Here is a 114,477-nt window from a genome sequence, read left to right as displayed (position 1 = left end):
TGAATTCACAGGCGTGTCGCTACGTCGCCCCAGGTCAGAAGCACGACTGGGGATGGTGGGGATGAATGTCCACAGCGGGTCCCCAGGGTTGTGCACAGGACACGCCGCACACTTCACACGTTCTCCACAAGCTTGCCCCGGCGACCTGTTGCCAGTCTCACGGACGCGCCATATGGTGTCTGACATCCCCCACTCGCAGGGCGGGTATTGGCTGACTTCTTCGGCGTGCATCCGCCCACCTGCCGACCGGCTGCACTGACCGGCTCGGTCTCGGGAGTGCGGCGGTCGCCCGACCGGTGACCGTCGGTCCTCCGAGCCCGGTCGCAGGCCAGCCCTACCGGCCGGCAGTCGACGGCGGCAGTCACGCCGTCGTGCGAGTGACGGCGGCGAGGCCGACGAGGCCTCGCGCACGCCGCGGGCCGCAGCATGACGATCCGCCGGACCGGCTCGATGCCGGCCGGATGGTCAGCGCGGCGCGCGAGGATCGGGCGGAACACAGCATCGGATCGCCGAGCGTCCGGCGATGGGAAGGGAATCACGGCGCCGTCCGCCCGCGGACGGCCGCGCGGCCCCGGCCGACCGGCGCCGGCTCGGCGGGCGACGTCGTGATTCTGCCGGACGCCCGGCGATCCGATCCCGCACGTCATGCCGCCCGGGCGCACCCCGTCCGGACACACCTCGGGCCCCGAAAGGACGGATCCTTCCGGGGCCCGAGGCGTATGGGCGGGCCGGGCCCTCACCGCAGTCGCCGGCGGGCCCGTCGCATCACTTCTCCGCGACGACCTGCAGGTCGAGCGAGGCGGTGACGTCCGCGTGCAGCTTGACCGTGGCGGTGTACTCGCCGAGGGCCTTGATCCGCTGCGGGATCTCGACTGTGCGCTTGTCGATCGAGCCGAGGCCGGCGGACTCGACGGCCTGGGCCACGTGGGCCGGGCCGACGGTGCCGAACAGGCGGCCGTTCTCGCCGACCTTCACCGGGATGGTGACCTGAGCCGACTGCAGCTTCTCAGCCGCGGCGCGGGCCTCCTCCACGGTCTCGATCTCCCGGGCGCGACGAGCCGCACGGAGCCGCTCGACGTCCTTCTCGCCGCCCTTGGTCCACGCCATCGCGTAGCCCTGCGGCAGCAGGTAGTTGCGCGCGTAGCCGTCCTTGACGTCGACGACGTCGCCCGCGGCACCCAGACCGGTGACTTCCTGAGTCAGGATGAGCTTTGCCATATCTGTGTTCCTTTCCTTCCCAGACAGTCTGAGGATCAGCCGCGGCCTGCGCCGGAGTACGGCAGCAGGGCCATCTCACGAGCGTTCTTGATCGCCTGGGCGATCTTGCGCTGCTCCTGGACGGTCACGCCGGTGACGCGGCGCGCACGGATCTTGCCTCGGTCGGAAATGAACTTCCGCAGCAGGGCGGTGTCCTTGTAGTCGATGACCGTGATGTCTGCAGCCTTCAGCGGGTTCGCCTTGGGCTTCGGCTTCTTGACGTCAGCCTTTGCCATCGTGGTGCTCCTTCACTGGATCGGAGCCCGCAGGTGATCCTGCGGGATGGTGGATGTGGTGTGGATGAGCCGTGGGCCCTCCGCTCCGGTCAGCGCCGGATCAGAAGGGGGGCTCGTTGCTGTCAGGCGTGTCCCAGCCTCCGCCGCCGGAGGGCTGGCCGCCCCACGGGTCGGAGGCGCCGCCGCCGAAGCCGCCGCCGGCCGGTGCGCCGCCGCCGAAGCCTCCGCCGGACTGTCCTCCGCCGTTGAAGCCTCCGCCGCCGCCGCGGCCCTGACGCGTGACGCTCGCCGTGGCGAAGCGCAGCGAGGGGCCGATCTCGTCGACGTCGAGCTCCCAGGCAGTGCGACGCTCGCCCTCCTTGGTGTCGAACGACCGGGCCTTGAGGCGACCCTGGGCGACCACGCGGGTGCCCTTGGTGAGCGACTCGGCGGCGTTCTCCGCCGCCTCCCGCCACAGGGAGCAGCGCATGAACAGCGTCTCGCCGTCCTTCCACTCGTTGGCCTGGCGGTCGAAGAACCGCGGCGTGGAAGCGATGGTGAAGTTCGAGACGGCCGCACCCGAGGGGGTGAAGCGCAGCTCCGGGTCCGCCGTCAGGTTACCGACAACGGTGATGATGGTCTCGCCGGCCATGTTCAGCTCCTAAGAAGGGGGTGCCTGACAGGTGGATCGGCTCGCGGAGGAGCCGGTCCGTGCAGAGGATCAGGCGACGCGCTGATCCTCGGGACGGATGATCTTGGTGCGCATGATCGTCTCGTTCAGGCGCAGCAGACGGTCGAGCTCGGCAGCCGAGTCCGGGGTCGCGTGGAAGTCGACGACGGCGTAGACGGCCTCGTTGTTCTTCTTGATCTCGTAGGCCAGGCGACGACGTCCCCAGACGTCGATCTCCTCCACGGAGCCGCCGTCGCGCTTGACGATCTCCATGTACTTGGCCAGGGTCGGCTCCACGGTGCGCTCATCCACCTCGGGGTCGACGAGCACCATCAGTTCATAGTGACGCATTGTGTGAACCCACCTCCTTCGGTCTTGCGGTCACGGGCCTTCCGTAACAGGAGGTTCTCTCTGCGTGTGCTGTCGCCACCGCGGCGCGGAGGTTCCGCGCCGTCGCCGATCCTGCCGGAGGGCAGGCGGCATTGGCCGGCAGACAACCTGCACCATGCTACCGGGTCTGCGCCTTCGACACTAGCCGGGCGCCGTCGGCGGCGGAACCCCTGTGCAGGAGCGAGGCGGGGCGGGCGGATTCCGGGGCGTCCGCCCTGTCCGGCGCACGCCTCGGGACGCGGAGCCAGGCCCGCCGTCGCGCCGGCGATCCCCGTGTTCCCGCAGGATCACCGTGCTCCATCACGGTGCTCCTGCGAAGACTCGGGGATCCCGGGAGCAGGGAATCCAGGGAGCAGGGGATCCAGGGAGCAGGGGATCCCGGGAGCAGGGAATCCAGGGAGCAGGGAATCCAGGGAGCACGGGATCCCGGGAGCACGGGATCCAGGGAGCAGGGGATCCAGAGAGCAGGGACTCCCGAGCCGGCCCGGACCGCGCCTCAGACGCTCAGCTCGGCGGTGAAGAACGCCGCGACCGCATCCCGCAGGTGGGCGACGTCGTCGACGCCGCACATCTCGCGGGCCGAGTGCATGCTCAGCAGCGGCATCCCGACGTCGACGGTGCGGATGCCCAGCCGCGTGGCGGTGATCGGCCCGATCGTCGAGCCGCAGGGGATCGCGTTGTGCGAGACGAACTCCTGACTCGGCACGCCGGCGGCGCGGCAGACCTGCGCCCACATCGCCGCACCCGGGGCGTCGGTGGTGTAGCGCTGATTGGCGTTGATCTTCAGCAGCGGCCCGCCGTTGGGCAGCGGTCGGTTGGCCGGGTCGTGGTGGCCCGGGTAGTTCGGGTGCACCGCGTGGCCGGCGTCGGAGGAGAGGTGCCAGGAGGCCGCGAGCGCCTGCGCCCGCTGGCCGGCGGTCGCCCCGAGGCCCTCCTGGATGCGGGCGAGGACCTCCTCCAGGAACGGCCCCGCCGCGCCCGAGCGCGAGGCCGAGCCCAGTTCCTCGTGGTCGAAGGCCGCCAGCATCGGGATCGCCGCACCCTGCTCGCCGCGCTCGAGCCGCGCCGCGGCCTGCTCGAGGGAGACGACGCCGGCGTGCACGGAGGAGAGGTTGTCCAGCCGGCCCGAGGCGAGGAACTCCCCGCGGCCCGCGCGGCCGGCGCCGAAGCGGGCCGGGGCCTGGGCGTCGGCGACGACGACGTCATAGCCGTCCACCTGGGCCGGGTCGACGCCGGCGGACTCCGCCACCACGCCCAGCACGTCGGCGGAGGCGGCGGCCTCGGCGTCGGCGGCCACGGAGAGCACCGGACCGGTGTGGGCCTGCTTGTCCAGGGTCAGCCCGTCGTTGACCTGCCGATCCAGGTGGATGGCCAGCTGCGGGATGCGCGCGACCGGGCCGGTGGCGGCCAGTCGGGTCGCGCCGTCGCGGGTGACCAGCCGCCCGGCCAGCACCAGCTCGCGGTCCAGCCAGGAGTTCAGCAGCGGCCCGCCGTAGACCTCGGTGCCGGCCTGCACCCAGCCGTGCGAGACCACTGTGGACTTGGGCTTGAGCTTGAAGCCGGGCGAATCGGTGTGCGCGCCGAGGATGCGCAGCGGAGTGGTCGGTGTCGCCGCCTCCGGCACGATCCAGGCGAGGACCGCGCCGTCGCGGACCACCAGGTAGTGCCCCGGCGCCGTCGGCCAGTCCTGCTGCTCGTCGAGCCGGGTGAAGCCGGCGGCGGTCAGTCGACGCGCGGCCTCGGCGGCGGCGTGGTACGACGACGGCGCCGCGGTCACGAAGGCGCCGAGGTCCTCCACCAGGGCGTCGACGTCGCGCGGACCGGCGCCGGGCACGGACGGAGTCGCGGAGCTGTTCTCAGACATGGGCTCATCCTATGCCGGGGCCGGCGGAGCGATCAGCGGGCCCCGGCATCGAGTGGCCGCCGATGACGAGAGTTCCGGCCCTCGCGGCCCCGGAGACGGGTCATTCCTCGTCACGAATGGCCGCTCGATGCTCCGCCCCGCCCCGGGCGGCCTCCGCGCTCACCGCACCAGCCCCGTCTGGTACGCGTAGACCACCGCCTGCACGCGGTCGCGCAGCTGCAGCTTGGTGAGGATGCGTCGCACATGGGTCTTCACCGTCGCCTCGGAGAGGAAGAGCCGGGCGGCGATCTCCGCATTGGACAGCCCTTCGGCGACGGCGAAGAGCACTTCGGCCTCGCGCTGGGTCAGCGGCTCGCGCACCACGCCGTCGTCCAGGGCCGCGGCGATCCGCGCGCCGTCGGGCCGGCTCCGCTCGGCGTCGCCCGCCGCGTCCGCGGGCTCCGCGACGGGGGCCGACGACGGCGCCGCCGGCCGGAGCGCCGCCGGCGCCTCGCCGCGCTCCTCCGGCGAGCGCACATAGGTCTCCAGCAGCCGCTGGGTGATCCGCGGGGCGACGACGGCGTCGCCCTCCGAGACCACGCGCACTGCACTGACCAGGTCCTCCGGGGCGACGTCCTTGAGCAGGAAGGCACTGGCCCCGGCCTGCAGCCCGGAGAAGGCGTACTCGTCAACGTCGAAGGTGGTCAGGATGATCACCCGCACCTCGGGCATCTCCTCGACGATCCGCCGGGTCGCCTCGATGCCGTCCATGCGCGGCATCCGCACGTCCATCAGCACCACATGCGGCCGGGTCTCCGGCCCCTGGGCGCGCAGCGTCTCCAGCGCCTCGACGCCGTCGGCGGACTCGCCGACCACGTCGACGTCGTCCTCGCCCTCGAGGATCAGCCGGAACCCCATGCGCAGCAGGTGCTGGTCGTCGACCAGCATCACGCGCACCGGTCCCTCGAGCCGCTCCGCGGTACCCGGGCTGCCGGCGCCCGGGCTCTCGGCGCCGCGCGCCTCGCCCTGCGTCTCATCGTCCATCGTGGTCCCCCTCGTCGCTCCCCGCATCAGTCCCCTGATCATTCCCCTCGTTCGTGGGCGCGGCCCCGCCCCGGGCGCCGCTCTCCGGCTGTCGGGGCGGCTCGAGCACCGCCCGGACCACCCAGCCGCGACCGGCCCGCGGCCCGGCATAGACCGATCCCCGGTAGAAGCCGGCCCGCTCCCCCATGCCGCGGATGCCCTGCCCCGAGCCGACCGACTCGCGCGGGGTCCCCTGGTCGGGCGGCAGGCCGTCGTCGGCGACGGTGAGCACCACCTGCCCGTCGGGGCAGAGTCCCAGAGCCCGCTGGTCCTCGACGGAGAGCCCCTGCTCCTCGTGCCGGGCGCGCTCGTCGGCGTCGTGGCCGGGATCGTGCTCGATGCTGACCTGCACGTCGGTGACGCGTCGACCGTAGCGCAGCACGTTGGTCAGCGCCTCCTGCATGATCCGGTGGACGGTCAGCTCGAAGGCCGCGTCCTCGGGCAGCGGCGGGCCGGAGATGGTCACCGTCAGCGGCAGGCCCACGCGACGGAAGCCCTCGAAGAGCTCGTCCAGCGACTCCTGCGCCGGCCGGCGGGCGCTCTCCACATCCTCGCCCTGCCGGAGCACGCCGATGACCCGGCGCATGTCGGCCAGCGCCGTCCGCCCGGTCGAGGAGAGCTCGCCGAGCACCTCCTCGGCCCGGTCGGGGTCACGGCGGGAGACCACCCGGGCGCCGTCGGCCAGCGAGATCATCACCGACAGCGAATGGGCGACGACGTCGTGCATCTCCCGGGCGATCCGATTGCGCTCGCCCAGCTGGGCCAGGTCGCCGGCGCGGCGGGCCCATTCCAGGATCTCCCGCTGATGCTCGCGGCCGCGGCGCACCGAGGCGCCGATGCCGCCGGAGAGGATGCCCGCCAGCAGCATCATCGCCACCGACGGCAGCACCGCCTCCTGCGGACTCGAGTAGACCTGGAAGAACTCGTGCCAGAAGTCGGCGTCGGGATGCGCCTGCTGCCAGGCGTCGAAGCGCAGCATCGGCGTGTACCCCAGGCCGATCGCCAGCACCGCAGTGATCATCGCGGTGCGCAGCCCGCGATGCAGGCCGACGCAGTAGAGCGCGAAGCAGGTGCCCAGCATCTGGGCGCCCTGCCAGGGGTAGAGCCAGAGACTCCACGCCTCGGCGGCGGTGACCAGCACGGTGATGACCAGCGGCCACCGGTGCCGGGCGAGCAGCAGCAGCGTGATCGCGCCGCAGGCGGCGGCCACGCCCCAGGCCTCGGCGCCGATGTCGAGGAAGGCCACCGGCAGCGTCCAGGCGGCGACCAGCAGATAGATCCCGCTGACGGTCAGGTTCATCACCCGCGGGTGGCGGCGGAACCAGCCGCGCACCCCGCGCTGGCGCACCATGGCCAGCTGGTCCCAGCCCGGCGGCTGCCTCGTCTCGGCCGGGCCGACGGCCGGATCGGCGGCAGCACCATCCTGCGCTGCGCCGTCGCGGGCTGTGGACACGGACTCCATGGTCATGAGCCTACTGGGCGTCGGCGGCGGGGATCAGCCGGCGGCCGCCCTCCGCCGCCGACGACGAGCAGGGCCGGCTCACACGTCCCTCTTCTGGAACAGCATCGCCGCCGGGACGATCACCGCGGCCAGCCAGGCCAGCAGCCCCAGGATCGCAGTGCCGGTGGTCACCGAGAGGTCGTAGTCCTCACCGGTGGGCTCGCTCAGCTGGGTGAGGCTGGTGAGCAGGTTGCCGAACTCCCAGGTGCTCAGGAACTGGACGAACTCGGCGTTCTGCGTCATGCCGGAGAGGATGCCCAGCGCGATCTGCACCACGAACAGGAACATCGTCAGCGTGACGATCGCCCCGGCCGTGCTGCGCAGCAGCAGCCCCAGCCCGCAGGCCAGCAGCGTCACGACGATCATCGACAGCCAGTTCGTCAGCACCGACTGCATGATCTCGCCGGTGTCGGCGGCGCCGAGCAGCCCTTCGCCGGCGGCGAAGGCCAGGATGATCGCCGTGGAGGCGACGACCAGCACCGCGCCGACGACGGCGGCGGTGATCGCCACGGCGGTCAGCTTCGCGGCCGCGAACAGCCCGCGACCGGGGACCGCGCTCATCGAGGAGCGGATCGATCCGGTGCCGAACTCCGAGGAGATCGCGATGATGCCCACGCAGCCCAGCAGGATCCCGGCGAAAGTCAGCCCGCCGGTGCCGGAGGTCAGCAGCTGGCGCATCAGCTCGGCGTCGCTCTGCTCGGGCATCTGGGCGCCCGACGGGCCCTGCTGCACGGAGCGCATGGCGTTGTAGGACAGCAGGGCCAGTCCGGTGAAGCCGACGACGAGCACCAGCGCGATGCCGGAGAGCCACCAGCTGGAGCGCAGCACGCGGATCTTCATCAGCTCGGCGCGCAGCGCGCGGGGGAAGCTCAGCCGGCCCTCGACGGACGACGTCGCCGAGGCCGCCGGCGAGCCGGTCGCCGCGACCGCTCCGGGTCCGGTGCCGGGGGAGTCCATGGAACTGGTGTTCAGTCGATCGGCGGTAGTCTGCGGGGTCATCAGCGCACTCCTTCCGGGGCGGCGGCAGCGGCGTCGGCCGGGGCGACGTCGGCGACGGCCGCCCCGCTGCGGTACTGGACCGCGTGGTCGGTGAGCTTCATGTAGGAGTCCTCCAGCGAGGACTGCAGCGGGGTGAGCTCGTGCAGCACTGCGCCGACCTCCTGGGCCCGACGGCCGACGGTGCGGGCGTCGAGGCCGGTGACCTCGAAGGTCTCGGCGTCGCGGGCGACGAGGGTGACGTCCTGGGCCGACAGCGCGTTCATCAGCGTCGAGGCGTCCTGCGAGCGCACCAGCACCCGCGCCTCGCCCGAGGCGTCGATGAGGTCCTGGATGGGCATGTCGGCGAGCACCCGGCCGCGGCCGAGCACCACCAGGTGGTCGGCGGTCTGGGCCATCTCGGCCATCAGATGCGAGGAGATGAAGACCGTCCGTCCCTCGGCGGCGAGCTGACGGACCATCTGCCGGACCCAGCGCACGCCCTCCGGGTCGAGGCCGTTGACCGGCTCGTCGAAGATCAGCGTGGCCGGGTCCCCCAGCAGCGCGGCGGCGATGCCCAGCCGCTGGTTCATGCCCAGCGAGTAGCCGGCGATCCGCTTGGTCGCCGCCGACTCCATGCCGGTCAGCTCGATGACGTCGTCGACGCGCCGCCGGCCGATCCCGTGGGTGGCGGCCAGCACCTGCAGATGCTGCCGGCCGGTGCGGCCCGGGTGGGTCGCGCCGGCGTCGAGGACTGCGCCGACTTCGCGCAGCGGGGCGCGGTGCTCGACCAGTCGACGGCCGTTGACGGTGATCGACCCGCGGGTGGGGCGGTCCAGTCCCATGGCCATGCGCATCGTGGTGGACTTCCCGGCCCCGTTGGGCCCCAGGAATCCGGTGACGCGCCCCGGCTCGGCGGTGAAGCTGACGTCGTCGACCGCGGTCGTGCTCCCGTAGGTCTTCGTCAGGGATTCTGCGGTGATCATGGATCTCCCTTCCCGTGTGATCTCCAGATCCACGCTATGCCGCGCGGCCCCGCCGGTCCTCACCCTGCGGGGGGATCTTGTCCGGGACGAGCGACGCCGGCGGGAGCCCGCCGTCATCCTTCCGGCGGAGGGGCGGTCCGGCGCCGGTCGGCGTAGGTGATCGCGCGCAGCGGGGTCTCCAGCGGACCGGTGCGGAACCGACGCATCCACAGCGCCGAGACCAGCAGCTGCCCGCCCCAGAGCCCCAGGACCAGCAGACCGACGACGACGCCGGAGACCTCGCCGGCCAGCCCGAGGCCGAGTCCGGAGAAGAGCAGCGCGAGCACCAGCGACTGGCCCAGGTAGTTGGTCAGCGTCATCCGTCCCGCCGGGGCCAGCGCGGCGATGAGCCGGTCGCCGGGTCGGCTGCGCAGCCCCAGCAGGACCAGGAGCGTCGCGCCGGTCGCCTGGATCGGCCCGGCGACCAGGCTCAGCCCGGAGGCCAGCAGGCTCTCGGCCGGATCCGGCGTCGTCGGCGCCCCGGGGAGGCCGTGGCGCAGCACCGCCGCCGTCGTCGACAGCGCGACCCCGACCAGCAGGCTCGGCAGCAGGATCGCGACCAGCCGCCCGGTCGCCGCCGGGCGTGCGGCCGACCGGTCGAGGATGCGCTCGAGCACCTGGGCGCGGGCCGCGGCGAGGCCGGCGAGGAAGGCGGCGAAGGCCATGATCCCCTGGCCGAGGAGGATCGACGGCGCCAGCGCGGTCCACCGCGCCAGCTGGAAGGCCAGGTACTCGGGCACCGGTCCGGTGTAGGAGGCGACGGCGGCCGCGGCGCCGGGGGACTCCGGCATCGCCGCGGCGAACCCCGGCGTGCCGGCGAGCAGCGTCGCGAGCACCCCGAAGCCGAGGATCACCAGGGAGAAGCCGGCGGCGACGACGACGGCGAGCGCCAGCGCCGTGCGGGCGCGCATCCCGCGCAGCGCCAGCAGCAGCACCCCGAGGATCGCGTAGGTCAGCAGGATGTCGCCGGCGAAGAGCAGGATCCCGTGCAGCACGCCGAGCACCGCGAGCACCAGCATCCGGCGCAGCGTCCGTCCGGTCTCCGAGGCGCCGGCGCGCCGGGCGGCGGCCTGCTGGTGGACGAAGGAGAGTCCGAAGAGGAAGGAGAAGAGCACATAGGACTTCGCCTCGAAGACCACGGTGACGACCAGCTCGACCAGCTGGTCGGCGGTGCTCGCCGCCGGCGTCGTCGGCTCGCCGCCGACCAGCCGGACCGGGTCGGCGAAGAACCAGATGTTCACCGCCAGGATCCCGAGCAGGGCCAGCGCCCGCAGCGCGTCCACGGCGGGCAGGCGGTGCGGCCGGGTCTCGGCCGAGGGGCGAGGCTGCGGGGCCGGACTCATGGCCCCAGCCTAGAGGTGACGCGGGCCCCACCGCCCCCGTTCATCGAGTGGCGGCTCCCCGCGCGATCTGCCCCCGCGACACGGCGTGTCGACGGGGAGATGCCGCGGGGAGCCGCCGCTCGATGCAGGGGGAGCCGCTCAGCGCTCGCGCTCGCCGCGGATGAAGGCCTCCACATGCTCCCGGGCGACGGTGTCGTGCAGCTGCTCCGGCGGAGACTTCATGAAGTAGCTCGACGCCGAGGTCAGCGGCCCGGCGAGGCCGCGGTCCAGACCGATCTTCGCCGCACGGACCGCGTCGATGATCACTCCGGCGGAGTTCGGCGAGTCCCAGACCTCGAGCTTGTACTCCAGCGCCACCGGGGCGTCGCCGAAGGTGCGCCCCTCCAGGCGGACATAGGCCCATTTGCGGTCGTCGAGCCACTGCACGTGGTCCGAGGGCCCGATGTGCACATCCCCGGCGCCGAGCTCGGCGGAGGTGTTGGAGGTGACCGCCTGCGTCTTGGAGGTCTTCTTCGACTCCAGCCGCTCGCGCTCGAGCATGTTCTTGAAGTCCATGTTGCCGCCGACGTTGAGCTGGTGCGTCCGGTCCAGCGTCACCCCGCGGGACTCGAAGAGCGCGGCCAGCTCGCGGTGGGTGATCGTCGCCCCGATCTGCGACTTGATGTCGTCGCCGACGATCGGCAACCCGGCGGCGACGAACTTCTGCGCCCACTCCTCGGTGCTGGCGATGAACACCGGCAGCGCATTGACCACCGCGACGCCGGCGTCGAGGGCGGCCTGGACATAGTGCTCCGTCGCCTCCTGCGAGCCCACCGGCAGGTAGATCACCAGCACGTCCACCTCCGCCTCACGCAGCGCGGCGGCGACGTCGACCGGCTCGGCGGAGGACTCGTCGATGGTCTCGCGGTAGTAGCGGCCCAGCCCGTCGAGGGTGGGGCCGCGCTGGACGGTCACTCCGGCGTGCGGGACCTCGGCGAGCGTCATGGTGTTGTTCTGCGAGGCGTGGATGGCCGCGGAGAGGTCCAGGCCGACCTTCTCCGCGTCGACGTCGAAGGCGGCGACGAACTGCACGTCGGCGATGTGGTGCTCGCCGAACTGCACGTGCATCAGGCCGGGGACGTCGTCGTCGGTGCGGGCCTCGCGGTAGTACTCCACGCCCTGGATCAGGGACGAGGCGCAGTTGCCGACGCCGGCGACGGCGACGCGGACGGGGTTGGGGGACACAGGCGCTCCTCGGTTCGTCGATGGGGACGTGATGTCCGACACTGCCGACGGCGATTCTATTCCCCGGTCCCGCACCTCAGAGCCGCCGCGGCGAAGCACAGATCGCCCGCCGGGCCTGCCCGGCCGTCGGCCGCGCAGCGCCTATCGTGGAGGCGATGGACGCCCCCACCCGCTCCGATCCGCTGATCCGGCAGCTCTCCGACCGCCTCGGCGGGCCGGCCGGCCGCCGACTGGGCGACCCCGGCCGCGGCCGCTTCTGGACGGTCCCGCGGATCCTGGTGGCCATGACGCTGACCAGCATCCTGCTCTCGGTGCTGTCCATGCAGCACTGCCGCGCCCACGGCTGGGGCGGCGACGCGGTCTACCTGGCCGGCTGCTACTCCGACGTCGCCGCGCTCTACTCCCACCGCGGCTTCGACGCCTCAGCCTGGACGCCCTTCCTCGACGGCGGCTCCTTCGAGTACCCGGTGCTCACCGGGCTGGTCGCCTCGCTGGCGGCGGTGCTCACCTCCGGGATCGACGGCACCGTCGGTGCGCTGGCCCCGATGCTCGACTGGTGGGGCGAGCGCGGCTCGCTGCTCTACTGGGACGTCACCTTCCTGGGGCTCGCGGCGACGTGGATCGTGCTGGTGCTGGCGGTGATGGCCGCCGCCGGCCGACGACGCTGGGATGCGGCCATCGTGGCGACCTCGCCGGCGATCATCCTCGGCGCCGGGATCAACTGGGACCTCTGGGCGACGACGGCGATGATCCTGGCGCTGCTCTGCCACCTGCGCGGCCGCGACCTGGCCGCCGGGGCGCTGATCGCCGTCGGTGTCTCCTTCAAGCTCTTCCCGCTGTTCCTGCTGGGCGCGCTGCTGGTGCTGGCGCTGCGCGACGACGGGATCGGGCTGCGCCGCTTCGGACGCACGCTGGCGGCGACGGCGGGGGTCTGGCTGGGGCTGAACATCCCGGCGATGCTGATCAGCTGGGAGAACTGGAGCGAGTTCTTCGTCTTCTCCGCCGAGCGCGGCGTCGGCTACTCCTCGCCCTGGTACGTCTGGCAGCTCATCGCCGAGGCGAACGGCGGCTCGGGGCCCTCGGCCGAGCTGGTCAGCCTCGCGGCCCTGGGGCTGTTCGTCGCCGCCTGCGCCGGGGTGCTGGTGCTGGGCCTCGCCGCGCCGCGCCGACCGCGCGCCGCCCAGCTGATGCTGCTGATCGTCGCGGCCTTCCTGCTGGTCAGCAAGGTCTACTCGCCGCAGTTCATGATCTGGCTGGTGCCGCTGATCGCGCTGGCCGCCCCGCGCTGGCGGGATGCGATCATCTGGCAGGCCCTGGAGGCGGCGCACTTCTGGGCCGTCTGGATGCACCTGGCCGCACTCACCTCCGACTTCGAGACCCGCCACACCATGGACGACGTCGTCTATGTCGCCGCCGTGCTGGGGCACATGGCCGCGACAGTGTGGATCATGGCCGTCGTCGTCCGCGACATGATGCGGCCGGAGCAGGATGCGGTCCGGCCGGAGCAGGAGCCGACGGCTCAGCCCGCGGCCGCGCGGAGGGTCTCCTCGAGCTGATCGGCGGCGCGGCGCAGCGACGGCAGCAGCCGCGCGACGGCCTCCTCGGCGCTGAGATCGCCGTGCGGCGCCCCCGGGGCCGTGCTCATCGAGACGTTCAGCGCCGCGACGACGGCGCCGTCGGCCCCGTGCACCGGCACCGCCAGCGAGCGCAGCCCCGGCTCCAGCTCCTGGTCGACCAGCGCCCAGCCCTGGGCGGCGACCTGCTCGAGCACGGCGCGCAGCTGGTCGGGGTCGGTGAGCGTGCGCTCGGTGAGCGCCTCCAGCGACCGGTCGGCCAGCCGGCTCATCCCCTCCTCGACGCCGATCCCGGCCAGCAGCACCCGGCCCATCGACGTCGCCTGGGCGGGGAAGCGCGAGCCGATGCTGATGCCCACCCGCATGATGCGGCGGGTGTGCACCCGGGCGGTGTAGACGATCTCCGCCCCGTCGAGCACGGAGACCGAGGCCGACTCGTCGACGGCGGCGGAGAGCTCCTCGAGCACCGGCTGCGCCAGCTGGGAGAGGCTGTGTCCGGAGAGGTACGAGTACCCGAGCTGGAGGACGGCGGCGGTGAGCTCGAACTGCCGCCCGTCGCCGCGCACATAGCCCAGCGAGACCAGCGTGTGCAGCAGCCGCCGGGCGGTCGCGCGGGAGAGCCCGGCCCGTGCGGCGACCTCGGTGAGCGTCATCTGCGGATGATCGGCGTCGAAGGTGCGGATCACCGCCAGCCCGCGGGCCAGCGACTGGACGAACTGCCCGGAGGCGGCGGGCGTCGCCTCGGGATCGTCGGCCTCGGCCATGGGGCACTCCTCTCAGACGGTGGGGACCGTCACCGCTCCATCGTAGAGGGGCGCGCGCCGGGATCCCGCACGCCCGCGGCGCGCCCCGTCCGCGGCGCGGTCATCGCTCGCCGCATTCCACGGTCGCCGGCAGCCAGGCGGCGAGCTGCTCGCGGTCGACGCCGTGGACCGAGCGCACCCGCACCGTCGGCGCGCCGTCGTCGGCAGCGCCGTCGCCGCCGGATCGTCCGGGCTCGATGTCGAAGACGGCGTACTCGGTGTAGACCCGGCTCACGCAGCCCAGTCCGGTGGCCGGGTAGCTCAGCGCCTCGACGAGCTTGGCCTGCCCGTCCTTGGTGAACAGCTTCATCATCACCCAGGTCCGCTGCGCGCCGACGGCGAGGTCCATCGCCCCACCGACCGAGGGGATCGCGTCCGGGTCGCCGGTGTGCCAGTTGGCCAGATCCCCGCCGACCGAGACCTGATAGGCGCCGAGCACGCAGACGTCGATATGCCCGCCGCGCATCATCGCGAAGGAGTCGGCATGGTGGAAGTAGCTCACCCCCTCGGCCTCGGTCACCGGGACCTTGCCGGCGTTGACCAGGTCGGGGTCGATCTCGTCGCCGACGGCCTCGTGGCCCATGCCCAGCATGCCGTTCTCCGTGTGCAGCGTGACGTCCTGCTCGGCGGCGAGGTGGTTGGCCACCCTCGTGGGCTGGCCGATGCCCAGGTTCGCCACCGACCCGGGGGCGATGTCGGCGGCGACGACGGCGGCCAGCTGGTCGCGGTCCAGCGGCTCGGCGGTGTCCCCCGCCGGCACCTGTGCGGGATCCTGCTGGTGCGGGTTCATCAGCTCCTCCTGACCTCGACGAGGGTGTCGACATAGATGCCGGGGGTGACCACCGTCTCCGGGTCAATCTGACCGGTCTCGACGATCCGGTCGACTTCGACGATGGTCGTCGACGCCGCCGCGGCCATGATCGGACCGAAGTTGCGGGCGGTCTTGCGGTAGACGAGATTGCCGGCATGGTCGCCGCGATGGGCGGAGACCAGCGCGACGTCGGCGGCGAGCGGGAACTCCAGCACGTGGTCCACCCCGTCGATGACGCGGGTCTCCTTGCCCTCGGCGAGCCGCGTGCCGTAGCCGGTGGGCGTGTAGAAGGCCCCGATGCCGGCGCCGGCGGCGCGGATGCGCTCGGCCAGGTTGCCCTGCGGGGTCAGCTCCAGCTCGACCTCGCCGGCGCGATAGGCCGCGTCGAAGTGCCAGGAGTCCGTCTGCCGCGGGAAGGAGCAGACGACCCGGCGCACGCGGCGCTCCTCGATCATCCGCGCGATGCCGCCGTCGCCGCCGCCGGCGTTGTTGCTGATCACCGTCAGGTCCCGCGCCCCGGAGTCCAGCAGCGCGTCGATCAGCTCGAACGGCTGCCCGGGGATCCCGAAGCCGCTGATCATCACCGTCGCGCCGTCCTCGACGCCGGCCACCGCCTCCGCGGCCGTCTCGGCCAGATGGGCTCTCATCGTCTCTCCTCTCTGCGACGCCGGCTCAGCCGGCGTCGGGGTTCTCCAGCACCACGGCCAGGCCCTGCCCGACCCCGATGCACAGCGTGGCGACCCCGTGGCGGACCCTCTCCTCGCGCATCCGGGCGGCCAGCGTGCCGAGCACGCGCGCTCCGGAGGCGCCCAGCGGATGGCCGAGGGCCAGCGCGCCGCCCCAGGCGTTGACGAGCTCGGGGTCGGCCAGCCCGGCGGCGAGCCACTGCCGGGTGCAGGCCAGCGACTGGGCGGCGAAGGCCTCGTTGAGCTCGACGGCGCCGACGTCGGACCAGCTCAGCCCGGCCCGGCGCAGCGCGATCTCGGCCGCCGGCACCGGGGCCTCGCCGAAGAACTGCGGCTCGACGGCGGCGGCGCCGCGGCCGACGATCCGCGCGACCGGGTCGCGGCCGAGCAGCTCGGCGGCCCGGGCCGAGCCCAGCCAGGCGGCCGCCGCGCCGTCGCTCATCGGCGAGGCGTTGCCGGCGGTGACGGTGGCCTGAGGGTCCTCGCGGCGGAAGACGGTGGACAGCTCGGCCAGCGTCTCGACGCTCGTCTCCGGCCGGATGCTCTGATCCGCGGCGATCGGCGCATCCTTGGACCGCCGGCCGGGCACCGCGACGACCTGCTCGTCATAGCGGCCCTGCTCCCAGGCCGCCGCGGCCAGCCGGTGGGAGCGGGCGGCGAAGGCGTCCTGATCCTGTCGGGTGATCCCGTGCTTCTCGCGCAGCTGCTCAGTGGCCTCGCCGAGCGAGACGGTCCATTCCGCGGGCATCCGCGGGTTGACCAGCCGCCAGCCCAGCGTGGTGCTGGACAGCTGGGCGTCGCCGGCCGGGTAGGGCTTCTCGGTCTTGGGCAGCACCCAGGGGGCGCGGGACATCGACTCGACGCCGCCGACCAGCATCAGATCGGCCTCGCCGAGGTCGATCTGCCGGGAGGCCTGCATCGCCGCGTCCAGCGAGGAGCCGCAGAGCCGGTTGACCGTGGTGCCGGGCACCGAGACGGGCATCCCGGCCAGCAGCGCGGCCATCCGGGCGACGTTGCGGTTCTCCTCGCCGGCGCCGTTGGCGTTGCCCAGGACGACCTCGTCGACGACGCCGGCGTCGGCCGGACCGCCGAGCGTCGGGGCGCGCTCGATCAGCGCGGAGACCAGATGCGCGGCCAGATCGTCGGGCCGACGGCCCGCGAGGTCGCCGCCGATCCGACCGAACGGCGTGCGCACGGCGTCGTAGAGCCAGGTCTCGGGCATGCGATCCCCTCCTTCGGAGCGTCCGCCCGACGAAGCGTCGGGGAGTTCGTTTTGCGCACATGCGTACGTAAAACGAACATTACGGGTGACGAGGCCCACTCGGCAACCCGTCGGGCCCCGATACAGTCGCCCCATGGCCAACTCCCCCTCCGGCGACGCCGTCGTCGACCGCCTGGTGCGGGTGCTCGAGACCTTCGACAGCCGGCATGCCCGGCTCAGCGTCGGCGCGATGGCCCGGCGCGCGGGCCTGCCGCGGAGCTCCGCCTATCGCCTGGTGGGCCAGCTGGTGGAGCACGGGCTGCTCAGCCAGCACGACGACGGACGGGTCTCGCTGGGACTGCGGCTGTGGGAGCTCACCGCCCGCGCCTCCTCGGCCGCGGACCTCAGCCGGATCGCCCAGCCGTACCTCGAGGACGTCAACCAGGTCATCCGGCAGCACACCCAGCTGGGGATCCTCCACGAGGACGAGGTGCTCGTGCTGGAGCGCCTCTCGCGGCCGGAGGCGGCGATCAATCAGGCGCATGTCGGCGAGCGCCTGCCGCTCCACCGCACCAGCCTGGGCATGGTGCTGCTGGCCCACGCCGCCGACTCGGTGCGCGAGGACCTGCTGGAACGCCGGGCCGCGGAGATCGCCGCCCACCACCGCGACATCCGCCGCGAGCTCGCCCATATCCGCCAGCACGGCTGCGCGACCTTCGACGGCTTCATCGACCCGGAGACCACCGGTGCGGCCGCCCCGATCCTGGACTCGCGCGGCCGCGCGATCGCCGCCGTGGGGATCGTGGTCCCGCGGGGCTCCGAGGTGCTGCCTTCGGCTCTGATGGCCCTGCGCACCGCCGCCCGCGGCATCTCCCGCGCCCTCGCGGCCAGCTCCCTCGACCCCGACGCCCTGGACGCCCGCGGCTGAACTGCACGGCGGGGAGCGCCGCCGGACCGCACCGCTGAGCCGCACCGCCGCGCCGCCGCCGGCATCCGCCACCTCGACGATCTCGTTCAACGAGATGCGGTTCGCCGCCGCTGTGCTCCGCACCACACACTGATCGGGGCCGGACGCCTCGCCGACCGGCCCCGACCGCCCCGACCGCCCGGCTCCGCCTCAGGAGGTGCTCCCCGTGCCCGCCGCATCCGCCGAGACCACCCAGGTCGCCGTCGTCGGCGGCGGCCCCGCCGGGCTGATGCTCTCGCATCTGCTGGCCCGCGCCGGCGTGGAGTCCATCGTCCTCGAAGCCCGCACGCATGAGGAGATCCGCACCACCCATCGCGCCGGCATCCTGGAGGACCAGGCGGTGCGGCTGCTCACCGAGACCGGCGTGGACTCCCGGGTGCGCAGCCTCGGCGACGAGCATGCCGGCATCGACCTGCGCTTCGCCGGAGAGTCCCACCCGCTGGACTTCCGCGAGCTGGTCGGTGCGACGGTCACCCTCTACCCGCAGAACGAGGTCTTCGTGGACCTGGCCGCGGCCCGCGCCCGCGACGGCGGCGACGTGCGCTTCGGCTGGACGGTCACCGCCCTGGCCGATCTCGAGACTGAGCGCCCCCGGCTGACCTGCACCGACGCCGAGGGCGCCGAGCACGAGATCGTCGCCGACGTCATCGTCGGCGCCGACGGCTCGCGCAGCCTCTGCCGGCGTGCGGTCGACGGCGCCCAGGACTACCGCACCAGCTACCCCTTCGCCTGGTTCGGCATCCTCGCCGAGGCGGAGAAGAGCGCGGCGGAGCTGATCTACACCAACTCCCCGCACGGCTTCGCGCTGATCTCCCAGCGCTCGGAGACCGTGCAGCGGATGTACTTCCAGTGCGACCCGGAGGAGGACGTCGCCGACTGGAGCGAAGACCGCATCTGGGCGGAGCTGCAGCGCCGGGTGGCCGGCGCGGACGGCTTCGAACTGGCCACCGGGCCGATCCTGGAGAAGACGGTGCTGCCCTTCCGCTCCTTCGTGCGCGAGCCGCTGCGCCATGGCCGACTGCTGCTCGCCGGCGACGCCGGCCACACCGTCCCGCCCACCGGGGCGAAGGGGCTGAACCTGGCGCTGGCCGACGTCGCGCTGCTCGGCGAGGCGCTGGCCGCCTGGTACGTCGACGGCGACGCCCGCCCGGTCGACGCGTACTCCGACCAGGCGCTGCGCCGCATCTGGCGTGCCCAGCACTTCTCCTCCTGGATGACCGCGATGCTGCACACGCCGCCCGACGCCGACCCGTTCAGCATCCGCCGGGCGCTCGGCGAGCTGGAGACGCTGACCAGCTCCCCGGGCGGGATGCAGCACCTGGCCGAGTGCTACACCGGCTGGCCGAACACCTGACCGCCCCGCCCCGAGAGGAGTCCCCTGTGGACGTGCAGCCCCCGCCCCTGGATCCGGCCGCGACGATGGAGTCGCAGCAGACGCTGTCGGCCGAGATCGCCGCCATCCATCAGCAGCACCGCGACGCCGTCGCAGCCGGCGAGACCCCGGAGACGCAGCCGCGGCGGAACTTCCCGCCCTACCGCTCCTCGCTGCTGCGCCATCCGACCAAGAGCCTGCACCACGCCGATCCGGAGACCATCGAACTGGTCAGCCCGGCCTTCGGCGAGCGCGACGTGCATCCGCTGGAGGCCGACCTGACCATCCAGCACGACGGCGAGCCGATCGGCGAGCGCATCGTCGTCGCCGGCCGGGTGCTCGACGGCGACGGCCGTCCGGTGCGCAACCAGCTCGTCGAGGTCTGGCAGGCCAACGCCGCCGGCCGCTACGTGCACAAGCGCGACCAGCATCCCGCGCCGATCGACCCGAACTTCACCGGCGTCGGCCGGGTGATCACCGGCGACGACGGCGAGTATCGGTTCACCACGATCAAGCCCGCGCCGTACCCGTGGAAGAACCACCACAATGCCTGGCGCCCGGCGCACATCCATTTCTCGATGTTCGGCACGGAGTTCACCCAGCGGATCGTCACCCAGATGTATTTCCCCGGCGACCCGCTCTTCGACCTGGACCCCATCTACCAGTCGATCACCGACCAGCGCGCCCGCGACCGGCTGGTCGCGGTCTACGACCACTCGCTGACCAGCCACGAATGGGCCACCGGCTACCGCTGGGACATCGTGCTCACCGGCGGCGACCGCACCTGGACCGAGGACGACGCCGAGGCGGAGGAGCACTGATGAGCAGCCACCACGAGAGCACCCGCGCCGCCGACGACCAGCTGGTGCCCACCCCGGGCCAGACTGTGGGCCCGTTCTTCGGCTACGCGCTGCCCTACGCGCAGGACGGCGAGCTGCTGGCCCCCGGCCATCCCCGCTCGATCCGGCTCTACGGCACCGTCACCGACGGCGCCGGGCAGACGCTGCCGGACGCGATGATCGAGATCTGGCAGCCCGACGAGCACGGGAGGGTCCCCCGCGAGACCGGCTCGCTGGTCCGCGACGGCTACACGTTCACCGGCTTCGGCCGCACCGGCGTCGACGACGCCGGCCGCTACACCTTCACCACCGTCGACCCCGGGGCCACCGAGCCGGGGAAGGCGCCGTTCATCGCCGTCGCCGTCTTCGCCCGCGGACTGATGAACCACCTGCACACCCGCGTCTATCTGCCCGAGGACGCCGCGGCGCTGGCCGCCGATCCGCTGCTCGCCTCGCTGGAGCCGGACCGGCGGGAGACGCTGATCGGCGTCCGCGAGTCCGACGGCGCGCTGCGCTTCGACATCCGGCTGCAGGGCGAGGGCGAGACGGTGTTCCTCGCGTTCCCGCACCATCATGATCCCGACGACGCCGCCTCGCCCGGCCAGAGCCCGCACGGACGCGCGGGGACCGGCGGCGCGGGCGACGCCGGCGATGTCGGCGACGCCGGAGCTCAGTAGGCTGGCCGGCATGAGCACCTCGCACGCCTCCGTCTCCGGCACCGGCACCGGCACCGGCACCGGAACGCCCGACGTCGGCCTGCTGCGTCCGGCCTCGGCCGGCTCCCCGGCGGCGGCGCAGGCGGGCGACGCCGCCGTGCTGCAGGCCATGCTCGACGTCGAGGCCGCCTGGGCGCAGGTGCTCGGCGAGCAGGGCGTCATCGACCCCGCCGACGCCGCGGCAGTGGCCCGGCGCGCCCGGGCCGAGGACTTCGACCTCGCCGGCCTGGCCGCAGCCTCCCGCAGCGGCGGCAACCCGGTCATCCCGCTGCTGGCCGAGCTGCGCGCCCGGCTGCGCGCCGACGGGGCCTCCCGGGCCGCGGAGACGCTGCATCTGGCCGCGACCAGCCAGGACGTGCTGGACACGGCGCTGCTGCTGGTCGCCCGGCGCACGACGGCGGCGCTGCGGACGGATCTGCACCGCGCCGCGGCCGCGCTGGACGAGCTCGCCGGCGCCCATCGCGACACCCTCTGCGTGGCCCGCTCGCTGACCCAGCACGCGCTGCCGACGGTCTTCGGGCTGCGCGCCGCCCAGTGGCTGCGCAGCCTGGCCGAGACGGCCGAGGCGCTCGACGCCGTCACCGCCGAGCTGCCGCTGCAGTGGGGCGGGGCGGCGGGCACCCAGGCGGCGCTGACCGACCGGCTGGCCGGGGCCGCTCCGGCGACCGCGCCGGCGACCGGCGTCGCCGTCGAGGACCTCGTCGACGCGCTGGCCGAGCGGCTGGGGCTGCGCGCGCCGTCGGCCCCCTGGCACACCGCCCGGGCGCCGATCACCCGACTGGGCTCGGCGCTGGCCGAGGTCACCGCGGCGACCGGGACGATGGCCGCCGACGTGCTGCAGCTGGCCCGGCCGGAGATCGCCGAGGTCCGCGAGCCCGCGGGCGCCGGGCGCGGCGGCTCCTCGGCGATGCCGCAGAAGCGCAATCCGGTGCTCTCGGTGCTGCTGCGCGAGACCGCCCTGGAGGCGCCGCACCATCTGGCCCGCCTGGTCTCCGCGGCCGGGGCGGCCGTCGACGAGCGGCCCGACGGCGCCTGGCACGCCGAGTGGACTGCGCTGCAGCAGCTGCTGCAGGCGACGGCCGGCGCCGCCGCCCAGGTCGCCGAGCTGGCCGAGGGGATGACCGTCGACGCCGCGGCGATGCGGGCGAACGTCGCGCTCACCGGCGAGGGCCTGCTCGGCGAGCGCCTCGTCCCCGCTCTGGCGGAGCTGCTCGACGGCGGCCGCGAGGAGGCGAGCGCGCTGATCCGCGAGTCCGCGGGCGCCGACGACGCCGACAGTGCCCACGGCGCTCTGCGGGACCTGGTCCGCCGGCGGGCCTCCGCCGACCGGCTCGAGCAGGCGGGGCTCGACGCCGCCGGGCTCGACACGCTGCTGGACCGCCTGCTGGACCCTGCCGACTACCTCGGCCGCGCGCCGGAGATGGTCGACCGCCTGCGCGCCGAGGCCGCCCAGCGCCTGCGCGGTGCAGCCCCCGCTGCGACCCCGACTGCGGCCCCCGACGCGGCCCCTGATTCCGTCCCCGGTTCCGACCGCCCCCAGGAGGACCTGTGAGCATCCCCGAGCTGACCCCCACGCTGCTGACCGCCCCGCAGGACGCCGCCGACGCGCCGGGATCCGCGGCGCCCCGGCCGACGCTGATCGTCGGCCCTTCGCTGGGGACCGGCGTGCGCGAGCTGTGGGAGCCGACGGTGCCGCATCTGCGCGGGCATGTGCAGGTCATCGGCTGGGATCTGCCCGGCCATGGAGTCGGCGCCCCGGCCGCGGAGAGCTTCAGCGTCACCGAGCTCGCCGCGGCGGTGGCCACGATGATCGAGCGGCTGTGCTCCCGCGGCGTCGTCGACCGGTCCGCCGGACTCGCCGTCGCCGGCGTCTCGCTGGGCGGCGCGGTGACCCTGCAGCTGGGCGCGGACCGGCCGGGCCTGGCCGACGCGCTGGCGATGTTCTGCTCGGCGGCCCGGCTCGGCACCGCCGAGTCCTGGCACGAGCGCGCCGAGCTGGTCGAGCGGGCCGGCACTCCGACGATGGTCGCCGGTTCGACCGAACGCTGGTTCGCCCCCGGATTCCTCGCCGCCCAGCCGCGGATCGCGACGAACCTGCTGCACAGCCTGCAGCACGCCGACCGGCACAGCTATGCCCACGCCTGCCTCGCGCTGGCCGACTTCGACCTGCGCGAGCGGCTGGGCGAGATCAGCGATCCGCTGCTGGCGGTGGCCGGCGCCCACGACGCGGTCACCCCGCCCGCCGACGCCGAGGCTGTCGCAGCAGGTGCCGCGCAGGGGCGCAGCGTCGTCGTCGACGGTGCCGCGCATCTGGTGCCCGCCGAGGCGCCGGAGGAGACCGCGCGGCTGCTCCGGGAGCTGCTCGCCCCGTTCCTCGCCGCCGGGGAGGCCCCCTCCGGCGGGACGTCCGGCGCGGCGTCCGGCGGAGCCGCCGCCGAGCGCCTCCCCGGCGACCCCTACGACGCCGGCATGCGGGTGCGCCGCGAGGTGCTCTCCGACGCGCATGTCGACCGCGCGCAGGCCCGGACCACCGACTTCACCGCCGACTTCCAGGAGCTGATCACCCGCTACGCCTGGGGGAGCATCTGGACGCGGGACGGGCTGCCGCGGACCACCCGCAGCGCGATCACGCTCACCGCGCTGATCGCCGGCGGCTATTGGGAGGAGCTGGAGATGCACGTCCGCGCGGCCCGCCGCAACGGGATGACCGTCGCGGAGGTCAAGGAGGTCTTCCTGCAGGCGGCGATCTACTGCGGCGTGCCGGCGGCCAACACGGCCTTCAGCATCGGACAGCGGGTGCTGGACGAGGACGACGCCGGCTGAGGCTCACTCCTGCTCGGCCCACCAGTCGCGCAGCAGCCGCTCGGCCTCGTCCTGCGCGATCGGGCCGTGGTCCATCCGGTGCTCCAGCAGGAAGCGGTAGGCCTTCCCCACGTCCGGGCCCGGGGAGATCCCGAGGATCTCCATGATCTGCTCGCCGTCCAGATGCGGGCGGATCCGGGCCAGCTCCTCCTGCTCGGCGAGTTCCGCGATGCGCTGCTCGAGGTCGTCGTAGGCTCGGTCCAGCCGTGCGGCCTTCTTCCGGTTGCGGGTGGTCACGTCCGAGCGGGTCAGTCGGTGCAGCCGCTCGAGCTGGTCGCCGGCGTCGGTGACGTAGCGCCGCACCGCCGAGTCGCTCCAGCCGGCGTCGCCGTAGCCGTAGAAGCGCATGTGCAGCTCCACCAGCCGGCCGACGGCCTTGATGGAGTCTTTGTCGAAGCGCAGCTCCTGCATCCGCTTGCGCGTCATCTTCGCCCCGACGACGTCGTGGTGGCGGAAGCTCACCGCCCCGCCGGGCTCGAAGCGCCGGGTCCGCGGCTTGCCGACGTCGTGCATCAGCGCGGCGAAGCGCAGGACGAAGTCCGGCCCCGGCACCGGGCCCTCGGCGTCGGTCTCCAGGTCGACGGCCTGCTCGAGCACCTGCAGCGAGTGCTGGTAGACGTCCTTGTGCCGGTGGTGCTCGTCGCCGGCCAGCCGCAGCGCCGGGATCTCGGGCAGGACGACGTCGGCCAGCCCGGTCTCCACCATCAGGTCCACGCCCTGCCGCGGATGTGCCCCGGTGATCAGCTTGACCAGCTCCTCGCGGACGCGCTCGGCGGAGACGATCTCCAGCCGGTCGGCCATCGCGGTCATCGCCTCGCGGACCTCGACGGCGACGTCCAGGCCCAGCTGGGAGGCGAAGCGGGCCGCGCGCATCATCCGCAGCGGGTCGTCGGAGAAGGAGGCCTCCGGCGTGCCGGGAGTGCGCAGGTGCTTCGCCACCAGGTCGCGCACCCCGCCGTGCGGGTCGACCAGCTCGAAGCTCGGCAGCTGCAGCGCCATCGCGTTGACGGTGAAGTCGCGGCGGACCAGGTCGTCCTCCAGCCGGGAGCCGAAGCTGACCTGCGGCTTGCGGGAGTCCGGGTCGTAGGCCTCGGCGCGGTAGGTGGTCACCTCGAGGATGTCGTCGCCCTTGCGGATCCCGATGGTGCCGAAGTCGCGGCCGATGTCCCAGTGGGCGTCGGCGAAGCCGGAGACCGCGGCGATGATCTGGTCCGGGTCGGCGTCGGTGGTGAAGTCCAGGTCCGGCGAGCTGCGCCCCAGGAAGAGGTCGCGGACCGGCCCGCCGACCAGCGAGAGCTCGTGGCCGTGGGCGGCGAACTGTTCTCCGAGCGCGACGACGACGTCCGGCACCCAGGCGCCGTCGGGGAATCCAGCGGGAAGATAAGGCATGACGTCAGACAGTTTCGCACAGCCGCTCCGCGCAGCCTCTGGAACGCTCCGACGCCGGCGGCGACGGCCTCCTCGACGCCGCGATGTCGGCGGGTCGCCCACCAGCGCGCCGGTCGGCGCGGACCGCGGCGACGTCGACGCGGGTCCACGATCTGCGAGCGCTAGAGTGGTGTTCATGACAGGAACCGGAGCCGGCGGCGAACGCTGCACCCCGCTGACGGCGTCAGTGGGCGCGCGACGCGTGTCGGCGAACCGGTCCGGACGCCACGTCGGAGGCCTGCCGACGGTGGAGGAGGTCAGCGCCGGCGGCGTGGTGATCCGCCCGGCCGTCTCCGGCTTCGAGGTCGCGATCATCGCCCGCTACAACCGCGGCGGCCGGCTCGAGTGGTGCCTGCCCAAGGGCCACCCCGAGGGTCCCGAGGACCACGCCTCCGCGGCGGTGCGCGAGGTCGAGGAGGAGACCGGGATCTCGGGCAGCGTGCTCACGTCGCTGGGCAGCATCGAGTACTGGTTCACCGTGCCGACCCACCGGGTGCACAAGACGGTCCACCACTTCCTGCTGGAGGCCGTCGGCGGGGAGCTGACCACGGAGAACGACCCGGACCACGAGGCCGTCGACGTCGCCTGGGTCGCCCTGGACCAGCTCGAGCGCCGGCTGTCCTTCCCGAACGAGCGGCGCATCGTCACCACCGCCCGGCAGGTCATCGACGACACGCTCTGACCGGCGGCGAGAGCGGCCGCCGCGCGCCCCGTCGAGCCGTCGCACCGGCTGAGGCGCTATAGTCACAGCCGATGCAGTCGACTTCCCCCCGCGACGCCGCCCGGCCCTCCTCCGGAGACGACTCCGGCGCGTCCCGCACCGCAGAATCCCCCGCAGAACCGCGCGCCGAGGCCGCCGCGGAGACGACCGGCGAGACGACGGGCGAGACGCCCGCCGCCGACTCCCACGTCCCTGCCGGCGGCATGGCCCGGGCCAGCACCCTGATGGCCTCCGGGACGCTGATCTCGCGGCTGCTGGGCTTCGTGCGCACCATGCTGCTCGCCGTCGCCCTGGGCGGCACCGCCCTGGTGGCCGACGTCTTCGAGAAGGCCAACACGGTCCCGAACGTCATCTACATGCTGCTGGCCGGCGGCATGTTCAACGTCGTGCTGGTCCCGCAGCTGATCAAGGCGGCGAAACGGTCCGACGGCGGCGCCGACTACACCGCGCGGCTGCTCAGCCTGGCGACGCTCGTGCTGGGCGCGGCCACGCTGCTGATCACCGCGCTGGCCTATCCGCTGATGACCGCGCTGACCAAGGACTGGTCCGAGCCGATGCTCGCGCTGGGCACGTCCTTCGCCGTCTGGACGCTGCCGCAGGTCTTCTTCTACGGCCTCTACGCGGTGATCGGCCAGGTCCTCAACGCCAACGCCAAATTCGGCTGGTACATGTGGGCGCCGGTGCTGAACAACCTCATCGCCATCGCGGTGATCGGCTCCTACATCGCGATGTTCAGCGCCTACGCCGCCGGCGGCGACCAGCTGGCCGAGTGGACCACCGCCCAGACCGTCTGGCTGGGCGCGGGCCACACGATCGGCATCATCGCCCAGGCACTGATCCTGCTGTGGCCGCTGCGCACGCTGGGGATCCCGCTGCGGCCGCGCTTCGGCTGGCGGGGGCTGGGGCTGCGCGCCACCGGGCAGATCGCGGCCTGGACGCTGGTGACCATGCTGATCTCCAACATCGGCAATCTGCTCTACATGCGGCTGATCTCCGGGGCGACGGCGAGCCGGCAGGACGCCGGCGGGGATCCGTCCATCCCCGGCGAGTACGCCGCCAACGCCGCCCAGCTCATCGCCGTGCTGCCGCACTCGGTCTTCGTGCTCTCCATGGCCACCGTGCTGTTCAACCAGCTGGCCCGCTCGATGGACCTCGGCCGGCTGGGCGAGGTCCGCGACATCATCAACCGCGGGCTGCGGATGTTCGCGCTGCCGGTGATGTTCTGCATGATCGCCATCCTGGTGCTCGCCGGGCCGCTGGGCCGGCTCTTCGGCGGCTCCTCGAGCGCCTCGGTGCTCTCCGGCGCGGCGATCGCCCAGCTGCTGGTGCTGCTGGCGCTGGGCATGCCCTTCCGCTCGGCGAACTTCTACCTGATGCGCGTCTTCTACTCCGCCGAGGACGCGCGCACGCCGATGCTGGTGCAGACGATCATCGTCGGTCTGGGACTGACCATCTCGCACAGCCTGGCCGCAGTGCTGCCGAACACCGCGCTGCCGTTCATCGTGGTGGGCATGTTCTCCGCGCTGCACGTGGTCCAGTATGTGATCTGCCATGTGCGCGTCGTCCGCCGCTGGGGGTCCTTCGACGTCGGCTCGGTGGTGGCCTCCTACGCCCGGGCCGGCTGGGCCGCGGCGGGCGCCGGCGTCGTCGGCGTCGCGGTGCTCTGGCTGCTGGGGGGCTACCGCACCGGTGCGGACCTCGGCTTCGCCTGGGAGTCCATCGGCACCGCGGTGATCACCTGCGCAGCGGTCGGCGCGGCGATGGCCGCGGCCTTCGTGGTGCTGCTGCGGGTGATGCGCGTGCCGGAGTTCGGCGACCTCGTCGAGACGCTCTCCCGGCGTCTCCCCGCGCTGAGGAGGTTGGCGCCTCCGGTCCGGTAAGGTGGCCGAGCAGAGGGCAGATCGACCGGCGATACTCAGGAGGACCCGTGGCCCAGCCGTTCGGCGTCGGCGATGTGGTGAGCGGACGCTACCGCATCACCCATCATGTGGTGACCTCTGCGGACCAGGACATCGTCTTCCAGGCCGTCGATCAGGTGCTCAACCGCGATGTGAGCGTGCTGCTGGCCTCGCCGGCCAACGCCAAGCAGGTCGCGATCTCGGCGCGCGAGCTGGCCACAGGGGACCGGACGTCCGAGGTGCAGGTGCTCGACCTCGGCCTCTCGGCGGACCGCACCTACCTGATCTCGACGCTGACCCACCCCAACGACCTCCTCGATCTGGTCGTCCCCGACGCCGCGCCGTATGTGGAGCCGTTCTTCACCGATTCGCTGGGCCAGGAGCTCTTCGGCCAGTCCCGGGTGATGGAGCCGGAGACCTACGCCGACGACGAGGAGTACTACGCCGAGCTGCAGGACCACCTCGCCGAGTCCGACGACGTCCCGGAGGAGGAGGCCGAGGACGCCGGCACCCGCTTCCGCCGGGGCCGTCCGGCCTTCCTCTCCCGTGTATCCGACAGCATCAATCGACGCTTGAGAACTGACCGCGATGCCGATCGGCGCGTCGCCGGCGACGCGCAGGACGCGGCCGCGGCGGGAGCGCTGGCGGGCACCTCCGGCGGCGCGCTGGACGACCTCGAGGTGGTCGACTCCCGCGCCGAGGCCGACACGGAGGAGACCTTCACCGCCGAGGCCGCGGCGCCCGCAGGCCGGACGGAGTCGAGCGCCCCGGCCTCCGACGCCGGTTCTCCCGACGCCGGGACCACGACCGCTTCCGCGGCCTTCGTGGGCGGTGCCGCTGCTGGCGCTGGCGCCGCTGCTGGCGCCGGGGCCAGTGCCGACGACGGCGGCCGTGCCGCCGGCGCTGCCGCCGAAGTCGACGCCCTGGAGCAGCAGGCCAGGGACGAGGAGGTCGTCGACGATCCGCCGGCTGCGCCGTCGACGCCTCCGCCGGCCGATATGCAGGCGGTCCCCGCGGCCGCGCAGGTCGAGCAGGATCGCCCAAGCTTCACCGGCCTCATCAGGCCGGTCGGCCGCGAGGAGGACGCGCGGGACGAGCCGGCCGCGGCCGGTGTCTCGGGCGCCGCCGCGACCGCCGGCGGATCGGCCGGAGCCGACGCGGAGGCCGAGGAGCCTGAGCCGTCCGAGGAACCTGAGGAGTCCGAACGCTCCGGCGGGGCCGGGCGCTGGCTGGCGCTGGCGGCTCTGGTCGCCCTCGTCCTCGTCGGCGCCGTCGTCGCCTTCCTGCAGCTGCGCGGCGCCGAGGGGCCGGAGACCCAGGCCGGTGCGGACTCCTCCGCCGAGGAGTCGACGGAGGGGGCCGGCGACGCCTCGCCGTCGGATCAGTCCTCCGAGTCCGCGACGGAGTCGCCGTCGGGCTCCTCCTCGCCCAGCGAGACCGCTCAGGCCGAGCCGCTGGCGCTCAGCGGCGTGACCCGCGAGGTGCCGGACAGCCCGGGCCTGAACTCCGAGACCGACGGCGAGCTGCCGAACCTGATCGACGACGATCCCTCCAGCACCTGGACCACCTTCAACTACGGCTCCGCCGCATTCGGCGGCTTCGCCTCCCAGCTGGACCTGGTGGTGGAGCTGGAGGAGAGCGCGGAGGTCACTGCCGTGACGCTGACCCAGCAGACCGACACCGACGGCGGCTCCTTCGAGGTGCTCGTCGGCGACTCCGCCTCCGGCGAGGGGGCGACGAGCGTGGGCTCCGGCACCTGGAACTGGAACGACACCACGATCGAGCTCGAGGAGCCCGCCGAGGGGCAGTACGTCATCATCCGCACCACGGAGCTGCCGCTGCAGACCAGCCCCAGCAACCCGGACCTGCCGTACTCGCTGGCGGTCGGCGACATCGAGGTCGACGGCCGCTGACCTCCGGCACGACGCCGGACATCGGCTCCGGGCGCCGCACACCGGCGTCGGCGCGCCTGCCGACGCCCCGCACGCTCCCGTCTCCCCTCAGCCGCTCGCAGGCCGCGCAGGGCCCCGGACAGGCCCGGAGGTGTCCCGCCATGACGCCCGCACGGCGTCATCGGGCACGGAATACCCTCCGGCCTCGTATAGTTTCACCACTGACGGCTCCGACAGTGGCCGTCCGTCCATTCCTCCTCGACCTCGAAGGACGCGACCTCGTGACTGAACAGACTCCCGACCAGGTGCATGACGTGGTGATCGTGGGCTCCGGCCCCGCCGGCTTCACCGCCGCGACCTACACCGCCCGCGCGAACCTGCAGCCGGTGATGCTGGCCGGCTCGGTGACGACCGGCGGCGAGCTCATGAACACCACCGACGTGGAGAACTACCCCGGCTTCCCCGACGGCGTGATGGGCCCGGACCTCATGATGAAGATGGAGGAGCAGGCCACCCGCTTCGGCGCCGACATCCGACGCGAGGACGCCACGGCGCTGCATCTGGACGCGCCGATCAAGGAGATCACGCTGGGAACCGGCGAGGTCGTGCGGGCCCGGGCGGTCATCCTCTCCACCGGCTCCGCCTACCGCGAGCTGGGCGTGCCCGGAGAGAAGGAGCTCTCCGGCCACGGAGTGTCCTGGTGCGCCACCTGCGACGGCTTCTTCTTCCGCGAGCAGAACATCGCCGTCGTCGGCGGCGGCGACTCCGCGATGGAGGAGGCCCTCTTCCTGACCAAGTTCGCCTCCAAGGTCACCGTCGTCCACCGCCGCGACAGCCTGCGCGCCTCGCAGATCATGATCGACCGGGCCCTGGCGAACGAGCGGATCGAGTTCGTCTGGAACGCCGAGGTCACCGAGGTCCGCGGCGAGGGCAAGGTCAGCTCCCTGGCACTGAAGGACACTGTCACCGGCGACGAGTCCACTCTGGACGTGACAGGTCTCTTCGTTGCTATCGGTCATGACCCGCGCGTCGAGCTCTTCGCCGGTCAGCTCGACCTGACCGCTGAGGGCACCGTCCAGGTCGAGGGGCGGTCCTCGAAGACCTCGCTGCCCGGCGTCTTCGCCGCCGGCGACGTCCTCGATCCGACCTACCGCCAGGCGGTGACCGCCGCCGGATCAGGCTGCGTCGCCGCCATCGACGTCGAGCACTGGCTCGCCGCCGCGGGGGATGCCGCCGAGGACGACGTCGTCCGCGTCGCGGCCGCGACGGCCTGAATTCCTCCCTGCTCTCCGTACCGCACGAAAGGACAGACACCATGGCAGATCTCAAGAGTGTCACTGACGACAGCTTCGACCAGGACGTCCTCCAGGCCGATAAGCCGGTCATCGTCGACTTCTGGGCGGAGTGGTGCGGCCCGTGCCGCATGCTCACCCCGATCCTCGAGGAGCTGGCGACCGAGAACCCCGAGTCTCTCGAGGTGGTGAAGCTCAACGTCGACGAGAACCCGGGCACGGCCGCCAAGTTCGGCATCACCTCGATCCCGGCCGTCTACGGCTTCAAGGATGGCGAGCACGTCATCTCCTCGATCGGCGCCAAGCCGAAGCAGGCCCTCGAGCAGGAGTTCGCCGACTTCCTCGGCTGACCCGGCCTCCGGGGGTTCCACGTGAAACCCTCGCTCTGCATACGACGAAGGCCCCGGATCCGCGATGACGGATCCGGGGCCTTCGTGCATCCGGGCCGGCCCTCCCCGACGGCCGGACGATCGGCCGCCGGGGAGGCATCAGCTGCTGGTGGACTGTCCGATCATCTCCATCAGCCGATGCAGGTCCTCGATGGAGCCGAAGTCGATCGCGATCCGGCCCTTGCGCGCGCCCAGGGTGATCTTGACCTGCGTATCGAGGCGGTCGGTGAGCGCATCGGCGTATTCGTCCAGCTGCTGATACCGGGTGTTCGACGGGAGCCGGGTCGCCGCTTCATGTGAAACGTCAGTCTCCTCCTGCGGCTGCTGCATCATCGTCACGGCTTCCTCCGTCGCCCGGACGGAGAGACCCTCTGCCACGATGCGCGCGGCGAGCTCCTCCATCTGCTCCTGCGTGGAGAGACCGAGCAGGGCCCGCGCATGGCCGGAGGAGAGCACGCCGGCCGCCACCCGCCGCTGCACGCCCGGAGGCAGCTTCATCAGACGCAGCGTGTTGCTGATCTGCGGACGAGACCGCCCGATGCGCGTGGCGAGCTCATCCTGAGTGCACCGGAAGTCGTCGAGCAGCTGCCGATAGGCGGCAGCCTCCTCCAGCGGATTGAGCTCGGAGCGGTGGATGTTCTCCAGCAGCGCGTCGCGGAGCAGGTCGATGTCGTCGGTCGCACGGATGATGGCGGGGATCTCGGTCCGCTCCGCCGCCTTCGAGGCACGCCACCGACGCTCGCCCATGACCAGCTCGTACTGATCGTCGGCGATCCGCCGGACGACGATCGGCTGCAGGACGCCGATCTCGCGCACGGAGTGCACGAGCTCGGCCATGTCCTCCTCGTCGAACTCCTGCCGGGGCTGGCGCGGGTTCGGCACGATCGCTTCGACGGGGACCGATCGGAACTCGGCGCCGTCGACGCTGCCGTCGACGGCGCCGTCCGTTCCACGTGGAACATCGTCAGCCGCCGCGGCCGCAGGAGCCGGCGTCTCGGTCGGGGAGACACCGTTCGTCTCCGCCGCGGACGCGCTTGTCGCCGCCTCTGTCGTCGTGACATCGTTCGCGGAGCCGCCCTCGGAGGTCGCAGCGTCAGTGTTCGCGCTCTGAGGGGCCGCCGCCTCAGAGGTCGAGTTCTTCCTCGTCCGCTTCGCCCGTTTCGGCGCAGGGGCCTTCTCAGACGTCTCAGCGACGTCGGGCTCCTCCTGGGTCGAGGAGCCATTGGTCGTGCTCTCTGCCGGTGACTCTTCGAGCTCGGCGGGTGACGGAGCATCGGCTGCGTCCACGGCCTCGGCAGGCTCACCCGTCCGGGCAGCCTCTGCCGAGGCTGCCGAGGGCGCCGATTCCGTGCTCACTGCAGAATGCGGACTCCTCCGCGCACGATCACCGAGGACATCCGGCATCTCCACTCGGCCGTTGCCCCGGCCGCGGCGACTCGTCGTGGTGCGTGTGCTGGATCCAGCGGTTCCACGTGAAACGCGCTGCGTGTCCAGATGGGACTTCGCGGAGAAGAAGACATCGATCGGGCGTTCGGGCGCCTCGACGCCGTTGCTCGGCTCGACCTCATCGACTGTCTCGACGGCGCCGTCCGATGCGTCGTTCGAACCATCCTCGGGGACGTCCGTCTCGTCCGCCGGGGCCTCGTGGTCCGAGACCGCGTGGTCGTCGGCTTCCGGCTGCTCTTCGGGAGCGGCGGCGTCTTCGTCCTCAGGCAGGGAGGCAGGCTCACCATCCGCCGATTCCTGCGCCGTGGTGGAGCTCTCCTCGAACGGATCGGCCGCCGTGACCACCGGTCCACCCTCGTCGGAGGCGATTTCCGGGGCCTCCGTGGCGTCGACCGGTGTTTCACGGGAAACTTCCTCCGGCGCCTCCGGTTCGACGGCGTGCGCCGTCGCCCCGGACGCTTCAGCCTCCTGGCCATCGCTGTTGATCAGCGCACCGAGGCCGCGCCCCAGCCCTCGCCGCTTCCGTTCTGTCATGGAGTCCCTCCACCTTCTTGAGCCCGGACCGACCGTCCCGGTCGACAACTCCTCCATTCTAAAGACCGAAGCTGTACAGCTGCGCACTTTCCGTCCGCGGTGTTCCACGGGAAACACGACATCTGCCTCGAGGTCGGCCGATGGACAGTTTCACGTGGAACGCAGGCCGCCGTGTATGTGTCCGGACAGCGCTCCGGCGTGCCGAACGAGGCGCCCACCGCCCGCACCCACCAGCCATGCCGTGGACTATCCTCCCGGAGACCTCGCCGCGAGAAGGCCGATGGATCCGGAGATACACTCCGGCAACCAACGACCTCAGTCGAGCCCTTTCGAAGGACTCTTCTTGTTCCACGTGGAACACTCGTCGAGTTGCCTTCTTTGCGTCCCCTGTCGGGAAATCGGAGGACCGGGCAGCCCGGAGCGGTGTGTCGCGGGGATGAGCCGATAGGGCAGAGCATCACGCGGGCGACCACTATGCAGCTGGACAGAGCGACTCCTGGTCCAGAGGAGGGGTCGCCACGTCCTCGCGTCGACCTCCGTGCCGCTGTTTCATGGGAAACATACGAGCTGGCTCTCGGCTCGCGCCGACAACGGCCCGGCCGGCGCGGACCGGCATCGCCGGTGCCCAGCAGAACCTCCATGCCGATCTGTGAGGCGCTCGGGGACGTCGCAGTCCTGTGCAGCCGCCGTGGCTCAGCTGATGGTTCTCACCCGCGTCTGGCGTCTCCCTGACAGTGTCGAGCAGAGTGGCAGCCCAGCAGGCAGCACACCATGCCATCGCCGGACGCCACATGCCGACTGATCGCTCGACCGCAGCATGTTTCCCGTGAAACACGACCCGACGCACGAGCATCGGGAGCCGACGACTCGGACACCGTGAGGGTTCATTAGCTCCCGATCACCAGTGCGGCCGGCGTTTCACGGGAAACGTCGGGTCTTCATGCGCTGAGGCACGATGACCCGAGGTACGCGTTGCCAGAGGCGGCGTCACCGCCGCTGCAGACGAGGCGAGCGTCGACGAGGCGCGTCGCCACGTCTGCAGGTTGATCCAAGCCTGACTCCCGGCCATCACGCGCCACGCCTCCCTGAAGGCGATCCCCGGGATCGGATCCCCGCATCTGCGCGAGGGCCATGGCAAGCCGTCACCGCGGCACGAGGATTCCTGCCCCGGAGATCGTGTCCATGGAGACCTCTCCGCACGCTGCGCACCGCGGCGTGCGCGCATCGACACCCTTCTGCGTGTTTCACGGCAAACGTATACCGTCCCCGCTGCCGAGCATCGGGAGGCTCATTCAGGCGATGGACGGTGCGGCGGCACGTGCCAGCCTGAAGATGCGGGACATCAGGCGTGCGAGGAGTGCCAGGAAAGCCAGGGGTGCCAGGGGTGCCAGGGAGATTCTGGGGCCGCAGGACGTTTCGTCGTCGAGGGCAGGGGACCGGCGCAGGGTGCCGATGCCATGCCGGTGCGGCTTCGGTGCGACCCCACTCCGGTGCCGGCGATGTTTCCCGTGAAACCTCGACTCTCGACCCGACCGAGCCCGGGACCTATCGGGTGAGCACCTCTCCCGGAGTGACAGTCGGGAACTCCGCACATGAACGCACATCGTCCGGCCGCCTCATCCACACCCATTCTCCACAGACGCTGTCCACAGGAATTATCCACAGGATTCCTCCACAGCTCACCCTCCGGCGACGGGGCTCGGAGCACGCTTCCTCCAGCGTGTCGCGCATCACGTCTCACAGAACAGACAGTCCTGAACATTTCCCCTCGCCCTGAACAAGGAGTCGTCGATGAACACACTGTGGGCAGGCGCCACTTGTGTTCATCGGTCCAGGTCAGCCGCTCATGCGATGGTCGACCTCATCGTGTCCGTATGGTTCGTCCGTGGCCGGTTCCTCCGGCATCGACAGGACCGTCAGTTCCATCGCTGCCGTCGTCGTCGCCGCCTCACCACACCCCCGCCCGAGGCCCGGCCCAGGGACCGACGTGCGGGGACACGCGTCTCGACCGATGCGTCGACGCCCGCGTTCTGCACAGGGGAGCACGGCATGGGCGCAGACGAGAAACGCCCTCCCGTGCCCGTCGATGATCCGACGAGCACGGGAGGGCGTGCACTTCTCGCGGCGGCTCCGCAGGGACGCGGACCCGCCGCACCGGTCAGCGGCCGGCCTCCTCGCCGCGCGCGACGATCTCGGCGGCGGCCTCCAGATAGGCCAGTGCTCCGGTGGAGCCGCGGTCATAGCTGATGACGCTCTGCTGGTAGGACGGCGCCTCGGAGATCCGCACATTGCGCGGGATCAGCGTCTCCAGCACGGCATCCGGGAAGTGCTCGCGCACTTCCTCGGCGACCTGCGCGGCCAGCCGGGTCCGTCCGTCGTACATCGTCAGCAGGATCGTCGAGACCGTCAGCGGCGGGTTCAGATGCTTCTGGATCATCTGGATGTTGTTGAGCAGCTGGCTCAGCCCCTCCAGCGCGTAGTACTCGCACTGGATGGGGATGAGAACCTCCTGCGCGGCGACGAAGGCATTGACCGTCAGCAGCCCCAGGCTCGGCGGGCAGTCGATGAACACGAAGTCCAGACGTTCCTCGCCCTGCTCCTCGCGGTACCGGTGATACTGGTCCAGTGCCCGCTGCAGCCGCTGCTCGCGCGCGACCAGCGAGACCAGCTCGATCTCCGCACCGGCCAGGTGGATCGTCGCCGGGACGACCTGCAGCCGCTCGATGTCCGGGCAGTCGGTCACGACGTCGGCGAAGGCCAGATCGTCGATGAGCACGTCATAGACCGATTCCTCGTCGGCTGAGTGCGGCACGCCCAGTCCCGTCGAGGAATTGCCCTGCGGGTCGATGTCGATGACCAGCACGTTGAAGCCCTGCGCGGCCAGCGCGGCGGCGATGTTCACCGTCGTGGTGGTCTTGCCGACGCCGCCCTTCTGGTTCGACACGGTGATGGTCCGCGTCGTCTCCGGGCGCTCGAGCTCCGTCTCGGAGAGCGCCTGACGGCGACGTCGCTCGTCGGCCAGTTCGGCGCCCAGCGGCGACGACCCGTCCATGCTGTCCAGGATGGAGGATCCGCGGGCCGCCTCGGCGGCCTGATGGGCCGCTTCGCCCGCGCCCGCGCTCGGCCGGCTCTCGCGTGCAACGTCCTCGCTGGCCACGTGTGTCCTTCCCTCCGTCGGTTCACTCGGCGGACGCCCTGTCGGCGCCCGGTGTCGCCCCCGGAGCAGTCTAAGCCACCGCCGCCGGGAGCATCAGCCCGCCGGCCGTCAGCGACGCCGGCAGCGCACCACAGTCGTCGGCTCCTCGAGGAGGGCCTCGCCCAGCCTCAGCACTTCGGGCTGCTCCATCCGGTGCTTGGAGAACGCCTTCGACGCGGCCTCGATCTCCTGATCGACGCTGCGCCCCTTGAGGAGCATCAGCTGACCCTCCTCGGCGAGCAGCGGCACCGTCAGCGGCACCAGCTTCTTCAGCGCCGAGACCGCGCGGGCGGTGACGACGTCGGCCATCACCTCGTCGGTGACCTCCTCCGCACGTCCGCGGATCAGCGTGACGTTCTGCAGGCCCAGGTCCTTGACAACTTCGCTGAGCCAGTCCACCCGACGCTCCATCGGCTCGATGAGCGTGAAGTAGACGTCCTCGCGGGCGATGGCCAGCGCGATCCCGGGGAGCCCGGCGCCGGAGCCGACGTCGGCGACGTCGCCGCCAGTGGGAAGCTCGGGGCCCAGCACCGCGCAGTTGAGCACGTGCCGGGACCACATGCGCGGGACCTCCCGCGGACCCAGGAGCCCATGCTCGATGCCCGTGGTGCAGAGGTGGTCGACGAACCGCTCGGCCAGCGGCAGCCGGTCGCCGAAGAGCTGCTCGGCCGCCGCCCGCTCGGACTCGGTCAGCTGCGGGCGCTCCTGCGGCACCGGCTGCGCGTCCTCCGCCGGGGCGGCCGCGCCCTCCACGGACGCCTCCTGATGCCGGTCGGCGTCCTGGGTGCTTCGGTCATGCTCGGTCATGCGGTCCCCTCCGTCGGGTCGGTCGGCTCGGGCGGCTGACGCGCGGTCCGTCGCGTCACTCGGCGGTGACGACGACGTGGCGCCGCTTCCCCTCGCCCTCGGACTCGCTGACCAGTCCGGCCTCCGCGATGAAGTCGTGGACGATCTTGCGCTCGTAGGAGCTCATCGGCTCCAGGTGCACGTCCTGGCCGTTCTCGCGGACCTTCTCGACGGCGTCGTCGGCCTGCTCCTTGAGCTCGCCGCGGCGCGTCTCGCGATGGCCGGCGACGTCGAGGACCAGCCGGGTGCGCCCGCCGGTGGCGGTCAGCACGGCCAGGCGGGTGAGCTCCTGCAGCGCGTCCAGGACCTCTCCCCGGCGGCCGACGAGGTCGTCGAGCTCCTCCTCGCCCTCCTCGGCCACCACCGAGACGTAGGTCCGCTCGCCGCGCACCTCGATGTCGATGTCGCCGTCGAGGTCGACGATGTCCAGCAGCTCCTCGAGATAGTCCGCGGCGATGTCGCCTTCGTCCGGAGCGTCCTGCTCCTCCGCATCCTCGGCGCTCTCACCGCCCTCGGCGTCGTCGGCGCCCTCGGCCTGGTCCGTCTCCTCGGCCGCGCCGGCGTCGTCCTCCGTGCGGTCGTCCTCGGCGTCGTCCTGCCGGGGGTCCTGCGGTGCGGCGGCCGACGCCTGCTCGGCCTGGTCAGCCTGCTCGGCGTCCTCGGGGTGCTCCGTCCGGGTCTGGCTCATCAGCTGTTCTTCCTCTTCTTCTTGGAGGGCTGGGCGCCCTGGCCGAGATGCTTCCCGGTGGGCTTCTCCCGCTGCTCCTCGGCGGCCTGGGGCTTCTCGTTGATGGGCGTGAGACCCTTCGCGGCGCGACGGAGGTTGAGCTCCTTCTCCGCCTGCGAGCCGGGCGTCGGGTTGTTGCGGATGACCCACCACTGCTGGCCCATCGTCCAGAAGTTCGTGGCGGTCCAGTAGATGAGCACGCCGACCGGGAAGTTCACACCGCCGATGACGAAGACCAGCGGCAGCATGTAGAGCATGATCTTCTGCGTCTGGGCGAACTGCCCCTGCAGGGCCGACTCGGACATGTTCTTGCTCATCAGCTGCTTCTGCGTGAAGAACTGGGTGAGCACCATGGTGATGATCATCAGCGAGGTCAGCAGCACCACGTCCCAGCGCGTGGGATCGGCCTGGAAGGACGGCAGGAAGCTGTCCGAGGTGCCGACGCCGAAGATCGACGAGGCGTCGAAGCTCTGGACCTCCGCAGGGCTCAGCGCGCCGTAGCCGTCGGTGCGGTACTGCTCCTGGCGCATGCGATTGAGCATCCAGAACAGCGCGATGAACACCGGCATCTGGGCGAGCAGCGGCAGGCAGGTCATGAACGGGTTGACCTTGTGCTTGCGGAACAGCGCCTGCTGCTCCTGGGCCATCGCCTGGCGCGAGACCGGGTCCTTCTTGCCCTTGTACTTGGCCTGGAGCTTCTGGATCTCCGGCTGGATGATCTGCATGCCGCGCTGCGATTTGATCTGCCGGACGAACAGCGGGATCAGGATCACCCGGATGACGACCACCAGCATGACGATCGACAGCGCCCAGTTCCATCCCGACGCCGCCCACTCGGCGTCGTCGCTGAACAGGGTGAGCAGCTGGTGGAACATGCTCAGCAGCCAGGAGACCGCCCAGGTGAACGGCGTCAGGAGTGTGTCGAAGAAGCCCATGTGTCTCTCAAGTCGTCGTGGCGGCCGACGCCCGCTGACGCGGCGTCGTGCTCGGGCCCGGACGACACACGTGAGCCCTGCCGGCGTCGGGAGCCGCGCTCGGCAGGGTCATTGATCGTGCTCCGCGGGAGCACAGTCGTCGTCCGGTGGGATCGGCGGATGGTTTGTCTCTATGATCGACGGTGCGGAGCCCTGGGGCCAAATCCTCCGCGCGGGCGGAACGTGGTCGACGCCGCCGGATCCGAAGGGGTTGCAGCGCAGGATCCTCCAGACCGTCAGCGGCACCCCGCGCAGCACTCCGTGGACGCTCACCGCCTCCAGCCCGTAGGCCGAGCAGCTCGGGTAGTAGCTGCACACCTGACCGTACAGCGGCGAGATCACCGTCCGATAGGCGATGATCAGCCCGGCCAGCAGCGCCGACGGCGTCCGACGGATCCGCCCCCAGCGCTGACGGCGCAGCTCCTCGGCCGTCGGCGGCGGCCCGGGCCGTCCCGGCGTGGCACCGTCGGGCACATAGTAGTCGGCGTGCCTGATCCAGACCTGGACGGCGGTCTCCCCGTCCGGCTGCGATCCGCAGGCGCCGGTGCTCATGCCGCGCCCCCGGCACGCGCCGCCTTCTCCGAGCCTGCCGCGCCCCCGCGACGGCGGCGGCCTCCGCGCGCACGGCGCAGCGCACGCTCCAGGCCGGAGGCGACGTCGTCGCGCAGCGTGGCGTGGTCGGCCCCCGCGGCGGCCGGCAGCGCGCGCACGACGACGTCGAGCGCCGGTGCGGACGGGGCGGAGCCGGGATCCGCGGGATCCGCGGGGTCGGCGGGGTCGGCGGGCCCCTCGACGGCGGGGGAGTCCGGCGCCGGGATCCGCTCGGGCACCAGCTCGGCGACCAGATGCCGCAGCCGGCGCTGGACGCGGTGGCGCACGACGGCGTTGCCGACGGCCTTGGAGACGATGAACCCGCAGCGCCAGGGCGCGGCGGGGCCGTCCGACGCCGTCTCTCCGGCCGGCCGCAGGAGCACGCTGACGACCACGGTCTCGGTGCCCGCCCGCGCACCCCCGCGCATCACGGCGCGGAAGTCCTGCGAGCGGGTGATCCGATGCTCACGCGGCAGCATGCGACCTCCTGCAGGGTCTCGGCGGACGGGACGGGATGCGCGGATCCGGACCGCCTCCCGCCCCCGGATGCACCGACGGCCCGCACCCGAGGAACGGGGACGGGCCGTGGCGAAGGCGGCGATCGACGGGCGATGCCCGGCGACGCCGCGGGGCCGCCGTCGCGGCGGCCGGATGCGTCGGGTCAGGCCGAGAGGTTCTTGCGGCCCGAGCTGCGGCGGGCCGAGATGATGGACCGGCCGGCGCGGGTGCGCATCCGGGAACGGAAGCCGTGCTTGCGGCTGCGACGACGATTGCTCGGCTGGAAAGTCCGCTTGCTCACTGTGTACTCCCACTGGATGGTTGCGAAGTCCGGAAGGGAGCCGGGCCCGAGGGCGGTCGACTCCGGCGGCCTGCCGCAGCGGTCGTCCGCAGGACGCCGCCGAACATCGGCCGGCCGCTCCGAGCGCGCGGTGGTACACCTGCGCCCGCAGATTGACCTGTCAACACTAGACGCCCCGTCGGCGCGTCGTCAAGCGTCGACCGGGCCGCACGGCCTGTCGACCGGCGCGACGACGGGGTCTTGACAGCTGAATGAACGTTAAGTCAGCCTGAGGGCATCATCTGCTGAACAGTCATTCAGCCTCCCTGCCGCCCTCCGGAAAGGCGACCATGACCGAGACTCCGCCCACTCCGGCGACCGAGCGCGAGGGCGCCGAGCGCATCCTCGACGCCGCCGTCGAGCTCTTCGGCCGGCACGGCTTCTCGGCGACGAGCCTGAAGGCCATCGCCGCCCACGCCGACGTCTCGGCGCCGCTGGTCATCCACCACTTCGGCTCCAAGGCGGGGCTGCGCCGCGCCTGCGACCAGCACGTCGCCCGCCTCCTCCACGACTCCAAGGACGCCGCCGTCGAGGACTCCGTGGGCGGACTGCCGCGGAACCACGTGATGGAGATGATCCACGAGTCCGGGCCGCTGATCCGCTACCTGCTGCAGGCCTTCCTCGCCGGCGGCGAGGAGATCGACGCGCTCTTCGACCGCCTGGTGGACGACTCGCTGGAGTACACCTCCCGCGCCCAGGACCTCGGCCTGGTCACCCCGAGCGAGAATCCGCGCGACCGCGCGGCGGTGATGCTGCTGCACTCCTTCGGCGCCCTGGTGCTGCACCGCCAGATGAAGCGGCAGTTCGGCGTCGACCCGTTGGAGGACCCGCCCGAGGAGATGACCCGCTACATGTCGGCGGTCCTCGAGCTCTACACCCGTCCGGTGCTCGACGCCGAGGTCTACGGCCGCCTGATGGCCGACCTCCGCGACGCTCCGCCGGAGCAGACGACCGACTCTCCCGAGAGCTCCTCCCAGGAAGGACACGACCGATGAGCGAGACTCCGGTGATCCGCGCCCGCGGACTCGTCAAGACCTTCGGCCAGGTCACGGCCCTCGACGGCCTCGACCTCGACCTCGCCCCGGGCGAGGTCCACGGCTTCCTCGGCCCCAACGGCGCCGGGAAGTCGACCACGATGCGCATCCTGCTCGGGCTGCTGCGCCGGGACGGCGGCCAGGTCGGCGTCTTCGGCGGCGATCCCTGGCACGACGCCGTCGCGCTGCACCGGCGGCTGGCCTACGTGCCCGGCGACGTCGAGCTCTGGCCCACCCTCTCCGGCGGCGAGGTCATCGACATGTTCCTGCGGATGCGCGGCTCCTACGACCCGCGCCGCCGGGACGAGCTCATCGAGCGCTTCGCCCTGGATCCGCGGAAGAAGACCCGCACGTATTCGAAGGGCAACCGGCAGAAGGTCGCGCTGATCGCCGCGCTGGCCGCCGACGTCGACCTGCTGCTGCTCGATGAGCCCACCGCCGGCCTCGACCCGCTCATGGAGGTCGTCTTCCAGGAGGTCATCGCCGAGGAGCAGCGCGAGGGACGCTCGGTGCTGCTCTCCAGCCATATCCTCGCCCAGGTGGAGGCGCTCTCCGACCGGCTGTCGATCATCCGCGACGGGACCATCGTCGAGTCGGGCTCGCTGAGCGAGCTGCGGCACATGACCCGCACCACCGTCGAGGTCGAGACGCGGGAGGACGCCGAGTCGCTGGCGGGGCTGATGGGCGTCCACGACCTGCGCCGCGACGGCGGGCGGACGATCCTGGAGGTCGACGGCGACCGGGTCGACGACCTCATGCGGCAGATGGCCCCGCTCGGCGTGACGTCGCTGGTGGCCCACCCGCCGACGCTGGAGCAGCTGCTGATGCGTCACTACGGAGACGAGCCGTCGTCGCGCGCCGACGAGAGGGCTGCGGAGAGGACGGTGTCCTGAATGCGCGGCTCGAGCGAGACCACGGAGCAGGCCACGACGACGGCGCCGCTGGCCGGCGCCCCCGCGCTGCTGCGCCTGATGCTCCGCCGCGACCGGATGCGGCTCAGCCTCTGGGTGCTGGGCATCGGACTGATGGGCTTCTACTTCGCCGGCGCCATCCAGGTCGTCGCCGAGGACCAGGCCCAGCTGGCGCAGATGACGACCATGTTCGCCGATCCCGTGGGGCGGCTGATGACCGGTCCGGCCTACGGCATGGACGCGCCGAGCTTCGAGCGGTTCTACGCCGCCGGCTACATCCTCTTCCTCTTCATCCTGACCGCACTGATGAGCATCTTCACCGTCGTGCGGCACACCCGCGCCGAGGAGCAGACCGGACGTGCCGAGCTGCTCCGGGCCAATGTGGTCGGCCGGCACGCGACGCTGACGGCCGCGGCGCTGCTGGTGGTGCTCGCCGACGTGCTCGTCGGACTGCTGGTGACCGCCGGAGCGCTGACCGCCGGCTACGCGACGGCGGGCTCGCTGCTCGTCGGAGCCGCCACCGTCGCCGTCGGGGTGTTCTTCGCCGGGGCGGCGACGACGACCGTCCAGCTCAGCGCCTCTTCCCGCGGCGCCTCGGCGATGGCCGGCGCGCTGCTCGGACTGGCATACCTCATCCGCATGGGCGGGGACATGGCCGAGCAGGGCGGCAGCGCGCTGTCCTGGTTCTCCCCGCTGGGCTGGTCGCAGCAGACCGCCCCGTACGTGCACGACCGCTGGTGGCCGCTGCTGCCGCTGGCGGGCTGCGCCGTCGCCTTCCTCTGGCTCGGATACTGGCTGAGCACCCGACGCGACGTGGAGGCGAGCCTGATGCCCTCCCGGCTGGGCCGGGCCGGCGCCCGTCCGTCGCTGGGCACTCCGACGGGCATGGCGCACCGCGTCCTGCGCGGCGGTCTGCGCGGCTGGACCATCGCCCTGGTGCTGACGGCGCTGCTCTTCGGCAGCTACGCCGAGTCGATGATCGACGCCGCCGACGCGCTCCCCGAAGAGTTCGCCGCCGTCTTCTCCGGCGACTCCATGATGCTGGGGTACCTGGCCTATATCGCCCTGTTCCTGGCCCTCTTCGTCGCCGCGGCCGGGGTGAGCGGACTGAGCCAGCTGCGCGGCGAGGAGACCCACGGACGCGCCGAGCTGATCCTCTCGGCGCCGATGAGCCGGACCCGCTGGCTCGCCGCGCATCTGACGGTCCTGCTGCTGGGCCTGGGACTGATGCTGCTGCTGACCGGCCTCGGCACGGCGCTGGGCGCTCTGGCGGTGCTCGGCGAGGACGGCGTCCAGCACGTCGACGACCTCGTGCTGGCCAGCCTGCACCAGGCGGCTCCGGTGCTGGCGATCGTCGGCATCGTGGTGGCGCTGTTCGGCTGGCTGCCCCGGCTGGCCGGTCCCGTCGGCTGGCTCCTGCTCGGCTATGCCGCGGTGATGATCAACTTCGGCAGCCTCCTGGAGCTCCCCGCCGTGCTGGAGGACCTGAACGTCTTCGGGCATCTGGCCCAGGTCCCCGTGGAGGACGTCGACTGGACGCCGGTCCTGGTGCTCGGCGGCATCGGCGTCGTCGGCATCGGGCTCGGGGCGATCGGCTGGAATCGCCGCGAGGTCGCCGCGGCCTGACCCGTTCCGGGCCCGCTGACCAGGCACGCCCGTCCCCAGGCATGCACAGGACTCTCCACAGCTCGACGTGCGAACTCCACAGCGGCCGCACAGCGCCCGGGCGCCCGGCGCGAGAAGGATCACGTGCGCCGCGGCGAGGACGCCGATTCGTCGGCGCGATCCCGGCGGATCGGCGTCATCGTGCGGATGCCACGGCTGACGGCACCCCCGCACGACGCGTAGAATCGACCGCGTCGCGCCCTGCCCGTCGGACTGCGGACGCCGGAGTCCATGCGGCGACATCCACAGGCCGGGGGTAGAGTCGGGGCGATGTCTCCACAGGGTCTTCGACGCTGGGGAGCCGACGAGTCGAGACGACTCGTGCACGCCCGTCCACCACCCAGGAGGAGCTTCCGTGTCAGCCGAGCCGGAGATCAATGTGTCGCAGAAATGGGAGCAGGTGCTCGCCGAACTGCGGGAGAATCACGGGATCTCGGGGCTGAAGCTCAACGACGTCGGCCGCGCGGCCCCGCAGGGCGATCAGCTCATCGGCGACACCCTGCTCCTGGCGGTCCCGCACGAGCGGGTGCGCGAGCTGATGCAGTCCACGCTGCAGGCCCAGCTCAGCGAGGCGCTGCGCACCGTCTTCGGTCGGGACATCCTCTGCGCCTACGTCATCGACCCGAACCTCGCCGCCCGGCAGAAGGCCGACCTGGCCTCCGGGGACGTCACTGCCCTGGACGAGGGCCTCGACGCGGAGTCGGCTCCGTCGGCCGGCTCGGCCTCCTCCGCCTCGAGCACCGCCGTCGACGACGTCTCCCCGGGGCCGCAGCCGACCTATGCGCCCGCCCCTTCGGCGCCGAGCGCCCCCGGCGGGCCGGCGCCGACCGAGGCCGCGCCCGACGCCGCGCCGCATCCGGGCCTGGCCCCGGCCCCGGCAGAGCACGCCCGGCCGGGGCCGGCGGTGCAGCCCTCCGGCCTGGCCGACAACGGCACGATCCCGCCGGCCAATGCGGCCGCCGGCAGCTCCTCGGAGAGCTTCGAGACCTCCCGCCTGAACCCGCGCTACACCTTCGACACCTTCGTCATCGGATCCTCCAACCGCTTCGCCCATGCCGCGGCGAACGCCGTGGCCGAGGCGCCGGCGCGGGCCTACAACCCGCTGTTCATCTACGGCGACTCCGGCCTGGGGAAGACCCACCTGCTGCATGCGATCGGCCATTACGCCCAGCGGCTCTACAGCGGCATCCGCGTGCGCTATGTGAACTCCGAGGAGTTCACCAACGACTTCATCAACTCCATCCGCGACGACGAGGGCGCGAGCTTCAAGCACCTCTACCGCAACGTCGACGTGCTGCTGCTGGACGACATCCAGTTCCTCGCCGACAAGGAGCGCACCGTCGAGGAGTTCTTCCACACCTTCAACACGCTCTACAACAACAACAAGCAGGTCGTGATCACCTCCGATCTGCCGCCGAAGCAGCTCGCCGGCTTCGAGGAGCGGCTGCGGTCGCGCTTCGAATGGGGCCTGATCACCGACATCCAGCCGCCGGACCTGGAGACGCGCATCGCGATCCTGCGCAAGAAGGCCACTGCGGAGAACTTCTCCTGCCCCGACGACGTGCTGGAGTACATCGCCTCGAAGATCTCCACCAACATCCGCGAGCTGGAGGGCGCGCTGATCCGCGTGACCGCCTACGCCTCGCTGAACAAGCAGGCGGTGGACCTGCCGCTGGCCGAGCAGGTGATGCGGGACCTGATCTCGGACGACCACGTCCAGGAGATCACCGCCGAGCAGATCATCGACGCCACGGCGGAGTACTACTCCTTCACCGTCGACGACCTGATGTCGAAGTCGCGGAACCGCACCCTGGTCACCGCCCGGCAGATCGCGATGTATCTGCTGCGCGAGCTGACCGAGATGTCGCTGCCGAAGATCGGCCAGGCCCTGGGCGGCCGCGACCACACCACCGTGATCTACGCCGAGCGCAAGATCCGCGAACTGATGGCCGAGCGCCGCGCGGTCTTCAACCAGGTCACCGAGCTGACCAACAAGATCAAGCAGCAGCGCTGAGGCGCTGAGTGAGCGCTCGGCCTCTCCGGCCATGCTTCGTTCCTCCGGATGCGGGCAGCTCTGCCCGAACAGCACAGTGATTCCCGTCACATGCGGTGAGGCCCGAGAAAGACGTCGCTGCACGCGGTCGAGTCGAAGTCAAGCCCATGGTCCACTCCTGTGGACGACGATTCTGTGCACAACTCACACCTGTGTAATTCCCCGGCATCACCGCGATCCACACGTTATCCACAGAGCATCCTCCACAGCTTTCCCCACATATCCACAGGTGCCGGTGAAGTTTTTCCGCAGCAGTTCCCACACCTGTGGACAAACCGGTGGAGAAGGCGGTGAAGTTCGCGCTCCAGCCTGTGGACGAATCGGCCTGATCTGCGGAGAACCGCATGATGGCGGGTGTCGTCGTCCACCGCACATGCACAGCCCAAGCGAGAGAACTTCACCTCGCCGTGCACAGCCACTTCCGGCGCAACGGCGGGCAGGAAGGGGTTATCCACAGAATCCACAGCACTTGTTAACACTGCTCCCCTTCCCAGACCCCTTCGACAGACAACAGTCAGGCTTTCGGCCGCGGCGCCGTCCTCGATCCCCACGCCGCGACGCGGCGTGCACTAGATGTGCTGGTCGACGGGACCGTCGCGACCACATATCGTGGTGGACATCGTCGGTCCGCTGGCCCCGGGGCAGCGCCGACGGGTAAGCTCCATTCCCGACACAGCAGCCGTGATCCTTGACATCGGCTCTGCGGCAGATGCTGCAGATCCTCTGCAGTCACTGCCGACGCGTTCCACCGCGTCAGCCGGGGACAGCACGGCTCGTCACCAGTCAACGGCCCTGAAAGGCGGATTTCAGTGAAGTTCACGGCGGCGCGTGATGTCCTCGCCGAGGCGGTCTCCTGGACTGCCCGGTCCCTGTCACCTCGACCGCCGGCGCCGGTGCTCTCCGGTCTGCTGATCACCGCCGAGGGCCAGACAGTCTCCATCGCCAGCTTCGACCACGAGATCTCGGCTCGGCTGGAGATCGAGGCCGAAGTGGAGACCCCCGGCACGATCCTGGTCTCCGGCCGGCTGCTCAACGACATCGTCAAGTCCCTGCCGGACGCTCCGGTCGTCGTCGAGCTGGAGGAGTCCAAAGTCCTGGTCACCTGCCGCTCCTCGAAGTTCAGCCTGGCGACGATGCCGGTGGACGAGTACCCGGAACTCCCCGAGATGCCGGAGCTGGCCGGCACCGTCGACGGCGCGGCCTTCGCTCGTGCGGTCTCGCAGGTCATCACCGCCGCCTCCAAGGACGACACGCTGCCGATCCTCACCGGCGTGAAGGTGGAGTTCGAGGGCGACACCATCACGTTCCTGGCCACCGACCGCTATCGGCTGGCGATGCGCGAGATCACCTGGGCACCGGCCCGGCCGGACCTCTCGACCTCGGCGCTGATCAAGGCCAAGACCCTCAACGACGTCGCCAAGTCGCTCGCCGGCGGCGGCGAGCTGTCCATCGCCCTCGGCGAGTCCGCCGAGATGATCGGGTTCTCCTCCGCCGGACGGCGGACCACCAGCGTGCTCGTCGACGGCGACTACCCCAAGATCCGCCAGCTCTTCCCCGAAGAGACCCCGATCCACGCCGTCGTGCGCACCTCGGACCTCATGGAGGCTTCGCGCCGCGTCTCCCTGGTGGCCGAGCGCAACTCGCACGTGCGGCTGCAGTTCACCGACGAGGGCCAGGTCATCCTCGACGCCGGAGCCGACGACAACGCCGCGGCCACCGAGGTGGTCGACGCCGACCTCACCGGCGAGGCGATCACTGTGGGCTTCAACCCCGGCTACCTCAACGAGGGGCTGAACGTCATCGGCAGCGAGTACCTGCGCTTCTCCTTCGTCTCCGCCCCCAAGCCGGCCATGATCACCGGGCAGGACACTCCGGACGGCGGCAACTCCACCGACTTCCGCTACCTGCTCATGCCGGTCCGGCTGCTGAACCAGTAGCCCCGGCTCCGCCGATGCGGCTGTCGACCCTCTCCCTCGCCGATTACCGCAGCTATGCCGCCGCGCAGCTGCGGCTCTCCCCCGGCCCGAACGTGCTGCTGGGATACAACGGCGTCGGCAAGACCAACATCGCCGAAGCCGTCGGCTACCTGGCCACGCTCGGCTCGCACCGGGTCACCCAGGATGCGCCGCTGGTCCGCCACGGCGCCGACCAGGCCTTCGTCCGCGCCACCGCGCACCGCGGGAGCCAGGAGGCCACGCTCGAGATCGAGATCAATCCGCGGCGCAGCAATCGCGTGCGGATCAATCGCGGCGCCCCGGTCCGGGCCACGGAGGCGCTGGGCATCCTGCGCACAGTGCTCTTCGCCCCGGAGGACCTCGAGCTGATCAAGGGCCCGCCGGAGGTGCGCCGTCGGCTCTTCGACGACCTGGCCATGCAGCTGCGTCCGGCGCTGGGCAGCGTCCGGCTCGACCACGAGAAGGTGCTGCGCCAGCGCAACGCGCTGCTGAAGTCCATCCGGCAGGAGGGCTTCACCGCCACGCATGAGTCCACGCTGGCCGTCTGGGACCAGCAGCTCGCCGACGCCGGCGCCCGGCTGCTGCGCGCCCGGCTGGACATGCTCGCCACGATGCGTCCGCACGTCGAAGCCGCCTACCGCCAGCTCTCCGGCAGCGTGCGCTCGGCCCGGCTGCGCTACGTCAGCTCGCTGGCCGAGCAGGCCGACGGGGGAGACCGCCGCGATGACCGCCGCGACGACGATGGGCCCGCCGGCGCGGCGACTCCGGGGACCGACGCCGCCGGCGGCACCGGCGAATCCGGCGACCCCTCCACGCTGGAACAGGCCTCCCGCGACGAGCTCGCGCAGATGCTGCACCGCGCCATGCAGGAGTCCCGGGACCAGGAGATCGATCGCGGCCTGACCCTCGTGGGCCCGCATCGCGACGACGTCTTCCTCGCCCTGGACGAGGTGCCCGTGAAGGGCTTCGCCTCCCACGGCGAGACCTGGTCGGTGGCGCTGGCGCTGCGGCTGGGCTCCTACCGGGCGATGGTCGACGACGATCCGGATCCCGGCGCCCGGCCGATCCTCATCCTCGACGACGTCTTCGCCGAGCTCGACGCCCGACGCCGCCGCCGGCTCGCCGAGCTCGCCGGCGAGGCCGAGCAGCTGATCGTCACCGCCGCAGTCGACGACGACGTGCCCGAGTCGCTGATGGTCCATGCCCAGCGCGTCGAGTCGACGGACCAGCTCTCGACCGTGGTGCCGATGGAGCCGGCCGAGCCGGCTCAGCCGGCTGAAGCGACTGAGGCGGCCGGGGACGCCGAGGACGACGCCGGCGCCTCCGGTGCGGAGGCCGGACGATGACCCCCTCCTCCGCGGAGCACCCGGAGGTCGAGCCGAGCCCCGACGGGATCTCGGCGGCGGAGGCGGAGGACGCCGCCGGGCTGCTGCTGGCCCGGATGCGTCGGGCCGCGGAGTCCCGCGGCGAGCATCGGATGCGCGGGATGCCGCGGAAGGGCTCGCTCTCCGGCGATCCCCGGGCCGCCTCCCGGCGCGGCTCCTCGACGACGGGCCGCCCCGGGTCGGGGACGAACCGGCGGGACCCCAGTCTGCTGGGCTCGGTGGTCGACGGACTGATCTCCACCCGCGGCTGGACCTCTCCGGTGGCCGTGGGGTCGGTGATCGCCCGCTGGGAACAGCTGGTCGGACCCGAGGTCGCCGCCCACTGCACGCCGGAGCGCTTCGAGGACGGCGTGGTCGACGTCGTCTGCGACTCCACCGCCTGGGCGACGAACCTGAAGCTGATGCAGCCGCAGCTCATGGAGGTCTTCACCCGCGAACTGGGCCGCGGCATCGTCACCGGGCTGCGCATCCGCGGGCCGCAGGCCCCCAGCTGGAAGAAGGGCCGCTTCTCGGTCCGCGGCCCCGGTCCGCGGGACACCTACGGGTGATCCCGTCGCGGGGAGCACCTCGCCGCGCGGCCGGAGCGCGCAGATGCGTCCCTGCGTCGATCGCGGCTCGGGTCACGAACTGGCCCTCATCGGCCGCTCCCGGAACCGCTCCTGGACGCCGTCGACGGCCTGCAGCGGCCACCTTCCTGCAGCCGGACCCGCTGAGAAGACGGGAGAAACGGCCATGACGCGGTAGAATGGTGGCCTGACCCGGGCGCTCAGCGTCGACGGGTCAGTCCATGTCATGACCAGGTCGCCTGCCGGCGACCTGACGACCGGCGACGAAGGAGACGGCAGAGCCCGTGACCTCGGAAGACACCCCCCTCCCGTCCGACGACGCCCAGGCCGCCGCCGAGCGCCACCGCGCCCAGGCCGGCGAATACGGCGCCTCGGACATCACGGTCCTGGAAGGCCTCGAGGCCGTCCGGAAGCGCCCGGGCATGTACATCGGCTCCACCGGCGAACGCGGCCTCCACCACCTGGTCTACGAGGTGGTCGACAACTCGGTGGACGAGGCGCTGGCCGGCCACTGCAGCCACATCGAGATCACGCTGCAGGACGACGGCGGCGTGCGCGTCTCCGACGACGGCCGCGGCATCCCGGTCGCCATGCACCCCACCGAGGGACGTCCGACGGTCGAGGTCGTGATGACCATCCTGCACGCCGGCGGCAAGTTCGGCGGCGGCGGCTACGCCGTCTCCGGCGGACTGCACGGTGTGGGCATCTCCGTGGTCAACGCGCTGTCGACCCGCGTGGAGACCATCGTCCGCCGCGACGGGACGACGTGGTCGGTGCACTTCGCCGACGGCGGCAAGGTGGTCCAGCCGCTGACCGAGGGCGGGCCCGCCGAGGAGACCGGCACGACCCAGATCTTCTACCCGGATCCGGAGATCTTCGAGTCCGTCGAGTTCGACTTCGAGACGCTGCGCGCCCGGTTCCAGCAGATGGCCTTCCTCAACAAGGGACTGCGCATCACGCTGGCCGACGAGCGCCGCATCGCCGCGAATGCGATCGAGGGCGACGAGATCGCCGAGGGCGAGGACGGCGACGAGGCCGACGCCGCCGAGCAGACCGGCCGCGTGGTCGTCTACCAGTACGACGCCGGCCTGCTGGACTACGTCGAGCACCTGAACAAGGCCAAGCGCGCCGAGAACGTCCACGAGGACATCATCGCCTTCGAGGCCGACGACGACGAGCGCGGCATCACCGCCGAGCTGGCGATGCAGTGGACGATGACCTACTCCGAGTCGGTCCACACCTACGCCAACACGATCAACACGCATGAGGGCGGAACCCACGAGGAAGGCTTCCGCGCGGCGATGACCAGCCTGATGAACCGCTATGCGCGGGAGAACAAGCTGCTGCGCGAGAAGGACGACAACCTCGCCGGCGAGGACATCCGCGAGGGGCTGACCGCGGTCATCTCGGTGAAGCTCTCCGAGCCGCAGTTCGAGGGCCAGACCAAGACGAAGCTGGGCAACACCGAAGCCCGCGGTTTCGTGCAACGCGTGGTCACCGACCACCTCGGCGCCTGGCTGGAGCGCAATCCCGCCACCGCCCGCGACATCGTGCGCAAGGCGCAGTCGGCCGCCCAGGCCCGGGTGGCCGCGCGCAAGGCCCGCGAGAACGCGCGGCGGAAGTCGCCGCTGGAGACGCTGGGCATGCCCGGCAAGCTCTCCGACTGCTCGTCGAAGGACCCCTCGCGCTGCGAGGTCTACCTGGTGGAGGGCGACTCCGCCGGCGGTTCGGCCAAGCGCGGCCGGAACCCGGAGACGCAGGCGATCCTGCCGCTGCGCGGCAAGATCCTCAACGTCGAGCGGGCCCGGCTGGACAAGGCCCTGGGCAACCAGGAGGTGCAGTCGATGATCACCGCCTTCGGCACCGGCGTCGGCGAGGACTTCGACATCGCGAAGCTGCGGTACCACAAGATCGTGCTGATGGCCGACGCCGACGTCGACGGCCAGCACATCACCACGCTGCTGCTGACGCTGCTGTTCCGCTACATGCGGCCGCTGATCGAGGGCGGACACGTCTTCCTGGCCCAGCCGCCGCTGTACCGGCTGAAGTGGTCCAACGCCCCGCACGACTACGTCTTCACCGACGCCGAGCGCGACCACGCGCTGCAGGAGGGCCTGGCCGCCGGCCGGAAGCTGCCCAAGGAGCTGGGCATCCAGCGCTACAAGGGTCTGGGCGAGATGGACTACAGCGAGCTGTGGGACACCACGATGGACCCCGACCACCGCACGCTGCTGCAGGTGTCCATGGAGGACGCCGCCGCGGCCGACGAGGTGTTCTCGGTGCTGATGGGCGAGGACGTCGAGTCCCGCCGCGGCTTCATCCAGCAGAACGCCAAGGACGTCCGCTTCCTCGACATCTGATCGGCCGCTGATCCGATCGACGCGCCGCCGTCGACGCCCCGATCCCGCCGACGAGGCTCCAGCCATCCAAGGGAGAACAACCGCCCGTGAGTGACACCCCCGACACCCCCGAGCAGCCGCAGACCGACGCGACCGGCGAGCCCGTCGCCGAGGGCGACGTGCTGACCGACCGCATCCGGCAGATCGACCTGCAGACGGAGATGAAGCGGTCGTATCTGGACTACGCCATGGCCGTGATCGTCGGCCGGGCGCTGCCCGACGTCCGCGACGGCCTCAAGCCGGTCCACCGCCGCGTGCTCTACGCGATGTACGACGGCGGCTACCGGCCCGAGCGCAGCTTCAACAAGTGCTCGCGCGTGGTCGGCGACGTGATGGGCAACTATCACCCGCATGGCGACTCGGCCATCTACGACGCCCTGGCCCGGCTCATCCAGGACTGGGTGATGCGCTACCCGCTGGTCGCCGGCCAGGGGAACTTCGGCAGCCCGGGCAACGACGGCCCCGCCGCGCCGCGGTACACCGAGACGAAGATGGCGCCGCTGGCCATGGAGATGGTCCGCGACATCCACGAGAACACCGTCGACCATCAGGACAACTACGACGGCAAGCAGCAGGAGCCCGTCGTGCTGCCCTCGAGGATCCCGAACCTGCTGGTCAACGGCTCTTCGGGCATCGCCGTCGGCATGGCCACCAACATCCCGCCGCATAACCTCCGCGAGGTCGCCGACGGCGTCGAGTGGTACCTGCAGAACCCGCAGGCCTCCCGCGAGGAGCTGCTCGAGGCGCTGATGCAGCGGATCAAGGGGCCCGACTTCCCCACCGGCGCGCAGGTGCTGGGAACCCGCGGCATCGAGGAGACCTACCGCACCGGCCGGGGCTCGATCACCATGCGCGCAGTGGTCGAGGTCGAGGAGATCCAGGGCCGCACCTGCCTGGTGATCACCGAGCTGCCGTACCACGCCAATCCGGACAGCCTGGCGATCAAGATCGCCCAGCTGGTCAAGGACGGCAAGGTCGGCGGCATCGCGGACCTGCGCGACGAGTCCTCCGGCCGCACCGGCCAGCGGCTGGTCGTGGTGCTCAAGCGCGACGCCGTCGCCAAGGTGGTGCTGAACAACCTCTATAAGCACACCGATCTGCAGGCCAACTTCTCGGCGAACATGCTCGCCCTGGTGGACGGCGTGCCGCGCACGCTGAGCCTGGACGCCTTCGTCCACCACTGGGTCACCCACCAGATCGACGTGATCGTCCGGCGCACCCAGTTCCGGCTGGCCAAGGCGGAGAAGGAGGCCCACATCAAGGTGGGCCTGCTGAAGGCCCTCGACGACCTGGACCGGGTGATCTCCACGATCCGCGAGTCCTCCACCGTCGACGCCGCCCGGCAGAACGTGAAGGCGCTGCTGGACATCGACGACGACCAGGCCCAGGCGATCCTGGACATGCAGCTGCGCAAGCTCGCCGCGCTCGAGCGGCAGCGGCTCCAGGAGGAGTACGACGAGCTGATGCGCCAGATCGCCGACTACCGGGAGATCCTGGCCTCCGAGGACCGGCAGCGGACGATCATCTCCGAGGAGCTGGCCGCCATCGTCGCCAAGCACGGCGACGAGCGGCGCACGCACGTGGTGCGCGGCTACGACGGCGACATGTCGATGGAGGACCTCATCCCCGAGGAGGACGTGGTCGTCTCCATCACCCGCGACGGCTACGTGAAGCGCACCCGGATCGACAACTACCGGGCCCAGCACCGCGGCGGGAAGGGCGTCCGCGGCGCGCAGCTGCGGGCCGACGACGTCGTCGAGCACTTCTTCGTCACCACCACGCATCACTGGATCCTGTTCTTCACCAACCTGGGTCGGGTCTACCGCACGAAGTGCTACGACCTCATGGAGTCCGGGCGGGATTCGAAGGGCCAGCATGTCGCCAACATCGTCGCCTTCCAGCCCGACGAGCACATCGCCGGAGTGCTGCCGCTGCGCAGCTATGACGACGCTCCGTACCTGGTGCTGGCCACCCGGTCCGGAATGGTGAAGAAGACGCTGCTGAGCGACTACGACTCCCCGCGGCAGGCCGGCGTCATCGCCATCAACCTGCGTGAGGACGACGAGCTGGTCTCGGCGAAGCTCGTCTCCTCCGACGATGACCTGATGCTGGTCTCCAAGCACGGCCAGTCGCTGCGCTTCACCGCTTCCGACGACGCGCTGCGGCCGATGGGCCGGGCGACCTCCGGGGTGACCGGCATGAAGTTCCGCGAGGACGACGAGCTGCTGACCGCCGACGTGGTGACCCACGACTCCTACGTCTTCGTGGTCACCGAGGCCGGCTACGCCAAGCGCACCCACGTGGACGAGTACCGCGTGCAGGGGCGCGGCGGCCTGGGCATCAAGGTGGCGAAGTTCGCCGAGGACCGCGGCGACCTGGTCGGCGCGATGGTGGTCGAGGGCGACGACGAGGTGCTGGTGGTCATGGCCTCCGGCAATGTCGTCCGCTCCCCCGTGTCCGGCGTGCCGGCCCGTGGCCGGGACACGATGGGCGTGATCTTCGCCAAGCCGCGGAAGAAGGACCACATCCTCAAGGTCGCCCGGAACTCCGGGGCGGCGCTGGCCGCCACCGGTGCGGAGGAGGACGAGGACGGCGTCGCCGAGCGTGCCGAGGTCGGCGCCGCCGATTCTGGCCCGGAGGTCGCCGACGACTCGGAGGAGCCTGGAGAGTCCGTCCGGAGTGATGCAGTACCGTATGACTCTGACGGACGGTCCGAGCCCTCGGAGGATGAGGGCTCGCCGGAGGAGCCGGCATGAGCATCGCGGGCTTCGCACCGACGGAGGGCGGCCCGCCGCGGACCGGGATGATGTCTGATGGAGGTCTTCAGTGAGCGCGACGAACCCCGAGAGCCGATCGGGCTCCTCCTCGCACGGATCGGGGAGCCGGTTCCCCGCGCCGCGGCCCCGCGCGCAGAGCGGCTCCGACTCCGGCGCCAGCTCCGATGAGGCGGCGACGCTGACGGCCTCGCGTCCGGAGCCGAAGCCGACGCGGCCGACGGCGCCGCGGCCGGCTCAGGACCGGAACGGCCCGGCGACCGCCGGGCAGCAGCGCGGGGGCCGCCAGCAGGGCCTGGTGCGTCCGACGCCGAAGGCCAAAGTGCGCAAGGCCCGGCTGCTGGTCTCCCGGGTCGATCCCTGGTCGGTGCTGAAGATGAGCTTCCTGCTCTCCGTGGCGCTGGGCATCATGACTGTGGTCTGCGCGGTGATGCTCTGGTCGGTGATGGACCTCAGCGGCATCTTCGAGCGGGTGGACACGCTGCTGGCCCAGGTGCTCGGCGACGAATCCGGCTACTCCGTGGAGGAGATGGTCACGCTGGGTCAGGTGGCCTCCTTCGCGACGATCATCGCGGTGATCAACGTGGTGCTGCTGACGGTGCTCTCGATGCTCGGAGCGGTGCTCTACAACATCTCCGCCTCGCTGGTCGGCGGCATCGGTGTGACGTTGACCGACGACTGAGGCCTCGATTTGTCGAGGCCGATGCGGGCGATGTAGATTAGAGTGGTCGTCGGCGAGGTGGACGACCCCTTCGGGTGAGTCCTCCTCCAAGTCGACGCTCCAGGGCGTATAGCTCAGTTGGTCAGAGCGCATCGCTGATAACGATGAGGTCCGAGGTTCAAGTCCTCGTACGCCCACTCCTGGTTCAGGGACGAGCGAGCCGCCCAGGCTCCCTCCCGCTGGCCGTCGCACTCCGTGAGGAGGTTCTGATGCGACGCATCGCTCTCGCCGCTGTCGCAGTCCTGGGGATCGTCGGCTATCGTCGGTGGCGGCAGGCCGAGGACGACCGCCGCGTCTGGCGCGAGGCCACGGACACCCTGCAGGACGGCTGAACGCCTCACGGGGGCATGGCGCAATTGGTAGCGCATCTGCTTTGCAAGCAGAGGGTTAGGGGTTCGAGTCCCCTTGCCTCCACTGTGTGATGCGGCAGGACATCGTCGGCCGTTGTCTCCGCCGCTCCTCGACGAAGGGCCCTCCGAGCATTCCCTGCTCGGAGGGCCCTTCGTCGCTCTCGGCCGCCCTGCTGCGAGTGCGCGAGGCTCCGCGGCGGATCCATGCACACATTCCGGCCGCTGACCTGCCGACGGTGACGAGAACCTGAACGCAAGGTCTACGATGCGAAGTCATGAAGCCTCTCCGATCATCGACCATGCTCGCGATGAGCGCCTGCGTCGTCATGGTCTCCGCAGCCGGGTGCGCCGGGGACTCGGCGTCGGACGACACATCGGGCGACGAGGAGGCGCAGATCGCGTGGGATTTCCGCACTCGGCCGGATCTGACGCCTCCTCGGATCGAGGTGACCACCACTGACGAGGGCGCCTCCGCCGGGATCGACGGCGGTGAGGAGCTGGTGATGCTCGGGGTGAAGGACAAGCAGGAGAACGGTGCCCCGATGAACGGCCCGGTCATCGTCGATGCCGAGGGCGAGCCGGTCTGGGTCCATCCGCAGGGCGACACCCGGTGGGTCTATGACGTGCGCGTGCAGGAGTACCAGCAGGATCCGGTGCTGACCTGGTGGCGGGGAGACACCTTCGAATACGGGTACGGCGAGGGCGAGTTCGTGCTGATGGACGAGTCGTACGACGAGGTCGCGACTGTCACGACGCCGGGGACGCACGCCGACTTCCATGATATGACCCTGACCGATGATGGCACGGCACTGGTGATCAGCTACCCGGTGGTGGAGCAGGATCTCTCCGAGGTCGGTGGGCCCGAGGACGGGTACGTGCGCAGCTCCGTGGTGCATGAGGTGGATGTGGAGACCGGTGAGGTGGTCTTCGCATGGGATGCACTGGAGGCCATCCCGCTGTCGGACTCTGAGGCCGAGTTCGATCCGGACGCCGACGAGGAGGGCGCCGAGGACGGCACTGAGGAAGCACCGTACGATCCGTACCACGTCAACTCGGTCACCGAGGACGGATCGGATGCGCTCCTGGTCTCGGCGAGGAACACGCACGCCGTCTACCGGGTGGAGCGCACGAGCGGGGAGCTCGACTGGATCCTCGGCGGCACGAGCAGCGACTTCGAGATGGTCGGCGACTCCTCCTTCGCCTGGCAGCACGATGCCGAGCGGCAGAGCGACGGCACGATCACGCTGTTCGACAACCAGGCGGCGCCGGAGGTCGGTGAGCAGTCGCGGGGACTGACCCTGGAGGTGGACACCGAGGAGGCGACGGCCGAGGTGGTCGCCGAGTACCTTCCGCCGGACGGACGTCTTGCCGACAGTCAGGGGAACATGGAGGTGCTCGAGGACGGCACCGTGTTCATCGGCTGGGGATCGGAGCCGCAGTACTCCCGCTACGCCAGGGACGGGACGCTGCTGCAGGATGCCGAGCTCGCCGGCGGGATCAGCTACCGGGCGTACCTCCAGGAGTGGCATGGCAGCCCGACGGAACCGCCGAAGATGACGCTGGACGGCGGCCGCGGATACGTGAGCTGGAACGGCGCCACCGAGGTCGACCAGTGGCGGTTCCTCGCCGGCCCCGACGAAGAGGGCGCCGCAGAGGTCGAGACCGTCGAGGCCGACGGCTTCGAGAGCTCGGCGGAGATGCCGGACGAGGCGTACCTCGCCGTGGAGGCGCTCGACGCGGACGGGACGGTGCTGGCGACTGCCGAACCCGGCTCCTGGCCGTGATCCGCAGGGCATGCCGAGCCCCGTCCCATCCCTGGCGTGCCGTCTGCCCCGAGGTCCGGCGCGGGAGTCTCTGTCGTGCAGGCCGGTGTGCCATAGTGTCAGGCTGAGGAGAGGCGCGTCCGCCGGACGCCCTCGGACCGACGACATCATCGACACCCCTCCAGCCGAGACGTGAGGACGGCCGACGCATGGACTTCTCCGACGGACTCCAGTGGCAGGACCTGCTGGGCGAGCCGCTGCGCGCGGCGACGATCATCGTCGTCGCGTTCATCATCAACCTGATCGCACGCGCCTTCATCAAGCGCTCCGCCCGCACGATGGCCAAGGGCTCGGCCCGCGGCTCCCGCGACCAGAGCCCGGCGACGAGCGACGCGATCACGCGGGCCCGGCGCGAGCAGCGGGCGACGACGGTCGGCTCGATGCTCGGCTCGCTGGCCACCACGGTGATCTTCGCGGTGGCGATCATGATGGTGCTCTCCGAGCTGGGCTTCAACCTCGCGCCCGTGCTGGCCTCGGCCGGCGTGCTCGGCCTGGCCATCGGCTTCGGCGCCCAGTCGCTGATCAAGGACTACCTGGCCGGGTTCTTCATCGTCGTCGACGACCAGTACGGCATCGGCGACATCGTCGACGTCGGCGAGGCCGTCGGCACCGTCGAGGACATGGCGCTGCGCACCACGCGGATCCGCAGCCTCGACGGCGCGCTGTGGCACGTGCGCAACGGCGAGATCCTGCGCGTGGCCAACCACTCGCAGGGCTGGGCCCGGGCGATCATCGATCTGCGCGTGCCCTATGCCGCCGACGAGGGCGCCGTGCAGGAGGTCATCGCCGATGCCTCCCGCGCGCTCTCCGAGGAGGCCGACGTCGCCGAGGATCTGCTCGGCGAGCCCGAGGTCTGGGGCGTGGAGGAGCTCGACGGCGACGGCCTGACCATCCGCACTGTGGTCGCCACGCGTCCGGCGGCCCAGTGGGCCGTGACCCGCGCCTTCCGTGCGGAGCTGAAGCGTCAGCTGGACCGCAAGGGACTGTCGGTGCCGCTGCACAGCCAGGTCGTCGTCCACTCCGGACGGGCCTCGGAGGGCGCCGAGCAGAACTGAGCAGCGCCGTCGCGGCAGGAGTCGTCGCCCCGCAGGAGCCGGGGCGGCGGCTCTTCGGCGTCCATCTCCTGGTCCGCCGCACCATGCGATTCTCGCTGAGAACTCTCCGGACTCCGGCGGCGGGCCGCTCAGCCCAGACCGAGGTCGATGCCGCCGGCGACGGCGACGTGGGTGCTCCCGCCGACCCAGAGTCGCCCGTCGGCCACGCTGAGCCGCACTCGGCCGCGGCGGTCCAGCACAGTCCCCTGGGCCGCAGTGTAGGGGGCGGTGAGATGTCCGGCGTCGGTCAGCCACTGGCCGAGCGAGGCGTTGAGGCTGCCGGTGACCGGGTCCTCGCGGACTGCGCCGACGTCGTCTCGGAAGAAGGCGCGGACCTCCAGGTCGGTCGCGGAGTCGTCGTCGCGCACGGCGGCGACGCCGATGTCCGGCGTCGAGAGCTCCGGCGCGCGGCCGTAGTCGGGCCGCAGGGACAGCACGGTCTCCGGCGAGTCGAGCAGCAGTCCGACCCAGCCCGGGCCGTTGTCCGCCCAGGCGGCTTCGACGACCACGTCGCGGGAGATCCCGAGAGCGGTGAGGATCTGCTCGAGCTGCGCGTCGTCGATCGAGCCCGAGCGCAGCAGCTCCGGGGCGGCGAAGGCCAGCTGCTCGCCGTCCTCGCCGTCGCGACGGATCTCCACCATCCCGACGCCGCACTCCTGGACGATGAGGTCCTCGCGGGCCGGCACCCCGCCCATGTCCAGCCAGGCGCGGGCGGTGCCCAGCGTCGGATGGCCGGCGAAGGGGAGCTCCTCGTCGAGCGAGAAGATCCGCACCCGGTAGTCGGCGACCGCATCGGTGCCGTCGTCCTGCGGGGGCAGCAGGAAGGTGCACTCGGAGAGGTTCGTCCAGCGCGAGATGGCCTGCATCTGCTCAGTGGTCAGGTCCTGCGAGGCGCCGACGACGGCGACCGGGTTCCCGGAGAAGGGGACCTCGCCGAAGACGTCGACCTGGCGGAAGGGGGTGCTGGTGGTGCTCATCGGCCCGATGTCCATAGTGGTCAGACTACGCGTCGACGGCCCGGCGGCGCTCGGTCTCGTCGGCCGGGGCGTGCGTCGTCCACGAGGCGGGACACCCTGTGGAGGAAGGGGCTGTGAAGAAGTGGACCATGTTTTCCCCACACTTCACAGGTTCTTGTGGAAATCCGTCTGACCTGGAGAAATACAAGACTGTCGTTTATCCACACTGTGGATGACGACTGTGGACTACACGCCTGGAATGCCGACCAGCGTCCTCCCCACCACAGTGAGCAGCACCAGCAGCGCGGCCAGTCCGATCAGTCCGATGATCTGCCACAGATCGCGCGGGGCGTCGCGCGGGCCCCGCGGCGCCCGGGCGATGATCAGCGCCGTCAGCAGCCCGGCGACCAGTCCGCCCAGGTGCCCCTGCCAGGAGATGCCGGGGACCAGGAAGCTGACGGCCATGTTGATCCCCACCAGGGCGATGATGCCTCCGGTCTGCGCGCCCGTGGAGCGCAGCAGCACGAAGAGCGCTCCGAAGAGGCCGAAGACGGCGCCGGAGGCCCCGACGGTCAGCGTGCCGGGTTCGGAGAGGAAGAGGACCGCCACGGAGGCGCCGAAGGCCGAGAGCAGGAGCAGGCTCAGGTATCGCCCCGCCCCGACGGCGGGCTCGATGGTCCGGCCCACGACCCACAGGGCCATCATGTTGAAGGCGATGTGCATGACGCTGGAGGGGGAGTGCAGCACTGCCGAAGTCAGCATCCGCCAGGGCTCGAGGAGCACCGGTGAGGTGTGCAGCGGGGCGTACCCCAGTGCGGAGGTGAGGTCGACGCCGGCCAGCCTCGGCAGGCCCAGCTGGGCGAGGTACATCAGCACGCAGAGTGCGATGAAGCCGATGGTGACCACTGGTCGGCGCGGTCCGCGACGTCGGCGGGCCGCGGGCCTCGCGACGGGGCGGCTCGGGGATCCGGGCGGGGTGCCGGAGGAAGCGTCGGGCGAGGTGCCGGGCGCGCGGAAGGCGCCGTATCGGGCGCCGTAGGCGGCGCCCGGGATGGCACCCGGGGCAGATCCGGGCGCAGATCCGGGTGCGGGCCCGGGTGCGGCGCCGGCGCAGTCCGGACAGATCCGGGCGTCGGCGTCGCCCGCGGAGAGGCAGGCCGTGCATGTCGGCCGGCCGCAGCCGCGGCAGTCGGCCGCGGCCGGCCTGTCCGGGTGCCGTGCACAGGCGGGGACAGGCCGGCCGGAGGCGGGACGGGACGACTCGTCGGTCACGAGACGGGCTCCCGGTCGATCGTGGGGCCGTTCACGAGCCGCTCAGAGGGACTCGACGGTGACCGACTCGACGACGACGTCCTCGACCGGACGGTCGCGCATGTCGGTCTTCACCGTGTTCAGCTGGTCGACGACCTTCTTGGAGTCCTCGTCGGCGACCTCGCCGAAGATGGTGTGCTTGCCCTGCAGCCAGGTGGTCGGCGCCGCAGTGATGAAGAACTGCGAGCCGTTGGTGCCGGGGCCGGCGTTGGCCATGGCCAGCTTGTAGGCGGCGGTGAAGTCCAGCTCGGGGTGGATCTCGTCGTCGAACTGGTAGCCCGGGCCGCCGACGCCCAGGCCCAGCGGGTCGCCGCCCTGGATCATGAAGTCGGAGATGATGCGGTGGAAGACGGTGCCGTCGTAGAGCGGAGTGTCGACCTTCTCCTCGCCGGTCTCGGGGTGGCGCCAGGTGATCGAGCCGGTGGCCAGGCCGACGAAGTTGTCCACGGTCTTCGGCGCGTGGTTGCCGAAGAGGTCCACGCGGATCTCGCCGAGGGAGGTGCGGATGACTGCAGTGTGCGTTGCGATGGCGTTCATGCCCCCATTGTCCCCCGGGGAGGTGCTCGACGTCAGGCGGGCACGCTCACGGCGGAATCCCGACCCTTCCGATCAGTCTCCGGAGTGTCCGTCTCGTCCGTCACCGGCGCCGTGGGCTGCGCCGTCGTCGCCCTTCGCGGGGATCGGGACTGACCAGGGCGCGCCGCATCATGGCAGGCGGAGGGGTGAAGGTCGTAAGCTGTGGAGAGCACACGAGCCTGAATCGGAGGACACGCATGTTCGGGAAGAAGAAGAAACCGAGCCGCAGCTGGGAGCGCACGGTGCTCGCCGGGCTGGACACGGCCCGCGACTGGTCCGCTCCGAAGCTCGGCTGCGCCGCCGACCGGGCGGAGGAGATCTACCGCGAGAAGGCTCCGAAGGTCCAGGCCGCTTCGACCCGCGCCCTGGAGACGGCCGGCAGCGGCGCCGCGGACCTCGGTCGACGTGCCCGGGACCTGTCGTCGCGGGCCTCCGACGGCCTGGCCGCGCAGTACGGCCGACTGCCCGCCGAGGCGCAGACTGAGGTGGACAAGGTCCTGGCGAAGTATCAGGACACCAAGGCCACCGTGCAGCAGGATTACGTGCCCGCCGCCTCGGCGAAGCTCAGCGGCTACGCGGACAAGACGGCGAAGCTGATCCACCGGGCCGAGCTGGACCCGCGCGTGGAGAAGGCGCTGATCAGGGCCACCGGGGACGAGAAGATCGTCAAGAAGCTCCGCAAGGGCTCCGAGCAGTACGCCAAGCAGGCCTCCGAGGCGCTGAAGAAGCAGCAGAAGGCCGCGGAGAAGGCGGCGAAGAAGGCCCAGCGCTCGGGCGTGAAGAAGGGTCTGCTGGTCTTCGGCCTCGTCGCCGCCGGCGCGGCGGCCGGCGTGGCCGCCTGGCGCGCCTCGCAGCCGGTGCAGGACCCGTGGAAGAAGCCGGAGCCGGTGACGCCGCGCTCCTCCGCCGCGCAGGCGGTCAAGCCGGCTTCGCCGACGACCTCCGGCGATGCGAAGGCCGAGACGCCGGTGACGGCGCAGAAGCAGCCGGTGCAGGAGACGAGCTCCTCGGCGGACGACACGCAGGAGGGCCGCTCGCAGGAGGGCGGATCCGACGGGTCGGCCGTCCCGCAGCCCAAGCCCGCCACCTGATCCGCCCCTCGGCACGTCAGAAGGCCCCGACCATCGGTCGGGGCCTTCGCGTGTCCGGGGTCGTCCGGGGCGTGCAGGGCCGCGGGAGCGTGCTGACGCGGGCGATCAGGACGGCGCGCGTCGGCGACGCGGGCGGATCACTTCCAGCGCATGGTCATGAAGAAGCCGATCATGGCGATGCCGAAGCCGACGGCGATGTTCCAGGCGCCGATGGACTCGATCGGCAGCGTGGTGCCGGAGATGTACCAGACGATCAGCCAGAGCAGGCCCAGGATCATCAGCCCGAACATGGTGATCCGATACCACAGGGGCAGGGTCTCCTCCTCGAGGTCGTCGAAGCCATCGGTGATCGGGTCCGAATCGTCCAGCGGGCTGGCCTTCGACAGCATGGACTCCTCGGCCTGGGGCAGACCACCGCGGTCCTTCCGGCTGCGTTTGGCGGCTCCGCGGTCCTTGCGACGCTTTGACTCTGGCACGGCGAGCTGTTCCTCACTTCGGCGGCCACGTGCTCGACGGGCCCGACGGCCTCGTCGACGCGCACCCCGTGTCGACTTCGGTATCCTGAACGCATCTCCGCCGCAGGTCGGCGGACACACTGTCTCCGCGCCATTCTAACGTCTCGACTGTGATCGGGGGCCGCGCTCGGCCGCCGCCCCGCGTCAGGAAGGACTGGGTCCCGCCCGATGTCGTCACGCTCCTCCGCTCGCCCCTCGCCGGCGAGCAGGCCCCGCCCGCGCCGGGCCCGCGGCGGCGTCGCCATGGCGGACCCTGCCCGGCCGCGTCCGTCGGCGGCCGTGCGCCTCGTCTCCGTCGCCGGGGAGCTGCTGATCACCGTCGGAGTGCTGGGCCTGCTCTTCCTGGTCTGGGAACTCTGGTGGACCGGCCTCGACGCCGATCGCGACCGCGACGACGCGGCCGACCAGCTCTTCTCGAATCTGGAGCAGCTCGAGCCGCACGCCCCGGGAGAGGGCACCGGCGTGACGCTGGGAGACTCTGAGGGTTCTGAGGACTCTGAGGGCTCCGGCGGCGGCTCCGACGACGGCGGGGGAAGCGGCGGAGGAGACTCCGGCGGATCCGGCGTCCCGGAGCCGGAGAACATGCGCCGCTTCATCGAGGACGGTCAGGTCATGGCGATGCTCTACAGTCCACGCCTGGGCTCCGACTGGTCCGCGCCGGTGCGCGAGGGCATCGGCGACTCCCAGCTGAACACCTCCGGGCTCGGGCACTACCCCAGCACCCAGCTGCCCGGCGAACCCGGCAACTTCGCGATGGCCGGGCACCGTCAGACCCACGGAAACGTGCTCTGGGACCAGGACGCGCTGCAGAGCGGCGACCGGATCTACGTGCAGAGTCCCGACGGCTACTACACCTACGCCGTCCGGAGCACCGAGATCGTCGATCCCGGCGACTCCGACGTGCTGGCCGAGGCGCCGGGGTCTCCGGGGGAGGCCAACGAGGACACCTCCTGGCTGACGCTGACCACCTGCCATCCGCCGTACACGACGCTGCAACGGATGGTCACGCACGCCGAGCTGGTCGACCACCGCAGCCTCGACGCGGGCGCCCCGGAGGCGATCGCCGACCAGGTCTCCGAGCTCGCCCGCGCCGACGGGTCGAGTCCCTTCGCCTCGGGCGACGCCGAGGCCGACCGAGAGGAGGGGCGCTAGGATGTATGCCTGGATGTTCCGCAGTCTGCCGGGCCCGCTGTGGGTCCGCATCCTCATCGTGCTGGCGCTGCTGGCCGCCGTCGTGCTGCTGCTGATGGAAGTGGTCTTCCCCTGGGTGGACCAGTTCAATCCGCTCAACGACTCGACCATCGGCGACGCCGGGGCGGCGGGCGGCCCGGCGCCCGGCGGGGCCGCATGACCTCGCCGGATCCGAGCAGGACAGAGACGACAGCCCCGATGCGATCCGGACGGTGACCATGACTGAGACCCCGACCCGCTCCGCGGGCGCCGACGACCCCGTCGAGCATGCCCGGATCCTGGTGGTCGACAACTACGACAGCTTCGTCTACACGCTGGTCGGCTATCTGCGCGAGCTCGGCGCCGAGACCACAGTGGTGCGCAACGACGACCTCACGCTGGCCGAGGCCCAGGTGCTGGCTGCCGGCCACGACGGGGTGCTCATCTCCCCGGGGCCCGGCACCCCGCAGGGTGCCGGGGTCTCGGTGGCGCTGACCCGCTGGTGCGTCGACTCCTCCACTCCGATGCTGGGCGTCTGCCTGGGCCTGCAGGGCCTGGGCGAGGCCTTCGGCGGCACCGTCGGCCACGCCGAGCAGCTGATGCACGGCAAGACCAGCCGCATCACCCACACCGGCCATGCCCTCTTCGCCGGACTGCCGGAGACCTTCACCGCCACCCGCTACCACTCGCTGGTGGTCAGCCCGGAGTCGGTGCCGGAGGACCTGGAGGTCACCGCCGCCACCGACGACGGGGTGGTGATGGCGCTCGTCCACCGGCGTGCGCCGCTGTGGGCGGTGCAGTACCACCCGGAGTCGGTGCTCACCGAGGGCGGCTATCGGATGCTGGGCAACTGGCTGGAGATGCTGGGCCAGCGCGGCGCCGCCGAACGCGGGGCGCGCCTGCACCCGATCCGCTGATCCGGTCCGCCGACGCGATCCGCCCCGGGATTCGGGGACGCATCCGGCGCGGCGTGCTCGGCCGGACGCGCCGGGGCAGGAGCGCTGGGCTCAGGAACTCTGCGTCGCCGGCGAGGTCTCCGGCGGCGAGGTGTCCGACGGCGAGGTGTCCTCCTGCGTCGTCGGCGTCTCGGGCGAGGAGGTCTCCTCCTGCGTCGTCGTCGAGGCGTCCTCGGTCGGCGACGCCTCAGAGGTCGGGCTCGAGTCCCCCTCGTCCGGGGACTCCGCCGCGGAGGTCTCCCCCTCGGGGGATTCCGAGGCGTCGTCGCTCGGGGAGTCGTCGCTGGGGGATTCGGAGCTCTCCTCCGACGGCGTGGTCTCCTCGGAGGGGGACTCCTCGGGGTCGGGCGATCCGGAGTCCTCCGTCGTCTCCGAGTCGGATGCCTCGCCGTCGCCGGTCTCCTCAGAGGGGGACTCCTCGGCGTCGGGCGATGCCGAGTCCTCCGTCGTCTCGGAGTCGGAGGCCTCGCCGTCGCCGGTCTCCTCGGTCTCCTCGGTCCCCGAGCCGCCCGGGTCCTCGGATCCGTCGGAGTCCTCGGCGCCGTCCGGCGACCCTGTGGCGACCGACAGCCGGACTGTCGCGCCCTGGGGCACAGTGGCACCGGGTTCGAGCTGGTCGCCCTGGTAGAAGGCGGCCCCGACGGTGCCGGCGGGGTAGTCGCCGGTCTCCCACGGCAGCGTCGAGCCGACGGTCAGACCGTGCTGGTCGGATTCGAGCAGGCCGGCGGCCTCGTCCTCGTCCATCAGCCCGACGTCGGGCACTTCGACCATGCCGTTCGAGACCTGCAGATCGACCTCGTCGCCGCCGGAGACCTGCTCGCCGGCTCCCGGGTCGGTGGCGACCACGGAGCCCTCCTCGATCGACGGGTGGGGGACGTCCTCGACGTCGCCGACCGCCAGTCCCAGCTCTTCCAGCTGCTGGACCGCCTCGTCCTGCTCCATGCCCTGCAGGTCCTCGGGGATGGTCAGCTCCTCCGGGCCGGAGGAGATGTAGAGCGTGATCTCCTCGCCCTGGGGGACGCGCTCGCCCGCGGAGGGATCGGTGCGCACCGCGTGGTCGGCGGAGACCTCGCCGTGCGGGACCTCCTCCACCGCGGCCTCCAGATCGGCGTCCTCCAGCGTGGAGACCGCCTCCTCGCGCGGCATGTCGGCCACGGCGGGGATCTCGGCCCGTGCAGTGTCCAGCGCGCGCACCAGGGCCCAGGAGCCTCCGGCGACGAGCGCGACCAGGACCACCACCCACAGCCAGGCCAGGCCCCGGCGGCGACGCCGCGGAGGCTCCTCCGGCGGTGCGGCGTGCCGCGCCGGGACCTCCGGCGTCCGTGCCGAGAGCGGACCGTCGGTGGGCGCCGCGGCGGGAACGACGACGTCGTCGAAGCCGCGGGCCCCGGCGGCGCCGACGGCGGGCAGCGCCGCAGTGGCGTCCTCCACCGGCACGCCGCGCAGCGCCTCGGTGATGGCCTGGTCGAACTCCTCGGCGGTCTGGAAGCGTGCGGAGGCGTCCTTGGCCAGCGACTTCGCGACCACCGACTCCATGGCCGCCGAGACCTGCGGGTTCATGTCGGAGAGCCGCGGCGGCTCTTCGCGGACATGCTGATAGGCCACGGAGACCGGGGACTCGCCCTGGAACGGCGGACGATTGGCCAGCAGCTCGAAGAGCACGCAGCCGGCCGAGTAGAGATCCGAGCGGTGGTCGACGACCTCGCCCCGGGCCTGCTCGGGGGAGAGGTACTGGGCGGTGCCCACCACGGAGGACGTCTGGGTCATCGTCGAGGCCGAGTCCGCCAGCGCCCGGGCGATGCCGAAGTCCATCACCTTGATCTCGCCGTTCTGGCCGACCATCACGTTCGAGGGCTTGATGTCGCGGTGGACGATGCCGTTGGTGTGGCTGTAGCCCAGCGCGCCGAGCACTCCGGAGAGGTAGTCGGCGGCCTCCTGCTCGCCGACCGGCCGTCCCAGGGCCTCGTCGATGCGCCGGCGCAGCGGCTCGTCGAGGTCCTCGGGGGCGTCAGAATCGGTCTCCGGGGACTCCTCGCCCAGGTCCAGCACATCGTGGTCCTGCTGGTCCTCCTCGGAGGCGGGGCCGTCGGCGGGCTCGTGGACGGCGGTCGCGTCGTCGTCGGCCGCGGAGTGCACCTCAGTGCGGGCGTCCTCGGAATCCCCGGCGGCCTCGGCGTCGGTCGGCTCGTTCCGGCCGGTGGTCTGCTTCGGGGTGCCGTGCATCAGATGACGCAGCGTCACCCCGTCGACGTACTCCATGACGATGTAGGGCGTGTGCACCTCGTCGTGCTGGGTGTCCTCGACGTCGGCGCGGCCGGTGTCGAAGACGCCGACGATGTTCGGATGATTCAGCGATGCCGAGGACTGGGCCTCGCGGCGGAAGCGTCCCTGGAACTGCGGGTCGCGGGCCAGATCGGGGCGCAGCATCTTCACCGCGATCTGACGGTCCAGCGAGAGGTCGTGGCCCAGGTACACGTCGGCCATGCCGCCGCGCCCGATCAGCGATTCGATCCGGTAGCGCCCGTTGAGCACCAGGTGGGGGGTCTCGGTCATCGTGTCATTCCCGTTCCTGCGGCCAGGGCGGCCACGGTGATCGCGAGTCCGGCCGAGTCGGCCGACGAGGTCGGGGCGGCCTCGGAGCTGGTGGTGGGGGAGCCCTCCGGCGCGGTGGTCTCCGCGGACTCGCCGTCGGGGCTCGACGTCGGCTCAGACCCGGCGCCGTCGGTGTCGCCGGTATCCCCGGTGGCCTCGTCCGTGGGCGAGGGGGAGTCGGCGGGCTCGCTCGTCTGCTGCTCCTCCGGGGCCGCGGAGGTCTCCTCCGAGGTCTCTCCCGGGGTCTCCTCCGAGGTCGGCTCCCCGGGCTGCTCGCCGGACTGTTCGCCGGACTGCTCGCCGCGCTGTTCCGACGACGCGGCGTCCTCCGTGTCCTCGTCGGGGCGGCCGGTGGGCTCCTCGGGCGAGGCGCCGTCGTCTCCGCCGTCGGCCGGCTCGGTCGCCGGGCCGGCCGAGACCTGCAGCGTCACCGCAGTGCCGGGGGCGAGCTGCCCGGTGGGGTGCAGCGCGACCACTGTGCCGGTCGGGCTGTCGGAGGCGACCTCGTCGGTGAGCGCCTCCAGGCCGTGGGCCTCCAGCTCGGCGACGGCGGCGTCGACGGTGAGGCCGACGAACTCGGACTCCAGGACGCCGACCGTCTCGGCCTCCGCGGTCTCGGTGCGGGTGACCGTGGGCTGCGAGGAGGGCTCCGACTCGTCGTCGGAGGTCACCATCGGCACCAGCAGCGCGGCGGCCAGCGCCAGCGCGAGCACGATGATCAGTCCGATCAGCACCCAGCGCAGCCGGCGGTCGCCGTCGGAGCCGCCGGCGGACGACGAGGACCGGCCGGATCCCCCGGCCGTCTCCCGGCCCCCGACGGACTCCGCCGGGGTCGAGGAGCTGGCCAGCGGGCCGACGCCGGCGGCCGAGGCGGCCTGACCGCTCAGCGGCTCGTCGGCCGGCTGCTCCGGAGTGCGCGCCGTCGGCGCGGCGGCGGCACCGGACGCGCCGGAAGCTTCAGAAGCACCGGAGGCATCGGACGCATCAGAAGCGCCGGCGGCGCCCGCCGAGCCCTCTCCCGTGGGGTGCGGCACCGCCGCCGTCGGCCGGGTGGCCGTCGGCACCGTCTCCGTGCTCTGCTCGTCGCCGGCGTCCGGCCGGTCCATGTGGTTCAGCACCCCCGGGACGGCCTCGACGGCGGAGTCCAGGTCGTGGCGCAGCAGCGCGTCGGCGGCCTCGGCGAGCTTGGTGGCGTTCATCGGCCGATCGCCGGGGGCCTTGGCGAGCATCGAGGCGATCAGCGCGCGCACCGGCTCGGGGATCGAGTCGGGCAGCGCCGGCGGCGGCTCGTTGACCTGCTTCAGCGCGATGGCGATCTGCGACTCGCCGGTGAAGGGACGGTGCCCGGCCAGCGCCTCGAAGCCGATGACACCCAGCGCGTAGAGGTCGGAGGAGCCGGTGGCGTGCTGGCCGGTGGCCTGCTCCGGCGACAGGTACTGGACTGTGCCCATCACCTGACCGGTGGCGGTCAGCGGCACCTGGTCGGCGAGCCGGGCGATGCCGAAGTCGGTGATCTTCACCCGGCGCGTCGGGGTGATCAGCAGATTCCCGGGCTTCACATCACGGTGGACCAGCCCCTGGTCGTGGGCGACCTGCAGCGCGCGGGCGGTCTGGGCGATGATCGACAGGGTCTTCTCCCAGGAGAGCGTGCGGTCGCGCTCGAGGAGCACCGACAGCGGCCGTCCCGGGACCAGCTCCATGACCAGGTAGCCGGAGCCGGCCTGCTCGCCGTAGTCGTAGATGTCGGCGATGCCGGGATGGTTCAGCAGCGCCGTGTGGCGCGCCTCGGCGCGGAAACGGCGCAGGAAGGCCTCGTCGCCGGTGTACTCCTCCTTGAGGATCTTGATGGCCACCGTGCGGCCGAGGACCTCGTCATGGGCCTTCCAGACCTCGCCCATGCCGCCGATCGCCAGGCGCTCGGTCAGCTTGTACCGGTCGCCCATGAGGATTCCGACAGTCGGTCTCACTGGTCCACCGCCCCCTCGAACATGGTCTTGAGGTTCGACACGGTGAGGTTGTGGCCGTCCTCGTAGGGAATGTCCTGATAGGCGACCGTCACCGCATAGGTGGAGTCGCCGACGTCGGCGAAGCCGGTGATCCAGGAATTGACGATCGGTGCGCCGCTCTCGGTCGTCTCGCCGAAGTCCGCCGTCCCGGTCTTGGCGTGGATGTCGACGACGTCGCTCTGCGCGCCGACGGCGGTGCCCGACTCGATCGGGCCCTTCATCAGCTCGGAGAGCTCCTCGGCCGTCGAGGAGGAGATCGGCTCGCCGAGCTCCTCCGGCTCGGACTGCTCGAGGACCTGCAGGTCAGGACCGCGCACCGACTCGACGAGGTGCGGGGCCATCATGGTGCCGTCATTGGCGATGGCCGCGGCGACCATGTTCATCTGCAGCGGAGTGGCCTGGACCTCGAATCCGCCGATGGAGGACTGGGCCAGGCTCGCCTTCGTGAGGTCCTCGGGGAAGACCGACTCGGTGACGCTCATCGGGATCCGCAGCTCGGAGTCGTTGAAGCCGAAGGCCTCCGCAGTGCTGCGGATCTCGTCCTCGCCGAGGTCCATGGCGGCGGCGGCGAAGGGCGTGTTGCAGGACTGGGCGAAGATCCAGGAGAGCTCCGCCTCCTCGCGCTGCGAGCAGATGCCGCCGCGGAAGTTGGTGATCGGCGTGTCCGAGTTCGGCAGCTCGAGCTCGTCGGGGACCTCGAGCTCCTCGTCGGCGGCGTAGTCGCCGGACTCCAGCATGGCGGCGGTGTCGAGGAGCTTGAACGTCGAGCCGGGGAAGAAACGGTCCTTGATCGCGGGATCGCCGTAGAGGGGGACGTTCTGGTCCTGCAGCTCCTCCTTGGTCGCGACGAACTCCGAGCTCGAGTGGGTCGCCAGCGCATTGGCGTCGAAGCTCGGCTTCGAGGCCATGGCCTTGACCTCGCCGGTCTCGACGTCGGTGACCACGATGGAGCCCCGCGTGCCGTCGGCGATGGTGTCGTGGGCCAGCCGCTGCAGCTCCGGGTCGACGGTCAGCTCCACCTGGGCGCCCTCCGTGGTGTCGCCGGTGAAGAGCGAGGTGATGCGGTCGAAGAACTGGCTGTCCGATCGGCCGGAGAGGTACTCGTTCATCGCGCCTTCGAGTCCGTTGGGCTGCTCGACGATCGAGTAGAAGCCGGTCAGCCCGGAGTACACCTCGGAGTCTCGGTAGACGCGCTGGTAGTCGAACGGCGTGTCGGGGGAGGGCACCGAGTCGGCGATGGCGGTGCCGTCGACGGTGATCGCCCCGCGGGAGGCCCCGCGGTCCTGGTAGAGCTCGCGCACGTTCTGCGGATGCGCCTCGAGCTGGTCGGTCACTCCGACCTGGACGACGCTCAGCGCCGCGAAGAGGACCAGGAACAGGCCCACTGAGAACACCCAGGTATGGCGGATGGCGTTGTTCACCGGGCACCTCCTGCGGCGTCGTCGGTCGGGGTCTCGCGGGGGGTCTCACGCCGGCGCGTCTCGGCGTCGGCGTCGTCGGCATCGGCGGCGGGGCGGGGCGCGGCGTGCGCCGGCGCCTGGCGATCGGGGCTCTCCGTGCCGGCGGCGGTCTCCCCGGTGGCGTTGACCATCGGACCGACGACGATCGGCCGGCGGGCCGCATGGGAGACCAGCAGCACCACTGCGACGATCAGCCAGTTGGCCAGCAGCGCCGATCCGCCGGCGGCGAGGAACGGCGTGGCCAGGCCGGTCATCGGGATCACCCGGGTGATGCCGCCGAGGACCACGAAGACCTGCAGCACCAGCACCATGGCGAAGCCGACCGCCAGGAGCTTGCCGAAGGCGTCCCGCGTGCCGAGGCCGGCCCGCATGAAGCGGGAGAAGAGCAGCAGGTAGAGCATCAGGATCGCCCCGAGCCCGACCATGCCCAGCTCCTCGCCGAAGGACGCGAAGATCATGTCCGAGTTGGCCAGCGGCACGCGGTTCGGCATGCCGCCGCCGAGTCCGGTGCCGGCCAGCCCGCCGTTGGCGAGGCCGAAGAGCCCTTGGACGATCTGCAGCGAGCCGCCGAACTCGCGGTTGTAGATCTCCGGATCGAAGGCGTGCAGCCAGACGTCGACACGCTGTCCGACATGCGGGACGGTCACCACGGCGAGCACGCCGCCGACGGCGACCAGCGCCAGCCCGATGAGGATCCAGGAGAGCCGGGAGGTCGCCACGTAGAGCGTGGCCATGAACAGCCCGAAGAACATGATCGAGTTGCCCAGGTCGTTCTGCACCACCAGCACGCCGATGGCCAGGATCCAGGCGATGAACAGCGGCCCGAGGTCGCGGACGCGGGGCAGCTGCATCGGGCCGATCCTCCGGCCGGCCAGCAGGATCAGGTCGCGGCTGTTGGCCAGGAATCCGGCGAAGAAGACCGCCAGGGTGATCTTGCCGATCTCGGCCGGCTGGAAGGAGGCGAAGCCGAGGTTGACCCAGATGCGGGCTCCGTTGACGCTCATGCCCAACCCGGGGATCAGCGGCAGCACCAGCAGGATCAGGCTGACCACCAGTGAGATGTAGGTCAGCTGGCGCAGCCGGCGATGGTCGCGGAGCATCCACAGCAGCACCATCGCCGCGATCGCCGAGACCGCGGTCCAGAGCAGCTGCCGGGGTTCGACCGGGGCCGCGCCGGAGGAGAGGTCCAGACGGTGGATCATCGCGATCCCCAGGCCGTTGAGGGTGACGACGATCGGCAGCACGAAGGGGTCGGCGTACTTCGCCCGCAGCCGCAGCACCACGTGGAAGGCCAGGGCCACGGCGGCGAAGACGCCGGTGGCCACGTAGTACGACGGCGTGATCGGCTCCTCCATGGTCACCGCGACGAGGAACTTGGCCCCGACGCCGATGATCAGGGCGAGCAGCAGGAGCACCAGCTCGACGCCGCGGCGCGGCCGCGGAGCGGTGTCCACCTGGTCCACCTGCGTCATCCGTGATCACCTCCGTCGCGCGAGTCCGCGCCCTGTGCCGATGTCTGTCCGTCCTGCGTCTCCGAGGGGCTGGCCGAGCCGTCGCCGGTGCTCTCCTCCGAGGGGCTGTCCGAGCCGTCCGTGCCGTCTGCGCCGCCCGATTCCGAGTCCTCGGCGTCCCGGTCCCCGTCCTGACCCCGGTCGGGGTCCTCGGCGCCCGGCGCGTCCTCCGGGAGGGTGCCGCGCAGCTGCGCGACGATGCTCTCGGCGTGGCGCCGGTCGTCGGCCGGGATGCCGCGGCGGACGCGCTCCTGGTGATATGGACTGAGATCGTCGACGGCGATGTCGACATGCTCGTCGGCCTCCGACAGGCGGATCGGCCCCAGCGACTGCGAGACGCCGTTGAACACGGCCACCTCGCCGTCCTCCTCGCCGATGTAGTACTGCGTCTGGGTCCAGACGTAGCCCAGGAAGAGCACCGCCGCCAGCAGCAGGGCCAGCAGGGTCACGAAGGTCGGCAGGAACCAGGCCCGACGCCGGCGCTGGGTCGTCGCGCCGGCGGCCAGCGCGATCTCCTCCTCGTCGAGGGAGTCGAGCGAGTCGAGGCTGTCGAGATCGTCGTGCCGGTCGGCGTCGTCGTGCCGGCTCTCCGCGCCGCGCTCGTCGGCGCCGCTCGTCTCGCCCGTGCCGGGCGAGTGTTCTCCCGCTGTCGCAGTCGCCCCTGCCGCGGCCGCGTCGGATGCGTCCGCGGGCGCGTCGGCGGCGCCGTCGCCGGAGGCGCCCTCCTCGCCGGCACCCGCGCCGGACTCGCCCTCGGCTCCGGCCTGGGCTCCTGCGCCGGTGCGGTGCTCGTCGAGCATCTCCGAGTAGGTGTGGCGCACCGGGATCAGCGGCTGTCCGTTGAGCAGCACTGCCATCGGGTGCTCGTCGACGTTGCGCGGCACCACGGGGATCATGCCGGTCTCGGTGGCCTGGGCGGCCGCGCCGACCAGCAGATGCGGCCGGGCGCGGTGCGACTGGTCGAGCATCGCCGCCGAGAGCGGGGAGAGCTCGTCGTCGGCGTCCGGGGCGTGGCCGGCCAGGGCTCCGGCGTTGACCACCGGAACCAGCTCCATCGTCTCGCTGCTGGCCTCGCCGCCGGTCTCGTCGTCGGCCGCCGCCGCGGACTCGGCGGGCTCGGCGGACTCCGAGGGCTCCGAGGGCTCCGCGACGGGGTGTGCGGCGTCGTCCAGCCCGGAGCGCGCCAGGCCGACGTCCGCCTCCTCATCGCCCGGGCTGCGCCCGGCCGCGGCGACGGCGCGGCGGCTCAGCGGCAGGCCGCGGCTGGGCGTGAGGTCGCCCTCGCCGGCCTCGACGACCTCCACGCAGAGGACGGTGACGTTGTCCGGGGCCCCGCCCTCGATGGTGAGGTCGACCAGCTCCTCGACGATCGACTCCAGCGACTGCGGAGAGCGCAGCTTCTGCTCGATCAGGCGATCGGAGACCACGGCGTTGAGCCCGTCGGAGCAGAGCAGCCAGCGCTCGCCGGCCTCCAGCGGGAAGCTGGTGATGTCCAGCTCCGGGGAGGCGTCGACGTCGCCGAGCACGCGCATCAGCACGTTCTTGTGCGGATGGAACTCGGCCTCGTCGGGGTTCAGCCGGCCCTCGTCGACGAGCCGCTGGACGAAGGTGTGGTCCTTGCTGACCTGGCGGAACCGGCCCTTCTTCAGCCGGTAGGCCCGGGAGTCGCCGATGTGGGCGAACTGCAGCCGATCGCCGGTCACCAGCAGCGAGGTGATCGTGGTGCCCATCCCGGCGAGCTTCGGGTTCTCCCCGACCAGCTTGGAGAGGAAGGCGTTGGCGGTCTGGATCTCGTCGGGCAGGACCGTATCGGGGTCGGCGAAGCCGTGGGTGTCCAGATGGGCGAGGTCCAGCACCGTCGAGGCGCTGGCGACGTCGCCTCCGGCATGGCCGCCCATCCCGTCGGCGACCACGGCGAAGTACCGGCCCGCATAGCCGGAGTCGTCGTTCTTGGGGCGCACGGCGCCGGCGTCGGACCGGGCGGCGAAGCGGAAGACCAGGGACACGGGGCTACGTCCTCAGCTCCAGGACGGTCTTGCCGATGCGGATCGGGTCGCCCGGCTCGACGGTGGAGGCGCGGGTGAGCTGCTCCTCGCCCAGCCAGGTGCCGTTGGTCGAGCCCAGATCCTCCAGGAACCAGCGCGAGCCCTGCGGGAAGAGCCGGGCGTGCTTGCCGGAGGCGTAGTCGTCGTCGAGCACCAGCGTGCACTCCTGGGCTCGGCCCATCATGATCGGCGCCGAGCCCAGCTCCAGCGTGGTGCCGGCGAGCGGGCCGTCGGTGACCGCCAGCGTGCGGGGCCGCGGGCGCTGGACCCCGGCGTGCGGGGTGCTGGCGGCGCCGCGCTCCTCGGCGGGGGCGGAGGAGGCCCGCGCGGAGCGCGCCGCGGCGGCGGAGGCGCGGGACTTCTTGGAGACCATGAGGTCGCGTCCCTGGGCTCCGACGATCGACAGGATCAGGATCCAGAGCAGCAGGAGCAGCCCGAACTGCAGGACGGTGACGGCGAGTTCGCTCATCTCAGCGGGCCCCCGGGGTCAGGCGGAAGCGCAGTCGGGCGCCACCCAGCGAGATCAGCGCGCCGTCGGCGAGCTCGGTGCTGCTGCCGGCGCCCTGCAGGAGCGTGCCGTCGACGTAGGTGCCGTTGGTCGAGCCGAGGTCGCGGACCACGTGGCGCCGTCCCTCGACCACGACTTCGGCGTGGCGGCGGGAGACGCCGGTGTCGTCGACGGTGATGTCGGCGCCGGAGGAGCGGCCGATGACCGTGCTGGCCTCCGTGACCCGGTGCTGGCGGCCGTCGAGCTCGAGCACGCCGACCACGGCGGGCGCGCCCACAGCCGGCTGGGCCATCGTCGGCGCGAGGTCCTCCGGAGGCGACGACGCCGGCTGGGCGGGTTGAGCCGGCTGTGCGGGCTGCGCGGGCTGGGCCGGCTGCGCCGGGGACGCGGGCCGCGAACCGCCGACGGAGCCGGCGTCGGGCTCCTGGGCGGCGTCGTCGGCGTCCTGGTCGGTCTGCGACTCGATGCCCAGCTGGCCGCGCTTGAGGTCGAGATTCTTCACGAAGGTGGCCTTGACCGGCCCCAGCAGCGTGTATCCCTGCGAGTCGGCGTGCCGGATGATCTCCTCGCAGAGCTCCTCGGCGAGGGCGACGCCGTAGCGGCGCGCCTCGGCGAAGTCCTCGGCGGAGAGCCGGATCCGGTAGATGTTCGGGACGAAGCTGCGTCCCTGACTCATGGTGAAGGACTCGCGGTCCATGTGCCGTCTGACAGCTGTGGCGATCTCCACGGGGCCGAGGCTCCCTCCGCGTCCGGAGAAGGCGCCGCGGACGGCTTTCTCGATGCCACGCTCCAACGTGTCGAGCAGGCCCACCGGCACCTCCTTCATCTCCCGTACGACGGCGGCGACGCCGTCGTCGAGAGTTCTCATCAGGGCGTCTGCGCAGAGTCTACTGGCTCCGCCCATTCTGCAGGCTTCTCACCGCGTCCGCGAACGGGATCGCGTCGTGCCGGGCCGATCGCCGCGGTCTCGTCCAGGGAGCGTCCGGGCGGCGTCCGGCGCGCACTCGCCGCGCCGCGGGGTCCGGCCGCCGTCGGCCGGGGCCGGGATCGGCGGCAGGGCCCCGGTGAGGAGTCGATCGGGCGTCCGCGGGTCGCGGAGGACGGGTGCACGTCGGGGCGCGAACGGTAGTGTGAGGGATGCCACGGGAACTCGTGGCCGATTCGTCCTTCAGATTTGAAATAAATGCGAGGCGGCAGCAGTTGTGCAGGGTCAGATCGGCTCGCCAGGCCGATCGGCCGACGCTGTCTGCGGCCCCATCCACGACGTGAGGAGACCACCCCATGGCTCAGCTGACCCCCGGAACCTGGAAGCTCGACACCGACCACTCGGAGATCGGCATGACCGTGCGTCATGCCGGCATCTCCAAGGTCCGCGCCACCTTCGGCGAGGCCGACGGCACGCTGACCGTCGGCGAGGACGGCACCGCCACGGTGGAGACGTCCGTGCGCGCCGCGTCCTTCGACTCCAAGAACGCCGACCGCGACGCCCATGTCCGCGCCGCGGACTTCCTCGATGTGGAGACCTACCCGGAGCTGAGCTTCCGCGCGACCGACGTGAAGCCCTCCGGCGAGGAGTTCGAGGTCACCGGCGATCTGACCATCCGCGGCGAGACCCGGCAGGTCACCTTCGAGGCCGAGTTCGGCGGCCAGGCGGTGGATCCGTTCGGCGCCACCCGCGCCGGCTTCTCCGCCTCTGCGGCGATCTCCCGGAAGGACTTCGGCCTGACCTGGAACGCTTCGCTGGAGGCCGGCGGGGTGCTCGTCGGCGACAAGGTCGCCATCGACCTGGAGGTGGCCTTCGTCCTCGAGCAGGGCGAGTGAGCGGCCGACTCTGCGGCTGATTCTGCGGCAGGCCGACAGCGGCGTCCCGCGTCCGGACAGATCTCGTGCGTCACACGCCGGAGATGCGTCCAGATGCGGGGCGCCGTTCGTCCGTCGGGCCCGGTCGGCCGTCTACGCTGGTGGCATGGAGCACCCGCCCGCCGCCGAGCCGGTGATCCGCATCCGGGAGCCGCTACCCGGCGAGGCCGACGCGCTGGCCGGCGTGCAGACCACCTGCTGGGCCGAGACCTACGCCGGCCGCGTGCCGGAGACCTTCTACGACGAGGCCGCCCGAGAGCGGCGGCGAGGCATGTGGGACGGACTGCTGGCCTCCGCAGAGCTGACCGAGGGGAACACGCGGGCGCTGGGCTTCTACCGGCACCAGGGCTTCGCCCACGACGGCGCGACGGAGCTCGACGAGAGCTTCGGCCCCCGCGAGCTCCGCATGGTGCGCTGACCGCGCCGAGCGCGCCGCATTCCGGAGCGCGCGGCGCCGTCGCTCAGATGACGCCCTGGGCGATCATCGCGTCGGCCACGCGGGCGAAGCCGGCGATGTTGGCTCCGGCGACGTAGTCGCCGGGCACGCCGTACTCCTCGCTGGTGGCCGCGCACTCGTCGTGGACGGTGGTCATGATCTCCGACAGCCGCGCGTCGGTGTGCTCATGGGTCCAGGTGTCGCGCGTGGCATTCTGCTGCATCTCCAGCGCCGAGACCGCGACGCCGCCGGCGTTGGCGGCCTTCCCCGGGGCGAAGAGCACGTCGGCGTCCCGGAAGCGGCGGATGGCCTCCGGAGTGGTCGGCATGTTCGCGCCCTCGGCCACGGCGGTGAGTCCGCCGCGCAGCAGCGTGTCGGCGTCGTCCTCGGAGATCTCGTTCTGCGTCGCGCAGGGCAGGGCGATGTCGACGGCGATCTTCTCCGCCAGCGTCCAGACGTTCTGCCCGGCGACGAACTCCGCTCGGGGGCGCTCCTCGGCGTAGGTCGAGATCCGCTCGCGCCGGACCTCCTTGATCTCCTGCAGCAGATCCGGGTCGATGCCGTCGGGGTCGTGCACCGCTCCGCTCGAGTCCGAGGCGCCGACCACCCGGCCGCCCATCTCGTGGACCTTCTCGATGGCATAGGTGGCCACGTTGCCCGACCCGGAGACCAGCACGGTCTGCCCGTCGAAGCTCTTCCCCTGGTTCGCCAGCATCCGTTCGGTGAAGTAGACGGTGCCGTATCCGGTGGCCTCGGGGCGCAGCGTCGAGCCGCCCCAGGTGATGCCCTTGCCGGTGATGACCCCGGACTCGAAGCGGTTGCTGATGCGCTTGTACTGGCCGAAGAGGTAGCCGATCTCGCGCTGGCCGACGCCGATGTCGCCGGCCGGGATGTCGACCTTGTCGCCGAGGTGCCGGCAGGCCTCGGTCATGAACGACTGGCAGAAGCGCATGATCTCGCCGTCGCTGCGCCCCTTAGGGTCGAAGTCGCTGCCGCCCTTGGCGCCGCCGATCGGCAGACCGGTGAGGCTGTTCTTGAACACCTGCTCGAAGCTGAGGAACTTCATGGTGCCCAGCAGCACGTCCGGGTGGAAGCGCAGGCCGCCCTTATAGGGGCCCAGAGCGGAGTTGAACTGCACGCGGAACCCGCGGTTGATGCGCGCGCGGCCCTCGTCGTCGACCCACGGGACGCGGAAGATGATCTGTCGCTCGGGCTCGCACATCCGCTCGAGGACGGAGGCCTCCATGTACTGCGGGTGTTTCGCCAGCACGAGGTGCAGCGAGTCGAAGACCTCGCGGACGGCCTGGTGGAACTCCGTCTCGCCGGGATTGCGCCCGGTGATCTGCTCGAAGACGGATGAGATGTGTGCGGTGTGCGGAGTCACGATGTGCCTTTCCAGCATTCCGGACGACGGCGAATGCTGGGGGAGAGCATATATGGTGCGGCGGGCCACTCCACGGGTGTTTCATCTGCGGTCCTCCGGACGGTGGGGTCGTCGGCCCGGGAGGATTAGGCTGGGCGCCGGACGCCGATCCGACCGACGCCGATCATCCCCAGGAGGATCCATGGCAGAGAAGACTCCGCACCAGAACGTCACCTTCGACATCGAGGGCGGCACCGCCCACGGCTATCTGGCGCTGCCGGCGTCGGGCTCCGGGCCGGCGGTGGTCGTCATCCAGGAGTGGTGGGGCCTGACCGACCACATCAAGGACGTCGCCGACCGGCTGGCCGCCGCGGGCTTCGTGGCGCTGGCCCCGGACCTCTACGGCGGATGGATCACCCACGACGGCGACGAGGCCGGCGAGATGATGGCGAAGCTTCCCGCCGAGGAGGGCGCGCGCGAGCTCGCCGGCGCCACCGACTTCCTGCTCGGCCATGAGGCGGTCACCTCGCAGACCGTCGGGACGATCGGCTTCTGCATGGGCGGCGGCTTCGTGCTCGCCCTGGCCGCGCAGCAGGGGGCGAAGGTCTCGGCCGCGGTGCCGTTCTACGGCGTCGGCCAGGCCGTGCCGGAGACCTACACCGGACTGACCGCGGCAGTGCAGGGGCACTATGCCGAGCGGGACGCGATGTACCCGGTGGAGCAGGCTCGCGAGCAGGAGCAGCAGATCCGCGACGAGTCCGACGCGCAGGTGGAGTTCCACTATTACGACGCCGGCCATGCCTTCCACAACGACGAGAACCTGATCGGCACCTACGACGCCGAGAAGGCCGCCGTCGCCTGGGGCCGGGCCGTGGACTTCCTGAAGGCCAAAGTGGCCTGAGGACGGCCTGACGGCTGATGACGCCGACGGGCCGTCGGTCCCGGTCGCCGCGGGCGGCCGGGACCGACGCGGGTCGGTAGGCTGGGGGCGTGACTGATGACGCCGCCGGCCCGCCGCGCGAGGTGCTCCGCCTCGGCGCGATCCCCGGAGCCACTCCGGACAAATGGGCCGCCCGCTGGCATGCCCGCTTCCCCGAGGTTCGCCTGCAGGTCGAGTACTTCGACGACGCCGGCCAGCTGGAGCGGCTGCGCGCCGGCACCGCCGACGTCGGCTACCTGCGGCTGCCCGAGGGCGAGGACCTCGACGCCGTCGTCGCCGACCCCGAGACCTTCCACCGCGTGCTGCTCTACCGCGAGGATCCGGTGGTCTGCGCCTCCCGCGAGCACTGGATCGCCGCGGCCGAGGAGTCGGTGACGGCCGAGGACATCGCCGGCGAGCCGATGGTGGACCCGGCGGACATGGTCGATCCGGCCGACGGCGACGTCCACGCTCCGCAGTCGGGCGCCCAGCTGGCCCGCGCCGAACGGCTGGCGATGGAAGTCGTCGCCTCCGGGGCCGGACTGCTGATCCTGCCGAACTCGGTGGCCCGCATGCTCTCCCGGAAGGACGTGGTGATCCGCCGGATCGAGGACCGGCCCGGCTACGCCGTGGGGCTGTGCTGGCTGCGCAGCGCCGACGACGAGGCCGTCCAGGAGTTCATCGGCGTCGCCCGCGGACGACGCGCCGGCTCGGTGCGCTCGGCCGGATCCGCCGAGACCTCGGGCCGCTCCGGCCGCTCGGGCCGAGCTACGCCGGCAGGCGCTCGCGGAGGGCGGCCGCAGCCCGGTGCGGGTCCTCGGCCCGGGTCACGGCGCGGACGACCACCACGCGGTAGGCGCCCGAAGCGCTGACCTCGTCGACCGTGGTCGCGTCGATGCCGCCGATGGCGAAGAACGGCTTCGAGCTCTCCAGCTGCGCGGCGTGACGCGGCAGCTCCAGTCCGACGGCGGCGCGGCCGGGCTTGGTCGGGGTCTCCCAGACCGGGCCGGTGCAGAAGTAGTCCAGCGCCGGGTCGGCGGCGGCGTCGTCGACCTGCTCCGGCGTGCGGCAGGACAGCCCGATGATCACGTCCTCGCCGAGGATCAGACGGGCCTGATCGGCGGTGAGATCCTCCTGGCCGATGTGGAAGACGTCGACGCCGGTCACGGCGGCGACGTCGGCGCGATCATTGGCCGCCGAGAGGCAGCCGTGGGAGTCGGCGATCTGGCGCAGCAGGTTCAGCGCGGCGATCTCCGTCTGCACCGCGACGTGCTTGTCGCGGACCTGGATGATGTCGACGCCGCCGCTGTAGGCGGCCTCGAAGAAGGCCTGCAGCGCGTCGAAGTCCAGTTCATCCACCGGGCCGGCGTCGGGGGCGGTGATGAAGCGCTGCAGATCGGTGCAGACATAGAGCCGGGAGGCCATCAGGCGCCCCCGGCGCAGCTGGCCGATGGTGTGCTGGCCGTGGGAGGGCTCGTGGTCGGGCGCCGCAGTGTTCATGCCTCCAGACTACCTTCGGACGGCGGCCGGACCACCGGTGCAGATCCGGCCGAACAGGGGCAGGATGGGTGGCGCGCCGTCGGAGACTCCGACGACTCCGGACGAGGGGAGAGGAACGATGGACACGATGACCGGGCAGGAGGCGACCGCCCCGGAGGTGATCGTCTTCGACGTCAACGAGACGCTCTCCGACACCGCTCCGCTGGGAAGGGCCTTCGTCGCGGAGGGCCTGCCGGAGCACCTGGCGAGGACCTGGTTCTCCGAGGTGCTGCGCGACGGGTTCGCCGTGACCGCCGCCGGCGGGGCCGCCTCCTTCGCCGCGATCGCCCGGGGCGGCCTGGTCCGGCTGGGCGAGCAGGCCCGTCTGCAGGCCCCGGAGGCCGCGGCCGGACGGCTGATGGACACGTTCCTGGCGCTCGACGTGCATCCCGACGTCGTCGCCGGCGTGCGGGCGCTGGGGCCGCTGGCCGAGCTCGTCACGCTCAGCAACGGATCCGCCGGCGTCGCCGAGCAGCTGCTGGAGCGTGCTGGAGTGCGCGAGGAGTTCTCCCGGCTGCTCAGCGTCGAGGATGCTCCCGCGTGGAAGCCGGCGCGCACGGCCTATGCGCACGCCGTCGCCCGCTGCGGCGCCGATCCCGCGCAGATGCTGCTGGTCGCCGTGCATCCCTGGGACGTCCACGGCGCGCATCACGCCGGGCTGCGCACCGCCTGGATCGATCGGGAGGGATCCGCGTATCCGGGGCATTTCGCCGCGCCCGACCTGCGGGCGCCGGACCTCCCCTCGCTGGCCGAGCAGCTGGGGCACGCGCCAGGCTGAGCCGGCCGGCGGAGGCCGGGGGGAGGCGGGATCGCGCGGTCCAGACTGTGAGAGCCGCCTGAGCGGCATTGACCGTCGGCCGGCGGAGGAGCAGTCTCAGACGTCATGACGCACACACCTCCTCCTGCTTCTGAGGCGCGGCAGGCGACGACGGCACAGCCCTCCGGCTCCGGACCCGCCCGCGGCGCCCGGTTGGCCGTCACCGTCTTCCCGCTGCTGATCCTGGGCGGCGCCGCGCTGGCGCTGCTGATGCCGTCGACCTTCGAGCCGCTGAGCGCCGGGATCACCCCGGGGCTGATGGTGATCATGTTCGGCATGGGGCTGACGCTGACCCTGCCCGACTTCGCGCTGGTGCTGAAGCGCCCGCTGCCGGTGCTGCTCGGCGTGGCCTTCCAGTTCGGGATCATGCCGCTGCTGGCGCTGGGCATCGCGACGCTGCTGCAGCTGCCCCCGGCGCTCGCCGCCGGCATGGTGCTGGTCGGCTGCGTGCCCGGCGGGACGTCGTCGAACGTGGTCACCTATCTGGCCCGCGGCGACGTCGCGCTCTCAGTGACGATGACCGCGATCTCCACGCTGCTGGCCCCGCTGCTGACCCCGGTGCTGACGCTCTGGCTGGCCGGCCAGTACCTGCCGGTGGCCGCCTCGGACATGGCCGCCAGCATCGTGCAGATCGTGCTGATCCCGGTGGTCGGCGGCATCCTGCTGCGCCTGCTGCTGCCGCGGATCGTCGCAGCGATCCAGCCGGTGCTTCCCTGGGTCTCGACGCTCGGGATCACCTTCGTGGTGATGGCCGTGGTGGCCACCTCGCACGACGTCATCGCCTCCGCCGGGGCGCTGCTGATGCTCGGGGTGGTGCTGCACAACGTCCTCGGCTTCGGCATCGGCTACCTGGCCGGCACGCTGACCAGGGGATCGACGGCGACCCGGCGGGCGATCGCCGTCGAGGTCGGCATGCAGAACTCCGGGCTGGCCGCCGGGCTGGGCGGGCAGTACTTCTCCGCCGAGGCCGCGCTGCCCGGAGCGATCTTCTCCGTCTGGCACAACATCTCCGGCGGGCTGCTGGCCTCGATCTGGGGCCGCCGGGCGCGGTGACCGGCGAGGTCCCGCCGCTCGATGCGGAGGGGCGCCGTTCAGCGGTCGCGGACCTCGGGCTGGCTCGCCGGCTCGGCGACGGCGACGCCGCCTCCGGCGACCAGGGGATCCCGGCGCAGCAGCATCACCAGCGAGACGGCCAGGGCGAGGATGACGAAGATGAACGGCGCCGCCGAGAGCATCACCGCCGTCTGCAGCGCCTCCAGACCGCCGGCGTAGAGCAGCACGGCCGCCGTCGCACCGGTGAGCACGCCCCAGACGCCCATCACGCTGCGGCTCGGATGCATGCGGCCGTCGGAGGAGATCACCGAGAGGACATAGGTGTTCGAGTCCGCGCCGGTGATGAAGTACAGCACCACCAGCACGACGGCGACCACGGAGGTCAGCGCCGTCATCGGCAGCTGCTCGAGCAGCCCGAAGAAGGCGGTGTTGATGTCCTCGGCGGCGGCCTCGCCGATGGCGGTGCCGCGTTCGAGGTCCATGAACATCGCCGAGCCGCCGAAGACGGTGAACCAGGCGGAGAAGATCAGCGACGGCACGCCGAGCACGACGAGCACGAACTGGCGGATCGTGCGGCCTCGCGAGATCCGCGCCAGGAAGATCCCGACGAAGGCGCCCCAGGAGATCCACCAGGCCATCATGAAGTAGGTCCACCACTGCATCCAGGCGAGGTCGTCGCCGTCGGCGGGCAGCATCAGGCTGATCTCCACGAAGCCGCCGGCGTAGCTGCCCAGCGAGCGGAGGAAGAGGTTGATCAGCCAGCTCGTCGGCCCGGTGACCAGCACGAAGACCAGCAGCGCGGCGGCCAGCACCATGGTGGTCTGGCTGATCATCCGGATGCCGCGGCCCACGCCGCTCATCGCCGAGGCGGTGAACAGCACGGTGATCAGCGCGATGACCGCGATCTGCACTCCCGTGCCGGTCAGCTCGAGCCCGGTGACCTGGCTCAGCCCCTGGCTGATCTGGGCGGCGCCCAGGCCCAGCGACGTCGTCGTGCCGAACAGCGTCGCGAGGATGACCAGCACGTCGACGGCCTTGCCGACGAGCCCGTCGGCGTGCCGGCCGATCAGCGGGCGCAGGATCGGCGAGACCAGGCCCTTGTTGCCCAGCCGGTGGGTCGAGTAACCGATGGCCAGCCCGAAGGTGGCGAAGACGGCCCAGGCATGGATGCCCCAGTCGAGGAAGGTGAAGCGCAGCGAGTCGACGACGGCCTGCTGGCTGCCCGGCTCGGAGAGGCCGTGCGGCGGGTCGAAGAGGTGGGTGACCGGCTCGGCGACGCCGTAGGTGATCAGCCCGATGCCCATCACCGCGCCCAGCAGCATCGCGATCCAGGCGTAGGTGGGGTACTCCGGCCGGGAGTCGTCGCCGCCGAGCCGGATGCGGCCGAAGCGAGAGCAGGCCAGCACCAGCAGCAGGCCGATGAGGCCCAGCGGGATGAGCATCAGCGACCAGCCTGCCGAGGAGGTCACCCAGTTCATCGCCGCGTCGGCGGCGGCGCTCATCCGCTCCGGCCAGAAGCCGGCGACGGCCAGCAGGGCGAGGATCAGGGTGACCGCGGTGAAGAAGACTCCGTTGAGTGCCCGACCGGGGGTCTGCGGCTCGGCGGGGAAGCGCTCGGCCTCGGCGGAGGAGGGTCGTTCGGCGACGGCGACGGATCCGCGCGGATGGTCGGGGTCGTCGGAGTCGGGGGAGGACTGGTCAGCGGCGCGAGGCTGCGGCCCAGCAGGGTGATCCTGCGGCATGGAGACGGTCCGTTCGTCGGGAAGGGAGGATCGCCGTGGTCGGCGCGCAGGAGAGGAGACGTCTGCGGCGGACTGCTGCCGGCCGGGGCACCACGGTGCTGGATGGAGGGTCCATCCGGCACGCGGGCGGCCGCTCGGCGGAACGAGCGCGGCGAGAATTCGCACCACCCTACACCGGCGTGCCGTGCCGGTCACCCCCTGCAGGTGCGCTCGGCCGGGAAGGAGACCGAACGCACAGCCGTGAGGTGACCGGCCGGCCGCGGGGCACGCCGCCGGAGCAGGCGGGCTCGAGGGAGCCCGAGGCTCAGAGGACCTGGCTGGCCTGCTCGAACGCGAAGCGGCCGCCGCGCGGACGCTGGGCGTCGTCGTGCTCCGGGTGGGCGGCGTGGCCGACGTTGACCACGGCGATGGTCTTCCAGCCGTTCTCGGTGTGGACCGCGGTGTCGAGCCCGGCGGGGTCCAGGCCGGTCATCGGGCCGACCTGCAGACCATGGGAGCGCAGGGCCAGGAGCAGGTAGCCCAGCTGGATGAAGGCGTTGTCGCGGGCCATGCTGTGACGGGCCTCCTCCTGCCCGGCGAAGTTCTCCTTCAGGCCCGGCATGCCGGGGGTCAGGAAGGGCATGTGCTCGTGCCACTCCGGGTCGTAGGCCGCCACGACGGTCAGCGGCGCGGCCAGAGTCTTCTCCTGGTTGCCGCCCATCAGGTGCTCGACGACGGTGCGGCGGGACTCCTCGCCGGAGACGATGGTCAGGCGCAGCGGCTGGTTGTTGAAGGCCGTGGGTGCCCAGCGGAGGTCCTCGTAGGCGCGGCGCACGACGTCGACGTCGACCGGCTCGTCGGTGAAGTGGTTGGTGGTGTGCGCCTGGGCGAAGAGCCGGTCCAGGGCCGCACGGTCCATGACGGCGGTCTCGGCGGTCTCGGTGCTGGTCGACGTCATGCGTCCTCCTGCAGATCGGGGGTCCGGTCGGGCCGCCGGGTCGGCGACCATGTCCGATCCTCGCCAACGTCGTGCGACGCCTCGGTGTTCCGGAAATTTTGAAACAGTGCGGTGGATCACCGCAGGCCGGAGGCGCCGTCAGAGGGGGCGGAGGTGACGATTGGCGAACCCCGCCGGGAGGAGTGATAATCTGTCTGCAGAGTTCCACAGACCTCCGGGTCCGGGCTCAGCGCGGATGTAGCTTAATGGTAAAGCTTCGGCTTCCCAAGCCGACGACGCGGGTTCGATTCCCGTCATCCGCTCCATCCGAGGACGGCCCCGCAGCAGGATCGCTGCGGGGCCGTCGTCGTGTCGGGCGGGACGCGGCTCGTCGCGGCGGCGCCCCGGCCGCCCGTTGTCACCGTCGGTCCTGGTGGATAGCGTGAAGTGATGGATTCCACAGCTGTCGACGCCGTGATCGAGCGGGCCGTCTGGCACGGCCTCGCCCTGCAGCAGGACAGCGTCGAGATCATCGACTCGGGCCTCGACTTCCGGGTCGCGATGGCCGACGACGCCGCCGGCGACCGCTGGGTGCTGCGCATCCCGCGCCGCGCGGACGTCGTCGCCGGCCTGGACGCCGAGGCCGCGGTGCTGGAGCTGGTCCGCGGCCACCTGACCGCCGAGGTGCCGCGCTGGGAGATCCGCGAGCCGGAGCTGCTGGGCTATCGCGCGCTGCCCGGCCGTCCCGGGCTCAGCGTCCTCGAGGGCGAGCCGCAGTGGCATATGGACCCGGAGTCGCTGAGCTATGCGCGGTCGCTGGGCCGGCTGCTCGCGGAGCTGCACGCCGTCCCGCGGGCCGAGGTCGAGGCCGCCGGCGTCGAGATCTGCGAGCCCGACGAGGTCCGCCGGCGCTGGCGGCAGGACGTCGAGACCGTCGCCGAGGAGTTCACCGTGGACGGGTCGCTGCTGCGCCGCTGGCGCACCTGGCTCGACGAGGACGCCCTCTGGCCGCAGCGCTCGGTGATGACCCACGGCGAGCTCTATCCCGCGCACACGCTGATGGGCGAGTCCGGCGAGATCACCGGGGTGCTCGACTGGACCACCGCCCGCGTCGACGATCCCGGCCGGGACTTCATGCACCAGTTCGCCCTGGCCGGCCAGGACGTCTTCGCCGAGACCGTCGCCGCCTACGAGGCCGCCGGCGGGGCCGTCTGGCCGCGGCTGGCCGAGCACTGCCACGAGCTCTGGGCCGCCGGCCCGGTCGGCTATGCGAAGTTCGCCCTGCAGTCCGGCGACGACCACCACCGCAGCGCCGCCGCGGCGCTGCTCGACCCCGACGGCGACTGAGCCGTCCGGACGCCCGCGTTCAGCGCCGTCGACTCCGCGACTCCGGGGCGGCGGGCGCGCAGCAGCCGTCCGCGCAGCCGGCCTCCGGTGTCTCGTGCTCTGCGCCGTCGTCGTGCTCGAGCATCGCGCCCAGCGGCGTGCAGCACGCGTCGCCGCGCCAGGCCTCCACGCCCTCGCGGAGGGCGACGGCGGCGATGACCAGTGCCGCGATCGGATCGGCCCAGCTCCATCCCAGCGTGGAGTTGAGCACCAGCCCGACCAGCAGCACTGCGGAGAGCCAGCTGCAGATCAGCGTCTGCTTCGAGTCCGCCACCGCCGAGGCCGAGCCCATCTCGCGGCCGGTGCGGCGCTCGACCCAGGAGAGCAGCGGCATGATCGCCAGGCTGAGCGCGGCCAGCACGATCCCGACGGTCGAGTGCTCCGGCTCGGCGGCGCCGAGCAGCGTGCGCACGGCGTCGACGCCGACGACGAGCGCCAGCCCGACGAAGGAGGCGGCGATGACCCGCATGGCGGTGCGCTCGCGGCGATGCGGATCGGCGGCGGAGAACTGCCAGGCCACTGCGGCGGCGGAGAGGACCTCCACCGTCGAGTCCAGGCCGAAGCCGATCAGCGCCGAGGAGGAGGCCAGCCGCCCGGCGGCGATCGCCACGACGGCCTCGACGACGTTGTAGGTGATCGTCGCGGCGACGATGAGGCGCAGGCGGCGCTCCAGCAGCCGCCGGCGGGCCGGGGCCGGAGCGGCCGCCGGCGGCGCGGCGCCGGTCGGGGCCGCGCGCGGGGTGGAGGAGGGCGTCTCGCTCATCAGCAGGTGCACGCTCCGTCGGCGCAGCAGCACGCGGGGTCGACGGCCAGGGTGAGGTCGAGCAGATCGGAGAGCGCGGCGGTGAGCCGCGCGTCGGCCAGCCGGTACCAGGTCCGGCGGCCCTCCGGGGCGGCCTCGACCACGCCGCAGCCGCGCAGGCAGGAGAGCTGGTTGGACATCACCTGCCGGGAGACTCCGAGCATCTCGGCGAGGTCCGAGGGGCAGGCCGGCCCGCGGCGCAGGGCCAGCAGGATGCGGGCGCGGGTGGGGTCGGAGAGCGCGTGGCCGAAGCGGGCCAGCGCGGCCGAGTGGGTCAGCGTCGCCGTCTCGGCGTCCTCCGCGTTCTCTGCGCTCTGCACCGTCTCCGCGGGCGCCGGACGTCCCGGGCTCGCCGGATCGGGCATCGTCAGGGTCTCCATGCCCCCGACGATACACGATGCCGTGTACTGAATCATGGGGTCGCGGGCCGCGGAGGACTACACTGGGAAGCGACATCCGTGGGAGCCCGGGCCGGCCGGGCTGAGAGGGCGACGCCGCCGACCACTCGGACTCGATGCGGATCATGCCGTCGTGAGGAGGAGATCAGTGGGCGTCACCGTCGTCGGAGCAGGCATCGTCGGCCTGCTCACCGCTTGGAGACTGCGTCGCGAGGGCCATGCCGTCACTCTCGTCGCCCCCGACGTCGGCCGCGACGCCACCTACGCCGCGGCCGGGATGCTGGCCCCGATCAGCGAGGTCCAGTACGGCCAGGATCGGCTCTACCCGATCATGACCGCCTCCCGCGCCGAGTACTCTGAGTTCCTCGCCGAGCTCGCCCGCGCCGTCGACGCGCCGACCGGCTGGCGGGAGAACGGCACCATCCTGCTCGCCGCCGACCGCTCCGACCGCGACGCCGTCGCCGATCTGGTGGGCGTCCAGCAGGCCCACGGCATGGAGGTCGAGCCGATGACCTCCTCAGTGCTGCGCCGCCGCGAGCCCGCGCTGGCGCCGGGCGTCTCCAAGGGCTGGGACGTGCCCTCCGACCATCAGGTGGACCCGCGGCTGCTCACGGGCGCGCTCGCCGAGGCGCTGGCGGCCCCGCTGGACCCGGCCGCCTTCCCGGAGGCCGGTCCGGCCGCGCGGCAGCTCCGCGAGACGGTGGTCGCCCTGGAGCGCGACGACGACGGCGCGGCCGGTCCGGCCGCGCCCCGGTACCGGCTCACCCTGGCCTCCGGTGAGGAACTCGTCGACGAGCGGGTCGTGCTGGCCCCGGGGCTGGGCTACGGACGGATCGCGGGCATCCCGCGGCGGCATCCGCTGCCGCTGCGGCCGGTCCACGGTGACGTGCTGCGCCTGCGAGTCCACTCCGACCAGCTGGCCCCCGGCGAGGAGCAGCTGATCACCGCGACGATCCGGGCGATGGTCCGCGGCCGCAGCGTCTACCTGGTCCCGCGCGGCGACGGCGGGATCGTCGTCGGCGCCTCCTCCCGCGAGGACGGTATGGCCGGCACCCGCGCCGGGGCGGTGCAGGAGCTGCTCGACGACGCCGCGACGATCCTGCCGGCGGTCAAGGACATGGAGCTCGAGGAGATCACCACCCGGGCCCGGCCCGGCACCCCCGACGACATCCCGCTGCTCGGCGCGCTCGACGACGAGCCCGGCGTCGTCGTCTCCACCGGGTACTCCCGGCACGGCATCCTGCTGGCCCCGATCGGCGCTCGGCTGGCCGCCGCCCTGGTGGGCCCGCCGAGGTCGGACGCGCCGCGCGCCGCGGAGCTCTCCGCCGCCGACGCGGCGCTGCTGGCCTCGATGGACCCGGCCCGCGCGACGCCCGACGACCCCTCTGTCCCCTCTGACCCCTCCGAGCCCCATCCCGTCGGCGCGCCGGACGCCTCCGGCGAGCCCGCCGCGGCGGGAATGTCGCCGGGCCCGACACCTGTTCCTCCCACACCTGCACAGAAGGGTTGAGACTTCATGCCCACCGTGACCATCAACGACGAGGACACCAAGCTTCCCGACGGCGCGACCGTCGTCGACGCCGTCGCCCGCACCACCGGGCGCGAGCTGAACACCGACGGCACTCCGGTCGACGGCCGCCGCCTCGGCGTCGCCGTGGCCATCAACGCCGCCGTCGTGCCGCGCAGCGCCTGGGCCGGCACCGAGCTCGCCCACGGCGAGCAGGTGGAGATCGTCACCGCCGTCCAGGGCGGCTGAGAGGACTCCTGCGATGACCACACTCACCTCCGACACCCCGCGCCCGGCGGAGCGCCCCGCCGAGCACCTCGCCGAGCAGCCGACGACGCCGGCTCCGGCCGGCGGCCGCGGCGTCCACCACCGCGACGACGTCGCCCCCGCGCCGCTGGCGGTCGGCGACTACACGCTGGAGAACCGGCTGATCATGGGCACCGGCGGCATCACCGACCTGGCCGCGCTGGAGCAGGCGCTGATCGCCTCGGGCACCACGCTGACCACTGTGGCGATGCGCCGCTACAGCCCGGAGACCAAGACCAGCGTGTTCTCGCTGCTCGAGCGGCTGGGCATCGACGTGCTGCCCAACACCGCCGGCTGCTACACCGTCAAGGACACGGTGCTCACCGCCGAGCTCGCCCGCGAAGCCCTGGAGACGAACCTCATCAAGGTCGAGGTCATCGCCGACGAGCACACCCTGCTGCCCGACGTCGTCGAGACGCTGGAGGCCACCGAGCAGCTGGCAGACCGCGGCTTCACCCCGATGGTCTACACCAGCGACGACCCGGCCGCCGCCGTGCGGATGGAGCAGGCCGGCGCGGCCGCGGTGATGCCGCTGGGCTCGCCCATCGGCACCGGGCTGGGGATCCTGAACCCGCACAACATCGAGCTCATCGCCTCCCGCGCGCAGGTGCCGGTCGTCCTCGACGCCGGCGTCGGCGCCGCCTCCGAGGCCGCGCAGGCGATGGAGCTCGGCTGCGACGCGGTGCTGGTCGCCTCGGCGGTCACCCGCGCGCAGAACCCCGACGCGATGGCCCGGGCGATGCGCCTGGCCGTCTCCGCCGGACACCTCTCCGCCGAGGCCGGCCGCATCCCGCGCCGGCGCCACGCCCAGGCCTCCTCCGCCATGGAGGGCCGCATCGCTTCGATCGAGGACCGCACATGACCGATCTGTCCCAGCTGTCGACCACTCAGCTCGAGCGCTTCCAGCGCCACCTCTCGCTGGCCGGCTTCGGCCCGGAGGCGCAGCTGAAGCTGCTCGACGCCCGCGTGCTCGTCGTCGGCGCCGGCGGCCTCGGCGCCCCGATCCTGACCTATCTGGCCGCCGCCGGAGTGGGCACTGTGGATCTGGTCGACCACGACGTCGTCGACCGCTCCAACCTGCACCGGCAGGTCATCCATTCCGAGGACGGCGTCGGCGAGGCCAAGACCGCCTCGGCCGCCGAGGTGATGCGCGGACTGCACCCGGAGATCGTGGTGCACGAGCACCGCGAGCCGATCGGTCCGCAGAACGCGCGGGAGCTGGTCGAGCCGGTGGATCTGGTCATCGACGGCTCGGACAACTTCGCCACCCGCTACGTGGTCTCCGACGCCTGCGAGATCACCGACAAGCCGCTGATCTCCGGCTCCATCCTGCGCTTCGACGGGCAGGTCTCGCTGTTCTGGTCCGCCCCCGACGCCGCCCACCAGCCCGAGGGCGGACGCGGCCCGACCTACCGCGACCTCTACCCGGAGGCCCCGGACCCCGCCGAGGTCCCGACCTGCGCCGAGGCCGGCGTGCTGGGCGTGCTGCCCGGAGTGATCGGCACGCTGATGGCCACCGAGGCGATCAAGTTCCTCGCCGGCGTCGGCCGCTCGCTGCTGGGCCGGGTGCTGACCTACGACGCGCTGCAGGCCGGTTTCCGCGAGATCGCGCTGCGCCCGGACCCGGACCGCGAGCCGGTGACCACGATCGGCGCCGACGTCGTCGGGCTGGGCGGCTTCGATCCGGAGGGTGCCGCGGCCTGCGCGGCGGACGGCGCGCGGGAGGACTCGGCCGACGCTGACGCGGCCGAGAGCCCCGACCCGGAGGACCCGGCGCTGATCCCGGTGGTCGGCGAGATCAACCCCTACACCGGCACCCCCTACGAGCCCGACGACGTCGGCGTCCGCCAGCTGGAGCGCGACGCCGACGCCGGCCGGCTGGCCTCAGTGGTCGACGTCCGCCAGCCCTGGGAGTACGCCATGGGCCATGTCGAGGGCGCGGTGAACGTCCCGCTGGAGTCCATCGCCCACGACGGCGCCGAGATCCCCGGGCTGGAGGAGGCGACCGAGGAGCGGCCGGTGGTCGTCTACTGCAAGATGGGCGTGCGCTCGCGGCAGGCGATGGAGATCATCCGCCACCGCACTCCCGAGGCCCCGCTGCGCAACCTGGTGGGCGGCTACCACCAGGTCAAGGCCGCCGGACCCGCGCCGTCGGCGCCGGAGCCGTCGGCGGCCCGCTGAGCTCCGGTCTCGTCCTCAGCGGTAGGCGCGCTCGTACGGGCCCGGCTTATAGGGCATGTCGTAGCGCAGCGCGTCGGCGGTGCGGATCGGGAAGTTCGGGTCGCGCAGCGACTCGCGGCCCACCAGCACGACGTCGGCCTGGTCCAGCGCGACGATCTGTTCGGCCTGGAACGGGTCGTCGATCATGCCGACGGCGGCCACCGGCAGCCCGGAGCTGCGGCGCACCGCGCTCGCGAAGGGCAGCTGGTAGCCGGGGCCGACGGGGATCTGCACGTCGGCGACGTTGCCGCCCGAGGAGATCGAGATCAGATCCACGCCGTGCGCGCCGAGCCAGGAGGAGAGCGTCTCGGTCTGCGGCAGGTCCCACCCGCCCTCGGCCCAGTCGGTGGCCGAGAGCCGCACGATCATCGGCACCGCCTCGCCCACTTCGGCGCGGACCGCGTCGACCACCCGCAGCAGCAGCCGCGCGCGGTTCTCCAGCGAGCCGCCGTACTCGTCGGTGCGGTCGTTGGACAGCGGCGAGAGGAACTCGTGGAGCAGGTAACCGTGGGCGCCGTGGAGCTCCAGCAGGTCGAAGCCGGCGTCGACGGCGCGGCGGGCCGCGGCGACGAAGCCCGCGACGACGGCGTCGATGCCGGCGGCGTCCAGCGCCTCAGGGGCCTCGAGTCCGTCGAAGGGGATCTCCGAGGGGCCAACAGACTGCCATCCGCCGTGCTCGGCGGGGACGTTGCCGCCGGGGCGCGGGCCCCAGGCGCGCCAGGTGGAGGCCTTGCGGCCGGCGTGGGCCAGCTGGATCGCGGCCTGCGCGCCCTGGGCGTGGATCAGGTCGGTGATGCGCGAGAGCGCGTCGCGCTGCGCGTCGTTCCACAGGCCCAGGTCCTGCGGGCTGATGCGGCCCTCCGGGGTGACGCCGGTGGCCTCGACGGTGACGACGCCGGCGCCGCCGCGGGCCAGCGAGCCCAGGTGCATCAGGTGCCAGTCGGTGGGGACGCCGTCCTGGGCGTCGACGGCGTACTGGCACATCGGCGGGATCCACAGGCGGTTGCGGATCTCGAGGCCGCGCAGGGTGATCGGATCGAAGACGGCACGGGTCATGGGGAAGTCCTTCCTGAACCGGGGCGTCGGGCGGTCGGCGGAGCGTCCGGGCGCCTGAGCGATGATCGTACGATGACTCTCGTACTACGATGATCACCATACAACCGAGGCGGGATTCCCGTCGCCGAGGACGACACAGTCGACACAGAGGTGAGGGAGGGCATGATGCGCACGCTGGAGCACCCCGCGACGGGCGAGCTCAGCCTGGACGCGGTGCTCGCCGCGCTCGCCGATCCGGTGCGCCGGACGATCGTCGCCCAGCTCGCCGCCGGGCACGAGGACCAGGCCTGCCTGGCCTTCGACCTGCCGGTCTCGAAGTCCACCTCCACCCACCACTTCCGGGTGCTGCGCGAGGCCGGCGTGATCCGGCAGCGCCGCGCCGGCACCGCGATCCGCAGCACGCTGCGGCGCGAGGATCTCGACGCGCGCTTCCCCGGGCTGATCGACGCAGTGCTGGGGTCGACGTCGGACGCCGCCCCGGAGGCGGCGTCGGCCGGCTGATCAGGCCCTGCTGCCGCCGTCGTGCCGCCGTCGTGCCGGCGCAGTGGCTCCGGCACAGCGAGCGATACCGGCGGATCCGCTCCGCAACGTCGGCCGACTGCGGTAGTTTGGAGGGGTGAGCGCATACCTGACAGTCATCGGCGAATGTCTGGTGGACGTCGTCCAGTCGGAGACGTCCGCCCCGAAGGCGCATGTCGGGGGCAGTCCCTTCAACGTCGCCGTCGGGCTCGCGCGCCTGGAGCATGAGGTGCTCTTCGTCGGCCGCCACGGCGAGGACGAGCACGGCCGGATGATCTCGCGCAGCCTGCGCGCCCAGGGGATCACCTCGGTGCTCGAGCCGGATTCGCAGCCCACCTCGGTGGCCGAGGCGACGCTGGACCCGACCGGTCAGGCCAGCTACGAGTTCACCCTCGACTGGACTCTGCCGTCGGCCGAGGAGCTGGAGGCCGCCTGCCGCCGGCTCGCCGAGCAGGCCCACCCCGGCGTGCAGCCGCCTGTGGAGCTGCTGCACACCGGCTCGATCGGCGCGATGCTGCAGCCCGGCGCGGAGACGGTGAAGCAGCTGATCCGCGACACCCGCGAGCACGCGACGATCAGCTACGACCCCAACTACCGGCCCTCGATCATCCCGGACCGCGACGCCGCCCGGGAGCAGGCCGAAGTCTTCATCGGCCTGGCCGACGTCGTCCAGGCCTCCACCGACGACCTCGACCTGCTCTACCCCGAGCGCAGCCATGAGGACACCATGCGCGCCTGGCTCGAGATGGGCCCGGCGCTGGTGGTCATCACCCGCGGCGCCTCCGGGGCGATGGCGCTGGCCGGCTCCGGCGCCGTCGACCAGCCGGCGGTGCCGATCGAGGTCGCCGACACCGTCGGCGCCGGCGACTCCTTCATGGCCGCGACGCTGTCGATGCTGCGGCGCCTGGGCCTGCTCGGCGCCGCCCGCCGCGAGCAGCTGCGCATGATCCCCCGCGAGCAGGTCGAGGAGGTCCTGGCCGCCGCCGCCCAGGCCGCGGCGATCACCTCCTCGCGCGTCGGTGCCCAGCCGCCCACCGCCGAGGAGCTCGACGCCGCGCTGGAGGCCGCCGACGTCGCCGTCGCCCCGGAGCAGGTCGACGGATGACCGAGACGATCCGTCCGGCCGGCGGCCGGCTCGACCGCACGCGGCTGATCGCCAGCGACATCGACGGCACCATCCTCAGCTACGCCGACACCCACGGCGGGCGCGTCACCGAGCGCACTGTCGCCGCCTTCCGCGCCGCCGCGGCCTCCGGGGTGCGCGTGGTGCTGGTGACCGGCCGGCCGGTGCGCTGGATCCGTCCGGTCGCCGACGCCCTCGGCGACCTCGGCACGGTGATCTGCTCCAACGGTGCCGTGGTCTACGACCTCGCCCAGGACCGGCTCCTGCGCCAGGACCCGCTGAGCCCCTCGGCGCTCTTCGAGGTCAAGGACCGGCTGCTGGAGCTCGACCCCGAGGCCGCCTTCTCCGCCGAGACCCTGGAGGCCTTCCACCTGGAGGAGGGCTTCACCCAGGACTCCCTGTTCTTCGAGGAGGACCGGCTGCGCGCCGCCGGGGTCACCTCCGACATGCTGCACCTGGGCCCGCTGGACGAGACGCTCGGCCGGCACGACGCCGGCGTCGCCTCCGGCTCCGCCGCCGGACGGCCCGCCGACCGCGTGGTGAAGCTGCTGGTCAAGACCACCGCCATGGATCCGGACGCCTTCCTGGAGACTGTCCGCGACCATGTCGGGCACCTGGTCACCGTCACCCATTCCGCCCCCGGAGTCAGCCTGCTGGAGCTCTCCGCCCCCGGCGTGGACAAGGCCTCGGCGCTGCGCCGGATGGCCGACGAGGCCGCCGTCGCCCGGGAGGAGGTCATCGCCTTCGGCGACATGCCCAACGACGTCGCGATGCTCGAATGGGCCGGAACCTCCTGGGCGGTGGGCTCGGCCCATCCGCTCGCCCGCGACGCCGCCGGTCATCTGGCCGGCACCTGCGACGACGACGGCGTCGCCGAAGTGCTGGAGGACCTGCTCGCCGGCGGCGAGGGCTGCTCCGACGCCTGCCGCGTCGACTGCGAGAACCTGGCCGGAGCGGGGGAGACGGGGCGGCGGAGGCATGGCGCGACGTCGGCCTGAGCATCCGCCCGTCCCGTATCTGCTGAACAGCCAGCCGGGGCCGCTGCACGGCAGGCCGCTGGCCTTCGCCCATCGCGGCGCCGATCCGCGGCGGGAGAACACCATGGCCGCCTTCCGGCGCGCCGTCGAGCTGGGGTTCCGCTACCTGGAGATCGATGTGCGCACCGCCGCCTGCGGCACGCTGGTGGTCTTCCACGACGAGACGCTGGAGCGGGCGACCGACGGCGTCGGCGCGCTGAGCGAGCACACCTGGGAGCAGCTGGCCGCGCTCGGCGTCGGGCCCGACCGCGAGCCGCTGGTGCGCTTCGAGGACCTGCTGACCACCTGGGACGACGTCCACCTCAACGTGGACCTCAAGGACGCCGAGGCCGTCGACGAGTTCGCCCGGCTGGTCGAGGAGCATCAGGCCCATGACCGGGTGCTGGCCGCCAGCTTCAACGACGCCCGCCGGCACCGCGTGGCCCGTCGGCTGACGCGGTCCGTGGCGACGTCGGGCGGGTGGCTCTCCACTGCGCTGATCGTGCTGCTGGGGCCGCTGGGACTGATGCACTGGGTGCAGGAGCGGGCGGCGACCGTCGACTGCGTGCAGGTGCCGGTCTCCCAGGGGCCGATCCGCGTGGTCAAGCCGGCGTTCATCCGCCGCTGTCACCGCGCCGGGCTGCAGGTCCACGTGTGGGTGGTCGATGATCCGGCCCGGATGCACCGGCTGCTGGATCTGGGCGTCGACGGGCTGATGACCGACGACGCCGAGGCGCTCGCCGAGGTCATGGCGGTGCGCTCGGTCTGGCCGCAGCGGTGAGGTGAGGCGCCGCCCGGACCAGGGCGGCGCAGCGTCGGGCCCTCGCCGACTGAGCCGAGACGCGGTCCTGCACAGGGTCCGATTCCTGCACAGCCTCGCACTCCTGCACAGGGTCGTCAGCCTGCACAGGGCTTGATCCCTGCTCTCTCCACAGGACCGTCGATCCTCCTGCGAGGAGGATCCGCTCTGCGTAGTCTGTGCCGCATCGAGGCGGATCAGACCAGCGGGGAGGGGCGGCCATGGTGCGGTATGACATGGACATCTCGGCCTATGACACTGTCGGTGAAGTGGCGCGGGCCGGCGAGGCCGGACGGAGAGCGTACGACCGGAGCGAGGCGGCCGGCGTCGAGGCCTCTCGATGCTTCGGCACGGCGACGACGGCGGCTTCGGCCTTCGTCGGGTTCCTGCTGCGGGTGCCGCCGGAGGGCGCGGCCGTGCTGGCCGAGGTGGAGAGACGCCGGAACGCCGTGGAATCGGCGCTGGATGCCGTCGTCGCCGGCGACGAGGCGATGGCCGCGACGGCGCAGCAGGCGGCGGATGCGGCTGCACGGCAGGTCAGGCCGGGGTTCGGCGGGGGCCGGGCATGAGTCTCGGCCTGTCGTCAGTGTTCGCCGCCACGCCTGAGGTCGCCGCGCCGCCGCAGATCTCCGGTTCCTGGGAGCCGCTCGGCACGGAGGCCGCGGCCATGGCCGCGGCGGCGGGGTCCGTGCAGACGGCGGTCGACGAGGCCGCCGGGCGCTGGGCCCGACTGGCCGCGAGCTACGACGAACCGAGCACGAACACCGTCGTCCACCGGGCCATGGACCCGCTGACCCCGCGGGCCGGCTCCTGGTCGACGACCATGGTCGAGGCCGGGGCGGTCGTGGAGGCCTTCGCGCAGCAGGCGCGTCAGCTGCAGGCGCAGGCGGAGGAGCTGACGGCCGCCCGGGCGGAGGTGCTGCGCGCCGCCGCAGAGATCGAGGCCGGCGACTCCTGGGCCGAGACTTGGGGCGAGACCTGGAGCGAGACCTGGGGGCGGCGGCTGCGTGTGGCCGAGTTCAACGCCGCCGTCGTCGAGCTGCGCGAGGCCTGGGAGCAGGCCCAGCAGAGCGTCGTCGACCAGCTCGCCGCGATCGGACGGGCGGCCGGCGCCGAGGGGATCGGTTCCGATGGTGTCGGCTCCGAAGGCGTCGGGTCCCTGGACGTCGCCGACGAGGCGGCGCTCGGGTCCGGATCGGCGCGCACCCCTTCCGGGGACGGCGCCGCGGCCGACGACCTCGTCGACGACCTGGCCGGCGACGATCAGGAGGCGATCCTCGAGCGGCTGGACGACGAGGAGGCCGCCGCCGCGGCCGCGGCGCTCGCCGATCGGCGCCTCGACGCGCAGTTCGCGCTGCCGGGAGACGCCGCCCGGCGGATGCGCGAGGTCATGGCGACCCATGACCATCGCACCGAGGCGGGGATGCAGGCCATCCGTGAGGCGTTCCTCCGGCTGGACGGCGAGGAGCGCCGACGGCTCGTGGTGGCCTATCCGGCGGAGTTCGGCAACCTCAACGGCATCCCGCTGGCGATGCGTGCTCGGGCCAATGCCGTGCGGGTCGCGGCGATGCGGCATCGGCTGCGGCGGGATGCGTCGCCGGACCAGGAGGCCGGATGGGGAACAGCGGACGACGAGCGGCGCCGGACGCTGCGCGCCGGGCTCGATCAGGCCGCCCGGCAGATCGCCGCGGGCACGTCCGTCGTCCACCTCTCCGCCCGCGGGCGCGGTGAGATCGTCGTCATGGACGGCACGCCGACGGCGGAGACCGAGCGCACGCTGATCCACGTGCCCGGCACCGGGACCGATCCGAGCGGCCTGGACCAGCAGGTCGACCGCGTCGAGGCGCTCGGCGGCGCCGCGGAGCCGGGCACTGTCCGCGTCTCCTGGCAGGGCGCCCAGCTGCCGCAGCAGCTCATCGACAACATCGACGGACTCGACCCGAGCTTCGCCCTCGAGGAGGAGATCGAGCGCGGGGCGCGGAACCTCGCGGCCTTCGACCACGCCCTGGAGCTGGAGGTCGGCGAAGCGACGCGCTCGACGGTCAGCGCGCACAGCGCCGGGACCGCCTATATGGGCCGCGCCGCCCACCAGGACCACGGGCTGACCGCCGACGCGCTGATCTACATCGCTCCTTCGGGGCCGGGGAAGGGCGTCTCCTCGCCGGAGGACCTCGCCGACCCGTCGACGGAGGTGTTCATGGTCGAGGCGCGCGACGACGCCGTCGACCCCGTCCGCGAGCTGCTCGGCTGGCAGGGTGCTCACGGTCGCGCCGCCGTGCCCTGGCAGGACCCCATGGAGGGACTCGAGGCGATCGAGCTGGAGCCCGGGGCGGCGGACCGGACGGTGCTCGACGACGGCGACGAGCCGCGGCTCGTCTCTGCGGAGGGGCCCTTCGCCGCCCACAGCGGCGTGCTCGACGAGGACACCCACGCCGTCGAGAGCATCCGGGCGATCGTCTCCGGCGGCGACGAGCAGGTGCTGCCGCTCTACGACGCGGCCGACACTCGACTGCCCGAAGGTCTCGACGAGGAGGCGGCGGTGCGGCGTCGACTGCTGGAGGACCACGAGGAGCGCGAGGACTGGATCGCCGTCGAGGACCTGTCCCACCCGGCCCCCTCCCGATGAGTCCGTGGAAGGTGTGGGTATGCGCGCGCATACCCACACCTTCCACGGACTCATCGGGAGGGAGCACAGGCACAATGGGAGGCATGCCCGACACTGCCGCCGCCCGGACGCCGTTCCACGTGCGCGTCTCGCGCTTCCTGGAAGGCCGTCCCTGGATCGCCGACACGGGGCTGCTGGCCGGACCGCTGGGCCTGTTCAGCGTCGGCTCCGCGGCGAACGACGGGTTCAGGCCGCTGTTCATCGGCGGGTTCGAACCTGCCGGCTGGCCCCTGGTCCTGATGCTCGGACTCCTCACGACGCTGCCGCTGGCCCTGCGCCGCATGCGCCCGGCCCCCTGTGCCGGACTCATCGCCGTCGGGGCGCTGCTGCAGGTGCTCACCCTCGTCGGCCCCGGGATGTCGAGCATCAGCGTGCCGATCGCGGTGTATTCGGCGGCGAAGTTCGGCTCCCGGCGCAGCGCGCGCATCTATCTGATCATCGCCCTGGCCGGCGCGCTGCTGCTGGGCCTCTACTTCCTGAGCGGCTACCTGCTGACCTCGCCGCGGGGCATCAACCTCCTCGAGATCCTCCTGCCGGTGTTCATGATCACCGGGTTCGCCGCCGCCGTCGTGCTCGCCTGCTGGCTGCTCGGCGACCTCGGAGGCCGGCGTCGTCGGGAGATCGCCGCCATCGCCGAGCGCAACGAGCTGCTGGAGGTCGAGCGGGAGCAGGAAGCCCGGCTCGCCGCCGACGCCGAGCGGATGCGCATCGCCCGCGAGATGCACGACGTGGTCAGCCACTCGATGTCGGTGATGATCGCTCAGGCCGACGGCGGCCGCTACGTGGCCGGACAGGATCCGCAGGCCGCCGCCGGGGCCTTCGAGACCATCGGTCGCACCGGCCGCGAGGCGCTGACCGAGATGCGCCGGATGCTGGGCGTGCTGCGCGACCAGGCCGAGGGCGTCGACTATGCGCCCACCCCGGGGCTGGCCGATCTGCGGCGGTTGGTCGCCGATGTGCGCGCCGCCGGGCTGCCGGTCACGCTGCGCAGCAGCTGGGGCACGGCCGCCGACGCGCGGCTGGACCAGGCGCCGTCGTTGCCCGAGGGAGCCGGGCTGGCCGTCCACCGGATCGTGCAGGAAGCGCTGACCAACACGCTCAAGCACGGCGGCGGGGGAGCCCAGGCTGATGTCGCGCTGGCCGTCGACACGCCGGAGGGGGACCGTCCCGGCGGAGCCGCCTCGCCGGGCGACCAGCTGGTGGTGCGCATCAGCGACACCGGCGTCGGCTCCGGCGCCGACGGCGACGGCCGCGGCTCCGGCCTGCTGGGCATGGATGAGCGTGCCAGACTCTACGGAGGCGAGGTCACCACGCGGGCGCATTCCGGCGGCTTCGACGTCGTGCTCCGCCTGCCGCTGACTGTTTCACGCTGAGTGTTTCACGCGGAATGCCTGACACCGACTCGTCTGTCGCCCATGTTTCACGACGGACGTTTCACGCCGACTGCTGGATGCCGACGACCCGGGAGGGACGATGGAGACGCCGATCTCAGTGCTGCTCGCCGACGACCAGGCCTTGCTGCGGGCCGGATTCGCCATGGTGATCGACTCGCAGCAGGACATGCGCGTGGTCGCCCAGGCGGGCACCGGCGTCGAGGCGCTGGAGGCTGTCGGCGAGCACCGCCCGGACGTGGTGCTGATGGACATCCGCATGCCCGAGCTCGACGGGCTGGAGACCACGCGTCGGCTGCTCGACGACGCCGGAGACGGCGGACCGGGCACGGCGGACGCGCCCACCGTCATCGTGCTGACCACCTTCGACACCGACGAGTATGCCGTCGAGGCGCTGCGCGCCGGAGCCTCGGGCTTCCTGCTCAAGGACGTCCAGCCGGAGGTGCTGCTGGACTCCATCCGCACCGCCGTCGACGGCGGCGCGGTCATCGCCCCGACCACCACCCGGCGGCTGCTCGACCAGACGCTGCTCGACGATGCCCGCAGCGCCCGGAGCCGCGAGCCCGACGCGGCGCAGCGGGCGAGGCTCGAGACGCTCACCTCCCGGGAGCGCGAGATCCTGGTGGAGATGGCCACCGGGGACTCGAACGGCGAGATCGCCGCGCGGCTGTTCCTCTCCGAGGCCACGGTGAAGACCCATGTGGCCCATGTGCTCGCCAAGCTCGGCGTCCGCGACCGCGTGCAGGCGGTGGTCTTCGCCTACGACTCCGGACTGGTCGACCGCTCAGCGCCGCCCGGCACCGGACGGTGACTCCGTGGCATGTGTGGGAATGCGCGGGCATTCCCACACATGCCACGGAGTCACCCCTCGAAGGCGGAGGCACCCCTCGAGGGCGGGGTCATCCCCGAGAGGAGGGCCGGCCGGGACCTCATCCTGCAGGGTGAGACGAGGACGGTCCTCTCGGCCGATGTGGAGGCGGCGTCCAGCTCCATAGGCTCGTCAGCATGACGACTTCCCCGGAGACCACCACGTCCGCCCCGCCCGCGGCCGCCGCCGTCGCGGTGCGCGCCGAGCGGCTGTCCAAGTCCTACGGCGCCGGCGACGCCGCCGTCCGCCCGCTGCGCGAGCTCAGTCTGGAGATCCCCCGGGCGCGGTTCACCGCGATCATGGGCCCCTCCGGCTCCGGCAAGTCCACGCTGATGCATGTGCTCGCCGGCCTGGACGGCCCCGACGCCGGCCGCGTCGTCGTCGGCGACGTCGAGCTCACCGGGCTCGACGAGAAGCGGCTGACCGAGCAGCGTCGCGCGCACATCGGATTCATCTTCCAGGCCTACAACCTGGTCCCGGCGATGACCGCGGAGGAGAACATCCTGCTGCCCGCGAAGCTCGGCCGCACGCGCGTTGACCGGCAGACCTTCGACGCCGTCGTCGACCGGCTCGGACTGCGGGACCGACTCGGCCACCGGCCCTTCGAGCTCTCCGGCGGCCAGCAGCAGCGCGTCGCCGTCGCCCGCGCGCTGGTCACCCGTCCGGCGGTGATCTTCGCCGACGAGCCCACCGGCAATCTGGACCACACTACCGGCGCCGAGGTGCTGCAGCTGCTGCGCACCGCCGTCGACGAGCTCGACCAGACCGTCATCATGGTCACCCACGACCCGGGCGCCGCCGCCGTCGCCGACCGCACCGTGCTGCTGGACGACGGCCGCGTCGTCGACGCCCTCGAGGGCCAGTCCGCCGAGACGCTCGCCGCCGCGCTGGTGGAGGTGGGGCGATGAACCCCGTGCTGCGCGCCAATCTCCGCTCCGGCGGCGGCCGCCTGGTCGCCGCCGGCTCCGCCGTCGCAGTGGCGGTGGCCTTCGTGGTCGCCTGCATGCTGCTGGTCGACTCCTTCACCCGCACGATGGAGGACCAGGCCCGCGCCGACGCCGCCGGCGCCGACCTGGTCATCGACTCGGCGCCGCTCACCGCCTCCGCCGACGCGGGAGGACGGACCGCCGATCCGCAGGCCGGCGAGACCGCCGCCGCCGACGTGGCGGAGCAGGTCGCCGACGTCGACGGCGTCGCCTCGGCGCAGAGCATCCGCGGAGCCTTCGCCACGGCCGACTTCGCCGGCCGCGAGGGGATGATCAGCGTGGGCGATCTGCCCGAGCACGCCGACCACGAGACCGTCGAGGGACGACTGCCGCAGGGCGAGGACGAGGCGCTGCTGCCGTCTTCGACGGCCGAGTCCTACGACGTCGGCGTCGGCGACGAGGTCACTGTGGAGGTCCCGGCGGCGTCCGCCGATCCTGCCGCCGGCCCCGACGCCGAGCCCGAGGAGGTCAGCTGGACCGTCGTCGGCGTGAGGGAGGCGAGCAGCTCCGCGCAGGCGCGGATGTTCCTCACCGGATCCGGTATGGATCGGCTGGTTCCGATCGCCGGCCCGGACAGCATCCGCGTGGTGCTCGCCGGCGAGGCCCACGGCGACGCCGGAGCCCAGGCCGCCGCGCAGGAGCGCGTCGCGGAGGCGATCGCCGCCTCCGGGCTGGTCGGGGAGGGAGCCTCGATCCACGAGACCGTCGAAGGCGGCCTGGCGGTCGATCAGGTCACGGTGCTGACCAACGAGCAGATCGTCGACGCCTGGGTCGCCGAGCGCACCGGCGACAGCAACATCCTGCTGACCATCGGGCTGGGCTTCGGCGCGGTGGCGGTCTTCGTCGCCGCGCTGGTCATCACCACCACCTTCGGCGTGCTCATCGCCTCGCGGGCGAAGTCGCTGGCGCTGATGCGCGCGATCGGCGCCTCCGCCGCGCAGCTGAAGCGCGCCACGATCGCCGAGGGCGCCGTGCTGGGGCTGGCCGGCTCGCTGGCCGGCGTGCTGCTGGGCTGGTGCGCGGCCGTCGGCCTGGGCGCCGCGGCCCGGGCGCTGTGGCTGGAGAGCTTCGCGACGCCGGCGCCGACGGCGGCCGCCGTGGTCACCGGCGTCGTCGTCGGCACCGTGGTCACCGTCGTCGCGACGGTCGGCCCGGCGCGCCGCGCCTCGAGCACCTCGCCGATGGAGGCGCTGCGGCCGGCCGATGTGGCCTCCGCCGAGTCCGGCGCTCCGCGGCGGCGGACTGTCGTCGGAGCCGTCGCCGCAGTCCTGGGGCTGGCCGGCACAGTGGCCGCGGCGCTGGTCGGTCTGCCGCTGATCGGCGTAGCCGGCGCGCTGATCGGCTTCACCGGTCTGCTGATGGCCTCCCGCGCGGTGGTGCCGGCGACAGTGCAGCTGCTCGGCCGAGCCGTCTCCCGGCTGACCGGCGGATCGACGGTGCCGCGGCTGGTCGCGCAGAACGCCCGTCAGGTGCCCGGACGGACCACGACGACGACGTCGGCGCTGCTGGTGGGCATCACGCTGGTGGTCACGATGATCGTCGGCGCGGCCACCGCCCAGCGGTCGATCGCCGCCGAGCTCGCCGCGTCCGCCCCCGTCGACGGCACAGTGGTCTCGACGGACGCCGCCGTGCGGCAGACCGCCGCATCCGACGAGGCGGTGGAGGCCGCCGCGACGGTGCCCGGAGCGGCCGGGACGCTGCGCACCGAGACCGGCACGGCCGAGGCGACGGTCCTCGTCGCCCCGCAGGACGTGATCGCGGAGATCTCCCGGCGCGACGACGTCGCGCCGCAGGAGGGCACGGCCCTGGTCTCCTCCTCCTACGTCACCCCCGACGGCGTCCTCTCCCCGGAGACCCCGGCTGACGAGAGCGCCTCGGCCGCGGCGGTCGTCGACGGGCAGGAGGTCTCCCTCGACGCCGAGCGTGCCGGCTGGCTGCCGCCGTCGACGGTGCTGGTCTCGGCCGCCGACGCCGAACAGGCCGGCTGGGCGCTGGAGGAGTCGTCCGGCCAGACCTGGCTGCGGATCCACGACGACGCCAGCGTCGACGACGTGCTGCGGCTGACCTCGGCACTGGAGCAGAGCCTGGAGACGGCCTCCGGCCCCCGGCCCCAGGAGCAGGCCGAGGCCGCGGACGCCTCCGGCGTCGCGCTGGACGGCGCCGGACAGCGCGCCGCGAACGCCCAGAGCATCCAGGCGGTGCTGCTGGTGGTGCTGGTGCTGCTGGCCGCCTCCGTGGTCGTCGCGGTGATCGGAGTGTCGAACACGCTGGCGCTCTCGGTGATCGAGCGGCGTCGGGAGGCCGCGCTGCTGCGCGCGCTGGGGATGAGCCGCGGCGGCGTGGGCTCGATGGTCTCGATCGAGGCGCTGCTGATGGCCGGCGTCGCGCTGGTGCTCGGCACCGGCCTCGGCGTGCTCTTCGGCTGGGCCGGAGTCTCCTCGCTGGTCAGCTCCGACGTGCTGGCGGTGCAGCTGGACGTGCCGCTCGGTGAGCTGGGCATCGTCTGGGGGCTGGGGCTGCTCGCCGCCGTGCTGGCCGCGGCGATCCCGGCGCGGACGCTGTCCCGCACGGCCCCGGCGGCGGGGCTGAGCAGCTAGCGTCGCCCACGCCAGCGTTGCCTCTGGAGTTTGGGCCTTAACCCCGTCATCTTCGGCGGGGGTTAAGGCCCGAACTCCAGAAGCAACGTGCTGGGCCCCGGTCCCGGCCCGATCACCCGTCGAACGCGAGCAGCAGACGGGCGACGACGCGGCGGAACCCGTCGCGCAGGTCCTCGACGTTGACCGGGAGCACCGTCCAGCCGTCCTGCACGAAGGCGAAGTTCCGCCGCTGGTCCCTGGCCTGCTGGGCCGCGGAGAAATGACCGGCGCCCTCGTACTGCAGGACGATCAGGCGGTCCTCGTAGCCGAGGTCCCCCGACCACGGGCTGCCCGGTCTGGGTCTGACCTGCAGCTGCGGCTCGGGGAGGCCGGCGTCGAGGATCGCCAGACGCAGCAGCGTCTCCGGTCGGGAGTCCGCGCCGATGCGCACCTGATCCAGCGCACGGCGTCCCTTCACGATCCCCTTGGTCCGGCGGTGAGCGGCCACCAGCGTGGCCAGCGACGACGGCGTCTCCCACGGCTCGTCCCGTCCCTCCAGCTCGGCATGGGGCCGTCGCACCAGCTGGTCCCCGAGGGCGACGAGCTCCCGCTCCGGCAAGGCCCCCATCAGGTCGAAGAACACCCGACCCGGCCGGGAGACCCGCAGTCCGGCGACGTCGACGACCTCCCCGGGCTCGACGACCACCGCATGGGAGCGCAGCTGCGGGGAACGCCGCGTCGTCGTCGAGATCTGCGGACGGCTGAGATGGACGACTGATTCATCGCCGGCCCAGCCGGGCAGCTGCAGTCCGTGGAGCCGCGCCGCCGTCGTATGGCTGAACCAGGAGCCGGTGTACTCGTCCTGGATCTGACGCAGCATGCGAAGCAGGGTGCCGTCGGGCTGAACGCGTCGGCCGGGCGGCCCTTCCTGCGGTGCCCGGGGGAGGAGCCCGACGGCGTCCGCCCTGCCGTCGTCCAGCGTCCCGCCGTTCCAGCGGTACAGCCCGTGGCCGATCCGGGCGACGTCCTGCGCCCGCAGCCGTTTCGGCGGCACGCCCAGCGCCTCGGCCCCGCGCCGGGTGAACACGCCCTCGCGGAGGGCGGCGGGAAGCGGCGTCGTCGGTCTCATGAGGCCACTGTGCGGGACGAGCGTCCCGTCGCGCCTCGCGGATCGGCGATCTGTGGAGAATGCCGCCCCTCGGTGCGTTGCCTCTGGAGTTCGGGCCTGAACCCCTGCCGAAGACGACGGGGTTAAGGCCCGAACTCCAGAGGCAACGCAGGGGAGTAGGGCATATGCTCGGATGAGCAAGCATTGGAGGACCGCATGCCCCAGGAACGCCGACCCGACGAGCCCGCCGCGACCGCCGGGCAGCATCCCGACCGGCGCGATCTGGCGCTGATGGCCGAGCTGGCCGGCGAGCATTACCTCGACGGCCGCTCGAAGGTGGAGATCGCCCGCCGACACCGCCTCTCGCGCTTCCAGGTCGCCCGACTGCTGGACCAGGCGCGCGACGAGGGGGTGGTGCGGATCACCATCGTCAACCCGTCCGACTCCGGCGCCGACCATGCCGATCTGGCCGCCGCGCTGGGCGTCTCCTCGGTCACCGTCGTCGCGCAGCGCTCAGATGAGACCATGCGGTCGGCGCTGGCCCGGCAGGTCGCCCACCTGCTGCCCCTCGGGCTGCACGACGGCGCCCGGCTGGGCGTCTCCTGGTCGCGGACGCTGAGCCACCTGCCCGAGCATCTCGAGGTCATGCCGAAGGTGGACATCGTCCAGCTGGTCGGTCCGCTCAGCGCCCCGGGCTCCTCGACGGCGGACTCCTCGACGCTGGTCCATCGGCTCGGCGCCCGTGCCGGCGGCCAGGTCTGGCCGCTGCCGACCCCGCTGATCGTCGACTCCGCCGCCGTCGCCGCGGCGCTGCGCGGCACCGACGAGGTTCGGGCCGCTCTGGAGGCCGCCGACGAGATGGACGTCGCAGTGGTCTCGATCGGCGCCTGGCACCCCGGCGGCTCCACGCTCTGGGGGCGCTTCAGCGAGGAGGAGCATCGCCGCGCCCGCGAGGCCGGCGTCGTCGCGGAGTGCTCGGGGATCCTGCTCGACGAGTCCGGCGCAGTGGTCACCTCGGTCATGGAGGACCGGGTCGTCGGGGTCTATCCGGCCCAGCTGCGGCGCTCGCGGGTGGTCGCCGTCGCGCCGGCGGTGGGCCAGCCCGCGGCGGTGATCGCCGCGGCCCGCGGGGGCTTCGTCGACGACCTGGTGATCTCCGCCGAGCTGGCCGACCAGCTCGCCGAGATGCTCGACGTGCGCTGAGCGGGCGGGCGCGGCCGCGGCGCCGCTGTCTTCTACGCCGTGTAGAAAAACTCTTCTACACGGCGTAGAATTCTGTGCGGGGCGACGGCGCGCGGACGCCGGCCTCCCCGCCGCGACGGGTCACGCCGACCCTCGCCGGAGCACGCCGCCGCAGAGAGGTCACCCCCGAGGATCATCCCGAGGGTCGACGCGACGGAGGCGAGGCTGCGGCGACGCCGACCGTCGGGCGCGGACCCTCGAGCCGGAGAAGGCGCAGGTGGGCGCTCATGGAACAGATCTTCGACCCGCTGACCATGGCACGCTGGCAGTTCGGGCTGACCACGCTCTATCACTTCCTCTTCGTGCCGCTGACCATCGGGATGGCCCTGATGGCGGCGATCATGCAGACCGCCTGGGTGCGGACGAACAAGGTCACCTACCTGAAGCTGACCCGGCTGTTCGGCAAGATCTTCCTGATCAACTTCGCCATGGGCGTGGTCACCGGCATCGTCCAGGAGTTCCAGTTCGGGATGAACTGGTCGGAGTACTCGCGCTTCGTCGGCGACGTCTTCGGCGCCCCGCTGGCCATCGAGGGGCTGGCGGCCTTCTTCTTCGAGGCGACCTTCATCGGGCTGTGGATCTTCGGCTGGGGCCGCATCCCGCGACTCGCCCATCTGGCCTGCATCTGGGTGGTCTTCATCGCCAGCACGCTCTCGGCCTACTTCATCCTCGCCGCCAACGCGTTCATGCAGAACCCGGTGGGCTACACGATGAACGCCGAGCGCGGCCGCGCCGAGCTCACCAGCCTCTGGGAGGTGCTGACCAACCCGGTGGCGCTCGCGGCCTTCCCGCACACCATCTTCGCGGCGATCATGTTCGCCGCGGCGGTGATGGTCGCCGTCGCCGCCTGGCATCTGCGCCGTCGCCAGCACGTCGAGACCATGCGCCCGGCGCTGAAGACCGGCCTGTGGGCCAATGTCGCCGCCTTCGCCGGCGTCGGACTCTCCGGCGACCAGCTCTCGCTGGCGATGGTCGACGCCCAGCCGATGAAGATGGCCGCCGCCGAGGGCCTCTACGAGACCACGGAGAACGCCAGCTTCTCCATCTTCACCCTCGGCACCCCCGACGGCGCCTCCGAGCTGTTCTCCATCCGCATCCCGCATCTGCTCTCGCTGCTGTCCACCCACACCCTCGACGGCGAGGTCGAGGGCATCAACGACCTGCAGGAGCAGTACGTCGCGCAGTTCGGCCCCGGCGAGTACACCCCGATCATCTGGATCACCTACTGGGCCTTCCGCTGGATGATCGGACTGGGCGCCTGCTCGGCGCTGGTCTCGCTGATCGCGCTGTGGTTCACCCGGAAGAAGGCCCGGCCGCTCAGCGCCCGCGCCGAGGACCTGAAGTGGCGGGCGCTGATCTGGACCGCGCCGCTGCCGCTGCTGGCCTCGCTGGTCGGCTGGATCTTCACCGAGATGGGCCGGCAGCCATGGATCGTCTTCGGCGAGATGAAGACCGCCGCGGCCGTCTCGCCGACGGTCGCCGGCTGGCAGGTCGCGATCTCGCTGGCCGCGTTCACGCTGATCTACGGGGTGCTGGCCGTCGTCGAGTTCCGGCTGATCCTCAAGGCCGCCCAGGAGGGGCCGCCGGAGATCGCCGAGGACGACGACGGCGAGTCCGGCACCGGCGCCGACGACGCCGACTTCGCGATGGTCTACTGAGGCAGGAGCCGCATCATGGAACTCACCCAGCTCTGGTTCATCCTCGTGGCCTTCTTCTTCGTGGGCTACTTCGTCCTCGACGGCTTCGACTTCGGCGTCGGGATGGCGCTTCCCCTGCTCAGCCGCGACGACACCGACCGGCGGGTGGTGATCAACACCATCGGCCCGGTCTGGGATCTCAACGAGACCTGGGTGATCGTCGCCGGCGCGGTGCTCTTCGCCGCCTTCCCGGAGTGGTACGCCTCGCTGTTCTCCGGGATGTATCTGCCGCTGCTGCTCATCCTGCTGGCGCTCATCGCCCGCGGGGTCAGCTTCGAGTTCCGGCATCAGCGCAAGCACCCGGAGTGGAAGCGGGCCTTCGACCGGATGATCATCGTCGGCTCGCTGGCCCCGGCCTTCCTCTGGGGGATGATCTTCACCGGCGTGGTGCAGGGTCTGCCGATGACCGCCGACCACGACGTCCGTGCCGGCCTCACCGACATCGTCAATCCCTACACCCTGCTGGGAGCTGTCACGGTGACGCTGCTCTGCCTGGTCCACGGGGCGGTGTTCATCGCGTTGAAGACCGACGGCGCCATCCGCACCCGGGCGCGCCGGCTCGCCGCCGGGGCCGGGCTTCCGGCCGCCGCGGCCGCCGTCGGACTGCTGGTCTGGACGCTGCTGGAGCATCGCGATGCCGCGCTGGCCGGTCCGGCGCTGGTCGTCGGCGTCCTCGCCGGGATCGCGCTGGTCGGCGGGCTGGCGGCGAACCTCGTGGGCCGCGAAGGCCTGGCCTTCACCGGACTGGCGGTGACGATGGCCGCGGCGATCTCCACGCTGTTCCTGGTGCTCTTCCCGACGGTGCTGCCCTCGACCTCCGGCGTGGGGACGCTGACCATCGACAACGCCAGCTCCACCGACTACACGCTGGGCGTGATGCTCTGGGTGGCCGCGATCACCACGCCGCTGGTGATCGGGTACCAGATCTGGACCTACTGGGTGTTCCGTCGGCGACTGACCCGCGAGCACATCGCCGCCGCGGCGCACTGACGGAGCCCTCGCCGGCCGCTCCCGCCCCGCCCCGACCTGCTCCTGACCCTCCCGACTCTGCACGAGGTGACGCCGTGAAACCGCTGGATCCGCGCCTGCTGCGCCATGCCCGCGCCGCGCGCGGGTTCCTGGCCGCGCAGGTCGTCCTCGGGCTGCTGCGCGTGGTGCTGGTGCTGGCCTTCAGCGCGCTGGTCGCCGCGGCGGTGGTCAGCGGCGCCGAGCTGGTCGGGGCCTCGCCGGAGTGGCCGCTCGCGGTGCTGGCGGAGAGGTCCGCCGAGCATCGACTGGTGCTGCTGCTGACCGCCCTGGCCGGCGTGGTGCTGCTGCGCGCAGCGCTGACCTGGGGAGAAGAGGTCCTCGCCGCGCGGGCGGCGGCCCGGGTGAAGAGCCAGCTGCGTGCCGCGGGGGTGCGGGCGCTGGCGCGCGCCGGCGACGGCGGGTTCGACGCGGCCGGCGACGCCGACGGCTCGGGCCGCGGCGTCGGCGGCGGAGCCCGGGCGGCGACCACGCTGGGCGGCGGACTGGACGCCCTGGACGCCTACTTCTCGCGGCATCTGCCGCAGCTGGTGCTCACCGTGCTGGCCGTGCCGGTGCATCTCCTCGTGCTGGCGCTGCTGGATCTGACCACGGCGATCATCGTCGCGATCACCATGCCGCTGATCCCGCTGTTCATGGTGCTGGTCGGCTGGACGACGCAGTCGGCCCAGCGGCGGCAGCGCGATCGGCTCGACACGCTCGGCCGCCGGTACCTGGACGTGGTCGAGGGGCTGTCGACGCTGCGCGTCTTCGGCCGGGCGCACCACCAGCGGGAGAACCTGCATCGGCTCTCCGCGGCGCATCGACGCTCCACGATGGCGGTGCTGCGGGTCAGCTTCCTCTCCGGCTTCGTGCTGGAGCTCGCCGCGAGCCTGTCCACGGCGCTGGTGGCCGTCTCCATCGGCATCCGGCTGGTCGACGGACAGCTGGTGCTGCTGGTGGGGCTGACCGCGCTGCTGATCGTCCCCGAGGCCTTCGCCCCGCTGCGCCAGGTCGGGGCGACGTATCACGCCGCCGCCGACGGGCTGGCCGCGGCCGAGGAGGTCTTCGCGCTCATCGCCCGCGGCGAGGCCGCGACGTCCCGGTCGGCGGACGAGCAGTCGGACGAGCAGTCGGACGAGCAGGCCGACGGCGGCGACGACGCCCCGCACGCCCCGCAGATTCCGCCGGCGGCCGAGCTGGACGTCGCCGGGCTGAGCGTCGACCGCGGCGGACGACGCATCCTCGACGGCGTGGAGCTGACCGCTCGCCCCGGCGAGCTCACCGTGCTCACCGGGCCCAGCGGCGTCGGCAAGTCCACGCTCTTCGCCGCGCTGCTCGGACTCGTGCCGGCCGCCGGGACGGCACGACTGCACGGCCCCGAGGGGGAGGTGCCGCTGACACGGGCGGCGATCGCCTGGTCCGGGCAGGATCACGGACTGCGCGCCGGCACAGTGGCGGAGAACGTGGCCCTGGGCGAGCCCGCGGCGTCGAGGGCCGACGGCGCCGGTACCGCCGGTGCCGCCGACGCCGCCGGTGCCGATGCGCCCTCCGTCCGCGCGGCGCTGGCGGCCGCGGATCTCGCCGCCCTGGATCCTCGCCGGCCGCTGGGCGTCCGCGGCGCCGGGCTCTCCGGCGGCCAGGCCCACCGGGTGGCTCTGGCGCGGGCGCTGCATCGTGCCCGGGCGCGCGACTGTCCGGTGCTGCTGCTCGACGAGCCCAGTGCCGCGCTGGACGCCGAGGCGGAGCAGCGGCTGCTGGCCACGCTGCGCGCCGAGGCCGCGGCCGACCGGGTCGTGCTGGTCATCAGCCACCGCCCGGCCGTCGTCGCGGCCGCGGACCGGCGGATCGACCTGATCCCCGGCGCGGACTCCTCGGCGGCCGCGGCGACCGCCGCCGTCGCGACGCAGGGAGGTCACCGATGACCGGAACGACGACGCCGGCGTCCCCGGCGACCCAGGCAGCCCCGGACGCTCCGACGAAGGGCGCCGCCGCGCTGCTGCGCACGGCGACGCCGGGCTGGCGCCGCATGGCACCCGGACTGTGCTTCGGCGCGCTCTCCGGGCTCTGCGCCGTGCTGCTGCTGGCCGCCTCGGCGTACCTGATCACGCGCGCGGCCGAGCAGCCGCCGATCCTCTACCTGAGCCTGGTGGTCGTCGGCGTGCGCGCCTTCGCCCTGGCGCGGGCGACCTTCCGCTACCTCGAGCGGCTCAGCTCGCACGACGCCGCCTTCCGGGTGCTGGCCGAGCTGCGCGTCGGGCTGGTCGAGCGCCTCATCCCGCTGGCGCCGGCCCGGCTCGGCGGACGGCGTCGCGGCGATCTGCTCGCCCGGATGGTCTCCGACGTCGACCAGCTGCTCGATCGTCCCACCCGAGTGATCCAGCCGCTGGTCAGCTCGGCGGTCGTCGCCCTGGCCGCCGTCGCCGGAGTCGCCTTCGTCGATCCGACCGCCGCCGCGGTGCTGGCGGGCCTGCTCCTCGTCGCCGCGACGGCCGGCACGCTGCTGCACGGGGCGCTGGCCGCCCGCGCCGAGCGGCGCACCGCCGGGCTGCGCGGCCGGCTGGCCGACGAGATCCTGGAGCTGGTCGCCGATCTCGACGTGCTGCTGGCCTACGACGCCGTCGAGGCGCAGCTGCGTCGGGTCGAGGACGTCGACGCCCGGCTGCGCCGCACAGCGCTGCGCAGCGCGGCCGGCACCGGCGTGGCCTCGGCGGTGCTCGCCGCGGCCTCCGGGGCGGCCGTGCTGGGGCTGCTGCTGGTCGGCCTCGACGCGCTGGAGCCGGGGCGGCCGCTGGGGCCGGGCTTCCTGCCGCGGCCCGGCGAGGTCGACCCGTCCATGCTGGCGGTGCTCGCCCTGGTGCCGCTGGCGGTCTTCGACGTCGTCGCCGCCGTGCCGCCGGCGATCTCGGCTCGTCGCGGCGTGCTCGCCTCCGCGCGGCGGATCGCGGAAGTCGCGCCGGATTCGGAGGCTGCGCCGAAGGTGGAAGCTGCGCCGGACGCGGAGGTGTGGCCGGAGCCGCGGACCGCGGAGGAGCACGAGGTCGCGGCGCCGGGCGCCGTGGACGCTGCGGGCTCCGTGGTCCCCGCGCTGGAGCTGGTCGACGTCGCCGTGCGCCGGCCGGGCGCGACGGCGCCGGTCAGCGCCCCGGTGACGCTGCGCGTGCTGCCGGGGGAGCGGGCGGTGATCACCGGCGTCAGCGGCGCGGGCAAGACGGCGCTGGCCCAGGGGCTGGTCGGCTTCCTCGACCACGTCGGCACGCTGCGCGTCGGCGGCGTCGACGTCGCCGCGCTGACCGGCGAGCAGCTGCGACGCCGAGTGTGCTTGATCGAGCAGGACGCCCACCTCTTCGACGCCACGATCCGCGCCAACCTGGCGCTGGCGCATCCGCAGGGGCCGGAGCAGGCCGACGACGCCGCGCTCTGGAGCGCGCTCGACGCCGTCGGCCTGGGGACGTGGGCGCGGTCGCGCGAGGGGCTGGACACGCCGGTCGGCATGGACGGGGTGCTGCTCTCCGGCGGGCAGGCCCGGCGGATCGCCGTCGCCCGCGGGCTGCTCTCCGGCGCGGAGGTGCTGGTCCTCGACGAGCCCACCGCCCATGTGGATCC

The 114,477-nt window shown here is 72.1% G+C and carries 98 protein-coding genes, 3 tRNA genes and 1 riboswitch (1 of these 102 cut by a window edge); of the genes, 58 read left to right on the top strand and 43 right to left on the bottom strand.

What is annotated here, in order from left to right; all coding sequences use genetic code 11:
• Window positions 1-765: 765 nt before the first annotated feature.
• The 11 genes from rplI to ABD652_RS04280 all read right to left on the bottom strand — a co-directional run bounded on the left by rplI (window position 766) and on the right by ABD652_RS04280 (window position 11,526).
• Entirely contained in the window at window positions 766-1,218 is a 453-nt protein-coding gene (gene rplI / locus ABD652_RS04330; protein ID WP_344718546.1) for a 50S ribosomal protein L9, read from the bottom strand.
• Window positions 1,219-1,253: 35 nt separating this feature from the next.
• Window positions 1,254-1,493, bottom strand: a complete 240-nt coding sequence (gene rpsR, locus ABD652_RS04325; protein ID WP_010525624.1) for a 30S ribosomal protein S18 — start codon at window positions 1,491-1,493, stop codon at window positions 1,254-1,256.
• A 100-nt stretch (window positions 1,494-1,593) separates the two neighbouring features.
• Complete coding sequence (locus tag ABD652_RS04320; RefSeq protein WP_344718543.1) at window positions 1,594-2,124, bottom strand: single-stranded DNA-binding protein; 531 nt, start codon at window positions 2,122-2,124, stop codon at window positions 1,594-1,596.
• 69 nt (window positions 2,125-2,193) lie between these two features.
• Entirely contained in the window at window positions 2,194-2,493 is a 300-nt protein-coding gene (gene rpsF, locus ABD652_RS04315) for a 30S ribosomal protein S6 (RefSeq protein WP_344718541.1), read from the bottom strand.
• A gap of 535 nt (window positions 2,494-3,028) precedes the next feature.
• On the bottom strand, window positions 3,029-4,396 hold the full coding sequence (locus tag ABD652_RS04310; RefSeq protein ID WP_344718539.1) for a M18 family aminopeptidase: 1,368 nt from the start codon (window positions 4,394-4,396) through the stop codon (window positions 3,029-3,031).
• A gap of 159 nt (window positions 4,397-4,555) precedes the next feature.
• On the bottom strand, window positions 4,556-5,323 hold the full coding sequence (locus ABD652_RS04305; protein WP_344719046.1) for a response regulator: 768 nt from the start codon (window positions 5,321-5,323) through the stop codon (window positions 4,556-4,558).
• An 85-nt stretch (window positions 5,324-5,408) separates the two neighbouring features.
• Entirely contained in the window at window positions 5,409-6,920 is a 1,512-nt protein-coding gene (locus tag ABD652_RS04300) for a sensor histidine kinase (RefSeq protein WP_344718537.1), read from the bottom strand.
• A gap of 78 nt (window positions 6,921-6,998) precedes the next feature.
• Window positions 6,999-7,958: an ABC transporter permease subunit gene (locus ABD652_RS04295; protein ID WP_344718535.1), complete on the bottom strand. Its 960-nt coding sequence runs from the start codon at window positions 7,956-7,958 to the stop codon at window positions 6,999-7,001.
• The gene (locus ABD652_RS04290; RefSeq protein WP_344718533.1) at window positions 7,958-8,920 is read right to left on the bottom strand and encodes an ABC transporter ATP-binding protein; all 963 of its coding nucleotides are present in this window, start codon (window positions 8,918-8,920) and stop codon (window positions 7,958-7,960) included. Before ABD652_RS04290 ends, ABD652_RS04295 begins: the two co-directional genes overlap by 1 nt.
• A gap of 113 nt (window positions 8,921-9,033) precedes the next feature.
• Complete coding sequence (locus tag ABD652_RS04285) at window positions 9,034-10,302, bottom strand: DUF418 domain-containing protein (protein WP_344718531.1); 1,269 nt, start codon at window positions 10,300-10,302, stop codon at window positions 9,034-9,036.
• A 138-nt stretch (window positions 10,303-10,440) separates the two neighbouring features.
• Window positions 10,441-11,526, bottom strand: coding sequence for an inositol-3-phosphate synthase (locus tag ABD652_RS04280; RefSeq protein WP_344718529.1), 1,086 nt, complete (start codon window positions 11,524-11,526; stop codon window positions 10,441-10,443).
• Window positions 11,527-11,681: 155 nt separating this feature from the next.
• Here ABD652_RS04280 and ABD652_RS04275 point away from each other — a divergent pair, with 155 nt between their 5' ends.
• The gene (locus tag ABD652_RS04275) at window positions 11,682-13,082 is read left to right on the top strand and encodes a glycosyltransferase family 87 protein (protein ID WP_344718527.1); all 1,401 of its coding nucleotides are present in this window, start codon (window positions 11,682-11,684) and stop codon (window positions 13,080-13,082) included.
• On the opposite strand, the gene ABD652_RS04270 is transcribed toward ABD652_RS04275, so the two are convergent.
• From ABD652_RS04270 to ABD652_RS04255, 4 genes are all read right to left on the bottom strand, one after another.
• A complete protein-coding gene (locus ABD652_RS04270; RefSeq protein ID WP_344718525.1) occupies window positions 13,046-13,864 on the bottom strand; it encodes an IclR family transcriptional regulator domain-containing protein in 819 nt (272 codons plus the stop codon). The two genes, ABD652_RS04275 and ABD652_RS04270, sit on opposite strands and share 37 nt — an antisense overlap.
• Before the next feature lie 100 nt (window positions 13,865-13,964).
• A complete protein-coding gene (locus tag ABD652_RS04265; protein ID WP_344718523.1) occupies window positions 13,965-14,693 on the bottom strand; it encodes a CoA-transferase in 729 nt (242 codons plus the stop codon).
• Window positions 14,693-15,361, bottom strand: a complete 669-nt coding sequence (locus ABD652_RS04260) for a 3-oxoacid CoA-transferase subunit A (protein WP_344718521.1) — start codon at window positions 15,359-15,361, stop codon at window positions 14,693-14,695. The genes ABD652_RS04265 and ABD652_RS04260 overlap by 1 nt, the downstream gene beginning before the upstream one ends.
• A gap of 25 nt (window positions 15,362-15,386) precedes the next feature.
• Window positions 15,387-16,622 carry a thiolase family protein gene (locus tag ABD652_RS04255; RefSeq protein ID WP_344718519.1) on the bottom strand — a complete coding sequence of 412 codons (1,236 nt, stop codon included), beginning with the start codon at window positions 16,620-16,622 and terminating at the stop codon, window positions 15,387-15,389.
• A 133-nt stretch (window positions 16,623-16,755) separates the two neighbouring features.
• Between ABD652_RS04255 and ABD652_RS04250 the strand changes: the two genes are divergently transcribed.
• The 6 genes from ABD652_RS04250 to pcaDC all read left to right on the top strand — a co-directional run bounded on the left by ABD652_RS04250 (window position 16,756) and on the right by pcaDC (window position 23,318).
• Entirely contained in the window at window positions 16,756-17,529 is a 774-nt protein-coding gene (locus ABD652_RS04250) for an IclR family transcriptional regulator (protein WP_344718517.1), read from the top strand.
• Between the two features lie 205 nt (window positions 17,530-17,734).
• Window positions 17,735-18,922: a 4-hydroxybenzoate 3-monooxygenase gene (locus tag ABD652_RS04245; RefSeq protein WP_344718515.1), complete on the top strand. Its 1,188-nt coding sequence runs from the start codon at window positions 17,735-17,737 to the stop codon at window positions 18,920-18,922.
• Window positions 18,923-18,987: 65 nt separating this feature from the next.
• On the top strand, window positions 18,988-19,761 hold the full coding sequence (gene pcaH / locus ABD652_RS04240; RefSeq protein WP_344719044.1) for a protocatechuate 3,4-dioxygenase subunit beta: 774 nt from the start codon (window positions 18,988-18,990) through the stop codon (window positions 19,759-19,761).
• On the top strand, window positions 19,761-20,456 hold the full coding sequence (pcaG, locus tag ABD652_RS04235; protein ID WP_344718512.1) for a protocatechuate 3,4-dioxygenase subunit alpha: 696 nt from the start codon (window positions 19,761-19,763) through the stop codon (window positions 20,454-20,456). The genes pcaH and pcaG overlap by 1 nt, the downstream gene beginning before the upstream one ends.
• A gap of 10 nt (window positions 20,457-20,466) precedes the next feature.
• Window positions 20,467-22,047 (top strand): lyase family protein, encoded by a 1,581-nt coding sequence (locus ABD652_RS04230; RefSeq protein ID WP_344718510.1) that lies wholly within the window; start codon window positions 20,467-20,469, stop codon window positions 22,045-22,047.
• Window positions 22,044-23,318, top strand: coding sequence for a bifunctional 3-oxoadipate enol-lactonase/4-carboxymuconolactone decarboxylase PcaDC (gene pcaDC / locus ABD652_RS04225; RefSeq protein WP_344718508.1), 1,275 nt, complete (start codon window positions 22,044-22,046; stop codon window positions 23,316-23,318). Before ABD652_RS04230 ends, pcaDC begins: the two co-directional genes overlap by 4 nt.
• Window positions 23,319-23,321: 3 nt before the next feature.
• Here pcaDC and ABD652_RS04220 read toward each other — a convergent pair whose 3' ends face one another.
• Window positions 23,322-24,746: a CCA tRNA nucleotidyltransferase gene (locus ABD652_RS04220; protein WP_344718506.1), complete on the bottom strand. Its 1,425-nt coding sequence runs from the start codon at window positions 24,744-24,746 to the stop codon at window positions 23,322-23,324.
• A gap of 175 nt (window positions 24,747-24,921) precedes the next feature.
• On the opposite strand from ABD652_RS04220, the gene ABD652_RS04215 reads away from it, so the two are divergent.
• The 5 genes from ABD652_RS04215 to trxA all read left to right on the top strand — a co-directional run bounded on the left by ABD652_RS04215 (window position 24,922) and on the right by trxA (window position 30,938).
• Entirely contained in the window at window positions 24,922-25,467 is a 546-nt protein-coding gene (locus ABD652_RS04215) for an NUDIX hydrolase (protein ID WP_344718504.1), read from the top strand.
• Between the two features lie 71 nt (window positions 25,468-25,538).
• Window positions 25,539-27,386: a murein biosynthesis integral membrane protein MurJ gene (gene murJ, locus ABD652_RS04210; protein WP_344718502.1), complete on the top strand. Its 1,848-nt coding sequence runs from the start codon at window positions 25,539-25,541 to the stop codon at window positions 27,384-27,386.
• A gap of 47 nt (window positions 27,387-27,433) precedes the next feature.
• Complete coding sequence (locus ABD652_RS04205) at window positions 27,434-29,317, top strand: hypothetical protein (RefSeq protein ID WP_344718500.1); 1,884 nt, start codon at window positions 27,434-27,436, stop codon at window positions 29,315-29,317.
• 260 nt (window positions 29,318-29,577) lie between these two features.
• Window positions 29,578-30,570 (top strand): thioredoxin-disulfide reductase, encoded by a 993-nt coding sequence (trxB, locus tag ABD652_RS04200; protein ID WP_344718497.1) that lies wholly within the window; start codon window positions 29,578-29,580, stop codon window positions 30,568-30,570.
• A 41-nt stretch (window positions 30,571-30,611) separates the two neighbouring features.
• Window positions 30,612-30,938 (top strand): thioredoxin, encoded by a 327-nt coding sequence (gene trxA, locus ABD652_RS04195; RefSeq protein WP_153143291.1) that lies wholly within the window; start codon window positions 30,612-30,614, stop codon window positions 30,936-30,938.
• 138 nt (window positions 30,939-31,076) lie between these two features.
• Here the strand turns inward: trxA and ABD652_RS04190 are convergent, their stop codons facing one another.
• The 8 genes from ABD652_RS04190 to rpmH form a co-directional block, all read right to left on the bottom strand.
• Complete coding sequence (locus ABD652_RS04190; protein WP_425574545.1) at window positions 31,077-32,381, bottom strand: ParB/RepB/Spo0J family partition protein; 1,305 nt, start codon at window positions 32,379-32,381, stop codon at window positions 31,077-31,079.
• 2,734 nt (window positions 32,382-35,115) lie between these two features.
• The gene (locus ABD652_RS04185) at window positions 35,116-36,114 is read right to left on the bottom strand and encodes a ParA family protein (protein WP_246160987.1); all 999 of its coding nucleotides are present in this window, start codon (window positions 36,112-36,114) and stop codon (window positions 35,116-35,118) included.
• 108 nt (window positions 36,115-36,222) lie between these two features.
• On the bottom strand, window positions 36,223-36,960 hold the full coding sequence (rsmG, locus tag ABD652_RS04180) for a 16S rRNA (guanine(527)-N(7))-methyltransferase RsmG (RefSeq protein WP_344718492.1): 738 nt from the start codon (window positions 36,958-36,960) through the stop codon (window positions 36,223-36,225).
• 55 nt (window positions 36,961-37,015) lie between these two features.
• The gene (locus ABD652_RS04175) at window positions 37,016-37,687 is read right to left on the bottom strand and encodes a Jag family protein (protein ID WP_344718490.1); all 672 of its coding nucleotides are present in this window, start codon (window positions 37,685-37,687) and stop codon (window positions 37,016-37,018) included.
• The gene (yidC, locus tag ABD652_RS04170) at window positions 37,687-38,661 is read right to left on the bottom strand and encodes a membrane protein insertase YidC (protein WP_344718488.1); all 975 of its coding nucleotides are present in this window, start codon (window positions 38,659-38,661) and stop codon (window positions 37,687-37,689) included. Before yidC ends, ABD652_RS04175 begins: the two co-directional genes overlap by 1 nt.
• Window positions 38,662-38,769: 108 nt before the next feature.
• Window positions 38,770-39,252: a membrane protein insertion efficiency factor YidD gene (yidD, locus tag ABD652_RS04165; protein WP_344718486.1), complete on the bottom strand. Its 483-nt coding sequence runs from the start codon at window positions 39,250-39,252 to the stop codon at window positions 38,770-38,772.
• A complete protein-coding gene (gene rnpA, locus ABD652_RS04160) occupies window positions 39,249-39,770 on the bottom strand; it encodes a ribonuclease P protein component (RefSeq protein WP_344718484.1) in 522 nt (173 codons plus the stop codon). The genes yidD and rnpA overlap by 4 nt, the downstream gene beginning before the upstream one ends.
• A gap of 182 nt (window positions 39,771-39,952) precedes the next feature.
• Window positions 39,953-40,090, bottom strand: coding sequence for a 50S ribosomal protein L34 (rpmH, locus tag ABD652_RS04155; protein ID WP_010525598.1), 138 nt, complete (start codon window positions 40,088-40,090; stop codon window positions 39,953-39,955).
• 329 nt (window positions 40,091-40,419) lie between these two features.
• Between rpmH and ABD652_RS04150 the strand changes: the two genes are divergently transcribed.
• The 15 genes from ABD652_RS04150 (at window position 40,420) to ABD652_RS04080 (ending at window position 58,820) form a co-directional block, all read left to right on the top strand.
• Complete coding sequence (locus ABD652_RS04150) at window positions 40,420-41,124, top strand: TetR/AcrR family transcriptional regulator (protein ID WP_344718478.1); 705 nt, start codon at window positions 40,420-40,422, stop codon at window positions 41,122-41,124.
• Window positions 41,121-42,056, top strand: coding sequence for an ABC transporter ATP-binding protein (locus ABD652_RS04145; protein WP_344718476.1), 936 nt, complete (start codon window positions 41,121-41,123; stop codon window positions 42,054-42,056). The genes ABD652_RS04150 and ABD652_RS04145 overlap by 4 nt, the downstream gene beginning before the upstream one ends.
• The gene (locus ABD652_RS04140; protein ID WP_344718474.1) at window positions 42,057-43,700 is read left to right on the top strand and encodes an ABC transporter permease; all 1,644 of its coding nucleotides are present in this window, start codon (window positions 42,057-42,059) and stop codon (window positions 43,698-43,700) included.
• A 394-nt stretch (window positions 43,701-44,094) separates the two neighbouring features.
• A complete protein-coding gene (gene dnaA, locus ABD652_RS04135) occupies window positions 44,095-45,753 on the top strand; it encodes a chromosomal replication initiator protein DnaA (protein WP_425574540.1) in 1,659 nt (552 codons plus the stop codon).
• An 848-nt stretch (window positions 45,754-46,601) separates the two neighbouring features.
• A complete protein-coding gene (gene dnaN / locus ABD652_RS04130; protein WP_344718472.1) occupies window positions 46,602-47,729 on the top strand; it encodes a DNA polymerase III subunit beta in 1,128 nt (375 codons plus the stop codon).
• Between the two features lie 14 nt (window positions 47,730-47,743).
• A complete protein-coding gene (gene recF, locus ABD652_RS04125; RefSeq protein WP_344718470.1) occupies window positions 47,744-49,093 on the top strand; it encodes a DNA replication/repair protein RecF in 1,350 nt (449 codons plus the stop codon).
• Window positions 49,090-49,680, top strand: coding sequence for a DciA family protein (locus ABD652_RS04120; RefSeq protein ID WP_344718468.1), 591 nt, complete (start codon window positions 49,090-49,092; stop codon window positions 49,678-49,680). Before recF ends, ABD652_RS04120 begins: the two co-directional genes overlap by 4 nt.
• A gap of 302 nt (window positions 49,681-49,982) precedes the next feature.
• Window positions 49,983-52,058: a DNA topoisomerase (ATP-hydrolyzing) subunit B gene (gyrB, locus tag ABD652_RS04115; protein WP_344718466.1), complete on the top strand. Its 2,076-nt coding sequence runs from the start codon at window positions 49,983-49,985 to the stop codon at window positions 52,056-52,058.
• 86 nt (window positions 52,059-52,144) lie between these two features.
• A complete protein-coding gene (gene gyrA / locus ABD652_RS04110) occupies window positions 52,145-54,853 on the top strand; it encodes a DNA gyrase subunit A (protein ID WP_344718464.1) in 2,709 nt (902 codons plus the stop codon).
• Window positions 54,854-54,923: 70 nt separating this feature from the next.
• The gene (locus ABD652_RS04105; protein ID WP_344718463.1) at window positions 54,924-55,553 is read left to right on the top strand and encodes a DUF3566 domain-containing protein; all 630 of its coding nucleotides are present in this window, start codon (window positions 54,924-54,926) and stop codon (window positions 55,551-55,553) included.
• Between the two features lie 102 nt (window positions 55,554-55,655).
• Window positions 55,656-55,729, top strand: a tRNA-Ile gene (locus ABD652_RS04100).
• Window positions 55,730-55,801: 72 nt separating this feature from the next.
• Window positions 55,802-55,924, top strand: a complete 123-nt coding sequence (locus ABD652_RS04095; RefSeq protein WP_344718461.1) for a DLW-39 family protein — start codon at window positions 55,802-55,804, stop codon at window positions 55,922-55,924.
• Between the two features lie 9 nt (window positions 55,925-55,933).
• Window positions 55,934-56,006: transfer RNA gene (locus ABD652_RS04090), tRNA-Ala, on the top strand.
• 382 nt (window positions 56,007-56,388) lie between these two features.
• On the top strand, window positions 56,389-57,726 hold the full coding sequence (locus tag ABD652_RS04085) for an arylsulfotransferase family protein (protein WP_344718459.1): 1,338 nt from the start codon (window positions 56,389-56,391) through the stop codon (window positions 57,724-57,726).
• Between the two features lie 188 nt (window positions 57,727-57,914).
• Window positions 57,915-58,820 carry a mechanosensitive ion channel family protein gene (locus ABD652_RS04080; protein ID WP_344718457.1) on the top strand — a complete coding sequence of 302 codons (906 nt, stop codon included), beginning with the start codon at window positions 57,915-57,917 and terminating at the stop codon, window positions 58,818-58,820.
• Between the two features lie 128 nt (window positions 58,821-58,948).
• Here ABD652_RS04080 and ABD652_RS04075 read toward each other — a convergent pair whose 3' ends face one another.
• From ABD652_RS04075 to ABD652_RS04065, 3 genes are all read right to left on the bottom strand, one after another.
• A complete protein-coding gene (locus ABD652_RS04075) occupies window positions 58,949-59,851 on the bottom strand; it encodes a PhzF family phenazine biosynthesis protein (protein WP_344718455.1) in 903 nt (300 codons plus the stop codon).
• Between the two features lie 210 nt (window positions 59,852-60,061).
• A complete protein-coding gene (locus ABD652_RS04070) occupies window positions 60,062-60,721 on the bottom strand; it encodes a rhomboid family intramembrane serine protease (protein WP_344718453.1) in 660 nt (219 codons plus the stop codon).
• Window positions 60,722-61,129: 408 nt separating this feature from the next.
• Complete coding sequence (locus tag ABD652_RS04065; protein WP_344718451.1) at window positions 61,130-61,663, bottom strand: peptidylprolyl isomerase; 534 nt, start codon at window positions 61,661-61,663, stop codon at window positions 61,130-61,132.
• 236 nt (window positions 61,664-61,899) lie between these two features.
• Here ABD652_RS04065 and ABD652_RS04060 point away from each other — a divergent pair, with 236 nt between their 5' ends.
• Window positions 61,900-62,793, top strand: coding sequence for a hypothetical protein (locus ABD652_RS04060; protein ID WP_344718449.1), 894 nt, complete (start codon window positions 61,900-61,902; stop codon window positions 62,791-62,793).
• Window positions 62,794-62,930: 137 nt separating this feature from the next.
• On the opposite strand, the gene ABD652_RS04055 is transcribed toward ABD652_RS04060, so the two are convergent.
• Window positions 62,931-63,269: a cell division protein CrgA gene (locus tag ABD652_RS04055; RefSeq protein ID WP_344718447.1), complete on the bottom strand. Its 339-nt coding sequence runs from the start codon at window positions 63,267-63,269 to the stop codon at window positions 62,931-62,933.
• Window positions 63,270-63,551: 282 nt separating this feature from the next.
• Here ABD652_RS04055 and ABD652_RS04050 point away from each other — a divergent pair, with 282 nt between their 5' ends.
• The 3 genes from ABD652_RS04050 to ABD652_RS04040 are packed head-to-tail and all read left to right on the top strand — an operon-like array spanning window position 63,552 to window position 65,395.
• Complete coding sequence (locus tag ABD652_RS04050; protein ID WP_344718445.1) at window positions 63,552-64,460, top strand: class E sortase; 909 nt, start codon at window positions 63,552-63,554, stop codon at window positions 64,458-64,460.
• A 13-nt stretch (window positions 64,461-64,473) separates the two neighbouring features.
• Window positions 64,474-64,659: a hypothetical protein gene (locus ABD652_RS04045; protein ID WP_425574539.1), complete on the top strand. Its 186-nt coding sequence runs from the start codon at window positions 64,474-64,476 to the stop codon at window positions 64,657-64,659.
• 58 nt (window positions 64,660-64,717) lie between these two features.
• Complete coding sequence (locus tag ABD652_RS04040) at window positions 64,718-65,395, top strand: anthranilate synthase component II (protein ID WP_344718440.1); 678 nt, start codon at window positions 64,718-64,720, stop codon at window positions 65,393-65,395.
• 90 nt (window positions 65,396-65,485) lie between these two features.
• Here ABD652_RS04040 and ABD652_RS04035 read toward each other — a convergent pair whose 3' ends face one another.
• Genes ABD652_RS04035 through ABD652_RS04005 form a run of 7 tightly spaced genes read right to left on the bottom strand, consistent with a single transcriptional unit; the run spans window position 65,486 to window position 76,424 of the window.
• Window positions 65,486-67,987, bottom strand: coding sequence for a protein kinase domain-containing protein (locus tag ABD652_RS04035; RefSeq protein ID WP_344718438.1), 2,502 nt, complete (start codon window positions 67,985-67,987; stop codon window positions 65,486-65,488).
• On the bottom strand, window positions 67,984-69,993 hold the full coding sequence (locus tag ABD652_RS04030; RefSeq protein WP_344718436.1) for a protein kinase domain-containing protein: 2,010 nt from the start codon (window positions 69,991-69,993) through the stop codon (window positions 67,984-67,986). The genes ABD652_RS04035 and ABD652_RS04030 overlap by 4 nt, the downstream gene beginning before the upstream one ends.
• Complete coding sequence (locus tag ABD652_RS04025) at window positions 69,990-71,453, bottom strand: penicillin-binding transpeptidase domain-containing protein (RefSeq protein WP_344718434.1); 1,464 nt, start codon at window positions 71,451-71,453, stop codon at window positions 69,990-69,992. Before ABD652_RS04025 ends, ABD652_RS04030 begins: the two co-directional genes overlap by 4 nt.
• Window positions 71,450-72,964 (bottom strand): FtsW/RodA/SpoVE family cell cycle protein, encoded by a 1,515-nt coding sequence (locus ABD652_RS04020; protein ID WP_344718432.1) that lies wholly within the window; start codon window positions 72,962-72,964, stop codon window positions 71,450-71,452. Before ABD652_RS04020 ends, ABD652_RS04025 begins: the two co-directional genes overlap by 4 nt.
• On the bottom strand, window positions 72,961-75,009 hold the full coding sequence (locus tag ABD652_RS04015; RefSeq protein ID WP_344718430.1) for a protein phosphatase 2C domain-containing protein: 2,049 nt from the start codon (window positions 75,007-75,009) through the stop codon (window positions 72,961-72,963). The genes ABD652_RS04020 and ABD652_RS04015 overlap by 4 nt, the downstream gene beginning before the upstream one ends.
• Window positions 75,010-75,013: 4 nt before the next feature.
• Window positions 75,014-75,517, bottom strand: coding sequence for an FHA domain-containing protein FhaB/FipA (locus ABD652_RS04010; protein ID WP_344718428.1), 504 nt, complete (start codon window positions 75,515-75,517; stop codon window positions 75,014-75,016).
• A 1-nt stretch (window position 75,518) separates the two neighbouring features.
• Window positions 75,519-76,424, bottom strand: coding sequence for an FHA domain-containing protein (locus ABD652_RS04005; RefSeq protein WP_344718426.1), 906 nt, complete (start codon window positions 76,422-76,424; stop codon window positions 75,519-75,521).
• Window positions 76,425-76,837: 413 nt separating this feature from the next.
• Between ABD652_RS04005 and ABD652_RS04000 the strand changes: the two genes are divergently transcribed.
• Complete coding sequence (locus ABD652_RS04000; protein WP_344718424.1) at window positions 76,838-77,377, top strand: YceI family protein; 540 nt, start codon at window positions 76,838-76,840, stop codon at window positions 77,375-77,377.
• A gap of 145 nt (window positions 77,378-77,522) precedes the next feature.
• A complete protein-coding gene (locus ABD652_RS03995; RefSeq protein ID WP_344718422.1) occupies window positions 77,523-77,834 on the top strand; it encodes a hypothetical protein in 312 nt (103 codons plus the stop codon).
• A 43-nt stretch (window positions 77,835-77,877) separates the two neighbouring features.
• On the opposite strand, the gene gdhA is transcribed toward ABD652_RS03995, so the two are convergent.
• On the bottom strand, window positions 77,878-79,254 hold the full coding sequence (gdhA, locus tag ABD652_RS03990) for an NADP-specific glutamate dehydrogenase (protein WP_344718420.1): 1,377 nt from the start codon (window positions 79,252-79,254) through the stop codon (window positions 77,878-77,880).
• A gap of 163 nt (window positions 79,255-79,417) precedes the next feature.
• Between gdhA and ABD652_RS03985 the strand changes: the two genes are divergently transcribed.
• Both ABD652_RS03985 and ABD652_RS03980 read left to right on the top strand, forming a co-directional pair.
• Complete coding sequence (locus ABD652_RS03985) at window positions 79,418-80,116, top strand: dienelactone hydrolase family protein (protein WP_344718418.1); 699 nt, start codon at window positions 79,418-79,420, stop codon at window positions 80,114-80,116.
• An 89-nt stretch (window positions 80,117-80,205) separates the two neighbouring features.
• Entirely contained in the window at window positions 80,206-81,006 is an 801-nt protein-coding gene (locus tag ABD652_RS03980; RefSeq protein ID WP_344718416.1) for a LysR family transcriptional regulator substrate-binding protein, read from the top strand.
• Here the strand turns inward: ABD652_RS03980 and thiE are convergent.
• Window positions 80,903-81,634, bottom strand: coding sequence for a thiamine phosphate synthase (gene thiE, locus ABD652_RS03975; RefSeq protein ID WP_344718414.1), 732 nt, complete (start codon window positions 81,632-81,634; stop codon window positions 80,903-80,905). The genes ABD652_RS03980 and thiE overlap by 104 nt on opposite strands.
• Window positions 81,635-81,752: 118 nt before the next feature.
• Between thiE and ABD652_RS03970 the strand changes: the two genes are divergently transcribed.
• Together ABD652_RS03970 and ABD652_RS03965 are read left to right on the top strand one after the other, a co-directional pair.
• Window positions 81,753-82,451 (top strand): haloacid dehalogenase type II, encoded by a 699-nt coding sequence (locus ABD652_RS03970; protein WP_344718412.1) that lies wholly within the window; start codon window positions 81,753-81,755, stop codon window positions 82,449-82,451.
• A gap of 105 nt (window positions 82,452-82,556) precedes the next feature.
• Window positions 82,557-83,543 (top strand): bile acid:sodium symporter family protein, encoded by a 987-nt coding sequence (locus ABD652_RS03965; protein WP_344718409.1) that lies wholly within the window; start codon window positions 82,557-82,559, stop codon window positions 83,541-83,543.
• Between the two features lie 38 nt (window positions 83,544-83,581).
• Here ABD652_RS03965 and ABD652_RS03960 read toward each other — a convergent pair whose 3' ends face one another.
• Window positions 83,582-85,285: a BCCT family transporter gene (locus ABD652_RS03960; RefSeq protein WP_344718406.1), complete on the bottom strand. Its 1,704-nt coding sequence runs from the start codon at window positions 85,283-85,285 to the stop codon at window positions 83,582-83,584.
• 304 nt (window positions 85,286-85,589) lie between these two features.
• The gene (locus ABD652_RS03955; protein ID WP_344718404.1) at window positions 85,590-86,222 is read right to left on the bottom strand and encodes a malonic semialdehyde reductase; all 633 of its coding nucleotides are present in this window, start codon (window positions 86,220-86,222) and stop codon (window positions 85,590-85,592) included.
• Window positions 86,223-86,453: 231 nt separating this feature from the next.
• Here ABD652_RS03955 and ABD652_RS03950 point away from each other — a divergent pair.
• Together ABD652_RS03950 and ABD652_RS03945 are read left to right on the top strand one after the other, a co-directional pair.
• A tRNA-Gly gene (locus ABD652_RS03950) sits at window positions 86,454-86,527 on the top strand.
• A 124-nt stretch (window positions 86,528-86,651) separates the two neighbouring features.
• Window positions 86,652-87,548, top strand: a complete 897-nt coding sequence (locus ABD652_RS03945; RefSeq protein WP_344718402.1) for a macrolide 2'-phosphotransferase — start codon at window positions 86,652-86,654, stop codon at window positions 87,546-87,548.
• Between the two features lie 19 nt (window positions 87,549-87,567).
• On the opposite strand, the gene ABD652_RS03940 is transcribed toward ABD652_RS03945, so the two are convergent.
• Together ABD652_RS03940 and ABD652_RS03935 are read right to left on the bottom strand one after the other, a co-directional pair.
• Window positions 87,568-88,350, bottom strand: a complete 783-nt coding sequence (locus ABD652_RS03940) for a cation efflux transmembrane domain-containing protein (protein WP_344718400.1) — start codon at window positions 88,348-88,350, stop codon at window positions 87,568-87,570.
• Window positions 88,350-88,709: an ArsR/SmtB family transcription factor gene (locus ABD652_RS03935; protein WP_344719039.1), complete on the bottom strand. Its 360-nt coding sequence runs from the start codon at window positions 88,707-88,709 to the stop codon at window positions 88,350-88,352. Before ABD652_RS03935 ends, ABD652_RS03940 begins: the two co-directional genes overlap by 1 nt.
• 128 nt (window positions 88,710-88,837) lie before the next feature.
• Window positions 88,838-88,944, top strand: a riboswitch (TPP riboswitch).
• On the opposite strand from ABD652_RS03935, the gene ABD652_RS03930 reads away from it, so the two are divergent.
• The 4 genes from ABD652_RS03930 to moeB all read left to right on the top strand — a co-directional run bounded on the left by ABD652_RS03930 (window position 88,936) and on the right by moeB (window position 92,781).
• The gene (locus ABD652_RS03930; protein ID WP_344718398.1) at window positions 88,936-90,297 is read left to right on the top strand and encodes an FAD-dependent oxidoreductase; all 1,362 of its coding nucleotides are present in this window, start codon (window positions 88,936-88,938) and stop codon (window positions 90,295-90,297) included. Its footprint overlaps the riboswitch before it by 9 nt.
• 6 nt (window positions 90,298-90,303) lie before the next feature.
• Window positions 90,304-90,543 carry a sulfur carrier protein ThiS gene (thiS, locus tag ABD652_RS03925; protein WP_344718396.1) on the top strand — a complete coding sequence of 80 codons (240 nt, stop codon included), beginning with the start codon at window positions 90,304-90,306 and terminating at the stop codon, window positions 90,541-90,543.
• 13 nt (window positions 90,544-90,556) lie between these two features.
• Window positions 90,557-91,462, top strand: coding sequence for a thiazole synthase (locus ABD652_RS03920; RefSeq protein ID WP_344718394.1), 906 nt, complete (start codon window positions 90,557-90,559; stop codon window positions 91,460-91,462).
• A complete protein-coding gene (gene moeB, locus ABD652_RS03915; protein WP_344718392.1) occupies window positions 91,459-92,781 on the top strand; it encodes a molybdopterin-synthase adenylyltransferase MoeB in 1,323 nt (440 codons plus the stop codon). Before ABD652_RS03920 ends, moeB begins: the two co-directional genes overlap by 4 nt.
• A 15-nt stretch (window positions 92,782-92,796) precedes the next feature.
• On the opposite strand, the gene ABD652_RS03910 is transcribed toward moeB, so the two are convergent.
• Complete coding sequence (locus ABD652_RS03910) at window positions 92,797-93,876, bottom strand: NADH:flavin oxidoreductase/NADH oxidase (RefSeq protein ID WP_344718390.1); 1,080 nt, start codon at window positions 93,874-93,876, stop codon at window positions 92,797-92,799.
• 162 nt (window positions 93,877-94,038) lie between these two features.
• Between ABD652_RS03910 and ABD652_RS03905 the strand changes: the two genes are divergently transcribed.
• The 10 genes from ABD652_RS03905 to ABD652_RS03860 all read left to right on the top strand — a co-directional run bounded on the left by ABD652_RS03905 (window position 94,039) and on the right by ABD652_RS03860 (window position 105,840).
• Window positions 94,039-94,377, top strand: coding sequence for an ArsR/SmtB family transcription factor (locus tag ABD652_RS03905; RefSeq protein ID WP_344718388.1), 339 nt, complete (start codon window positions 94,039-94,041; stop codon window positions 94,375-94,377).
• A gap of 115 nt (window positions 94,378-94,492) precedes the next feature.
• Window positions 94,493-95,500 carry a carbohydrate kinase family protein gene (locus tag ABD652_RS03900; protein WP_344718386.1) on the top strand — a complete coding sequence of 336 codons (1,008 nt, stop codon included), beginning with the start codon at window positions 94,493-94,495 and terminating at the stop codon, window positions 95,498-95,500.
• Window positions 95,497-96,516 carry an HAD family hydrolase gene (locus tag ABD652_RS03895; RefSeq protein ID WP_344718384.1) on the top strand — a complete coding sequence of 340 codons (1,020 nt, stop codon included), beginning with the start codon at window positions 95,497-95,499 and terminating at the stop codon, window positions 96,514-96,516. The genes ABD652_RS03900 and ABD652_RS03895 overlap by 4 nt, the downstream gene beginning before the upstream one ends.
• On the top strand, window positions 96,497-97,315 hold the full coding sequence (locus ABD652_RS03890) for a glycerophosphodiester phosphodiesterase family protein (RefSeq protein WP_344718382.1): 819 nt from the start codon (window positions 96,497-96,499) through the stop codon (window positions 97,313-97,315). Before ABD652_RS03895 ends, ABD652_RS03890 begins: the two co-directional genes overlap by 20 nt.
• A 239-nt stretch (window positions 97,316-97,554) precedes the next feature.
• Entirely contained in the window at window positions 97,555-97,902 is a 348-nt protein-coding gene (locus tag ABD652_RS03885; protein WP_344718380.1) for a hypothetical protein, read from the top strand.
• Complete coding sequence (locus tag ABD652_RS03880) at window positions 97,899-99,959, top strand: alpha/beta hydrolase (RefSeq protein WP_344718378.1); 2,061 nt, start codon at window positions 97,899-97,901, stop codon at window positions 99,957-99,959. Before ABD652_RS03885 ends, ABD652_RS03880 begins: the two co-directional genes overlap by 4 nt.
• Window positions 99,960-100,042: 83 nt before the next feature.
• Window positions 100,043-101,371: a sensor histidine kinase gene (locus ABD652_RS03875; protein WP_344718376.1), complete on the top strand. Its 1,329-nt coding sequence runs from the start codon at window positions 100,043-100,045 to the stop codon at window positions 101,369-101,371.
• 100 nt (window positions 101,372-101,471) lie between these two features.
• A complete protein-coding gene (locus ABD652_RS03870) occupies window positions 101,472-102,200 on the top strand; it encodes a response regulator (RefSeq protein ID WP_344718374.1) in 729 nt (242 codons plus the stop codon).
• A 194-nt stretch (window positions 102,201-102,394) separates the two neighbouring features.
• Window positions 102,395-103,165, top strand: coding sequence for an ABC transporter ATP-binding protein (locus ABD652_RS03865; protein ID WP_344718373.1), 771 nt, complete (start codon window positions 102,395-102,397; stop codon window positions 103,163-103,165).
• Window positions 103,162-105,840: an ABC transporter permease gene (locus ABD652_RS03860; protein ID WP_344718371.1), complete on the top strand. Its 2,679-nt coding sequence runs from the start codon at window positions 103,162-103,164 to the stop codon at window positions 105,838-105,840. The genes ABD652_RS03865 and ABD652_RS03860 overlap by 4 nt, the downstream gene beginning before the upstream one ends.
• A 112-nt stretch (window positions 105,841-105,952) precedes the next feature.
• On the opposite strand, the gene ABD652_RS03855 is transcribed toward ABD652_RS03860, so the two are convergent.
• Window positions 105,953-106,948, bottom strand: a complete 996-nt coding sequence (locus tag ABD652_RS03855; protein WP_344718369.1) for a type IV toxin-antitoxin system AbiEi family antitoxin domain-containing protein — start codon at window positions 106,946-106,948, stop codon at window positions 105,953-105,955.
• Between the two features lie 195 nt (window positions 106,949-107,143).
• Here ABD652_RS03855 and ABD652_RS03850 point away from each other — a divergent pair, with 195 nt between their 5' ends.
• The 5 genes from ABD652_RS03850 to cydC all read left to right on the top strand — a co-directional run.
• A complete protein-coding gene (locus ABD652_RS03850) occupies window positions 107,144-108,130 on the top strand; it encodes a sugar-binding transcriptional regulator (protein WP_344718367.1) in 987 nt (328 codons plus the stop codon).
• A 266-nt stretch (window positions 108,131-108,396) separates the two neighbouring features.
• Window positions 108,397-109,827: a cytochrome ubiquinol oxidase subunit I gene (locus ABD652_RS03845; protein ID WP_344718365.1), complete on the top strand. Its 1,431-nt coding sequence runs from the start codon at window positions 108,397-108,399 to the stop codon at window positions 109,825-109,827.
• Between the two features lie 15 nt (window positions 109,828-109,842).
• Window positions 109,843-110,856, top strand: a complete 1,014-nt coding sequence (gene cydB, locus ABD652_RS03840; RefSeq protein ID WP_344718363.1) for a cytochrome d ubiquinol oxidase subunit II — start codon at window positions 109,843-109,845, stop codon at window positions 110,854-110,856.
• A 74-nt stretch (window positions 110,857-110,930) separates the two neighbouring features.
• Window positions 110,931-112,796, top strand: coding sequence for a thiol reductant ABC exporter subunit CydD (gene cydD, locus ABD652_RS03835; RefSeq protein WP_344718361.1), 1,866 nt, complete (start codon window positions 110,931-110,933; stop codon window positions 112,794-112,796).
• On the top strand, window positions 112,793-114,477 hold the 5' portion of the coding sequence (cydC, locus tag ABD652_RS03830; RefSeq protein WP_344718359.1) for a thiol reductant ABC exporter subunit CydC. 157 nt of this gene lie beyond the right edge of the window; 1,685 of the gene's 1,842 nt are visible here — the first part of the coding sequence; it begins with the start codon at window positions 112,793-112,795; its stop codon lies off the right edge, out of view. Before cydD ends, cydC begins: the two co-directional genes overlap by 4 nt.

Source organism: Nesterenkonia halobia (genome assembly GCF_039536005.1).
Lineage (GTDB): Bacteria > Actinomycetota > Actinomycetes > Actinomycetales > Micrococcaceae > Nesterenkonia > Nesterenkonia halobia.
The sequence above is the reverse complement of the archived record's forward strand: the minus strand, read 5'-3'. Positions and strand labels throughout refer to the sequence as shown.

What these genes read in the sequence shown, in the direction of transcription:
- rplI (WP_344718546.1), bottom strand. Translation starts at nt 1,218, where the DNA reads ATGGCAAAGCTCATCCTGACTCAGGAAGTCACCGGTCTGGGTGCCGCG.
- rpsR (WP_010525624.1), bottom strand. Translation starts at nt 1,493, where the DNA reads ATGGCAAAGGCTGACGTCAAGAAGCCGAAGCCCAAGGCGAACCCGCTG.
- ABD652_RS04320 (WP_344718543.1), bottom strand. Translation starts at nt 2,124, where the DNA reads ATGGCCGGCGAGACCATCATCACCGTTGTCGGTAACCTGACGGCGGAC.
- rpsF (WP_344718541.1), bottom strand. Translation starts at nt 2,493, where the DNA reads ATGCGTCACTATGAACTGATGGTGCTCGTCGACCCCGAGGTGGATGAG.
- ABD652_RS04310 (WP_344718539.1), bottom strand. Translation starts at nt 4,396, where the DNA reads ATGTCTGAGAACAGCTCCGCGACTCCGTCCGTGCCCGGCGCCGGTCCG.
- ABD652_RS04305 (WP_344719046.1), bottom strand. Translation starts at nt 5,323, where the DNA reads ATGCTGGTCGACGACCAGCACCTGCTGCGCATGGGGTTCCGGCTGATC.
- ABD652_RS04300 (WP_344718537.1), bottom strand. Translation starts at nt 6,920, where the DNA reads ATGGAGTCCGTGTCCACAGCCCGCGACGGCGCAGCGCAGGATGGTGCT.
- ABD652_RS04295 (WP_344718535.1), bottom strand. Translation starts at nt 7,958, where the DNA reads ATGACCCCGCAGACTACCGCCGATCGACTGAACACCAGTTCCATGGAC.
- ABD652_RS04290 (WP_344718533.1), bottom strand. Translation starts at nt 8,920, where the DNA reads ATGATCACCGCAGAATCCCTGACGAAGACCTACGGGAGCACGACCGCG.
- ABD652_RS04285 (WP_344718531.1), bottom strand. Translation starts at nt 10,302, where the DNA reads ATGAGTCCGGCCCCGCAGCCTCGCCCCTCGGCCGAGACCCGGCCGCAC.
- ABD652_RS04275 (WP_344718527.1), top strand. Translation starts at nt 11,682, where the DNA reads ATGGACGCCCCCACCCGCTCCGATCCGCTGATCCGGCAGCTCTCCGAC.
- ABD652_RS04270 (WP_344718525.1), bottom strand. Translation starts at nt 13,864, where the DNA reads ATGGCCGAGGCCGACGATCCCGAGGCGACGCCCGCCGCCTCCGGGCAG.
- ABD652_RS04265 (WP_344718523.1), bottom strand. Translation starts at nt 14,693, where the DNA reads ATGAACCCGCACCAGCAGGATCCCGCACAGGTGCCGGCGGGGGACACC.
- ABD652_RS04260 (WP_344718521.1), bottom strand. Translation starts at nt 15,361, where the DNA reads ATGAGAGCCCATCTGGCCGAGACGGCCGCGGAGGCGGTGGCCGGCGTC.
- ABD652_RS04255 (WP_344718519.1), bottom strand. Translation starts at nt 16,622, where the DNA reads ATGCCCGAGACCTGGCTCTACGACGCCGTGCGCACGCCGTTCGGTCGG.
- ABD652_RS04250 (WP_344718517.1), top strand. Translation starts at nt 16,756, where the DNA reads ATGGCCAACTCCCCCTCCGGCGACGCCGTCGTCGACCGCCTGGTGCGG.
- pcaH (WP_344719044.1), top strand. Translation starts at nt 18,988, where the DNA reads ATGGAGTCGCAGCAGACGCTGTCGGCCGAGATCGCCGCCATCCATCAG.
- pcaG (WP_344718512.1), top strand. Translation starts at nt 19,761, where the DNA reads ATGAGCAGCCACCACGAGAGCACCCGCGCCGCCGACGACCAGCTGGTG.
- ABD652_RS04230 (WP_344718510.1), top strand. Translation starts at nt 20,467, where the DNA reads ATGAGCACCTCGCACGCCTCCGTCTCCGGCACCGGCACCGGCACCGGC.
- ABD652_RS04220 (WP_344718506.1), bottom strand. Translation starts at nt 24,746, where the DNA reads ATGCCTTATCTTCCCGCTGGATTCCCCGACGGCGCCTGGGTGCCGGAC.
- ABD652_RS04215 (WP_344718504.1), top strand. Translation starts at nt 24,922, where the DNA reads ATGACAGGAACCGGAGCCGGCGGCGAACGCTGCACCCCGCTGACGGCG.
- murJ (WP_344718502.1), top strand. Translation starts at nt 25,539, where the DNA reads ATGCAGTCGACTTCCCCCCGCGACGCCGCCCGGCCCTCCTCCGGAGAC.
- trxA (WP_153143291.1), top strand. Translation starts at nt 30,612, where the DNA reads ATGGCAGATCTCAAGAGTGTCACTGACGACAGCTTCGACCAGGACGTC.
- ABD652_RS04190 (WP_425574545.1), bottom strand. Translation starts at nt 32,381, where the DNA reads ATGCCGGATGTCCTCGGTGATCGTGCGCGGAGGAGTCCGCATTCTGCA.
- rsmG (WP_344718492.1), bottom strand. Translation starts at nt 36,960, where the DNA reads ATGACCGAGCATGACCGAAGCACCCAGGACGCCGACCGGCATCAGGAG.
- ABD652_RS04175 (WP_344718490.1), bottom strand. Translation starts at nt 37,687, where the DNA reads ATGAGCCAGACCCGGACGGAGCACCCCGAGGACGCCGAGCAGGCTGAC.
- yidC (WP_344718488.1), bottom strand. Translation starts at nt 38,661, where the DNA reads ATGGGCTTCTTCGACACACTCCTGACGCCGTTCACCTGGGCGGTCTCC.
- yidD (WP_344718486.1), bottom strand. Translation starts at nt 39,252, where the DNA reads ATGAGCACCGGCGCCTGCGGATCGCAGCCGGACGGGGAGACCGCCGTC.
- rnpA (WP_344718484.1), bottom strand. Translation starts at nt 39,770, where the DNA reads ATGCTGCCGCGTGAGCATCGGATCACCCGCTCGCAGGACTTCCGCGCC.
- ABD652_RS04150 (WP_344718478.1), top strand. Translation starts at nt 40,420, where the DNA reads ATGACCGAGACTCCGCCCACTCCGGCGACCGAGCGCGAGGGCGCCGAG.
- ABD652_RS04145 (WP_344718476.1), top strand. Translation starts at nt 41,121, where the DNA reads ATGAGCGAGACTCCGGTGATCCGCGCCCGCGGACTCGTCAAGACCTTC.
- ABD652_RS04140 (WP_344718474.1), top strand. Translation starts at nt 42,057, where the DNA reads ATGCGCGGCTCGAGCGAGACCACGGAGCAGGCCACGACGACGGCGCCG.
- recF (WP_344718470.1), top strand. Translation starts at nt 47,744, where the DNA reads ATGCGGCTGTCGACCCTCTCCCTCGCCGATTACCGCAGCTATGCCGCC.
- ABD652_RS04120 (WP_344718468.1), top strand. Translation starts at nt 49,090, where the DNA reads ATGACCCCCTCCTCCGCGGAGCACCCGGAGGTCGAGCCGAGCCCCGAC.
- ABD652_RS04095 (WP_344718461.1), top strand. Translation starts at nt 55,802, where the DNA reads ATGCGACGCATCGCTCTCGCCGCTGTCGCAGTCCTGGGGATCGTCGGC.
- ABD652_RS04080 (WP_344718457.1), top strand. Translation starts at nt 57,915, where the DNA reads ATGGACTTCTCCGACGGACTCCAGTGGCAGGACCTGCTGGGCGAGCCG.
- ABD652_RS04075 (WP_344718455.1), bottom strand. Translation starts at nt 59,851, where the DNA reads ATGGACATCGGGCCGATGAGCACCACCAGCACCCCCTTCCGCCAGGTC.
- ABD652_RS04065 (WP_344718451.1), bottom strand. Translation starts at nt 61,663, where the DNA reads ATGAACGCCATCGCAACGCACACTGCAGTCATCCGCACCTCCCTCGGC.
- ABD652_RS04060 (WP_344718449.1), top strand. Translation starts at nt 61,900, where the DNA reads ATGTTCGGGAAGAAGAAGAAACCGAGCCGCAGCTGGGAGCGCACGGTG.
- ABD652_RS04050 (WP_344718445.1), top strand. Translation starts at nt 63,552, where the DNA reads ATGGCGGACCCTGCCCGGCCGCGTCCGTCGGCGGCCGTGCGCCTCGTC.
- ABD652_RS04045 (WP_425574539.1), top strand. Translation starts at nt 64,474, where the DNA reads ATGTTCCGCAGTCTGCCGGGCCCGCTGTGGGTCCGCATCCTCATCGTG.
- ABD652_RS04040 (WP_344718440.1), top strand. Translation starts at nt 64,718, where the DNA reads ATGACTGAGACCCCGACCCGCTCCGCGGGCGCCGACGACCCCGTCGAG.
- ABD652_RS04035 (WP_344718438.1), bottom strand. Translation starts at nt 67,987, where the DNA reads ATGACCGAGACCCCCCACCTGGTGCTCAACGGGCGCTACCGGATCGAA.
- ABD652_RS04020 (WP_344718432.1), bottom strand. Translation starts at nt 72,964, where the DNA reads ATGACGCAGGTGGACCAGGTGGACACCGCTCCGCGGCCGCGCCGCGGC.
- ABD652_RS04010 (WP_344718428.1), bottom strand. Translation starts at nt 75,517, where the DNA reads ATGAGCGAACTCGCCGTCACCGTCCTGCAGTTCGGGCTGCTCCTGCTG.
- ABD652_RS04005 (WP_344718426.1), bottom strand. Translation starts at nt 76,424, where the DNA reads ATGAGAACTCTCGACGACGGCGTCGCCGCCGTCGTACGGGAGATGAAG.
- ABD652_RS04000 (WP_344718424.1), top strand. Translation starts at nt 76,838, where the DNA reads ATGGCTCAGCTGACCCCCGGAACCTGGAAGCTCGACACCGACCACTCG.
- ABD652_RS03995 (WP_344718422.1), top strand. Translation starts at nt 77,523, where the DNA reads ATGGAGCACCCGCCCGCCGCCGAGCCGGTGATCCGCATCCGGGAGCCG.
- gdhA (WP_344718420.1), bottom strand. Translation starts at nt 79,254, where the DNA reads ATGCTGGAAAGGCACATCGTGACTCCGCACACCGCACACATCTCATCC.
- ABD652_RS03985 (WP_344718418.1), top strand. Translation starts at nt 79,418, where the DNA reads ATGGCAGAGAAGACTCCGCACCAGAACGTCACCTTCGACATCGAGGGC.
- thiE (WP_344718414.1), bottom strand. Translation starts at nt 81,634, where the DNA reads ATGAACACTGCGGCGCCCGACCACGAGCCCTCCCACGGCCAGCACACC.
- ABD652_RS03970 (WP_344718412.1), top strand. Translation starts at nt 81,753, where the DNA reads ATGGACACGATGACCGGGCAGGAGGCGACCGCCCCGGAGGTGATCGTC.
- ABD652_RS03965 (WP_344718409.1), top strand. Translation starts at nt 82,557, where the DNA reads ATGACGCACACACCTCCTCCTGCTTCTGAGGCGCGGCAGGCGACGACG.
- ABD652_RS03960 (WP_344718406.1), bottom strand. Translation starts at nt 85,285, where the DNA reads ATGCCGCAGGATCACCCTGCTGGGCCGCAGCCTCGCGCCGCTGACCAG.
- ABD652_RS03955 (WP_344718404.1), bottom strand. Translation starts at nt 86,222, where the DNA reads ATGACGTCGACCAGCACCGAGACCGCCGAGACCGCCGTCATGGACCGT.
- ABD652_RS03945 (WP_344718402.1), top strand. Translation starts at nt 86,652, where the DNA reads ATGGATTCCACAGCTGTCGACGCCGTGATCGAGCGGGCCGTCTGGCAC.
- ABD652_RS03940 (WP_344718400.1), bottom strand. Translation starts at nt 88,350, where the DNA reads ATGAGCGAGACGCCCTCCTCCACCCCGCGCGCGGCCCCGACCGGCGCC.
- thiS (WP_344718396.1), top strand. Translation starts at nt 90,304, where the DNA reads ATGCCCACCGTGACCATCAACGACGAGGACACCAAGCTTCCCGACGGC.
- ABD652_RS03920 (WP_344718394.1), top strand. Translation starts at nt 90,557, where the DNA reads ATGACCACACTCACCTCCGACACCCCGCGCCCGGCGGAGCGCCCCGCC.
- moeB (WP_344718392.1), top strand. Translation starts at nt 91,459, where the DNA reads ATGACCGATCTGTCCCAGCTGTCGACCACTCAGCTCGAGCGCTTCCAG.
- ABD652_RS03910 (WP_344718390.1), bottom strand. Translation starts at nt 93,876, where the DNA reads ATGACCCGTGCCGTCTTCGATCCGATCACCCTGCGCGGCCTCGAGATC.
- ABD652_RS03905 (WP_344718388.1), top strand. Translation starts at nt 94,039, where the DNA reads ATGATGCGCACGCTGGAGCACCCCGCGACGGGCGAGCTCAGCCTGGAC.
- ABD652_RS03895 (WP_344718384.1), top strand. Translation starts at nt 95,497, where the DNA reads ATGACCGAGACGATCCGTCCGGCCGGCGGCCGGCTCGACCGCACGCGG.
- ABD652_RS03890 (WP_344718382.1), top strand. Translation starts at nt 96,497, where the DNA reads ATGGCGCGACGTCGGCCTGAGCATCCGCCCGTCCCGTATCTGCTGAAC.
- ABD652_RS03885 (WP_344718380.1), top strand. Translation starts at nt 97,555, where the DNA reads ATGGTGCGGTATGACATGGACATCTCGGCCTATGACACTGTCGGTGAA.
- ABD652_RS03880 (WP_344718378.1), top strand. Translation starts at nt 97,899, where the DNA reads ATGAGTCTCGGCCTGTCGTCAGTGTTCGCCGCCACGCCTGAGGTCGCC.
- ABD652_RS03875 (WP_344718376.1), top strand. Translation starts at nt 100,043, where the DNA reads ATGCCCGACACTGCCGCCGCCCGGACGCCGTTCCACGTGCGCGTCTCG.
- ABD652_RS03870 (WP_344718374.1), top strand. Translation starts at nt 101,472, where the DNA reads ATGGAGACGCCGATCTCAGTGCTGCTCGCCGACGACCAGGCCTTGCTG.
- ABD652_RS03865 (WP_344718373.1), top strand. Translation starts at nt 102,395, where the DNA reads ATGACGACTTCCCCGGAGACCACCACGTCCGCCCCGCCCGCGGCCGCC.
- ABD652_RS03860 (WP_344718371.1), top strand. Translation starts at nt 103,162, where the DNA reads ATGAACCCCGTGCTGCGCGCCAATCTCCGCTCCGGCGGCGGCCGCCTG.
- ABD652_RS03855 (WP_344718369.1), bottom strand. Translation starts at nt 106,948, where the DNA reads ATGAGACCGACGACGCCGCTTCCCGCCGCCCTCCGCGAGGGCGTGTTC.
- ABD652_RS03850 (WP_344718367.1), top strand. Translation starts at nt 107,144, where the DNA reads ATGCCCCAGGAACGCCGACCCGACGAGCCCGCCGCGACCGCCGGGCAG.
- ABD652_RS03845 (WP_344718365.1), top strand. Translation starts at nt 108,397, where the DNA reads ATGGAACAGATCTTCGACCCGCTGACCATGGCACGCTGGCAGTTCGGG.
- cydB (WP_344718363.1), top strand. Translation starts at nt 109,843, where the DNA reads ATGGAACTCACCCAGCTCTGGTTCATCCTCGTGGCCTTCTTCTTCGTG.